The sequence below is a fragment of the Aquamicrobium sp. LC103 genome, assembly GCF_001014615.2.
Classification (GTDB): Bacteria; Pseudomonadota; Alphaproteobacteria; order Rhizobiales; family Rhizobiaceae; genus LBCQ02.
This window is the reverse complement of the sequence record NZ_LBCQ02000005.1, coordinates 115,344-230,686: the sequence shown is the minus strand read 5'-3', so window position 1 is coordinate 230,686 and position 115,343 is coordinate 115,344. Positions and strand designations below refer to the sequence as shown.

The 115,343-nt window shown below is 62.5% G+C and carries 98 protein-coding genes (1 of these 98 only partly in view); 35 read left to right on the top strand and 63 right to left on the bottom strand.

Translation table 11 applies throughout. The features are described from left to right. A protein-coding gene (locus tag XW59_RS11700) for an ABC transporter ATP-binding protein (protein WP_246666078.1) crosses the window boundary here: on the bottom strand, positions 1-431 show its 5' end (the start). It extends 589 nt beyond the left edge of the window; only the first 431 of its 1,020 coding nucleotides appear in the window; it begins with the start codon at positions 429-431; its stop codon lies beyond the left edge, outside the window. A 696-nt stretch (positions 432-1,127) separates the two neighbouring features. Here XW59_RS11700 and XW59_RS11695 point away from each other — a divergent pair. Together XW59_RS11695 and XW59_RS11685 are read left to right on the top strand one after the other, a co-directional pair. Next, complete coding sequence (locus tag XW59_RS11695) at positions 1,128-1,871, top strand: isoprenylcysteine carboxylmethyltransferase family protein (protein ID WP_047145134.1); 744 nt, start codon at positions 1,128-1,130, stop codon at positions 1,869-1,871. A 349-nt stretch (positions 1,872-2,220) separates the two neighbouring features. Beyond that, on the top strand, positions 2,221-2,553 hold the full coding sequence (locus XW59_RS11685; protein WP_136068142.1) for a YcxB family protein: 333 nt from the start codon (positions 2,221-2,223) through the stop codon (positions 2,551-2,553). A gap of 107 nt (positions 2,554-2,660) precedes the next feature. On the opposite strand, the gene XW59_RS11680 is transcribed toward XW59_RS11685, so the two are convergent. Then, positions 2,661-3,461, bottom strand: a complete 801-nt coding sequence (locus XW59_RS11680) for a class I SAM-dependent methyltransferase (protein WP_047145136.1) — start codon at positions 3,459-3,461, stop codon at positions 2,661-2,663. Positions 3,462-4,118: 657 nt separating this feature from the next. Here XW59_RS11680 and XW59_RS11670 point away from each other — a divergent pair. Beyond that, complete coding sequence (locus XW59_RS11670; protein ID WP_047145137.1) at positions 4,119-4,565, top strand: VOC family protein; 447 nt, start codon at positions 4,119-4,121, stop codon at positions 4,563-4,565. A 79-nt stretch (positions 4,566-4,644) separates the two neighbouring features. Here XW59_RS11670 and XW59_RS11665 read toward each other — a convergent pair whose 3' ends face one another. From XW59_RS11665 to XW59_RS11635, 7 genes are all read right to left on the bottom strand, one after another. Then, the gene (locus XW59_RS11665) at positions 4,645-6,366 is read right to left on the bottom strand and encodes an FAD-dependent oxidoreductase (RefSeq protein WP_047145138.1); all 1,722 of its coding nucleotides are present in this window, start codon (positions 6,364-6,366) and stop codon (positions 4,645-4,647) included. Then, positions 6,366-7,148: an SDR family oxidoreductase gene (locus XW59_RS11660; RefSeq protein ID WP_047145139.1), complete on the bottom strand. Its 783-nt coding sequence runs from the start codon at positions 7,146-7,148 to the stop codon at positions 6,366-6,368. Before XW59_RS11660 ends, XW59_RS11665 begins: the two co-directional genes overlap by 1 nt. Positions 7,149-7,159: 11 nt before the next feature. Beyond that, on the bottom strand, positions 7,160-7,900 hold the full coding sequence (locus XW59_RS11655; RefSeq protein ID WP_047145140.1) for an SDR family NAD(P)-dependent oxidoreductase: 741 nt from the start codon (positions 7,898-7,900) through the stop codon (positions 7,160-7,162). Positions 7,901-8,002: 102 nt separating this feature from the next. Continuing rightward, positions 8,003-9,124, bottom strand: coding sequence for a C4-dicarboxylate TRAP transporter substrate-binding protein (locus XW59_RS11650; RefSeq protein WP_246666067.1), 1,122 nt, complete (start codon positions 9,122-9,124; stop codon positions 8,003-8,005). A gap of 82 nt (positions 9,125-9,206) precedes the next feature. Continuing rightward, entirely contained in the window at positions 9,207-10,511 is a 1,305-nt protein-coding gene (locus tag XW59_RS11645; protein WP_047145141.1) for a TRAP transporter large permease, read from the bottom strand. A 9-nt stretch (positions 10,512-10,520) separates the two neighbouring features. Beyond that, the gene (locus XW59_RS11640) at positions 10,521-11,030 is read right to left on the bottom strand and encodes a TRAP transporter small permease subunit (RefSeq protein WP_047145142.1); all 510 of its coding nucleotides are present in this window, start codon (positions 11,028-11,030) and stop codon (positions 10,521-10,523) included. A gap of 27 nt (positions 11,031-11,057) precedes the next feature. Continuing rightward, a complete protein-coding gene (locus XW59_RS11635) occupies positions 11,058-11,750 on the bottom strand; it encodes an SDR family oxidoreductase (RefSeq protein WP_246666077.1) in 693 nt (230 codons plus the stop codon). On the opposite strand from XW59_RS11635, the gene XW59_RS29615 reads away from it, so the two are divergent. The 3 genes from XW59_RS29615 to XW59_RS11625 all read left to right on the top strand — a co-directional run bounded on the left by XW59_RS29615 (position 11,661) and on the right by XW59_RS11625 (position 13,347). Further along, entirely contained in the window at positions 11,661-11,873 is a 213-nt protein-coding gene (locus XW59_RS29615) for a hypothetical protein (protein WP_246666082.1), read from the top strand. The genes XW59_RS11635 and XW59_RS29615 overlap by 90 nt on opposite strands. An 83-nt stretch (positions 11,874-11,956) precedes the next feature. Continuing rightward, positions 11,957-12,730: a GntR family transcriptional regulator gene (locus XW59_RS11630; protein WP_246666066.1), complete on the top strand. Its 774-nt coding sequence runs from the start codon at positions 11,957-11,959 to the stop codon at positions 12,728-12,730. Then, positions 12,727-13,347, top strand: a complete 621-nt coding sequence (locus tag XW59_RS11625) for a glutathione S-transferase (RefSeq protein ID WP_082137533.1) — start codon at positions 12,727-12,729, stop codon at positions 13,345-13,347. Before XW59_RS11630 ends, XW59_RS11625 begins: the two co-directional genes overlap by 4 nt. 54 nt (positions 13,348-13,401) lie before the next feature. Here XW59_RS11625 and XW59_RS11620 read toward each other — a convergent pair whose 3' ends face one another. Further along, positions 13,402-14,334 (bottom strand): LysR family transcriptional regulator, encoded by a 933-nt coding sequence (locus XW59_RS11620; protein ID WP_170990131.1) that lies wholly within the window; start codon positions 14,332-14,334, stop codon positions 13,402-13,404. Positions 14,335-14,464: 130 nt separating this feature from the next. On the opposite strand from XW59_RS11620, the gene lhgO reads away from it, so the two are divergent. From lhgO to XW59_RS11565, 11 genes are all read left to right on the top strand, one after another. Next, the gene (gene lhgO / locus XW59_RS11615; protein WP_047145146.1) at positions 14,465-15,667 is read left to right on the top strand and encodes an L-2-hydroxyglutarate oxidase; all 1,203 of its coding nucleotides are present in this window, start codon (positions 14,465-14,467) and stop codon (positions 15,665-15,667) included. Positions 15,668-15,762: 95 nt separating this feature from the next. Then, entirely contained in the window at positions 15,763-17,133 is a 1,371-nt protein-coding gene (locus XW59_RS11610; protein ID WP_136068164.1) for an aspartate aminotransferase family protein, read from the top strand. 15 nt (positions 17,134-17,148) lie between these two features. Beyond that, entirely contained in the window at positions 17,149-18,594 is a 1,446-nt protein-coding gene (locus XW59_RS11605) for an aldehyde dehydrogenase family protein (protein ID WP_047145148.1), read from the top strand. Positions 18,595-18,680: 86 nt separating this feature from the next. After that, complete coding sequence (locus XW59_RS11600) at positions 18,681-20,123, top strand: aldehyde dehydrogenase family protein (RefSeq protein ID WP_170990143.1); 1,443 nt, start codon at positions 18,681-18,683, stop codon at positions 20,121-20,123. A 543-nt stretch (positions 20,124-20,666) separates the two neighbouring features. Continuing rightward, on the top strand, positions 20,667-22,187 hold the full coding sequence (locus XW59_RS11595; protein ID WP_246666065.1) for an ABC transporter substrate-binding protein: 1,521 nt from the start codon (positions 20,667-20,669) through the stop codon (positions 22,185-22,187). 84 nt (positions 22,188-22,271) lie between these two features. Continuing rightward, a complete protein-coding gene (locus XW59_RS11590; protein ID WP_206077703.1) occupies positions 22,272-23,240 on the top strand; it encodes an ABC transporter permease in 969 nt (322 codons plus the stop codon). Positions 23,241-23,249: 9 nt separating this feature from the next. Then, complete coding sequence (locus tag XW59_RS11585) at positions 23,250-24,086, top strand: ABC transporter permease (RefSeq protein ID WP_047145151.1); 837 nt, start codon at positions 23,250-23,252, stop codon at positions 24,084-24,086. After that, on the top strand, positions 24,083-25,744 hold the full coding sequence (locus tag XW59_RS11580) for an ABC transporter ATP-binding protein (RefSeq protein ID WP_047145152.1): 1,662 nt from the start codon (positions 24,083-24,085) through the stop codon (positions 25,742-25,744). The genes XW59_RS11585 and XW59_RS11580 overlap by 4 nt, the downstream gene beginning before the upstream one ends. Then, positions 25,744-27,456 carry a thiamine pyrophosphate-binding protein gene (locus XW59_RS11575; protein WP_047145153.1) on the top strand — a complete coding sequence of 571 codons (1,713 nt, stop codon included), beginning with the start codon at positions 25,744-25,746 and terminating at the stop codon, positions 27,454-27,456. The genes XW59_RS11580 and XW59_RS11575 overlap by 1 nt, the downstream gene beginning before the upstream one ends. Before the next feature lie 21 nt (positions 27,457-27,477). Further along, positions 27,478-28,557, top strand: coding sequence for a histone deacetylase family protein (locus XW59_RS11570; protein ID WP_047145154.1), 1,080 nt, complete (start codon positions 27,478-27,480; stop codon positions 28,555-28,557). Continuing rightward, entirely contained in the window at positions 28,558-29,280 is a 723-nt protein-coding gene (locus tag XW59_RS11565) for a GntR family transcriptional regulator (RefSeq protein ID WP_047145155.1), read from the top strand. It begins immediately after the preceding gene. 92 nt (positions 29,281-29,372) lie between these two features. Here XW59_RS11565 and XW59_RS11560 read toward each other — a convergent pair whose 3' ends face one another. The 11 genes from XW59_RS11560 to XW59_RS11510 form a co-directional block, all read right to left on the bottom strand. Further along, on the bottom strand, positions 29,373-29,993 hold the full coding sequence (locus XW59_RS11560) for a dimethylsulfonioproprionate lyase family protein (protein WP_047145156.1): 621 nt from the start codon (positions 29,991-29,993) through the stop codon (positions 29,373-29,375). Between the two features lie 35 nt (positions 29,994-30,028). Continuing rightward, positions 30,029-32,104 carry an ABC transporter ATP-binding protein gene (locus XW59_RS11555; RefSeq protein WP_052958108.1) on the bottom strand — a complete coding sequence of 692 codons (2,076 nt, stop codon included), beginning with the start codon at positions 32,102-32,104 and terminating at the stop codon, positions 30,029-30,031. Beyond that, positions 32,097-32,981 carry an ABC transporter permease gene (locus tag XW59_RS11550; protein WP_047145157.1) on the bottom strand — a complete coding sequence of 295 codons (885 nt, stop codon included), beginning with the start codon at positions 32,979-32,981 and terminating at the stop codon, positions 32,097-32,099. Before XW59_RS11550 ends, XW59_RS11555 begins: the two co-directional genes overlap by 8 nt. Beyond that, positions 32,978-33,931 (bottom strand): ABC transporter permease, encoded by a 954-nt coding sequence (locus XW59_RS11545; protein ID WP_137327016.1) that lies wholly within the window; start codon positions 33,929-33,931, stop codon positions 32,978-32,980. Before XW59_RS11545 ends, XW59_RS11550 begins: the two co-directional genes overlap by 4 nt. An 84-nt stretch (positions 33,932-34,015) precedes the next feature. Continuing rightward, positions 34,016-35,680 (bottom strand): ABC transporter substrate-binding protein, encoded by a 1,665-nt coding sequence (locus XW59_RS11540; protein WP_047145158.1) that lies wholly within the window; start codon positions 35,678-35,680, stop codon positions 34,016-34,018. Between the two features lie 396 nt (positions 35,681-36,076). Continuing rightward, the gene (locus XW59_RS11535; RefSeq protein ID WP_348639308.1) at positions 36,077-36,406 is read right to left on the bottom strand and encodes a hypothetical protein; all 330 of its coding nucleotides are present in this window, start codon (positions 36,404-36,406) and stop codon (positions 36,077-36,079) included. Beyond that, positions 36,403-37,737, bottom strand: a complete 1,335-nt coding sequence (locus tag XW59_RS11530; protein ID WP_047145159.1) for an acyclic terpene utilization AtuA family protein — start codon at positions 37,735-37,737, stop codon at positions 36,403-36,405. The genes XW59_RS11535 and XW59_RS11530 overlap by 4 nt, the downstream gene beginning before the upstream one ends. 93 nt (positions 37,738-37,830) lie before the next feature. After that, positions 37,831-38,520, bottom strand: a complete 690-nt coding sequence (locus tag XW59_RS11525) for an FMN-binding negative transcriptional regulator (RefSeq protein WP_082137535.1) — start codon at positions 38,518-38,520, stop codon at positions 37,831-37,833. Positions 38,521-38,546: 26 nt separating this feature from the next. Next, the gene (locus tag XW59_RS11520; protein WP_047145160.1) at positions 38,547-40,235 is read right to left on the bottom strand and encodes a hydantoinase B/oxoprolinase family protein; all 1,689 of its coding nucleotides are present in this window, start codon (positions 40,233-40,235) and stop codon (positions 38,547-38,549) included. A 108-nt stretch (positions 40,236-40,343) separates the two neighbouring features. After that, the gene (locus XW59_RS11515; RefSeq protein WP_047145161.1) at positions 40,344-41,924 is read right to left on the bottom strand and encodes an acetolactate synthase large subunit; all 1,581 of its coding nucleotides are present in this window, start codon (positions 41,922-41,924) and stop codon (positions 40,344-40,346) included. Beyond that, on the bottom strand, positions 41,924-43,915 hold the full coding sequence (locus tag XW59_RS11510; RefSeq protein ID WP_047145311.1) for a hydantoinase/oxoprolinase family protein: 1,992 nt from the start codon (positions 43,913-43,915) through the stop codon (positions 41,924-41,926). The genes XW59_RS11515 and XW59_RS11510 overlap by 1 nt, the downstream gene beginning before the upstream one ends. A 112-nt stretch (positions 43,916-44,027) precedes the next feature. On the opposite strand from XW59_RS11510, the gene XW59_RS11505 reads away from it, so the two are divergent. After that, complete coding sequence (locus tag XW59_RS11505; RefSeq protein ID WP_047145162.1) at positions 44,028-44,945, top strand: LysR family transcriptional regulator; 918 nt, start codon at positions 44,028-44,030, stop codon at positions 44,943-44,945. Between the two features lie 98 nt (positions 44,946-45,043). Here XW59_RS11505 and XW59_RS11500 read toward each other — a convergent pair whose 3' ends face one another. From XW59_RS11500 to XW59_RS11470, 7 genes are all read right to left on the bottom strand, one after another. After that, positions 45,044-46,153 (bottom strand): DUF917 domain-containing protein, encoded by a 1,110-nt coding sequence (locus tag XW59_RS11500; protein WP_137327015.1) that lies wholly within the window; start codon positions 46,151-46,153, stop codon positions 45,044-45,046. Beyond that, positions 46,143-47,690, bottom strand: coding sequence for a hydantoinase/oxoprolinase family protein (locus tag XW59_RS11495; RefSeq protein ID WP_047145164.1), 1,548 nt, complete (start codon positions 47,688-47,690; stop codon positions 46,143-46,145). Before XW59_RS11495 ends, XW59_RS11500 begins: the two co-directional genes overlap by 11 nt. Positions 47,691-47,706: 16 nt before the next feature. After that, positions 47,707-48,588 (bottom strand): ATP-binding cassette domain-containing protein, encoded by an 882-nt coding sequence (locus XW59_RS11490; RefSeq protein ID WP_047145165.1) that lies wholly within the window; start codon positions 48,586-48,588, stop codon positions 47,707-47,709. After that, positions 48,585-49,430 carry an ABC transporter ATP-binding protein gene (locus tag XW59_RS11485; protein ID WP_047145166.1) on the bottom strand — a complete coding sequence of 282 codons (846 nt, stop codon included), beginning with the start codon at positions 49,428-49,430 and terminating at the stop codon, positions 48,585-48,587. The genes XW59_RS11490 and XW59_RS11485 overlap by 4 nt, the downstream gene beginning before the upstream one ends. Then, a complete protein-coding gene (locus XW59_RS11480) occupies positions 49,427-50,314 on the bottom strand; it encodes an ABC transporter permease (protein ID WP_047145167.1) in 888 nt (295 codons plus the stop codon). The genes XW59_RS11485 and XW59_RS11480 overlap by 4 nt, the downstream gene beginning before the upstream one ends. Continuing rightward, positions 50,314-51,336 (bottom strand): ABC transporter permease, encoded by a 1,023-nt coding sequence (locus XW59_RS11475; RefSeq protein ID WP_047145168.1) that lies wholly within the window; start codon positions 51,334-51,336, stop codon positions 50,314-50,316. Before XW59_RS11475 ends, XW59_RS11480 begins: the two co-directional genes overlap by 1 nt. 133 nt (positions 51,337-51,469) lie before the next feature. Then, positions 51,470-53,029, bottom strand: coding sequence for an ABC transporter substrate-binding protein (locus tag XW59_RS11470; protein WP_047145169.1), 1,560 nt, complete (start codon positions 53,027-53,029; stop codon positions 51,470-51,472). 342 nt (positions 53,030-53,371) lie between these two features. On the opposite strand from XW59_RS11470, the gene XW59_RS11465 reads away from it, so the two are divergent. Next, positions 53,372-54,580: an aminotransferase class V-fold PLP-dependent enzyme gene (locus XW59_RS11465; RefSeq protein ID WP_047145170.1), complete on the top strand. Its 1,209-nt coding sequence runs from the start codon at positions 53,372-53,374 to the stop codon at positions 54,578-54,580. A gap of 78 nt (positions 54,581-54,658) precedes the next feature. Here the strand turns inward: XW59_RS11465 and XW59_RS11460 are convergent, their stop codons facing one another. From XW59_RS11460 to XW59_RS11385, 16 genes are all read right to left on the bottom strand, one after another. Next, the gene (locus XW59_RS11460) at positions 54,659-56,002 is read right to left on the bottom strand and encodes an FAD-binding oxidoreductase (protein ID WP_047145171.1); all 1,344 of its coding nucleotides are present in this window, start codon (positions 56,000-56,002) and stop codon (positions 54,659-54,661) included. Between the two features lie 16 nt (positions 56,003-56,018). Further along, on the bottom strand, positions 56,019-57,197 hold the full coding sequence (locus tag XW59_RS11455) for an amidohydrolase (protein WP_047145172.1): 1,179 nt from the start codon (positions 57,195-57,197) through the stop codon (positions 56,019-56,021). Between the two features lies 1 nt (position 57,198). Continuing rightward, positions 57,199-58,251: an ornithine cyclodeaminase gene (locus XW59_RS11450; RefSeq protein WP_047145173.1), complete on the bottom strand. Its 1,053-nt coding sequence runs from the start codon at positions 58,249-58,251 to the stop codon at positions 57,199-57,201. A 73-nt stretch (positions 58,252-58,324) separates the two neighbouring features. Next, complete coding sequence (locus XW59_RS11445; RefSeq protein WP_047145174.1) at positions 58,325-59,524, bottom strand: CoA transferase; 1,200 nt, start codon at positions 59,522-59,524, stop codon at positions 58,325-58,327. A gap of 22 nt (positions 59,525-59,546) precedes the next feature. Then, positions 59,547-61,508 (bottom strand): pyridoxamine 5'-phosphate oxidase family protein, encoded by a 1,962-nt coding sequence (locus XW59_RS11440; RefSeq protein ID WP_170990129.1) that lies wholly within the window; start codon positions 61,506-61,508, stop codon positions 59,547-59,549. 26 nt (positions 61,509-61,534) lie between these two features. Beyond that, entirely contained in the window at positions 61,535-62,710 is a 1,176-nt protein-coding gene (locus XW59_RS11435; RefSeq protein WP_206077702.1) for an FAD-binding oxidoreductase, read from the bottom strand. Next, the gene (locus XW59_RS11430) at positions 62,707-64,335 is read right to left on the bottom strand and encodes an FAD-dependent oxidoreductase (RefSeq protein WP_047145312.1); all 1,629 of its coding nucleotides are present in this window, start codon (positions 64,333-64,335) and stop codon (positions 62,707-62,709) included. The genes XW59_RS11435 and XW59_RS11430 overlap by 4 nt, the downstream gene beginning before the upstream one ends. A 14-nt stretch (positions 64,336-64,349) precedes the next feature. Then, on the bottom strand, positions 64,350-64,886 hold the full coding sequence (locus XW59_RS11425) for a sarcosine oxidase subunit gamma family protein (protein ID WP_052958113.1): 537 nt from the start codon (positions 64,884-64,886) through the stop codon (positions 64,350-64,352). After that, entirely contained in the window at positions 64,879-67,839 is a 2,961-nt protein-coding gene (locus XW59_RS11420) for a sarcosine oxidase subunit alpha family protein (protein WP_047145314.1), read from the bottom strand. The genes XW59_RS11425 and XW59_RS11420 overlap by 8 nt, the downstream gene beginning before the upstream one ends. Then, positions 67,836-68,108, bottom strand: a complete 273-nt coding sequence (locus XW59_RS11415) for a sarcosine oxidase subunit delta (protein ID WP_047145178.1) — start codon at positions 68,106-68,108, stop codon at positions 67,836-67,838. Before XW59_RS11415 ends, XW59_RS11420 begins: the two co-directional genes overlap by 4 nt. A gap of 8 nt (positions 68,109-68,116) precedes the next feature. Beyond that, positions 68,117-69,367, bottom strand: a complete 1,251-nt coding sequence (locus tag XW59_RS11410; protein ID WP_047145179.1) for a sarcosine oxidase subunit beta family protein — start codon at positions 69,365-69,367, stop codon at positions 68,117-68,119. A 37-nt stretch (positions 69,368-69,404) separates the two neighbouring features. Then, a complete protein-coding gene (locus XW59_RS11405) occupies positions 69,405-70,019 on the bottom strand; it encodes a dimethylsulfonioproprionate lyase family protein (protein WP_047145180.1) in 615 nt (204 codons plus the stop codon). A 48-nt stretch (positions 70,020-70,067) separates the two neighbouring features. Further along, positions 70,068-71,867: an ABC transporter ATP-binding protein gene (locus XW59_RS11400; RefSeq protein WP_047145315.1), complete on the bottom strand. Its 1,800-nt coding sequence runs from the start codon at positions 71,865-71,867 to the stop codon at positions 70,068-70,070. 156 nt (positions 71,868-72,023) lie between these two features. Further along, on the bottom strand, positions 72,024-73,652 hold the full coding sequence (locus XW59_RS11395; protein ID WP_047145181.1) for a peptide ABC transporter substrate-binding protein: 1,629 nt from the start codon (positions 73,650-73,652) through the stop codon (positions 72,024-72,026). Between the two features lie 43 nt (positions 73,653-73,695). Next, on the bottom strand, positions 73,696-74,583 hold the full coding sequence (locus XW59_RS11390) for an ABC transporter permease (RefSeq protein WP_047145182.1): 888 nt from the start codon (positions 74,581-74,583) through the stop codon (positions 73,696-73,698). 13 nt (positions 74,584-74,596) lie between these two features. After that, the gene (locus XW59_RS11385; RefSeq protein ID WP_047145316.1) at positions 74,597-75,550 is read right to left on the bottom strand and encodes an ABC transporter permease; all 954 of its coding nucleotides are present in this window, start codon (positions 75,548-75,550) and stop codon (positions 74,597-74,599) included. A gap of 510 nt (positions 75,551-76,060) precedes the next feature. Between XW59_RS11385 and XW59_RS11380 the strand changes: the two genes are divergently transcribed. Then, positions 76,061-76,852 carry a helix-turn-helix domain-containing protein gene (locus XW59_RS11380; RefSeq protein WP_047145183.1) on the top strand — a complete coding sequence of 264 codons (792 nt, stop codon included), beginning with the start codon at positions 76,061-76,063 and terminating at the stop codon, positions 76,850-76,852. A 34-nt stretch (positions 76,853-76,886) separates the two neighbouring features. Here XW59_RS11380 and XW59_RS11375 read toward each other — a convergent pair whose 3' ends face one another. The 7 genes from XW59_RS11375 to XW59_RS11345 all read right to left on the bottom strand — a co-directional run bounded on the left by XW59_RS11375 (position 76,887) and on the right by XW59_RS11345 (position 84,460). Then, entirely contained in the window at positions 76,887-77,627 is a 741-nt protein-coding gene (locus XW59_RS11375; protein ID WP_047145184.1) for an ABC transporter ATP-binding protein, read from the bottom strand. Beyond that, positions 77,624-78,454, bottom strand: a complete 831-nt coding sequence (locus XW59_RS11370; protein WP_047145185.1) for an ABC transporter ATP-binding protein — start codon at positions 78,452-78,454, stop codon at positions 77,624-77,626. The genes XW59_RS11375 and XW59_RS11370 overlap by 4 nt, the downstream gene beginning before the upstream one ends. A 3-nt stretch (positions 78,455-78,457) precedes the next feature. After that, positions 78,458-79,387: an ABC transporter permease gene (locus XW59_RS11365; protein ID WP_047145186.1), complete on the bottom strand. Its 930-nt coding sequence runs from the start codon at positions 79,385-79,387 to the stop codon at positions 78,458-78,460. A gap of 6 nt (positions 79,388-79,393) precedes the next feature. Further along, a complete protein-coding gene (locus XW59_RS11360; protein WP_082137538.1) occupies positions 79,394-80,458 on the bottom strand; it encodes an ABC transporter permease in 1,065 nt (354 codons plus the stop codon). Then, positions 80,455-82,053 (bottom strand): ABC transporter substrate-binding protein, encoded by a 1,599-nt coding sequence (locus XW59_RS11355; RefSeq protein WP_047145187.1) that lies wholly within the window; start codon positions 82,051-82,053, stop codon positions 80,455-80,457. The genes XW59_RS11360 and XW59_RS11355 overlap by 4 nt, the downstream gene beginning before the upstream one ends. A 121-nt stretch (positions 82,054-82,174) precedes the next feature. Beyond that, positions 82,175-82,945, bottom strand: coding sequence for an SDR family oxidoreductase (locus XW59_RS11350; protein ID WP_047145188.1), 771 nt, complete (start codon positions 82,943-82,945; stop codon positions 82,175-82,177). A gap of 30 nt (positions 82,946-82,975) precedes the next feature. Beyond that, positions 82,976-84,460: an aldehyde dehydrogenase gene (locus XW59_RS11345; protein ID WP_047145189.1), complete on the bottom strand. Its 1,485-nt coding sequence runs from the start codon at positions 84,458-84,460 to the stop codon at positions 82,976-82,978. A 303-nt stretch (positions 84,461-84,763) separates the two neighbouring features. Between XW59_RS11345 and XW59_RS11340 the strand changes: the two genes are divergently transcribed. Both XW59_RS11340 and XW59_RS11335 read left to right on the top strand, forming a co-directional pair. Then, entirely contained in the window at positions 84,764-85,525 is a 762-nt protein-coding gene (locus XW59_RS11340; RefSeq protein WP_246666063.1) for an IclR family transcriptional regulator, read from the top strand. Positions 85,526-85,535: 10 nt separating this feature from the next. After that, positions 85,536-86,327 (top strand): alpha/beta hydrolase, encoded by a 792-nt coding sequence (locus tag XW59_RS11335; protein WP_047145191.1) that lies wholly within the window; start codon positions 85,536-85,538, stop codon positions 86,325-86,327. A 341-nt stretch (positions 86,328-86,668) separates the two neighbouring features. On the opposite strand, the gene XW59_RS11330 is transcribed toward XW59_RS11335, so the two are convergent. Next, positions 86,669-86,863 (bottom strand): hypothetical protein, encoded by a 195-nt coding sequence (locus tag XW59_RS11330; protein WP_047145192.1) that lies wholly within the window; start codon positions 86,861-86,863, stop codon positions 86,669-86,671. A 96-nt stretch (positions 86,864-86,959) separates the two neighbouring features. Continuing rightward, positions 86,960-87,949 (bottom strand): LacI family DNA-binding transcriptional regulator, encoded by a 990-nt coding sequence (locus XW59_RS11325; protein ID WP_082137539.1) that lies wholly within the window; start codon positions 87,947-87,949, stop codon positions 86,960-86,962. A 155-nt stretch (positions 87,950-88,104) separates the two neighbouring features. Here XW59_RS11325 and XW59_RS11320 point away from each other — a divergent pair, with 155 nt between their 5' ends. Genes XW59_RS11320 through XW59_RS11300 form a run of 5 tightly spaced genes read left to right on the top strand, consistent with a single transcriptional unit; the run spans position 88,105 to position 92,604 of the window. After that, positions 88,105-89,034 carry an ABC transporter substrate-binding protein gene (locus XW59_RS11320; RefSeq protein WP_082137540.1) on the top strand — a complete coding sequence of 310 codons (930 nt, stop codon included), beginning with the start codon at positions 88,105-88,107 and terminating at the stop codon, positions 89,032-89,034. A gap of 8 nt (positions 89,035-89,042) precedes the next feature. Continuing rightward, positions 89,043-89,957 (top strand): amino acid ABC transporter permease, encoded by a 915-nt coding sequence (locus XW59_RS11315; protein WP_052958117.1) that lies wholly within the window; start codon positions 89,043-89,045, stop codon positions 89,955-89,957. A gap of 17 nt (positions 89,958-89,974) precedes the next feature. After that, positions 89,975-90,748: an amino acid ABC transporter ATP-binding protein gene (locus tag XW59_RS11310; protein ID WP_047145321.1), complete on the top strand. Its 774-nt coding sequence runs from the start codon at positions 89,975-89,977 to the stop codon at positions 90,746-90,748. 31 nt (positions 90,749-90,779) lie between these two features. Next, positions 90,780-91,745: a membrane dipeptidase gene (locus XW59_RS11305; protein ID WP_047145193.1), complete on the top strand. Its 966-nt coding sequence runs from the start codon at positions 90,780-90,782 to the stop codon at positions 91,743-91,745. 31 nt (positions 91,746-91,776) lie between these two features. Continuing rightward, on the top strand, positions 91,777-92,604 hold the full coding sequence (locus tag XW59_RS11300; RefSeq protein WP_047145194.1) for an LLM class F420-dependent oxidoreductase: 828 nt from the start codon (positions 91,777-91,779) through the stop codon (positions 92,602-92,604). A 74-nt stretch (positions 92,605-92,678) separates the two neighbouring features. Here XW59_RS11300 and XW59_RS11295 read toward each other — a convergent pair whose 3' ends face one another. Next, positions 92,679-93,440, bottom strand: a complete 762-nt coding sequence (locus XW59_RS11295; protein ID WP_047145195.1) for an aspartate dehydrogenase domain-containing protein — start codon at positions 93,438-93,440, stop codon at positions 92,679-92,681. Positions 93,441-93,826: 386 nt separating this feature from the next. Between XW59_RS11295 and XW59_RS11290 the strand changes: the two genes are divergently transcribed. The 4 genes from XW59_RS11290 to XW59_RS11270 all read left to right on the top strand — a co-directional run bounded on the left by XW59_RS11290 (position 93,827) and on the right by XW59_RS11270 (position 99,553). Further along, positions 93,827-95,815, top strand: a complete 1,989-nt coding sequence (locus XW59_RS11290) for a BCCT family transporter (RefSeq protein WP_047145196.1) — start codon at positions 93,827-93,829, stop codon at positions 95,813-95,815. A 644-nt stretch (positions 95,816-96,459) separates the two neighbouring features. After that, positions 96,460-97,152 carry an aspartate/glutamate racemase family protein gene (locus XW59_RS11280; protein ID WP_047145197.1) on the top strand — a complete coding sequence of 231 codons (693 nt, stop codon included), beginning with the start codon at positions 96,460-96,462 and terminating at the stop codon, positions 97,150-97,152. Positions 97,153-97,404: 252 nt separating this feature from the next. Beyond that, positions 97,405-98,850 (top strand): HAMP domain-containing sensor histidine kinase, encoded by a 1,446-nt coding sequence (locus tag XW59_RS11275; protein ID WP_052958118.1) that lies wholly within the window; start codon positions 97,405-97,407, stop codon positions 98,848-98,850. A 4-nt stretch (positions 98,851-98,854) separates the two neighbouring features. Beyond that, a complete protein-coding gene (locus XW59_RS11270; protein ID WP_047145323.1) occupies positions 98,855-99,553 on the top strand; it encodes a response regulator transcription factor in 699 nt (232 codons plus the stop codon). 55 nt (positions 99,554-99,608) lie between these two features. Here the strand turns inward: XW59_RS11270 and recQ are convergent, their stop codons facing one another. Continuing rightward, positions 99,609-101,423: a DNA helicase RecQ gene (recQ, locus tag XW59_RS11265; RefSeq protein ID WP_047145199.1), complete on the bottom strand. Its 1,815-nt coding sequence runs from the start codon at positions 101,421-101,423 to the stop codon at positions 99,609-99,611. A gap of 422 nt (positions 101,424-101,845) precedes the next feature. On the opposite strand from recQ, the gene proX reads away from it, so the two are divergent. After that, positions 101,846-102,895 carry a glycine betaine/L-proline ABC transporter substrate-binding protein ProX gene (proX, locus tag XW59_RS11260; RefSeq protein ID WP_047145200.1) on the top strand — a complete coding sequence of 350 codons (1,050 nt, stop codon included), beginning with the start codon at positions 101,846-101,848 and terminating at the stop codon, positions 102,893-102,895. A 211-nt stretch (positions 102,896-103,106) separates the two neighbouring features. After that, complete coding sequence (locus tag XW59_RS11255; protein ID WP_246666062.1) at positions 103,107-103,493, top strand: low affinity iron permease family protein; 387 nt, start codon at positions 103,107-103,109, stop codon at positions 103,491-103,493. Positions 103,494-103,574: 81 nt separating this feature from the next. Here XW59_RS11255 and XW59_RS11250 read toward each other — a convergent pair whose 3' ends face one another. Both XW59_RS11250 and XW59_RS11245 read right to left on the bottom strand, forming a co-directional pair. Then, positions 103,575-104,774 (bottom strand): succinylglutamate desuccinylase/aspartoacylase family protein, encoded by a 1,200-nt coding sequence (locus XW59_RS11250; RefSeq protein ID WP_047145201.1) that lies wholly within the window; start codon positions 104,772-104,774, stop codon positions 103,575-103,577. A 323-nt stretch (positions 104,775-105,097) separates the two neighbouring features. Beyond that, positions 105,098-105,937 carry an SDR family NAD(P)-dependent oxidoreductase gene (locus XW59_RS11245; RefSeq protein WP_047145325.1) on the bottom strand — a complete coding sequence of 280 codons (840 nt, stop codon included), beginning with the start codon at positions 105,935-105,937 and terminating at the stop codon, positions 105,098-105,100. A gap of 111 nt (positions 105,938-106,048) precedes the next feature. Between XW59_RS11245 and XW59_RS11240 the strand changes: the two genes are divergently transcribed. Further along, positions 106,049-107,275, top strand: coding sequence for a TetR/AcrR family transcriptional regulator (locus XW59_RS11240; protein WP_047145202.1), 1,227 nt, complete (start codon positions 106,049-106,051; stop codon positions 107,273-107,275). A gap of 14 nt (positions 107,276-107,289) precedes the next feature. Here the strand turns inward: XW59_RS11240 and XW59_RS11235 are convergent, their stop codons facing one another. Further along, a complete protein-coding gene (locus XW59_RS11235) occupies positions 107,290-108,804 on the bottom strand; it encodes an NAD(P)/FAD-dependent oxidoreductase (RefSeq protein WP_047145203.1) in 1,515 nt (504 codons plus the stop codon). A gap of 146 nt (positions 108,805-108,950) precedes the next feature. On the opposite strand from XW59_RS11235, the gene XW59_RS11230 reads away from it, so the two are divergent. Next, the gene (locus XW59_RS11230; RefSeq protein ID WP_052958129.1) at positions 108,951-109,841 is read left to right on the top strand and encodes an alpha/beta hydrolase; all 891 of its coding nucleotides are present in this window, start codon (positions 108,951-108,953) and stop codon (positions 109,839-109,841) included. A 23-nt stretch (positions 109,842-109,864) separates the two neighbouring features. Here the strand turns inward: XW59_RS11230 and XW59_RS11225 are convergent, their stop codons facing one another. Genes XW59_RS11225 through XW59_RS11205 form a run of 5 tightly spaced genes read right to left on the bottom strand, consistent with a single transcriptional unit; the run spans position 109,865 to position 115,286 of the window. Beyond that, a complete protein-coding gene (locus tag XW59_RS11225) occupies positions 109,865-110,851 on the bottom strand; it encodes an oligopeptide/dipeptide ABC transporter ATP-binding protein (RefSeq protein ID WP_047145204.1) in 987 nt (328 codons plus the stop codon). Between the two features lie 14 nt (positions 110,852-110,865). After that, positions 110,866-111,840 (bottom strand): ABC transporter ATP-binding protein, encoded by a 975-nt coding sequence (locus XW59_RS11220; protein WP_047145327.1) that lies wholly within the window; start codon positions 111,838-111,840, stop codon positions 110,866-110,868. Continuing rightward, on the bottom strand, positions 111,840-112,754 hold the full coding sequence (locus XW59_RS11215) for an ABC transporter permease (protein ID WP_082137544.1): 915 nt from the start codon (positions 112,752-112,754) through the stop codon (positions 111,840-111,842). Before XW59_RS11215 ends, XW59_RS11220 begins: the two co-directional genes overlap by 1 nt. Next, positions 112,747-113,700: an ABC transporter permease gene (locus XW59_RS11210; RefSeq protein ID WP_047145205.1), complete on the bottom strand. Its 954-nt coding sequence runs from the start codon at positions 113,698-113,700 to the stop codon at positions 112,747-112,749. The genes XW59_RS11215 and XW59_RS11210 overlap by 8 nt, the downstream gene beginning before the upstream one ends. A gap of 29 nt (positions 113,701-113,729) precedes the next feature. Then, positions 113,730-115,286 (bottom strand): ABC transporter substrate-binding protein, encoded by a 1,557-nt coding sequence (locus XW59_RS11205; protein ID WP_082137545.1) that lies wholly within the window; start codon positions 115,284-115,286, stop codon positions 113,730-113,732. Between the last annotated feature and the right edge of the window lie 57 nt (positions 115,287-115,343).

The following is a 115,343-nucleotide window of genomic DNA, read 5'->3' as shown; positions in this document are numbered from 1 at the left end:
AGGCAGCGGGCGAGCGCGACGCGCTGGCGCTGGCCGCCGGAAAGCTCGTCGATGCGCCGGTGCTGATAGCCGTCGAGACCGACGATGGACAACACCTCGCGCACCCTTGCATCACGTTCCTTCCCTGCCACGCCTCGCGTTGCCAGCGGATAAGCGACGTTGCCGGCAACGTCCATGTGCGGCCACAGCGCATAGGACTGGAACACGATCCCGATACCGCGCTTTTCCGGCGGCATCTGACGCGACGCATCGGCCACCGTATCGCCATCGAACACGACGCTGCCGCGCTCGGGTGCCTCGAATCCTGCTATAAGTCGAAGCATCGTCGTCTTGCCGCAACCGGACGGTCCAAGAAGGGAGGTGAATGATCCGGAAGGGAAGTTCAGGCTCACATTGTCGAGCGCGACGGTTTGGCCGTAACGGCGCGTCATTTCTTCAAGACGAATATCGACCATTACGGGTCTTTGACAGCGGTTCATGACAGGATGATTGCACGGCGGAAAATTCCCGGCCGTCATTCCACACTATGAACGGTCCCGGAGGGCCGGCCAACAGACAGCAATTTCAATTGGTTACGATGGCGAACCTTTTGGCGATTTCTCGCTTTGTTCCGTATCGTTTGGCGAACCTTAAGCGCTCTACTCTTCCCACCACACGCAGCTTGATCGCTGCCAGGCGTCGAATTCGGAGCCCAACGACATCTCGGCCGGTGGGCACAAAGGATTCTATGTTCAGGCTGCTATCATCGCCGCCTTCGCACCTCATCCAACAGTCGGCCGGCTTCACGAGGATAGGCCAGTCACCGAAGCAGAGCATTTGGGAAGGTGTCTGGCCATCACTCGCTCGTCCAACAGTTCCTCCAATATGCGTGCGCTTTCGGCGCATGCAACACCAATGGCGTGGGATCAGACACCGCAATAGGCGGTCGCAGAAACAACAAAAAACGTCGGCCGGAGCCAGCGGGGCAATGGCTAAAGGGGCTTCGACCAGCATGTTCGTCCCCTTTGTTGCAACTCCGAATGCTCCCGCCAGACCAGCATGTAGGCCCTCCGGTTTCGACGGATTTGCCGTAAAATCGCCGTAACTGGAGCGCTCTGCACTTGTCATCATGTATGGGAAGCTTCGATATGATTCGAGAGACGATTGTCCGCCAAGGCCACTGGTTGTTTCGCTGGCGCAGCTATGTGCTGCTGGCGACCATTCCTATAGCTTTCATGACACTGCGCGGCGGTGAACCGGTCGAACTCTATCTAGGCGAATGGCCCGACTTCATCTACGAGGGGATTTGCGTAGCAATCGCCTTCGCCGGACTTGCAGTCAGGGCGGTGACGGTCGCTTACGTTCCCAAGGGCACCTCTGGCCGCAATACCCGCGAGCAGGTGGCAGAAACGCTCAACACGACGGGTATGTACTCCCTCACCCGGAACCCGCTCTATTTTGGCAATGCCATCATTTACATGGCAATCGCGCTCTTCACCCAAGGCATCTACTTCGTCATCATCATGGCGTTGTTCCTGGTGATATACCTGGAACGCATCATCGCAACTGAAGAGGCATTTCTTACCGACAAGTTCGGCAGGAGCTATCACGAATGGGCAGAGCGGGTGCCGGCCTTTTTTCCTCGGCTGTCCGGCTGGCAACAGCCGGAGCTATCGTTTTCAATCCGGAACGTGCTGCGACGGGAGTATTCGGGCTTCTTCGCCATCATAACGGCTTTTGTCGCCATCGAGGCGTTCGGCGACATCCTTTTTCAAGGCCACATTCTCTATGATCCCGTCTGGATCGCGACATTCATCGGGGGCGGCATTATCTATCTCGGACTCCGCTACATGAAGAAGCACACCACTTTACTCGATGTGGGGGGGCGGTAGCGAAGCCAGGCGGTAGCCAGGGTCAGCGCCGCAGTATCTGCAACGGTGTCCTTGCCTGCCAGCCCTGGCGTTCAAGCTCCGGTGTGTCGTCGGCGTGAGCGGGATAGCCCAGACACAGGTAGCCGAGAAGGCCCAGTGCGATGGCACATCCAGGGTCGTGGCCACGGCGGCGGTGTGCTGTCATCGGCAAACACCGCCAGATGAACTGGAGTCTCCTGCAAGCCGGCCAGTTTGAGCTTGGCATAGGCAGGAGCCCGCTCACACTGGACCCAAGCTTTTCCTCGCGGCCGTGTTTGCTGTGTGCTCCGCCACTATGATCGTTTCGGATTTCAATCGGATCCCGACCACCGTGGCGCTCATCGTGCTGATCGGGGCATTCAGCATGCCACTTCTTTTCTACTTCCTGCTCCCACAGCACGCTCGCAAGGTCTATCGTCAGGTGAAAACCATGCGACACCCCACCGAGGTGTCATGGAACCATGAAGGCTATTCTGCCTCCACAGCGACCTCGACGAGCACCATCGCTTGGAACGACTACTTCGGCTGGAGCGCCGATGAAAAGATAGTGCTCTTGATGCAGGCACCGAATCTTTTTCAGATGCTGCCGCGCCATGCCTTGAGCGGTGAGCAAGCCGGGGATCTGATTGGTCATATCGAGAATTCCGAATTGCGTCGAATTTAGCAAGAGCAGACTGTCTTCCTCTCCAGCCTGCCCACCAGCACCCTTCCCTTCTTGGCTTCAGACCACGCCTTGGCCGCCAGATACTCGGCCGGTTGGCATCAAGGTCGTCAAGGAACGATGCCTTTCACCGCCCAAGCAACGTTTGCAAAGGATCTGGGGCCATCCTGCCGTCCGGCCTCATAGGCATCTCGTATCGCAGCATCGGTGATCTCGCGATCCTGCGCAGCTAACGATACCACATATTTGCCAAGCGGGCCTTCGCCACCGGCAATCGGCGCCCAATAGTCATTGAAATTCTGGTAATCCATGCGGATCATCAGTTCAGATTCCGCAACGTCCGCGAGCCCTTGATCGGCAAAGGCGCGTTTCATTTCGCCGGGCTGCATCATTGGCTGAAAGCAATAGCGACTGCGCAGTTGACGGCCGGATTCGCCGAGCGCCGCTACCGTGTCAACCATCATGCGCATACCAGGCATGCCACCGAGATGATCCCAAACGACGGCAGCGACCACACCGCCGGGCCTCACCACGCGACGCATTTCAGCAATGGCCTTGCCGGTCTCCGGCACGAAATGGAGCACGAGCAATGCAAATGCACGATCGAACGCGCCGTCGTCGAATGGCAAGGCGCAAGCGTCGGCTTGACGGACAGTGATCCGCGGGTCGGTATTGCGTCGAGTTGCAGCTTCAACAAAGACAGGCGAGAAATCGATTGCCGTGATCGCGGCAGGCCCGGGAAGCTCAGCAAGCGCAAACGTCAGGCTGCCGGTTCCGCAACCAACATCGAGGATGTTTTCGCCTTGGGCGACCCCTGCGAAGTCAATGAACAGCGGGGCGAGCTTTCGGCTCCATCGACCCATGATTTGGTCATAGCCATCGGCATTGTGAACATTGAAGCTTGAGGTCATGCAAGCCCCCATCGCATCGGGCTTATTACGCCCCCGACAGTTGCCTGCAGATTACAAAATTCCGGGGGCCTATCGATCCGACACCATGGAAGTAGCGCCTTCCTTCGATGGTTGCGAGCCCTACCCCTTAAGCTTTATCAACTACCCCCTCATGGGTATAACCCAGACCAGAGAAGTACCGTTATTATGATCTACTGCAGAACAATCGATATGCCTCGGCGGTATTCTCGAGCCCCCTAGATTGCGCCAGTTCCCAAGGACGTTCGCACTGCTTCGTCCGCTCGCACCATGAATAGCCGGCGGACCCGATGCAGCCGTGACTGTCCCGATCGCTGCCAGGGAGCGGCGCAGATGTTTCAGCTTGGCTGCACGCGACAACCAGAAGAGGCAGAACGGCAAAAAGGCACTGTCGCATCATTCCTCCGATATTGGTCCGTTGCCCTTGTTCCCATGGTAGGCCACACCATCACTCCTTTCTAGGGTTCAGAACCATCTTGAGAACTGATCGGAAGGATTGCTCGAAGGGAAGGTTGGCAGGAGCTTGCATCTTGCAATATTGACATTCCATGGGCGCTTTGCGTTGATATCAACATAGGTGGGGAAATCGTCATATCCTAGCGACCCGTAACGGGTGAAGCACCACGAAAGGAGACGGCAATGAAGATCGTGACCAGCCTGAGCTTCCAGGGCCAATGCCGCGAGGCATTCGAGTTCTATGCCAAAGTCCTGGGCGGAAAGATCACCGCCGCCATGCCCTATGGCGATGCGCCTCCCGGCATGCCGATCACCGACGAGAAGTACAAGGGCTGGCTGATGCATTGCTGGCTCGATGTCGGCGACCAGGCCCTGATGGGTGCCGACATGGACATCGGGTGGGCACCCAACATCGACAAACCCAAGAATGGCTTCGACGTCACCCTGCACACCGAGGACAAGGCCGAGGCGCAACGCTGGTTCGATCAACTGGGCGAAGGCGGCAAGGCTGTCATGCCATTCAGCGAGACCTTCTGGTCGCCCGGCTTTGGTTCCCTGATCGACAGGTTCGGCGTCCCCTGGATGATCAACGTCGTTCCGTCGGCCGATTGGAAGCCATCGCAGGGCTGACCCTATATCCGAACGGCGGCGGCGATACCGGCGCGTCCCGGCGCTTTTGAGCGACGCACGGAAAGCTGGATACATGTTCTCAAGGGCCGCGATCGGGCCGTTTCGCGGCTGATTTCCCGACGATGTATCCGAAAGTGATCGCCGGACCGAGCGTTATGCCTGCGCCCGGATAGGCGCCGGCCATGATCGAATTCGCGTCGTTGCCGCAAGCGAACAAGCCGTCGATCGCCTGGCCGTCATCGTCCAGTACCCTGCCATGCTCGTCGATCAGCAGCCCCATGCTCGTCCCGATATCTCCAGGGAATATCTCGATCGCGTAGTAGGGTGCCGTCTCCAGCGGACGCAAGCATGGATTGGGTTTGTTGTCGGCATCGCCGAGATAGGTCTGATAGACGGTCGATCCCTTGCCGAAGACGCGATCGCTGCCGGCGATCGCGTCGGCGTTGAAGGAGAAGACCGTCTTCTCCAGCGTCGCCTCGTCGATCCCGGTCGCCGCCGCAAGCTCGCGAAGGTCGCCGCCGCGCTTCAGGTAGCCCGATTTGAGATAGGGGGCGATCCAGCCCGGAAATGCGGGAACGGCACCCAATCCATAGCGGCGCAGAGCATGATGATCGCAGATCAGCCAGGCCGATTTCTCGCCCTCCTCCAGCAGCATCGCGACCAAACCCTGGACGAAGTCGTGGTAGGAGCTCGCCTCGTTCACGAAGCGTCGGCCGTTTCGGGAAACAGCGATCACGCCCGGTTTGGCGCGATCCAGGAAAAGATGAGGGAAAGGACGTTTGGTTCCGTCGCCGTTCGGCAGAAGCGAGACCGGCGTCCAGAAGGCCGGATTGCTGTTCGACGCGACGAAGCGCGCGCCGATGGATTCGGCCAGACGGATGGCTTCACCCTCCCCCGCCGTCGGCGACATGGAGAAATGTTCGATCCCCCGCGACACATGCCCGAACAATTCGCTACGCCTCGCCGGATCATGCGGAAAACCGCCCGAGGCGAGGACGACACCGTGGCGGGCTTGGACGAAACGCTCGCCGTCGGGTCCTCGCACCCGCGCCCCGATGATCCCGCCGGCGCCGTCCTTGACCAAGCCGACCAGCGCGCATCGCAGATGCAAGGGGATTCCGAGATCGAAAACCGTTTCCGCGAGCCGCCCCGCGATGGCAGCCCCCAGCACGAGCCGCGTGCCGCGTCCATGCGTCAACCGGTCCTTCGCATAGCGCATGATCACCGAAGCCGCATGCAGAGCGGATCGCGGCGAGCGCGTCATCTTGAGGAAATGACCGATGTCGAAGCGGTTCAGCATCATGCCGCCGAAAAGCGTGAAATCGGCGATCGGCGGGCGCAGGTTCTTCAGTTTGTCGCCCAGGCGGCGGCCGTCATAATCCTCCGCGTCGATGACCCGCCCGCCGAGCGCCGCCCCCGGCGTGTCGGGATGATAGTCGGGGGAAAAGGCCCGGTGGGTGAAACGCAGCGCCGTCTTCTCGTGAAAGAAGCCGATAGCCTCCGGCCCTTCGCGCAGGAAGGCATCGACCAGCGCCGCGTTCATCCGGTTGCCGGTTTCCGCCTCGATATACATGCGCGCCGCCTCGGCGCTGTCCTCGAGCCCCGCTGCGTGCATCAAGGGATTGTTCGGAATCCAGATCGCGCCGCCCGATACGGCGGTCGACCCACCGAAATATTCGCTCTTCTCGACGATGAGGGGGTTCAGGCCGTGATGGGCGGCGGTGATCGCCGCGGCCATGCCGGCCGCGCCCGAGCCGACGATCAGCAGATCACAAATCTCCGCGGGAGCCTCGTTGCCCATCACCGGGTCTCCGGGCGGGGGTAACGGCCCATGGCCCAGCCGCCATCGACGGCGATCACCTGGCCGGAGATGAAACCGGCCTCGTCGCTCGCCAGGAACCGGATGACGCGCGCCACGTCCTCCGCCTGGCCGACGCGGCGCAGCGGGCATTGGTCGATCATGATCTGACGACGCCAGGCCTCGCTGCGGATTCGTTCGGCCGTCAGCGGCGTCTCGATGAGACCCGGCGCCACCGCGTTGACGCGGATGTTGTCGCGTCCATAGTCGGTCGCCATCTGCCGCGTCAGCCCGGCGACCGCCGCCTTGCTCGCCGAATAGCCGGAACTTGCCGTCGCTCCGATTTCCGCAAAGATCGAGGCCGTATTGACGATCGCGCCGCCGCCGGATCTCTGCATGCGCGCAACCGCCAGCCTCGAAAGGCGGAAAAGGCCGATCACATTGATGTCGAAATAGGCCTGGAGCTCCTCATCCGTGGTCTCGTCCGCGCGCTTACCGCGCGCGATACCGGCATTGTTGACCAACACGTCCAAGGTCAGCCTTTCCTTGTCGAGAAAAGCTCCCAGCCGCGCGACCAGCTCGGGATCGGCGACGTCGCCCTCCAGCGGCGAGATCCGCTCGTTGCCCTCCGCCAGTTTCCCGAGCCCTTGAGGATTGAGATCGATCGCAATCACGCGGCGGGCATTCGCGAGCAGAAACGCCTGCACGGTCGCAAGTCCGATGCCCTGGGCCGCGCCAGTGACGATGATGGTCTTGCCGGTGAAATCGCTGAGATGGAGATTCATGTTCCGTTTCCTCAGAAAGCTGCGGTACCGCCGATCGACCGGCCGCCATCGACAATCAGAACCTGCCCGGTAATGAAGCCGGCCTGGGGCGACGCGAGGAACGCGGCGGCGTGAGCGATATCCTCGGGACGGCCGAGCCGGCCGGTGGGTTGCTGCGCCCGCAGCGCATCGAGGTTGGTATCGGAACGGGCGAGCAGCATGTCCGTCTCGATAACGCCAGGGGCAACCGCGTTGACGCTGATGTCGCGTTCCGCAAGTTCGAGGGCGAGCGCCTTGGTGAACCCCGCCACCGCGGCCTTGGACGCGACATAGTGGGCATAGTGACGCGAGCCGAATGCAGCCCGCGAGCACAGATTGACGATGCGCCCGCCATTGGGCATTCGCCGCGCCGCCTTCTGCGACAGCGTGAACATCGCGACAAGGTTCACCTCATAGGCGCGGCGGAAGTCATCGGCCTTCAACTCGTCGAATGGAACGACACTGAAGATGCCGGCATTGTTGACGAGCACTTCCAGGCCGTCGACGCCTTCGACCAGCGCTCCCACCGCCGCTTCATCCGTTATGTCGGTGACCGCGATGCTCGCAAGGCCGCCATCGCTGCCGACGAGTTCCTCGGTCCGGCGTGCCAGTGCTTCGTCGCGATCGACGATGACGACCCTGTAGCCTTCAGCAGCGAAGCGCCGCGCGATGGCACGTCCGATTCCGGAGCCGGCACCCGTTACGATCGCGGCCGGCTTTTGCGCATTTGGCATTCTGATATTTCCCGTGAACTTTCGGCGAGCGCGCGTCCCTGCGCGCCGATGATGAAGACAGTTTGCAGGGGCGCGGCGACGCTGTCGCCGCGCCCGCTTCGGTCAGTCCATGCCGAAGGTGTTTTCATCGAGCTTGGAATAGAGGTGCTCGAGCGCGATCTTGGCAACGGCATCCGGATCGGTGCGGTCGACATCGGCGAAGATACGCTTCCATTTCTGTTCCAGTTCGAGATAGGCCGCGATGATGTCGGACGGATCCTCGACGTTGCGCGTCGTCATCGCTTCCTTCGGCAGGCGCTCGATCAGCCCCTTCTTGAACTCGTCGAGCTTCGCGCGAAGCTCCGGGTTCGGATCGGCCACTTTCAGCCCGCGTTCCTTCGAACCCTCCAGCGCGGCGGTCACGCCGACATGGTAGGCGACCTGCGAACGAGCCGTGCCGACCGCCATCTGGTCGAGAAGGATCCGACGCTGGGCAGGCTCGAGGCCCTGCCAGAAGTCGAGGTTGTATACGTAGGTCGCGCCGAGCACGACACCCATCGGCGCGAGATTCACGCTGCGGGCGACCTCCCAGAACTTGTTGCCCTTGTCGAGGTTCGTGGGGTCGGACATGGTGCAATCGATCGAGCCGCGCTCGAGGCCCGAATAGACGTCCGCTATCGGCACCGAGACCGGCACCGCTCCAAGAGCTTGCACCCAGGCGGTCTGCGCGCCGCCTGCCGTGCGGATCTTCAGTCCCGCCGCGCTTTCCGGAGTGGTGATCTCCTTCACGCAGACGAAATTGTAGACCGGCGTCGAATAGCCGCCCGCGAACAGCCCGCCATTCTCGCGCCACTCGGCTATCAGCTTCTCATTGGTGAGACCTAGTTCGGTCCAGGCGTAGGCGGCGGCGAAATCGTCGTCGGACACGAAGACCAGGTCGTTGACGACGTTGTTGAGCGGAAGCTCGGACGGCGTATAGGCCGGATAGACGATGCCCAGAGCGGCGACGCCGTCGGCTACACCCTGCATGGTCGTCGGTGCCGGCACCAGCGAGCCACTCGAATAGACCTCGAAGTCGATCTCCCCGTTCGAGGCCTGACGCACGTCCTCCGCGAACTTCTGGTAGGGAAACTCGTTCAGGATATGGACCTGTGTCATCCAGTTGGTCGCCTGATAGGTTTCCGCATGCAGGCTTCCGATGCTCATCGCCAGCGCGGCCGCCGACGTCAGAAGATATTTCATCATTCGCTCTCTCCCATGTTTGGCGCGCGCGGCGCCCGTTTTGCTCTTGCGCACGCAGCCATCGGACGGAGCGCGCAAAGAGGTCTCATCGAGCCATCAGGCTCGGAAGCCAGGTGGTTATGATCGGAAAGGCGATCAGCAGCGCGAGCGTCACCAGGTCTGTCACGATGAACCAGGTGACGCCCTTGAAGATCGTGCCGAGCGAAACCCGTGAGCCCATCGCCGATTTGATGACGAACACATTCATGCCCACGGGCGGCGTCACCAGACCGATCTCAAGGAGCTTGATGGTCAGAATGCCGAACCAGATCATGTCGACACCATGCACGCCCAGCAGCGGCGCCAGCACAGGCAGCGTCAGGAGCATGATGGAAATGCTTTCCAGGACCGCGCCCAGCAGCAGGAAAAGCCCGCAGATCATGATGATCACCGTCAGCGTGCCGTAACCGTCGAAGAAGCCCATTACCCAATTGGGTATCGTCGCCAGCGCCACGAAACGGGCGAACAGTGCCGCGCCTACCACGATGATGAAGATCGAGGACGTACCAGCCGCCGTGTCGACCAGCGCCTTGCGCAGGACCTTGACGGTAAGCCGACCGCGCAAAAGCGCGATCACGCAGGCAAGGAAAGCGCCCACCGCGCCGGCTTCCGTGGCGGTGAACATGCCGGCGAAGATACCGCCCATCACCCCGGCGATCAGAACCGGAAGCGGCCAGGCATCGATCAGCAGTGCCCGTTTCTCCTCCGCCGAGATATCGATTTTGGCGGCCGGCGCGAGTTCCGGATTGAGCCAGCATCGTACGGTGATCATCAGTATGAACATCACCGCAGTGAGGATCCCGGGGATGATGCCGGCAATGAAGAGCTGGCTGATCGACACGTCCATCAGCAAGCCGAAGACGATCATCAAGACGCTCGGCGGAATGAGGGATCCAAGCGTTCCGGCAGCGGCCACCGAACTGGTGGCAAGGCCAGGCTGATAGTTCGCCCGCAGCATTTCGGGCACGGCGATGCGCGAGAACGCCGCGGCGGTTGCCACGCTCGAGCCGCTGGCGGACGCGAAAAGCGCGCTGGCAAGCACGGTGGATGAAGCAAGCCCGCCCGGAATGCGGGCGAGGAAAATGCGCGCGGCACCGAAGAGGCCGCGCGTCAGCCCCGCCTCCACGGCGATGAACCCCATCAGCAGGAACATCGGCACGGCCGACAGATTCCAGTCGCCGATAAGATTGTAGGGAATGCCCTTGGCGATGCCGATCGCCGGCTTCAGCCCCATCATCAGGAATATGCCGACGAAAGCCGTGCCACCCATCGCCACGCCGATCGGAACCCGTAGGCCGATGAGGCCGAGCACCGCGGCCAGGCCCATGAAACCTATCTCGATTCTTTCCATTTCGACGCCTCAGTACTTTTCCGCGGCCGAAGCCGGATCGGTGATGTCGGCTCTCGAGCCCGTTGCAAGGCGAAGGACCAGCACGGCCACGGCAAGCGCCAGGCCAAGCGGCAGCATGAACTTTGCCGGCCAGATGACGACGCGCCAGATGCCGTCCAGGGTCTCGTTGATCCGGTATGCGCGCATCGCCACGTCCCACGAGAACCAGCCGAGGCCGCCGTAGAACAGGGCCGAGCACAGATCGGCGATGACGAGCATCGCCTTGCGCGCCTTTTGCGGAACGAGATCGTAGATGAGTTCCACCACGATCGAGCCATTGGTCGCCTCCACCCAGGCAAGCGGCAGGAACACGCCCGCGATCATGTAATAATTGGCGACCACTTCGGCGGTGCTGGGCACCGGCTGGTTGAAGACATATTTGCCGACGACGTCGGCCATCACGTGCAGCATCATCAGCGCCATGGCCAATCCGGCCACCAGCGCCAATGCATTGGTCAAGAAGCGTACGAGCCCAACCATTGCCTTCTCCTCCCTGGTTTCGGCGGCCTATTGCATCCGGTAGCCGCCATTGACGTCGATCACCGCGCCGGTGAGGTAGGCGGCATCGCTTCCCAACAGGAACGACACCGCGCCGGCCACGTCTTCCGGCGTTCCGATGCGGCCCAGCGGAATGGCGGCGGACACCGCTCCGTCCTGCTCCGGCGGAAGCGACAGGCGCAGCATCGGCGCGTCGATCAGGCCCGGCGCGACGGCGTTGACGGTGATGCCCAGTGGCGCGGCTTCACGCGCGCCTGCCTTGATCAGACCGAGAACCGCGTTCTTGCTGGCGATGTATGCCGCGCTGGAGCGGTATCCCCCGAGTTGGGCAGCCACCGAGGAAAAGCCCACGAAGCGACCGGCGGGGACCGGACGCACCGTCCGGGCGCGCAGATATTCGCGCAATAGCAGGAACGTGCCGGTGCTGTTGACGCGCTGCGTGAGCTCCCAATCTTCGAGCTTGATGTCCGTGATCGGTGGACGCTCGCCATTCGGCGCGAACAGGAGAATACCTGCCGCGGCAATGACGGATGCAATCTCCCCGTCGTCGCCGGCGGCGGCGAAGAGATCCGCCACTGCACCCTCATCGGTCACGTCGAGCCTAGCTGCGCGATGACCGTCGCCTTCCAGGCCTACGACGATCTGCTCGGCGGCCGCGAGATCGAGATCGGCGGCGAGAACACGAAAACCGTCGCGCGCCAGGCGTCGCGTTATGGCCCTGCCAATGCCGCCGGCTGCGCCCGTGACGAGGCACATATCATTCATGAAGTTTCTGCTCCCAATCCAAAACGGCGCGAAAATGAACACAAAACCTGCGCTCTGTAAACCTGATTCGATGGCTATTGCGCTATTTTGGATAAATTCTTAGTATGCACTCAGAAACGCGCCGTCAGCGAAAAGGAGTTTCCGTGGATCAACGATCAGCGAACGATCACGCCGATGCGACGAGTTCGGAGCATGTTCTCGCCATGCTGCGAGAGCACATTCTCGCTGGGAAATTCGCTCCGGGAGAACGGCTGCATCAGGATCGACTTGCGGAGATGCTGGGGGTCTCGCGCACGCCGCTACGCACCGCGCTGGCAACGCTTTCGCAGACGGGTCTCGTCCGCTACGAATCCAATCGCGGATTTCGGGTGCGCGAGTTTTCGATCGCCGAGATGAAGGACGCTTTCCGCATTCGCGGCGAACTGGAGGCGCTGGCATGCCGCATGGCAGCCGCCTCGATCAGTCACGAAGACATCGACAAGCTGCTTCGGCTGGTGGAGGAAGGTGACAGGCTGATCGCCTGCGGCAACCTCCAGGAGGAAGCGCTGACGCCCTACCGCCAGATGAACGTCGATTTCCACACGACGATCCTCAACGCCTCGGGCAGCAGGTGGGTCGCCGATTTCGTGCATCAACTGCACAGTGTCCCCCTGGCCTCCGACCGCATCATCATGTGGGACAGCTACGAGATCATCCACCGCTCGCATGACGACCATCATCGCATCGCAAAGGCGCTTGCCGATCGCGATGCCCAGCGCGCCGGCGGGATCATGTACGAGCACATCGCCTTTGCCGGCGAGCACCTGATCAATCGCCTGAAATCGCATCCGGACGAATTCCTGCGCGTGCCGGTCGACGCGGAAGACAGCGAAGACAGCCGCCGAAAGTCCAAATCCAGAAAAAGGAAAACCACGTGACCGTCCGTCTCTTCCATTCCCCCGCCTCCCCCTTCGTCCGCAAGGTATTGGTCGTCGCGATGGAACGCGGCGTCGAGGATCGCATCGAGCCGCTTCCCTCCGCCGCGGGGCCGGTCAAGCGCGACCAAACGATCGTCGTTCACAACCCTTCGGGAAAAGTCCCGAGCGCCATCCTCGAGGACGGAACCCCGCTCTTCGATTCCCGCGTGATCTGTCTCTATGTCGATTCCCTGCCGGGCGGCGGCGCTTCGCTCTATCCGCAGGACACGCGGCGTTTCACCGTTCTCACGTTGGAAGCGCTCGCCGATTCGATCCTGGATGCCGCGCTGCTCTGCCGTTACGAACGCGTGATGCGCCCCGCCGAACTGCAATGGGACGACTGGTACAATGGGCAGATGGAGAAGATCGATTCCGGCCTGAACGATCTCGAAAACCGCTGGATCGATGCCATCAGCGGCGATTTCCACGCCGGCGCCGTCGCGGTGGCGTGCGCGCTCGGCTATCTCGATTTCCGCTTTGCCGACAAGGATTGGCGCAGCGGCAATCCACGCCTCGCTTCATGGTTTGAGGCCACCTCCCGGCGACCCTCGATGATAAAAACGATGCCGGCGGGTTAAAGGACGCCTTTTTCATGGCCGCAGCGTTTCGCTAAAGCCGGATCGCGCATCGCGTCATTGATCGACGAGCAGCTCGTCGATCAGAATGCCGCGGAATATGGTGCTTCCCAGGCCGAGGGGCCTGGCCTTGCGATGGATGAGATAACACATGTTCGCGGTCCGGCCGCCGCTGATCTGCAATTCCCGAATTGCCCCCCTTTCGACCCAGTACCGGGCGAATTCGATCGGGACCATTCCGAGATAGCGTGAAGACAATATCATGATCATTCGCGACAGGATCGTTGGCGCCACCGCCTTGATCGTCAAGCCGCGGACGAATTCCGAGAACGCCGCCTCCTGCGTGACCTCAGCGGCCACAAAGCCATGCTGGCGCAACTCTTCATAGCTCAGCGTCGCATCGTCGCGGCCGAACAGAGGATGGTCGCGACCGCAGAATATCCCCATCCGCTCGGCGCATACGGAAGTGACGTCGAGCGCATCACTGTGGCGGATCAGTGCGGTGAACCCGAGATCGGCCGATCCTTCCAGGACCGATGCATAGACCTGATCGGGAGAGGTCATGCGGATGTTCAGTTTCAGATCAGGATAACGATCGCTGATGCGCGCGATCGCGCGCGCCAGTGGATCGGCAAACTCGAACACGAAGCTGTCATCGGTCAGCATCGTGATCTCGTCTTCCAGACGCCGCGTCGCCGCGCCGACAAAATCACTGAACCGGCCTATCTCGTTGAGCAGTTGAACAGCCGCCGAATGCACCAGATGCCCCTGCTCCGTGAGCCGGAAACCGGATCGGCCACGCTCGCACAAGCGCAGACCCAGACGCTCTTCCAGGCGCGTAAGGCCGAGGCTGATCGCAGACTTGCCCTTTCCGAGGCGCGCCTGGGCCGCGGTGACGCCTCCGGCGGCGACGATTTCGACGAATTCACGCAAGCGTGCTATGTCGGCGTCCGAGGGGTTGCCACGAAAGGGTTTGAAAGGCTGCGTCAAAATCGGCTCCAGGTCAGCAAGCGCGATAGTTTTCAAATCGTCAAACCGACGTCAAGCACTCTGGTATCGAACTTCTTCGGCGGATTGATTAGCTGAAGGCTTCCAAAATCCTGACGGAAACGAAGACTGCGTGGCAAGATCTGACATCATCGTAATCGGAGCGGGTATCGTTGGCCTTGCCACCACGCACTATCTGAAGCGCGCGCGCCCCGGCATGCGGATCGTGGTGCTCGAAAAGGAAGATGCGCCGGGCAAGCATCAGACGGGCCATAATTCCGGCGTCATCCACGCAGGTATCTACTACGCGCCAGGCAGCCTGAAGTCGCGTCTCTGCAAGGCTGGAGCCGACGCGACGAAGCGCTTCTGCCAGGAGAACGGCATTCCGTTCGACGATTGCGGCAAGCTGATCGTAGCGACCGACGACAGCGAGCTCGCCGCGCTGGACAATCTGCGCCAGAGGGCCGAGACGAATGGCCTCGACATCCGCATGGTCGATGCGGCCGAGATGACCGAGATCGAGCCCAACGTGACCGGGCTACGCGCCATTTTAAGCCCCGCCAGCGGCATCGTCGACTACGGTCAAATCTGCCGCGTGCTTCGCGACCGTCTCTCGGCCGAGGGCGTCGAGTTCCGCTTTGGAACCTCCGTCACGGGATTGCGCGAGACATCTGGTGAAGTGACCGTCGAGACGGACGCGGGCGATATTGCGGGCGCGATGGTCGTCGCGTGCTGCGGCCTGCAGGCCGACCGCATAGCGGAGATGTCGGGGCTGGCCGACGATTTCCGCATCATCCCGTTCCGGGGCGAGTATTTCCGCCTGTCGCAGACGGCAGGCGCGCTGGTGCGGCATCTTATCTATCCGGTTCCCGACCCGTCCCTGCCCTTTCTCGGCGTCCATCTCACCAAGATGATCGGCGGCTACACGACCGTCGGGCCGAACGCGGTCTTCTCCTTCGGCCGCGAAACCTACGAGCGCAACGGCGTCGCCATGGCCGACCTGGCACGCAGCTTGGCATTTCCCGGTTTCTGGAAGCTCATGTCGCGCTCGGTGCGGCCAGGTCTGCACGAATTGCACGGCACGCTGTCGCGCCGCGTCTATCTGGAACGCTGCCGCCGCTACTGCCCGGCGCTGACGCTGGATGACCTGGAGGCTTACCCGCCGGGAATACGCGCGCAGGCCGTGAGCCGCGACGGCAAGATGATCGACGATTTCCTGCTGCGCCAGACGGCCCGCACGATCCATGTCTGCAATGCCCCTTCGCCCGCCGCCACTTCGGCCTTTCCCATCGGAGCGGAAATCGGAGAACAGATCCTGCAGAAGATTTCGAGCTGAACGGCCACCGCCCGGCGCAGGAAGCGCCGTACCCGACACGAACAGCCGGCCATCGACGGACCGGCGAACATGCAAGGTTTCAAACGATGAACGACATGACCAATTTCCACCAGACGGCCGAAGCCCGCGATATCGCCTATCACTTCCACGGCTACACCAATGCCGAGCGGCACATGGAGGTCGGCCCGATGATCATCGAGGACGGCGAGGGCATCTACGTCTTCGACAATGAGGGCCGCCGCTATATCGAGGGCCTGGCCGGTCTGTGGAGCGTCGGTGTCGGCTTCAAGGAACAGCGCCTGATCACGGCATTGACCGAACAGGCGCAGAAGCTGCCCTACTATCACAATTTCGGCCACAAGAGCCACGGCCCGGCCATCGAGCTGGCGGAGCAACTGATTGCGCTCGCACCCGTGCCCATGAGCAAGGTCTTCTATACGAATTCCGGCTCGGAAGCGAACGACACCGTCCTCAAGATGATCTGGTACCGCTCCAACGCGATGGGCAAGCCCGAGAAGAAGAAGGTCATCGCCCGCGAGCGCGGCTATCACGGCGTGACCATCGCTTCCGCCAGCCTGACGGGGCTGCCCAACAATCATCGCTCCTTCGATCTGCCGATCGACCGCATCCTGCATACGCTGTCGCCGCATCACTGGAAGGACGCCAAGCCGGGCGAAACCGAAGAAGCCTTCGCGACGCGCTGCGCCGAGGAACTGGATGCGCTGATCCAGCGCGAAGGTCCCGACACGATCGCGGCGTTTTTCGCCGAGCCGGTTATGGGCGCGGGCGGCGTCGTGACCCCGCCAGCCACCTATTTCGAGAAGATCCAGGCCGTGCTCGCCAGATACGACATCCTGTTCGTGGCCGACGAGGTGATCTGCGGCTTCGGCCGGACCGGGCAGATATTCGGCTCGGTCACCTACGACATCCGGCCCGACATCATGGTCATGTCGAAGCAGATCACGTCGAGCTACGTGCCGTTCTCGGCCATCATGGTCAACGACCGCGTCTTCGGCCCGATCGCCGAGGAAAGCGGCCGCATCGGCACGTTCGGCCACGGCTTCACGGCCGGCGGCCATCCGCTGGGTGCGGCGGTCGCGCTCGAGAACCTGGCGATCATCAAGGAGCGCGATCTCGTCAGCAATGCGCGCAATATCGGCGCACATTTTCGCGGCCGCCTCGAAGAGCTGAAGAGCAGCCCGCTCGTCGGCGAAGTGCGCGGCGTGGGCCTGATCGCGGCGATCGAGCTCGTCAACGACAAGCAGGCCAAGTCCGTCGAGACACCCGGCCAGCTCGGCGGCCTGATGAATGCCGCGATGCAGCGCAACGGTCTGATCTCCCGCAACATGACCGATGCCGTTGCTTTCTGCCCGCCGATGATTATCACACAGGCCCAAGCCGACGACATGTTCGAGATCATCGCGAAGTCGCTGCGCGAGGTCGAGACGGAAATCGGCGTGGCGTGAACCGGATCGACTGACATGACAAGCATGGAAAAATCCAACTACGTCGCCGGCGAATGGGTCGGCAGCGGTGATCTCTCCGAGAACCGCAACCCTTCGGATCTCGACGATCTGGTCGGGCTCTACGCGCGGGCATCCGCGCAGCAGACGCATGACGCGATCGCTGCGGCGAAGTCGGCACTGCCGGCGTGGTCGGCTGCCTCGCCCCAGTCGCGGGCCGAGATCCTCGAGCGGGTCGGCGTCGAACTCCTGGCGCGTCGCGAGGAACTCGGTGCGCTCTTGTCGCGCGAGGAAGGCAAGATCATCTCCGAAGGCATCGGAGAGGTCACGCGCGCCGCGCAGCTTTTCAAGTTCTATGCGCAGGAAGCGCTGCGGGTCGAAGGCCTGGCGATCGCGTCGATCCGTCCCGGCGTGCGCGTCGAGGTCCGCAACGAGCCCGTGGGCGTCGTCGGCCTCATCACGCCATGGAACTTTCCCATCGCCATACCGGCCTGGAAGATCGCGCCGGCGCTGGCATTCGGCAACACGGTCGTATTCAAGCCGGCCGACCTCACTCCGGCATGTGGATGGGCCCTGGCGGAAATCCTGTCGCGTTCAGGCCTGCCTGCGGGTGTCTTCAATCTCGTCATGGGTCGGGGCAGCGTGGTGGGCGACATCATCGCCAGATCGTCCGATGTGAACGCGGTGTCCTTCACCGGTTCGGAAGCGACGGGGCGCGGCATCCGCACCCTCGTGGCGGAGCGCGGCGGCAAGATCCAGCAGGAAATGGGCGGCAAAAGCCCGCTCGTCGTTCTGGACGATGCAAATCTGGAAAACGCCGTCGACTGCGCCATTGGCGGATCGGTCATCTCCACGGGGCAGCGCTGCACCTCCAACACCCGCATCATCGCCACTCCCGGCATTTACGATGCGCTCGTCGAGGGCATGGCCGCCCGCGCGCGCAAGCTCGTCGTGGGCAATGCGCTCGATCCGGCAAGCCAGATCGGCCCGGTGGTGGACGAGCGCCAGTTGAGCGTCAATCTGCGCTATATCGGGATCGCCGATGGTGAAGGCGCCCGGCGACTTTGCGGCGGCGATGTCCTGGATCGCCCGCAGCGCGGCTTTTATCTCTCTCCGGCGGTCTATGCGGACTGCACCAATGACATGGTCCATGTACGTGAGGAAATCTTCGGGCCGGTCGTCAGCGTCCTGAAGGCGGCGGACTATGAGGAGGCGCTGGCAATCGCAAACGATTCCGATCTTGGCCTTTCGTCGGGAATCTGCACCACCTCGCTGAAACATGCGGAGGATTTCAAGACCCGTTCCACTTCCGGCATGGTCTTCGTCAACCTTCCGACGGCGGGCGTGGACTATCATGTTCCATTCGGTGGCCGCAAAGCTTCGAGCTATGGTCCTCGCGAACAGGGGCGTGCGGCGCGCGAGTTCTTCACCACGTCGAAAACCGCGTATACAAATCCCCTTTGAGAGAGCTCAACGCTGCATGCAGCTTCGGAAACTCCAGACCACGCGCCGCATCTTCCGCGGCGAAAAGAGAGGATATGATGGTTGAACTGACGGACAAGCGGAAATTCTACATCAACGGCGAATGGGTGGCGCCTTCCAGGCCGAACGATCTGGAGGTCGTCGACCCGTCGACCGAGGAAGCGGTCGCCGTCATCAGCCTCGGCGATCAGGCGGACACCGATCGCGCCGTCGCAGCGGCGAAGGCCGCGTTCCCCGCCTGGTCGCGGACACCGCCGGCGGAGCGCCTCGCCTATGTCGAGAAAATCCTCGACATCTACAAGCGTCGCGCGAAGGAAATGGCCGCGGCCATGACCTCGGAAATGGGCGCGCCCAGCGACATGTCGCTGTCTTCCCAGGTGGGAGCGGGCATATACCACATCGAGAACTTCATCACCGCCTTCAAGAATTTCGAGTTCGTCCGGCCGCTCGGCGATCACGCCCCGACCACGATGATGGCCTGGGAGCCGGTCGGCGTGGTCGGCCTGATCACGCCATGGAACTGGCCGATGAACCAGGTCACGCTCAAGGTCATCCCGGCGTTGCTCGCAGGCGACACGGCCATTCTGAAGCCATCAGAAATCGCGCCCCTGTCCTCGATGCTCTTTGCCGAGATCGTTCATGAGGCCGGGCTGCCGAAAGGTGTCTTCAACCTCGTCAATGGTGACGGAGCAGGCGTCGGCACGCAACTTTCGACACATTCGGACGTGGACATGATCTCCTTCACCGGTTCGACCCGGGCAGGCATCGCGATCACCAAGGCTGCAGCGGACTCGCTGAAGAAAGTCGCGCTGGAACTCGGCGGCAAGGGCGCCAATCTGGTCTTCGCCGATGCCGACCACAAGGCGGTCGAGCGCGGCGCGCGCCACTGCTTCAACAACAGCGGTCAGTCGTGCAACGCCCCGACGCGCATGCTCGTCGAGCGTTCGATCTATGACCAGGCGGTCGAAGCCGCGGCAAAGGTGGCGAAGGAAACCGCGGTGGCGTCCGCCCATCAGGCCGGCAGGCATATCGGCCCGGTCGTCAGCAAGCTGCAATGGGACAAGATCCAGGGTCTGATCCAGCAGGGCATCAGCGAGGGCGCGCGACTGGTCGCCGGCGGTCCCGGCCTGCCCGAGGGGGTCAACCGCGGCTATTTCGTGCGCCCCACGGTCTTCGCGGACGTCAACAACGAGATGACGATCGCCCGTCAGGAAATCTTCGGGCCGGTTCTGTCGCTCATCCCCTTCGACAGCGAGGAGGAGGCGGTCGAGATCGCCAACGACACGATCTATGGGCTGACGAACTACGTCCAGTCGCAGGACGGTGAAAGGCGCAATCGCCTTGCCCGCCGGCTGCGCGCCGGAATGATCGAAATGAACGGTGAAGGACTTGGCGCAGGCTCGGCTTTCGGCGGCGTCAAGGCCTCGGGCCGCGCGCGCGAAGGCGGCGTGACGGGATTGGAGGAATTCATGGATTCCAAGCAGATCTCGGCCTGGAGCGCCAAGGCGTAATCTTTCTTTCCAAGCGATCCTCTCTACCCTCGGGCGGCCGACGCACAGGCAACGGCCGCCCGAAGCTTATCCATCGCGCGGCACGTCAGTGCGCGCCGCGCTCGATCACGACGATGCTCCGGTCGACCCGTCGCTCGTCGAGACGGAATCGGGAAACGTCCCGACATCCGCGAAATCATCACAAGCCGAATTCCCATACGTTTGTTCAGGCCGCGCCTGCGACGCGGCGGCGATGGTTTTTGCCCTCGGTAATGATGCATCTAATTTGATCAGATTCCTGCCTGCCGGCACTAAAGGCATGACCGACTTACTGAGCTCTCGTATTTAGCTATTATATTTCAAATTGTTATCAAAAATCAGAACTTTCTGTTGACAGATTTTTAAGATGCATCTTAATGTAACAAGAAAACAAAAATCTAACTGACCGATCTGACAAGGCAGCGCACAGGCGCGCTCTGAATGGGAGAAATCAATATGCTGAGAACCTTGGTCCGTCTGGCGACGGCCGCTATTTTGGCGTGCGCGCCCGTTGCCGGACCGGCAATGGCTCAGGACGCCCCTGCTGCGGAAGTTACACCGGGCGGCGCGCTGAACATGATCGTGCAGCCGGAGCCGCCGATGCTCATCGTCGGCCTGAACACGCAAGGACCGACACTCTATGTCGCGGGCCAGATCTATCAGAGCCTGCTGACCTATGATGCCAGCCTGAACCCCCTGCCGCAGCTTGCGAAAAGTTGGGAAGTCTCCGAAGACGGCCTGACCTACACCTTCTCGCTGCAGGAAGGCGTGAAATGGCACGACGGCGAGCCATTCACCTCTGCGGACGTGGTCTTCGCCGCCACGGAGTTCCTGGTCGATGCCCATCCGCGCTGGCGGCTGATCGCGGAAGCCTATGTCGAGAGCGTCACCGCGCCGGACGACCTGACGGTCGTCTTCAAGATGAAGAAGCCGTTCTCCGCATTTCTCTACGGCTTCGAGCTGAGCTCGTTCCCGATCATGCCGAAGCACATCTATCAGGGCACCGATTACCGGACCAATCCGGCCAACAGCACGCCGATCGGCACCGGACCGTTCAAATTCAAGGAATGGCAGCGCGGCAGCTTCATCCACCTCGTGCGCAACGAGGATTACTGGAAGGACGGCAAACCCTATCTGGACGAACTCTACTTCCGCGTCATTCCGGATGCCGCCTCGCGCAGCATCGCATTCGAGCAGGGAACCGTTGACGTTCTGCGCGGCGGCGACGTCGAAGGTTTCGCCATTCGCACGCTGACGGCCCTGCCGGGCGTCGAGAGCACCACCGCGGGCTGGGAGTATTTCTCGCCGCAGATGTTCATCCAGCCGAACCTTCGCCTCGAAGTGTTTGCCGACAGGAACATCCGCAAGGCAATGTACCACGCCCTGGACCGGGACTTCATCGTGAACGCGATCTTCTTCGGCCAGGGTAAGGCCGCCAGGGGACCCTTCTCCGCGACGACCATGTTCCACGATCCCGATCTTCAGCAATATCCGTTCGACATGGATCTGGCGAAGAAGCTGGTGGCGGAATCCGGCATCGACCTCAGCAAGCACCCCATTCGGCTGATGGGCCTGCCCTATGGTTCGACCTGGGACCGGTTGGCTGAATATGTAAAGCAGCAGCTCGAGGAGCTCGGTTTCGTCGTCACCATCCAGGCGGTCGACGCCGGCGGATGGCTCCAGAATATCGGCAGCTTCAACTTCGACCTCGCCTTCAACTTCCTTTACCAGTTCGGCCACCCGGCTCAGGGCGTTTCGCGCAACTACTACAGCGACAACATCGTCCAGGGAACGCATGCCGGCAACAACCAGGCCTACGCCAATCCGGAAGTCGACGCGCTGTTCACCAAGGCGGCCGACGCCGTGAACCAGGAAGATGCCGCAGCAGCCTATACCCAGGTGCAGGAGATCCTTGCCGAGGACGTGCCGCTCTTGTGGACGTTCGACATGCAGAACACCACGATCTATCGGGACAAGGTGAAGAATCTCGTGCGCACGGCCATCGGTCTCAACGAGCCGATGGACGACGTCTGGATCGCCAAATAACTCGCAAGCCGGTCATCCCGGAAGGCTCGTCCTTCCGGGATGACGCATTTCTTGAACCGTCGAGCAGAAACGGGGCCGCAACGCATGCTATCCTTCACCTTGCAACGGATCGGCAAGGCAGTCGTGGTGATCATCGGCGTGATCATCCTGAACTTCCTGCTGATCAAACTTGCGCCCGGGGATCCGGCGGCCATTCTTGCCGGTGAGGCGGGCTCCGGGGATCCGCAGTATCTGGAAAATCTCCGCGCGCAATTCGGCCTCGATCGCCCAGTTCCCGTGCAGCTTTGGAATTATCTCTCCGGCGTCCTGACCGGCGACCTCGGATTTTCCTATCGCAATCAGGTGCCCGTTCTCAGCCTCATTCTTGAACGTCTGCCCGCGACCCTGCTTCTGACCGGCGCGGCATTCGCGTTCTCGCTTGCGACGGGCGTTCTGTTCGGCGTGATGGCCGCCCGCTACCGTGGCAGCGCGCTCGACAGCATCATCACCACGCTTGCGCTGGTGTTCTATGCAACTCCGCTTTTCTGGATTGCATTGATGTCCGTCCTGCTGTTCTCGATCAATCTCGGCTGGCTGCCGCCCTTCGACATGGAAACCATCGGGGCAGGCTATACCGGTTGGCGGCGCGCGCTCGACATCGCTCATCATCTCATCCTTCCAGCGGTCACGCTGGGCCTGTTCTACACGGCCGTCTATACGCGTCTGACCCGCGCCTCGATGCTGGAGGTGATGGGGCTCGATTTCGTCAAGACCGCCCGGGCGAAAGGCGTCCCGAACAAGCGCATCATCCGGCGGCACGTGCTGCGTAATGCCGTGTTGCCGGTCTTCACCTTCGCCAGCATGCAGGCCGGCCAGCTCGTGGGCGGCGCGATCCTCACGGAGACGGTCTTCGCGTGGCCCGGCATCGGGCGACTGATGTTCGACGCGTTGATGCAGCGCGACTATCCCGTGCTCCTCGGTGTCTTTCTCGTCACCGCGATCGTCGTCGTCATCGTCAATTTCATCGCCGATTTGCTCTACCGCATCGTCGATCCTCGTATCGGCATCGCCTGAGGTCGAATCATGCAGAATTTGAAACGCTTCTCGCAGAACTACGGCGCCGTGCTGGGCCTCGTCATTCTCGGCCTGATTATCGCAATGGCGCTGGCGGCACCGCTTCTTTTCCCCGGCAATCCGTGGCGCACGGTCGCCATGCCGCTCCTGCGTCCGATGGAAAACCCCGACTTCCTGCTCGGCACGGACATGCTCGGCCGGGATATCGCGGCCGGTATCGCCCACGGCGCGAAGGTGTCGCTGCTGATCGGCGTCGTCTCGACACTCGTCGCCGTTCTCATCGGCGTCAGCATCGGCGCGCTCGCCGGCTTCTACGGAGGCCGCGTCGACGATCTGCTGATGCGGTTCACCGAGTTCTTCCAGATCATTCCGGCCTTCGCCATGGCCGTCGTTCTGGTCGCCATCTTCAGCCCCAACATCGTGTCGATCACGCTCGCCATCGCCGTCGTCTCGTGGCCCGGCGTGGCTCGTCTGGTGCGGGCTGAATTCCTAAGCCTTCGCGAGCGCGAGTTCGTCCAGGCCGCCATCGTCATCGGCCAGAGCGGTCCGCGCATCATCATGACCCAGGTGCTACCCAACGCGATCTCGCCGATCATCGTCACCGCGTCGCTCATGGTGGCGACCGCTATCCTGACCGAAAGCGCCCTCTCCTTCCTCGGCCTCGGCGACCGCAACATGATGAGCTGGGGATTCATGATCGGCGCGGCGCGCACCATGCTGCGCGAGGCATGGTGGATGAGTTTCTTTCCCGGCCTGGCGATCCTGCTCGCGGTGCTGGCCATCAACTTGATCGGCGAAGGCATCAACGACCTGATGAACCCCCATCTGCGCGGGAGGAAGAAATGAGCTCTGCCGAAGCGCCGCTGCTCAGCGTGAAGGGGCTTTCGATTCCCCTGCCGCCCGGCTTCGATCGCGATTATGCCATCAAGGACATCACATACGATCTGGACGCAGGCGAAATCCTGTGCGTCGTTGGCGAGTCCGGTTCGGGAAAGTCCATGACCGCCAATGCGCTGATGGGATTGTTGCCGAGCTATCTCAAGCCTTCTGACGGCTCCATAGAATATAAGGGACGTGATCTTCTCTCGCGTTCGGAAGAGGAACTGCGCGAACTGCGCGGCCGCGAAATAGCGATGGTCTTCCAGGAGCCGCTCTCGGCGCTGAACCCGCTGATGACGGTCGGCGACCAGATCGACGAGGTGATGCTCGTCCACGGCGAGACCGATCGGTCGGTACGCGCGCGGCGGGTCATGGATCTTCTGGATTACGTCGGGCTGCCAGACCCGAAAACGCTGAAGGATTCCTACCCGTTTCGCCTGTCGGGCGGCCAGCGCCAGCGCGTGGTGATCGCCATGGCGCTGGCGCTCGAGCCCTCGGTCCTGATCGCGGACGAGCCGACGACCGCGCTGGACGTGACCACCCAGGCGCAGATCCTCGACCTCATCAAACGCATCCAGCAAGCCAAGGGAATGGGCGTCATCTTCGTCACCCATGATTTCGGCGTCGTGGCCGACATAGCCGACCGCGTGGTGGTGATGGAAAAGGGGCTGGTGGTCGAGACAGGACCAGCGGAACAGGTGCTGAACGCCCCTCGACACCCCTACACCCGACGCCTTATCAAGGCCGTTCCGCATCGCCGGGCCGAAGATGGCGCCGACGCGTCGAGCCCCGCCGCTGACGACGTGCTGCTCGAGGTCCGCAACCTCAACAAGACCTATCGCAGCGGCGGCGGGCTTTTCGCCAAGCCCCGGATCGTGCCGGCCGTTCAAAAGATCAGCCTCACGCTTCGCCAGGGCCAGACGCTCGGCATCGTCGGCGAATCCGGTTCCGGAAAATCGACGCTCGGACGCGTGATCATAAAGCTGACGCCGAGCGATGGCGGTCAGATTCTCTATAACGGCAAGGACATCGCGCCGCTCTCACCGGCAGCGTTTCGTCCGATGCGGCAGAAGATCCAGATGATTTTTCAGGATCCGTTCGCCTCCCTCAATCCGCGACAGACCGTCGGACGCATTCTCGTCGACGGCCCGCTGGCGAACGGTGTCAGCCGAGCGGCCGCCCAGCGCAGAGCCGAAGAATTGCTGGCACGCGTCGGCCTCGATGCGTCCGCCTACAAGCGCTATCCGCATGAATTTTCGGGCGGCCAGCGCCAGCGTATCGGCATCGCCCGAGCCCTCATGCTCGATCCGGAGGTGCTGATCGCGGACGAAAGCGTTTCCGCGCTGGACGTTTCGGTTCAGGAGCAGGTCCTGAAACTCCTGAAGGAAATTCAGGATCAGTTGAAACTAGGGATGATCTTCATCACCCACGATCTGCGGGTTGCCGCGCAGATCTGCGACAGCGTCGCCGTCATGCGTCGCGGCGAGATAGTCGAGATGGGGCCTCCCTCGCAAATCTTCGACGCACCACAACACGAATATACCCAGCGCCTCATCGCGGCCATTCCCGGCAAGGGATGGGACCCGCAGGAGGCCGCTCAAGGGTCTTACGAGGAAACAGTATGATGCCTGCAACCGATGCTTCCCCCGTCGAAACACAGGGGGGCGAGCTTCTCGTCAGACAGCTCGAACTGCACGGCGTGAACACCGTCTTCATGGTTCCGGGCGAAAGCTTTCTGCCCTGCATCGACGCGCTCGGCGAGCGGAAGGAAACGATCCGCACGGTTCCCTGCCGGCAGGAAGGCGGCGCGGCTTACGCCGCCGAAGCCTATGGCAAGCTGACCGGCAAGCCCGGTATATGCTTCGTCACGCGCGGACCCGGCGCCACCAATGCCTCGATCGGCCTGCACGTCGCCCGCCAGGACGGCACGCCCATGATCCTTTTCGTCGGGCAGATCGGATCGGACACGACCGAGCGCGCATGTTTTCAGGAGATCGACTACCGCCAGATGTTCGGTCCGGTGGCGAAATGGGTCGCACAGATCGACCGCACGGACCGCATTCCCGAATTCGTGGCTCGGGCCTTCGCCGAAAGCCGGAGCGGGCGACCGGGCCCGGTCGTTCTCGTCCTGCCGGAAGACACGCTGTGGGGTCGCGCGGCGGTCGCCGACGTGGCACCCTTCGAACGCGCGCATCCGCGCCCCACGCAACGGGAACTCGACAGGCTGGTCAGCCTGCTCGACGAAGCCCGACGGCCATTCGTCATCGCCGGCGGCACCGGCTGGACCGATGAGGCGCGGGCCAACCTGGCAGCATTCGCGGAACGCTTCGACCTGCCGGTCGGCGTTTCATGGCGACGTCAGGAAGTTTTCGACAATCGTCACCCGAATTTTGCCGGCCATGTCGGCTATGGCACGGACAGGGCGCTGGCCGCGCGCATCGCGGAAGCCGACCTTCTGATCTCGGTCTGCTCGCGCCTCGACGAGCCGACGACCGAAGGCTACAAGCTGGTCGAAAGTCCCCTGCCTCGCCAGAAACTGGTGCACATTCATCCCGATGGCGACGAGCTGGGCCGCGTCTACAGGCCCACGCTGGCGATCAACGCCGATCCGGTCGGAATCGGCGCCGCACTGGCGGAATTGCAGCCGGCAGGAGCGCTCAACTGGTCCGGGCTGGCGAAATCCGCCAATGACGACTACCAGCGATCGCGCATCGCTCCCGAAACCGACGCGGTTTTCGATCTCTCGCAGGCGTGCCTGCACATGGCCGAGGTCCTGCCGCAGGATGCGTTCGTTTCGGTCGGCGCCGGCAATTACGCGCTGTTTCCTCATCGCTTCCTGCAGTTTTCGCATCTGGGCACGCAGGCATCGCCGATCTGCGGTTCGATGGGCTATGGCCTGCCGGCCGCCATCGCCGCCAAGCTCGCGTTCCCGGAACGTGAATCCATCACCTTTGCCGGCGACGGCTGTTTTCAGATGACCTTGCAGGAAATCGGCACCGCGATGCAGCATCGTCTGGGGATCGTCATCCTGGTGTGCAACAACGGCGCCTGGGGCACGATCCGCGCGCATCAGGAACGCGAATATCCCGCGCGATCCTTCGCGCTCGACCTCGAGAATCCGGATTTCGCCGCCCTTGCGCGCAGCTACGGCGCTTCGGGAGAGACCGTCGAAAAGACGGAGGATTTCGCCGCCGCGTTCGCTCGCGCCCGCGACTTCGCAAAGAACAATGGTCGCCCGGCCCTCGTCGAATTGCGCTACGACGTGGAATATATCACCCCTGATACACGCCTGAGCGGCATCACCGCCGCCGCCCAGGCAAAAAATGCGGCAAACTGACGGACTATCGAGGACACCGACATGCGCGCCTTCTACCATCCCGACCAGGCTCTTCATTCGCCCAAGCAGTTCATGCGGTTCGGCCGGCTTGCGGACCCGACCGACATACCGGCCCGCACCGAAAGGCTGCTGGATGCACTGGCAAACCTCGGGATCGAAGTGGAAACGCCGCCGGACTATGGTCGCGGGCCCGCGGCCGCCGTCCATCCGGCGCACTATCTCGACTATCTCGAAACCGCTTATCCGCGCTGGCTCGAACTGCCCGATCATGGACCGGAAGTGCTGCCCAACACCTTTCCTTACTGGAACGGCGACCCGGCCAAGGACGCGCGTCCGCCCTGCCCTACCGACCAGCTTCTCGCGCAAACGGGCTATTATCTCGGCGACCTGGCAGTTCCGATCAGCGAATTCACCTATCGCTCCGCCCTGCGCTCCACGCATACGGCAACGGCGGCCGCCGACGCCGTGATGGAAGGCGAGACGCTTGCCTACGCACTTTGCCGGCCTTCAGGGCATCATTGCCGCGCCGACAGGGCGACCGGCTTTTGCTATATGAACAACGCCGCCATCGCCGCGCAGCGTCTGCGGACGAATTTCGGCAAGGTTGCCGTTCTGGACATCGATGCCCATCACGGTGACGGCACGCAGGAATTCTTCTATCGCCGCAAGGACGTGATGACGGTCTCGGTCCATGTGGATACCGATTACTACAACCCGTTCTTCACCGGCCGGCCACACGAAACCGGCCACGGCGAGGGAGAAGGCTACAACCTCAATATCCCCCTCGCGCCACACAGCGGCAACGACACTTTCCTGGCTGGCGTTCAGGCCGGGGCGGAAGCGATCAAGGCCTATGGCGCCGAAGTCCTCGTGCTTGCACTCGGTTACGACACCCATGTCGACGACCCGCTGAGCCTCGTCGAAGTCACCACCGATGCCTTCCGGAAAGCCGGCGAGATAGTCGGCTCCCTTGATATTCCCGTCGTGGTTGTCCAAGAAGGAGGTTATCAGATTTCGGTTATCGGCGACTGCCTCGAAGAATTCCTGCGCGGCACCAGCGAACTGGTCAGGGAACGGCTCCGGCTTCAGGAGAAAAGATAATTGGTTAGACCAAGCTTAGACAAAACTGGTCTTGCAGTTGAAGTCTATGACCGACTTGCGAATGCGCTGATATCAGGAGAACTGCCTCCTGGTACACGCCTCAAGATCCGTGATCTGGCCGATCAGATGGGTGTCAGCGTGACCCCGGTGCGAGATGCCGTCCTGCGCCTGGTCAACAACGGAGGGCTTCTGTTCCAGAGTCCGCGTGACATTCGCGTGCCGCTTCTGGAGCGCTCCCGCTACATAGAAATCCGTGCCATCCGCCTCGAACTCGAAGGGCTGGCCGCCGAGCGCGCGGCTCAATTCGCCACCACGCAAGACATTCTTCTGCTCGAAGGCCTTTTGCGCGACAACGAAACCGCGCTCGCCGCGGGCGATCACCTGCAGGGCCTTCGGATGAACCAGAGGTTTCACTTCGCCCTGCCGGAGATTGGCGGCATGATGATCCTCCGCGGTTTGCTGGAGAACCTGTGGCTGCAGATGGGGCCGCTGATCTCCTCGGGCTATCGGGACGGCGGCAGGGTCATGATCGAACACCACTATTCGGTCGTCGAGGCCATTCGCAATGCCAACGGTCCAGCCGCGCGCGCCGCGATCCGCGAGGATATTCTGGCTGGCGGCGAGGTCCTGCTTCTTCGCGGCGCCCTTGCCAGCGCTTCAAACGGCAATCACAGCGGCGGCGGGACCGGCAAGGGATCCGTCGCGGGTTTTTCTACACGCTGACTACCGCTCTCTCGGCCTGTTCGTCGGCTGAGGAGCTAGGTATTCGCGACGCGCCCGATCTCCAGCAGATAGGGCCGGAAAAACCGCTTCTCCTACCCGCGGCCCGTCGCGCCAATCGGCAGGCACCAGAGCGCCAGAAGCGGGTCGCTCGTGGTGGAGCGCATTGCGTGGATCATGTCGGGCTCGTTGTAGAGCGTACCGCCCACGCCCGGCGTGAACCAGTCGCCGCCACCATGCTTGAACTGCCCATTCGTCAGGACAAGGTAGGCCTCTTCCGGCGGATGCCGGTGGTCGGGATAGCGGACATCGGGCGCGAGCAGGGAAAGGCCGACCCATATATCCGGCCGGTCTTCGAGCGCGCCAGGCCCGACGATCATCGCATTGGCGTGGCCTTGCGCATAGGAGGCGCTGGCCGTCGGCTCCCCCGCGCTGCGCACCCGCCAGCGCAGCAGCGGATCGAGATCGCGGATGCGGTCCGCCAGCGTTGCGAGATCGCCGCCCGTCCTGCGCGCGGGTTCCAGCGCGTCCTCCAGAAACCGGCTCGCGGCGACACGCTCGACCGGTTTGCCGGACGGCGGATGCACCGTCTCAAGCGCATCGAAGACGCGATCGACACAGGCCCTGGTCCGGGCGTCGGGATCCGCCGCCAGATAGCTGCGCCGCGCCCCATCCAGAAAAGCCTGCAGCGCTATCGGCCGTGTATTCAGGGTCATGTCTGGTTTCCTCGACTTTCGTGATGCCGGTTCGATTATCGCTCGGCCAGCGCCGGATGCGCGGCCGGGAGGCTTGTTTCCCTTGCGGGCCTTGCCGCGCCCGCCCGTTGAAGCCGTGCGAGCTCGGCATAGGGAATGTGGCAGCGGATGCCGTGGCCGTCTTGCGCCTCGGCGAGCGGCGGCTCCGTGGTCTCGCAGATTGCGCCGACCTTGCGCGGGCAGCGGGTGTGGAAGACGCAGCCGCCCGGCGGGTTCGCCGCGCTCGGGATCTCGCCGTCCAGCCGGATGCGCGTATTCTCCCTGCGGTCCAAGCTGGGCGCAGCCGACAGAAGCGCCTCCGTGTAGGGGTGGTGAGGACCGGCAAAGACTTCCTCGGAGGGTCCGAGTTCCATGATGCGGCCCAGATAGAGCACCGCGATCCGGTCGGAGAGATAACGCACGACCGCCAGATCGTGCGAGATGAAGATGTAGCTGGCATCTTGCTTCGACTGCAGATCCGCAAGGAGGTTGAGGATCGCCGCCTGAACCGAAACGTCGAGCGCCGAGGTCGGCTCGTCGCAGACCACGATGCGCGGATCGCCGGCGAAGGCTCGGGCGATCGCCACGCGCTGTTTCAGGCCGCCCGACAGCTGGCGAGGCTTGACGACCAGATGGCGTTCGGTCAGGCGCACCGAACGCACGAGCTCGTCCAGCCGGTCCTGCAACTGCCTGCCCCTCAGGCCGGCTAGCCGCTTCAAGGCACGGCTCAGCAGATGCCGGATCGAATGCGAGCGGTTGAGCGCGGAATCGGGGTTCTGGAAAACGATCTGCAGCGCCTTGATCTCGGCGTCGGTGCGATCGCCCAGCCGTGGCGCCAGTGCCTTGCCGTCGAGTTCGATGTGGCCACCCTGATCCGGCGAAACCAGACCGAGCAGCAGCCGCGCGAAGGTGGTCTTGCCGCTGCCGGATTCGCCCACCAGACCGAGCGTCTGTCCGCGCCGCAGATCGAGCGACAGGTCCTTGACCGCTCGCAGCGCATGGCCGTGGCCGTGGTAGGTCTTGTTCAGGCCATCGACACGCAGGACGGCTTCCGACTGGCCTGCCGGGGGCATTGCAAACTCGACCCGGGCCGGCGTCGCGCGCGGCAATTCCTGGGCCCGCTCGTGGTAGTGGCAGCGCGCCAGACGCCCGCCGAGGTCATGCAGCGGCGGCGGCGTGGTATGGCAAAGGTCGGTCGCCAGCGCGCATCGCTCGGCGAAGGCGCAGCCTTTGATTGTCGCGCCGATACTGGGCAGATAGCCGGGGATCGTGTCGAGGCGGCCCTGGTCCTTTCGCTGGTCGCCGCGAGGCAGGCAGCGTAGCAGCGCGACGGTGTAGGGGTGGCGCGGGTCGTTGAAGACGACGTCCGTCGGCCCTTCCTCGACGAGAATGCCGGCATAGAGCACGCCGACCCGGTCGCACATCCGGGAGACGACCGCGAGATTGTGGCTGATGAACAGGATAGAGGCGGAAAGCCCGCGCCGGAGCTCGGCGATGAGATCGAGCACTTCGGCTTCGACCGTCGCGTCGAGTCCGGTCGTCGGCTCGTCGAGGATCAGCGTCGAGGGGTCCTTGGCGAGCGCCATGGCGATGGCCACGCGCTGCTGCATGCCGCCCGACAATTGGTGCGGATAGCGTTGCATGACGCCCGCCGGATCGGAGATGCGGACGCGGTTCAGCATGGCGAGCGCGCGGTCGGTGGCGGCCTGACCGGAAAGGCCGCCGAGTTCGAAGACTTCCGTCAGTTGCCGCCCGATGCGGATCGACGGGTTCAGCGCCTTCCCCGGGTCCTGGTAGACCATGGCCACGCGTTCGGCGCGCGTGCGCCGCAACGCCTCGGGGCCAAGCCGCATCACATCCTGACCGTCCAGCGATATGGTGCCCGAGGCCACCTTGCCGTTGCGCGGCAGGTAGCGAACCACCGACAGCGCCACCGTCGACTTGCCGCAGCCGGACTCGCCGACAAGGCCATAGGCCTCGCCCCTGGCGATCGTAAAACTGAGGTCGCGCAGGACCGCGCGGTCTCGCCTGCCCACGCGATAGGCGACGGAGAGGTTGTCGAGTTGGAGTGCGTTCGCGGCGATGTCAGTCATTGAATGCTCCATGCACGCCATCGGCCACGAGGTTGACGCCCACCACCACGGAAGCGATGGCAAAGCCGTCGAACAGGACTGTCCACCAGTAGCCTCCGCCTATCAGACCGTAGTTCGTCGAGATGCTGAGCGCCCAATCGGGCGACGGAGGCTGAATGCCGAAGCCCAGAAAGCTGAGGGTCGCGACGGCGAAGATCGCGTAGCCGAGGCGCACCGTTGTCTCGACCAGGATCGGCGGCAGGACGTTCGGCAGGATTTCGACGAACATAGTGTGGAAGGCGCTTTCGTGCCGTAGCTGCGCGGCCGCGACATAGTCCAGCTCGCGTTCGGCAAGGACGGCAGAGCGAACCGTGCGCGCGATGATCGGCGTGAAGGCGATGCCGATCACGATGATGACCGTCAGTTTCGACGTGCCGATAGCCACGATGATGAGCAGCGCCTTGATGACGACCGGTATCGCCATGAAAGCCTCGAGGAAGCGGCTGACGATCTCGTCGAGGATGCCGCGAAAGTAGCCGGTGAGGAGGCCGAGCGTCGTCCCGGCAATGGTCGCAAGCAGTGTTGCCAGCGGTGCAACGGTCAGGATGTCGCGCGAGCCGACGATCACGCGCGAGAAGACGTCGCGGCCCAGCTGGTCGGTTCCGAACCAGTGCTCGCCCGATGGTGGAGCCAGAGAGTTCAGAATGTCGCTGGCGAGCGGATCATACGGCGTGAAATGCTGGCCGAAGATGGCGCATGCTATCCAAAACAGCACGATGGTTGAGCCGACGAGGAACGTGCCCGATCGGCTCAGCGAATGGAGCGTGTCGCCCCAGGCTCCGCGCGGAGCCGTCGTGTCGAGCGCGGTTGTGCTCGCAGGATGTTCGATTGCGCTCATTGGTCGGCCCTCAGCCGGATGCGGGGATTGAGCAGGGAGTAGAGAATGTCGGCGACCAGCGTCGCGACCGTGTAGACGATGCCGATCGTGAGGACGCCGGCCTGAAGCATCGGGAAATCCTTGCCGCTGGCGGCGGTGTAGACGAGTGATCCGATGCCCTGGTAGCGGAACAGCGTCTCGATCACGACGAGGCCGCCGATGAGGTAGCCCGCCTGCGTCGCGACGACCGTGATGGTCGGCAGCAGCGCGTTGCGCAGGACATGGCGCCAGACGACCGTGCGCCAGGGCAGGCCTTTCAGCACGGCGGTTCGCGTGTAGTCGGAATCGAGGGCCTCGACCATGCCGGACCGGGTCATCCGCGCGATGTAGCCGAACAGGGAGAGGAACAGCGGCAGCGCCGGCAGGATGAGATAATAGAGCTGCGTGAAGAACCCGGCATCGCTGGGCCAAGCCGCGGAGATCGGAAGCCAGCCCAGCCAGATGCCGAGGATCAGCACCAGAACGATACCCGTCACGAATTCCGGAAGCACGGTCATCGAAAGGCCGCCGATGCTAATGATGCGATCGAGTGGCCGATCGACGTTCAACGCCGCGACCACGCCGCCGAGGATGCCGACCGGCACGACCATCAGGAAGGCGACGAGCGCCAGCTTCAGGGAATTGCCGAGGGCATCGACGATGAAGCCCGACACCGGCGCGCGGAAGACATAGGATGTACCCATGTCGCCCTGGATGAAATTCCAGATCCAGCTACCGTACTGAACCAGCAGCGGGCGGTTGAGCCCGAGCGATTCGTTGAGGACATCGACCGCCTGCTGGTCTGCAAGGGGACCCAGTATGGCGCGGCCGACATTGCCGGGCAGCACCTGCCCGCCGATGAACACCATCACGCTCAGCAGGAAGAGCGAGATGAGCGAGAGTCCCACGCGTCGTGAAAGAAAGCGGAAGATGACGACGTCTCCTGTCTGGTGGCACGCAGGAAAGGCCCGGTGCGGCCCTTCGCGAAGGGCCGCAGGTGAGCCGGTCGTGGAGCCTCAGGCCTTCGAGGCCCGGTCGAGATAGAGCTGTCCCATCGCGGTCGCCTGCACGCCGCTGACGGATTTCGATTTCGCGGAAATGTGCTCGGAGAAATAGGCGGAGATGATCGGCGTCTCTTCGAGCAGCAGCCTCTGGATCTGGCCGGCGGCAGCCTTCTGCGCCTCGAGGTCGAGAGCACCGATATAGCTCTCCGCCAGCTGGTCGTACTGGCTGTTCTTGAAATGGGCGGCATTCCACTTCCCCTCGCTGCCGAGCGGCGCCGTCAGATAGACATTCGGGACGCCGCGGTGGCCGTAGACCGTCAGACCCATCGGTGAGTCCAGCCAGGGCGACTGGCCGAAGACCGACTGGCCGTAGAAGGTGGCGTTGTCGAGCAGGTTGAGATCGATCTCGATGCCGATCTCCTTGACCCAGGCCTGCACCAGCTGCGCATGTTCCGGCAATTCCAGATATTGCCGGCTGGTCAGGATCATCTTGAAGCCGTTGCCGACACCGGCGGCCTCCAGCAGTTCCTTCGCCTGCGCAAGGTCGCGCTCGCGCTGCGGCACGGTCTTATCGGTGGACGGATAGGCCGGCGCGAAGGGGCTGTCGTTGCCGACCTGGGCGCGGCTTTTCTTCAGGCCCTCGACCAGTTTCGGGCGGTCGATGCTGAGAGCAACGGCACGGCGCACGCGCGGGTCCTTGAACGGATCCATGTCACAACGCATGTGCAGCTGGGTGTGCGAGACCGCCGGCAGGCCCACGACCTCGATGTTCGGGTCGCCCGCCAGCGCAACCGTGTGGAGCACGGGAACGATGTTGATGATATCGACCTGTCCGCCGCGCAAAGCCAGGAGCTGGGGCTGGATATCGGAGAAGAAGGTGAACTCGGTGCGCGCGGGTAGCGCTTTCTCGCCCCAATAGTCCTCGTTGCGCACGAAGGAGGCGCCGACCTTCGCCCTGTAGCTGTCCAGCTTGAACGGTCCGGTGCCATCGAAGGTTTGCTCATAGTCGCCGGCATAGCTCGCGGGCAGGATGATGGAGGTGAAGTTGTCCGACGAGACGAGATACGGGAAATTGCCATTCGGGGCGTCGAGGTGGAATTCGACCGTGTGGTCGTCGACCTTCCTCGTGGCCCCTTTCTGGAGCACGCCGCGGAACACCGACAGTGCGCTTGACGCGTTGCCGGTGTCGGTCAGGCGGTCGAAGGTCGCCACGACATCGTCCGCCTTCATCTCCCCGCCGCTGTGGAACTTCACGCCCTTGCGGAGGGTGAACGTCCAGACATCGCCCTTGTCGTTCGGTTTCCAGCTCTCCGCCAGCATCGGGCGAAGGATCAGGTCCGGGCCGTCCAGACAAAGGAACTCGCCGACCTGCTGCAGCATCAGCAGGCCACCGATGTCGATGACCGTCACGGGATCGATGGCGGCGGCGGGCATCTGGCAGGCAACCCGTATCGTGGCTCCCGGCGCGCCCTGCGCGATGGCCTGCGTCGGCGCGAGGCCAAAGCCCGCGGCCGCGCCGACGCCGCCGAGAAACGGAAGCGACAGGCCCAGCAGGCTGCCATGACGGATGAACTCGCGGCGGCTGACCCGGCCGTCGACAAGCCCATCGATGAGGTGGTTTTCAAGTGCAGTTCTATTGCGCCGGAAAGTGTCGAGTAAGCGGAAATCCCTAGCCATGTTCACGTTCCCCTGTGATGTCCACTATCGTGGATCTTGAGCTTGAGCCACGCGACCTTCTCCCCTATCGCGCTCGGTGATGTGGTCCCCGCATCCGTAGTTTGCCGTTTCGCCGGCAACGCCAGGCTGCTGCTCACACCGATAAAAAATTCTCCTACATGAACTGATGCGTCAAGAGAGTGAATTTATGCGAACATGTCAAGCTGGAAGCCCGGGGGGACGTGATTTGCAAAGCAATGTCCTCGCGACGCCGGGTTTTGCGTAGAACCTATCACCGATAGGCCTGCCACAATGATCGATTCTTTGGCATGATTTAGCTCGTTGGCGGATAGAGCGAGGCCCTGTGTGCTGCCGACGAGGTTTGCTTGCTCCGGCGACACTATGCAGGGAGCTATGTCAGCCTTCGGATGCGTCGCCGGGCATGCCGAGTTCGAGATCCAGCATCACGGAGCTGAGACACTTGCCATGCGGATCCAGCGCAAGCGATCGCGTCACGCCAGAAGACAGCGCGTCGTGCAGAACGAAATTCAGGATTCCCAGATGAGGCAGCTCATAACGCTGCACCGCGCCCCGCACGATGTGGCCGAAGTGTTTGCGGACGCGTTCAACCGTCACATTGCATCGCAGTACATTGAAATCGGACTGCTGGCGGGCAATCACCGAAATCTGGGAGATGCCGCCCTTGTCGCCGGCGCGTGAATGAGCAAGTTCGCGCAGAAGCATCATGCGATTTCCAGCTCGACATGCGGATCGGTCAGCCGTCGATCGATCAGCGTGGAGACGATCGCGATGACCTGCCTTGCGGATTTGCTTGCCCCGCCGCCGCCGGCGGGACCATTGGTGTAGAGTGTTTCAACCTCGTTTCCGACCGCCTGCGCCTGCTTCAGCGTCTCTGTCCGGGCCACGACGCGAACCCTCACTTCGCGTGGTGTCGAAGCGATCCCCTCGCGCGGGTTTACGGCATCCACCCCGATCAACTCGTAGCGCGTCTCGATCAGCGGCAGGTTCATCAGCTTGAAACGCTCGGCGATGATGTCGATGGCAAGGCGGCCCCGTTCCACGGCGCCGGAGCCGGCGTAGGAGATCTGCCCTTCACCGGCGAAACTGTCCCGGTAGCCCACCGACACTTTCAGATGCGGCGGCTTCGGCTTGCCCCTTGCACCAGACACCCGGACGCGATCCGCTCCCACCACCTCCAACTCAACCGCCGAAAAGTCGGCGATCACGTCCGGTTGAATGTAATTCTCCGGATCGAGCACCTCATAGAGAAGCTGTTCGCGGCAGGTCTCCAGCGTGATCGCGCCGCCCGACCCGTCAACCTTGGCGAGGATCGCCGTTCCGTCGGCGGACACCTCCGCATATGGGAATCCGAGGCGAGCCAGATCCGGGACGTCCTTGTAGCCTGGGTCGGCGAAATAGCCGCCGGTCAGCTGCCCTGCGCATTCGAGCAGGTGGCCGATCAGCGTGCCCTGCCCCAGGAGGTCCCAGTCGTCCCGCGCCCAGCCGAATTCGTGAACGAGCGGGGCGAGGAACAGGGCCGGATCGCCGACACGGCCCGTCAGGACGACATCCGCACCGGCGGCAAGCGCTTCCACGATGCCGTCGATCCCCATATAGGCGTTCGCCGATATCACCCGGTCTCCAAGCGTCGACAGATGCGCCGGGTACTCGAGGATTTCGGCTGCTTCCATGTCAAGTTTCGATAGAACGTCGTCACCCATAACCGCGGCGACCTTCAGCCCTGGCAAACCCATGCGGCGCGCGAGTTCGATGACTGCCGTACCGGCAGCGGCCGGATTGGCTGCGCCCATGTTGGTGATGACGCGTGTACCGCGCTGTCTGCACAGTTCGAGGATCGCTTCGAACCGCTCGGCAAGAAGGGGATCATAGCCGCCTTGCGGGTCGTCCGCCCTGCGCTCCTGAGCGAGCGCGATCGTACGCTCGGCGAGACACTCGAACACCACGTAGTCGAGCCCGCCCTTGTCGATGAGCTCCACCGCCGGCTCGATTCTGTCGCCAGAGAACCCCGCCCCAGCTCCGATCCTGACAGTCTTCATTGTTCAGCCGATATGATGTTTATGATTGTTCCGCCGCTCTCGCGAGCATTTGTATTGAAGGCAGCCCGGCCGCGAAAAGCCCGTTCGTAAACGCTAATCCTTCGGAACCGTACCTTCGATGACGTCACGGATGTTGTAGCCCGCGCGTTTTCCGTCTCCCGTGCAGGTCGAGAGCATGTATTGCGCGATTGCCCGCGTTGCCTCCGTATTACGCGCCATCAGGCCCGCGGCAGCGCCACGCTTGTCGGCATCGCCGTAGTGCTGCGTCAGCTTGAACTTCGGCTCCAGCTTGGTCACGCGCAACTCGAACCCGATGATGTGGGGGACCAGCGCGGCGCGCCGGTCGGCGGGATAGGTGTTCAGATCCCATTGCGTGGGCAGTTCCCGCTCATTGGTAAGGATGAGATCGTTGACGACCTTGTTGGTGTAATCCTCGTTTTCCGCGAGATGCACCGTGCCCTGAACATGAACCACCACGTAGTTCCAGGTAGGGGCGGCCGGATTGCCCGGCGTGTACCACTGAGCCGAGATGTAGGCGTTCGGACCGTTGAATATGATCGTTGCCTCGGGACTGTCCCGCAATGCCTTCCAATGGTCGTTGGAGCGTGCGAAATGACCGCGAATCGTCTTCAACTCGCCGTTTTCGACATCCACCAGCAACGGCACGTGGGTGAAATACGGCTCTCCGTCATGCACCGAAACGATCAGCCCGAAACGGAGCCTCTGCATCAGCTCGATGGCTGCTTCCTGTGGGTAGGCTACGCGGGCGGGCCGGTAGAACATCGGTCGTCTCCTGTTCTCGCGACCCGTCAGGCGGCCTTGTCGCCGGATCCGACGGGAAAATGCGGATAGTTGGTCTTGACGAATTCGCCCGAGACGATGCCGTCCGCCAGATCGTCGACGATGGCGGACGCAGCCCTTCTGGACGGGTCGCCCCAACCGGCGCCGCCGCCGACCGTCAACACGACCACGTCCCCCTTCTGAAGGTGAACGAGATCCGTCGTCGGCAGCTTGATGACTTCGTCTCCGCGCAGGATCGTCAGCGAGCCGAGCGAGGCGTCCCTGCCGCCGTTGGCGCCACGCGGCGGATAGACGAAATGGTCCGAATAGTAGCTCAGCACCACATTGTCCTCGAGCACCTCGATGCCGCGCGAAAAGCCCAGCCCGCCCCGGAACTCGCCCGCACCACCGCTGTCCTGCACCAGTTTGTAGTGACGCATGCGAATATGCGGATGTATCTGCTCGATCGCTTCGATGGGCGTGTTGCGGCTTGAACTGAGAATGCCGGCCAGCGCGTGTGCGCCATCATATCCCTTCGCGGCGCCATACCCGCCGCCGAGCACGTCGCCATAGATGCGCATCGGCGCATGCTCGCGCTTCTGGGTCAGATACAGCCCGGTGGTCGAGTTGTAGCCCTGTGCGGGCACCCGGTCCGGTATCACCTGCGCGAGCGCCGCATGGATGGCATCGACGATGCGATAGGATGCCTCGATGCGCGCGCGTACGGGCCGTCCCGGCTCCGGGTTGATGAGGGATCCCACCGGCATGTGAATGTCCAACGGGCGGTTGCAGCCGTCATTCGCGGGAATGTCCTTGTCGGCGAGGATACTGCGTATGGCCGATGACGCCGAAGCGAGGGAGGATGCCTTCGACGAGTTGAACATGCTGGCAACCTGCGGCGCGGTGCCCGTGAAATCGAGCCCGATGGTGCCATCGTTCACGGTGACCGTAACCCTGACCTCCAGTGGCTCATTGCCGCGCACATCCGCGTCGATGCAGGCCGAGCCGGTCCAGCTTCCGTTCGGAATGGTCGAGATCGCCGCTCGCATCCGGCGCTCGGCATAAAGCAGCGTCTTCGCCATCGCGTCCTTGATCGCCCGCGCTCCGACGCGCCCGGCAAGTTCCTGCACACGCTCTATGCCGACGCGGTTCGCGGCGAGCTGCGCATAGAAATCGCCGCGCCCCAGCTCGGCGGTCCGAACGTTCGCGAAAATCAGCCGTTCCAGCGGTCCTCCATGGAAATCACGCGAGACTTGGACGCGCAGCGGCGGAATGATAATGCCTTCCTGGATCAGTTCATCGGCATCGATGTTGATGCCCGCACCGCCGCCCCCAACATCGAGATGGTGAGCCGTGTTGCCGGCCCAGCCAATGAGTTCTCCCTCGACCATGATCGGCTGGAACACGATGAAGTCGTTGAGATGCTGCCCGCCGGCATAAGGATCGTTCAGAAAGATGGCTTCGTCCGGTCCGATACCGGAGAGATCGAGCTGCGCAGCCGAACCGCGGAAAGCTTCGCTCAGTCCGCCATTATGGACGGGGATCATCTCCGCCTGGGCGATCACGTTGCCTTTCGCGTCGAGGAGCGCGGTCGAGCAGTCGCGGGCCTCGCGCACGATGGTCGAGAACGCAGACCGAACGAGGATCGCGCCCATCTCATCGGCGATGGCGTGAAATGCGTTGGCGAGGATGGCGAGCTGCGTGTTGTCCTGTTCCATGTCCGGCCTGCAATTCGTTGTTTTCCGGCTGCTTTCGACTAGTAAAGAAGCCACCAAATGCTGTGAAATCGATATTTCGGTGCCATTTAGCGATTAGGTCGCACAAATTTACGCAACCGCAGCCTCGATCAGAAACGGCCCGCGCCGGTTCAACGCCGACGCCAGCACGTCTCCGAAGCGCGCCGAGGTGGTGACGCGTTCGGCCTCGACACCGAGGCTGTTCGCGAGCTGCGTCCAGCCGATCTCTGGCTTGTCGAGGTCGAGCATTCTACGGGCGTTCTCACCGGGCGTAGCGATGCCCATTCTCCGCATTTCGCCATGCAGGATGGCATAGCTGTTGTTGGCGAAGACGACGGTGACCACGTCGAGCGCCTCGCGTGCTTGCGTCCAGAGCCCTTGCATGGTGTACATCCCGCTCCCGTCCGCCTGCAGCGTCACGACCTTGCGATCAGGGCATGCGACCGCGGCTCCAGTCGCCATCGGAATGCCGATGCCGATCGCGCCGCCCGTCAGTTGCAGATAGTCGTGCGGAGCGCCATACGTGGAATGATCGTAAAACCCGACTGAGGTGATCGCCTCGTCGCAGACGATGGCCTGTTCGGGAAGGAGATTGGCAAGGATGCGGTTGACGGCGTCGACGGTCAGAGCGCCGTCCACGGGCAAGTCGGGCACATGCCGGTCGAATGGCGGCGCCACTTCCGGAGCTCCTGCTCGCTCTGCGAATTCCTCCAGCGCAGCCAGAAGGTCCGCGTCGCGCGTGGCAAGTGTCATGACTTGGCAGCCGTCCGGCACCTGTCGGCCCGACTGGCCAGGGTAGCCGAAGAAGGTGACCGGTTCGCGCGCATCCACCAGCGCGAGCAGTTCGATGCCGGCCAGTTGCCGGCGGCCGATATCGCCGTTGAACGACAAACGCTCGATGCCGAAGCGGCCATGGCCGCGCTCGATGCGTCCGTTCGCGCCTTGCGCGAAAACCTTGATGCCGCGCCGCATGAGCCTGCCGGCGATCGCGAGATGCGACTCTCTCAGGGCCTTGCCGGACAGGACGATGCCGACTTGCCTGCCGGCAGCCACGGCGTCGGCGACCAGCGCTGCGACACCCGCATCGGCCTTTGAGACTGCCGGAGCCTGCAATATCGACATGGCAGGAGCCGGATCGGTTGCAGACCAGGCAACATCCGCCGGCAGGACAAGCGTCGCCACGCCTTTGGTCATGCTGGCCCGCCACGCGTCCGCGACATCGGCGGCAACGCGATCGGACGCAGTCATTCGGCGCATCCAGTTCGACATCGGGGCGGCAAGCGAATCTATGTCGCTGGTCAGCGGCGCATCGAGCGGCAGATGCGTGGTGGAATGATCTCCGACCACATTGATGATCGAGGTGCCCGCGCGCTTCGCATTGTGCAGGTTGGCGAGCCCATTCGCGAGCCCGGGACCGAGATGCAGGAGCGTCGCCGCCGGCCTGTCGAGCATGCGTCCGTAACCGTCGGCGGCACCCGTGACCACGCCCTCGAACAGGCCAAGGATGCACCGCATCCGCGGCTGCCGGTCCAGCGCCGCGACGAAATGCATTTCGGAGGTGCCGGGGTTGGCAAAGCAGGTGTCGACACCATGGTCGAGAAGGGTTTCGCAAAGCTGGTCGGCGCCGGTCCACGGAGCAGCTTCGCCGGCTCTGTCGGGATTTGCAGTCATCACAGCTTCTCGAGCAGGAGATCGCCGCTTTCGAGACAGGATACGCACCATCCTTCGGGCACCACCGTGGTCGAGGTCGGCTCCTCCAGAACCACGGGGCCGCCGACGGACTGTCCGGGCAGGAGCGAGGAGCGGGACATGAACGTCGCCGGAATCGTTTTTCCGGCGAGACGTATGACGGCCGCTTCGCGCACTCCATCTCCGGCACGGACCGGCGTTTCGATCTTCGACCTGCTCTTCTGGATGATGCGGGCGCGCAGGTTGACCACCTGTACCGGCAGATTGCCGCGGGCGTAACCGTATCGCGCCTTATGCTCGGTTTGAAAGACGTCGTTTATCTCCCGCGCGGTCGCCGCCTTCATGTCGCGCCATAGCGTGAGCTCGTAGCCCTGTCCGGCGTAACGCAGATCGAGTCCGGCCTGCACCTCGTAGGTGCCTTCGGCGAGGTCCAGCTTCTCCGCCTCGGTGACGCACAGCGCCTTCAATTCTTCGATACTATCGAAGTTCAGACTCTCGTCCGAAAGAAGTTCGATCCGGGCCTGGACGACATCGACGATAAGATCGGCGACGAGAAGGCCGAACGCACTGGAAATGCCCGGGGACCAGGGAATGAGAACCTTGCGCATGCCGACTTCGTCGGCAACCATGGCGCCATGGAGCGGCCCGCCGCCGCCATAGGCGACCAGCGTGAATTCGCGTGGGTCTATGCCGCGCGCGGTCGAAACGAGACGCACCGCGGCCGCCATGTTGCTGTTGACCATGCGCAGCACCGCATCGGCACGTTCTTCCAGCCCGCCGGACAGTTCAAGCTTGCCGAGCGCATCGCGGGCCCGGTCCATGCTCAGTTCCATCTGACCGCCGAAGAAGCGCTGCGGCCGCAGCAGACCTGCGACGAGCTGAGCATCCGTCACCGTCGGCAGATCGCCACCGCGGCCATAGCAGGCGGGACCCGGAAAGGCCCCTGCGCTCGCAGGCCCCACATTGAGGAATCCGCCGGGATCGATCGAGGCGATGCTGCCGCCTCCCGCTCCCACCGTCGCCATGTCGAGCGCCGTGGTGCGTATCGGCAGGCCATCCACGATCAGTTCCGGAACGATGCGCGCATCGAGATTCTTGGCGATCGCAACGTCCGTGCTCGTCCCGCCCATATCGAGGGTCAGGATGTCGCTGATGCCGTTGCGCTGCGCAAACCAGATCGCCGCGCGGATGCCTGCTGCAGGGCCGGAGAGCAGCATGCGCACCGCATTCTCGCCTGCCGCGCTTGCCGGCATGATGCCGCCATTCGACTGGATGATCCGCAACGTACCGTCATACCCACCCTCGCGCAAACGGTTGCCCAACCTGTCCACGTAACCCTTCACCATAGGCCCGACGAAAGCGTTGACGACTGTGGTCACAGTCCTCTCGTATTCCCGAAATTCCGGCGAGACCTCATGGCTGGTAAAGACATCGACATGAGGAGCCCTGCGTCGGATCAGATCGCGAAGCTGCCGCTCGTGCTGGGGCGCGCGGTAGCTGTGGAGCAGGCAGATGGCGATGGAGCGGACGCCCTCATCGAGCAGCGCCTGGATCTCGGACCACGCCTGCTCCTCGTCGAGAGGCGTGAGAACGTTGCCCGCCCCATCGACGCGCTCCGCGATCTCGCGCACATCGCGGCGGCGAAGCGGCGGGCGGGGCTTGTTATAGAACGACGTGTAGATGTTGCCGAAGCGGTCATGCGTTCCGATTTCCACGACATCGCGAAACCCCTCGGTGGTCAGCAGTCCGGTCATCGCACCGCACTGCGTGAGAAGGGAGTTGGTCGCGATGGTCGAGCCGTGCGAGAAGTGGCCGATCCTGTCGAGAGGCACGCCGGCCGCCACGATCGCGTCGAGAACGGCCTGCTCAACCTGAAGCGGGGTCGAAGGCACCTTACCCGTCGTCACCGTGCCGTCCTCGCGCATCCATACGAGGTCTGTGAAAGTTCCGCCTATTTCCACCCCAACACGCATGCGCGATTCCAATGCAACGTCCCTTCAGTCCATCTGAGCTGGCAATTCCGATTTACGGAGATCGATCTAATCTGTTAAATCGAGAATTCTGGCTTATTCAGAAGGAATTCCGATGGATATTTCGAAGCGCGATCTTGAGCTTTTTCTCGCGCTTGCCGAGGAGCGGAGTTTCACGCGCGCAGCATTGAAGTGCAACCTGTCGCAATCCGCGTTGAGTTCGCGCATCCGCCTGCTCGAAGAAGGTCTGGGAGTGGTGCTGTTCGATCGCACGACACGGGCGGTCGAGCTGACGAATGAAGGACGGCTTTTCGAGACTTCCGCCCGCCGGCTGCATACGGAACTGTCCGAAGTTGTGGATAATTTCCGCGATCATGCAGCGCGGCGGCGCGGCAGGGTGAAGATCGCAGCGCTGCCGTCGATCTGCGCGTCGTGGCTTCCCAACGTCTTCGTCAAGTTCCGACAGAAATATCCGGGCATCGAATTGTCGCTGATCGACGGCCTGTCCCAGCTTTGTCTCGACAAGCTGCGGTCCGGCGAGGTCGATTTTGCCATAACGTCGGCGACGGAAGCCGGCGAGGACCTCCAGGCCACGCTCATCGGCACGGATTACTTCCATCTCGTATGCCCGCTCGACCATCCCCTGCTGGACAAGGAAACAATCACAGCAGGGGATTTGACGGAGCACCCCTTCGTCCAGGTCGGACGGCGCAGCAGCGTGCGTCAGCATATCGATGCGGCCTTGCATCCGATCGTGCTCGCGACCCGGCTCGAGGTGCAGTACATGGGAACCATCGCAGGCATGGTCGAGGCCGGCATAGGGATCGCCCTGGTTCCGGCACTCTCGCTATGGCAATTCCGCCGGCCGGGCCTGACCTCGCGGCCGGTGTTCATCCCCAACCTGTCGCGCTCGCTCCATCTTCTCAAGCGGCGTGGCCACGCCATGTCGCCGTCCGCGCAGGCGCTCTACGAACACGCGCTTCAGAATCGCAAAAGCCTCGATGCGCTGGCGGAGACCGGCGATCTGCCATAAGCGTGTCGCCGGAAACGAAAGTAGTTTCAGCCGCGGGACGACAACAACCAGATCGTAGCGCCGCGGCACGATTGGCGTCGGTCGCAGGCCGTGGCGCCCTACGCCGCGGCCTCATGCGTGAAGGCGAGAGGACTGAAGGACAGTTCCGGATAGCCGAAAGCTTTCGGTCCCACCACCTTGAGCGCCTCCGGCGTCTTCAGAAGCTCATGGGCCGGCAAGCCGATCACCGCGATGCGCTGGCCGTAAGGCAGAACCTCCGTGGTCAGCGGCTCGCCGGTGTCCAGCTCCACGTTTATGATCAGATCCGGCACCGTGACGACCGCCGTGCCGTCGATCCACAGGACGAGGTTTTCGTTCTGGATGGCGATACGTCCCTCTGACCCCATCCACTGATCGACGCCTGCGATGACTGCATGCCCGCGCGAAAAACCGCCGGTAAGCTCACGCTGGATGTCGGTGATCTTGCCGGCGAAGAACAGCGTCCCGCCAGTCGCCTCGACGACGCGCTCGACGACGTTCTGCCGCTTCGCGCGCGCATCCAGCACGGTCTGGCCGATATCGATGGCTTGCGTGATCGTGCTTGGTATCGCGGCTCGGCGCACGAACTCCATCGACATCGGCGAACCCGCCGCGCCAGCCCCCGCGCCCATCGACACGGTGATGTTGCGCATCAGCCGCTCGCGCCAGACGGCGTCGACCGTGTGCTGGACGACCACCACGTTTCCCTTGTCGTCGGCAAGCGCGGAAGGGCCCTCCTTGCGACCGCCATAGATCGAGAAGGTGGTCATCTGTCCTTCCGGGAACGCGCGCCCCATGCCGTCGCCGTCGATGACCGGCAGTCCGGCCATGGCCGCGGCGATGATGGGCGCCATCGCATTCGCCCCGCCGATCTCGACCGGAATGAGCGCCGACATCTTCTTGCCTGTCGCATCCTCGATGGCTCGCATGGCGCGGTAGCATTCGCCGCCCTCCGCCAGTTTTTCGAAGCCGACCACCGGCGCGCCAATTCCACCGACTGCGCCGATCCACGCCTCGTCCGGCAGCGCATCGAGCGGGAGGATCCGCGCATTTCCACCCTTTCGCAGCACTTCGCGCGTGCGCAGCATGCCGAGATAGGGATTTCCGCCACCGCCGGTTCCCAGGAACGCTGCGCCGATCGACAATGGGACAAGATCCCGCTCCGTGAGGGTATAGCCTTTAGCCGACATGAAGTTCACCTACTGCCTTGATACGAATGCGGGTGGCGTTGCCGGGCAGGTAGGCCAGCGGCACGTCCTCGACATCCACGATCTCGATTGTCTCGCGGTCCGCGCCTGCGGCAATGGCTGCGTCGACCGCCTGCGCCTTGGCGTCATCCAGAGCGTGATCGCGCGTCATCTGCGAAAGCACGTAGACGCGGTCGATCTCGCCCGACACCTGCGCGATAGCCGCGCCGACCGCGTTGGCGACCGCGTAGTGGTTCGGCTTGATCACCTCGAGGTCGCCGATGGGTCCGTCCACGAGAATGGAGCCTCCGCCCACGACAATGACCGGCAGCGGCGCGTCCGACAGGCGCGAACGCTCGACGCATCCCTCGAGCATCTCCTGCATCTTTTCGCGAACCTTGCCGACGAAGGCCGGAGACAGATGCGTTACTCTGGAACGGTCTCCAAGATCTGCGCTGCCCGAGGCAACCACGACATCGGACGTGGTTAGCGTCGAACCGCCGAAAATCAGTGCATCCTTGACCAGCCTGTAGCCGACCGATGTCGGGCCGACCTGGACGCCAGCCTCGGATTCGACGACATGCGAACCGCCGCCGAGCCCGATGGAGAACACATCCGGCATGCGGAAATTGGTGCGCACACCGCCAATCTCCACCGCGGTCGTCGCCTGCCGCGGGAAGCCCTTGTGAAGCGAGCCGACATCCGACGTCGTGCCGCCGATGTCCACGACGATCGCCTCCTTAACGCCGGAAAGAAAGGCCGCGCCGCGCATCGAATTGGTCGGTCCTGAAGCAAAGGTGAGAACCGGGAACTTTTCCGCGAACGCCGCATCCATAAGCGTTCCGTCGTTCTGGGTCAGATAGAAACGCCCCTTGATGCCCGTCTCGGCAATGGCCTTGCGAAAGGCATCTATCACATGCGTGGAGAGTTCGCGCAGGCAGGCGTTCATAATTGCCGCGTTTTCGCGCTCGAGCAGGCCGATACGGCCGATCTCGCTCGACAGCGTGATATGGACGCCGGGTATAGCTTCCTCGAAGATCGCGGCGGCTCGTTGCTCCAGCTCGGCGCTCACCGGCGAGAACACGGATGTAATGGCGATCGTACGAATACCGCGCGATGCGATCTCGCCGGCTATGCCGCGCAGTTCTTCCTCGTCCAGAAGGGAAATCGGCCGGCCGTCGAACTCGTTTCCGCCATGCGCCAGCCACGCATTGTTGCCGATTGCCGCCTTGAGATCGTCCGGCCAGTCCACCATCGGCGGCAGCGAAGCGGTTGCCGGAAGACAGAGCCGCACCGCGGCCGTCGCGGCGAGATCACGCCGCTGCACGACGGCATTGGTGAAATGCGTCGTTCCGATCATCACCGCGTCGATCGCGTCCGGCTTGAGGCCGGACGCATCGAGAATGCTGCGCAGCGCATTGACGACGCCCGTCATGACATCCTGGGTGGTGGACGCTTTAATGCCGGCGATCACGCCCGACGTGTCCATCGCGACAGCGTCCGTATTGGTCCCACCGACATCGATGCCGATCCTTATCATTCTGGATATCCTTTGATTATGCTTCGCCGCCGCCCGCCTTGCGCAGGGCGAGCAGTTGTTCGGCAGTGGGAATCTCGCCGTCGATCAACGGAATGCGCGGCCGCATCGCCTCTTCCTCGGCCGAAACGACCGGCACCGATGCGAGGAGCAGGCGCGTGTAGTCGTGGCGTGGGTTCTCGAATACCACCGACGTACGGCCGGTCTCCACGAGGCTGCCAAGATACAGCACGCCCACCTTTTCCGCGAAGTTCCGCATCAGGCTGAGATCGTGCGATATGAAGAGGAAGGTGAGATCGAGTTGCCTGCCCAGATCGACGAGCAGATCGATGACCTTGGCCTGAACGGAAACGTCGAGCGCCGAGGTCGGCTCATCGAGCACCAGCAGCTTCGGTGCGACCGCCAGCGCCCGCGCGATCGCCACCCGCTGCTTCTGCCCGCCGGAAAGCTCGTGCGGATAGCGTTCGGCATAGCTGGCGGGAAGTTGCACCATGTCCAGCAGTTCCGTAACGCGCCGGGCGCGATCGGCGCGCGGGAGCCCGTTTGCGTGAAGCGGCACGGTGATTGACTGCGACACGCTGCGGCGGGGATTGAGCGACGATCCCGGATTCTGGAAAACCATCTGGACCTTGCGCCGATGGGCTGGCGAACCGCCGGTCGAGCCGATATCCTCGCCGTCGAGCAGGATGTCGCCGCTGGTGGGCGGCGTGAGGCCCATGATCATCCGGGCGATGGTGGATTTTCCCGAACCACTCTCGCCTGCCAGACCGTAGACCTTGCCTCTCCCGATCGAAAAGGAAACGTTGTTGACCGCCTTGACTTCGCCCGTCAGCCGCCCGAAGGGGGAGCGGACAGGAAAGGATTTGCAGAGATCGATCACCTCGAGAACAGGCCGGATCATCGCATCGCCTCCACCGTTCCAAAACGGGTCTCTCCGGTAAGGCGCGGCACCGCCGCTATCAGCGCTTTCGTGTAGTCCTCCTGCGGCGCGGCGAACAGATCGGCCGTCGAGCCGTGTTCCACCACCACCCCCTTGTTCATCACGTAAACGTAGCTGCACGTCTCGCGCACCACGCCCAGATTGTGTGTAATCATGAGGAGCGCAAGGCCGCGTTCCTCGACGAGATCTTTCATCAGCTTCAAGATCTGCGCCTGAGTCGTCACGTCCAGCGCGGTTCCCGGCTCGTCGGCGATCAGAAGCTTCGGTTCGCTCAGCAGCGCCATTGCGATCAGGACGCGCTGGCGCATGCCACCCGAAAGCATGATCGGATAGGATTGGAAGACGCGCTCGGGATCCCGCATCCTCACCTGTCCCAAAACCTCCAGCACGCGCACCTTTCGTTCGCGAGCCGACCGTGTCCGCCCCAATCGCCGATCGGCATATTTGAGGATCGTGCGCATCTGGTCACCGATGGTGAAGACTGGGTTCAGCGACGTCATCGGATCCTGGAAGATCATCGACATCGCGGTCCCGCGCAGCGCCACCCGCTCCTTGTCGGGCATGGTGAGAAGATCGCGACCGTCGTAGTACATCTCGCCGGCCGTGATCCGGGCCAGCGGCTGGCGCAGAAGACCCATGATCGCCTTCATCGTCACGGTTTTGCCAGAACCGCTCTCTCCGACCAGCGCGATCTGGGAATGCGGCGGGATGTCGAGATTGATGCCCTTGAGAACCTTATGGGTCTGGTTGTAGGTCGTGAAGTCGACGTGGAGGTCACGAACGCTGAGGAGGGCGGAACTCATCGCACATCCTCGACATCAAACATGTCGCGCAACCCGTCACCCAGCAGGTTGAAACCGAGCGAGACGAAAAGGATCGCGCAGCCGGGAAGAACCGATTCCCACCAGTAGCTCGGCAAGAACGCGGCACCCGAGGCAACCATCGTGCCGAGATCGGGCGTCGGCGGCTGGATGCCCAGTCCAAGAAAGGACAACGTCGAGCCGATCAGTATGACGAAGCCGGCATCGAGCGAGGTTTTCACGGCCAGCGCGGAAACGCAGTTCGGCAGGATTTCCCTGAACAGGATGTGGAACTTGCTCGCACCGAGAGTCTCGGCCGCCTCTATGTAATCCTGGACGCGGGTCTGCCGTGTGATCGAATAGATCAGCCGCGCATGCCATGTCCACCATAACGCGGCGATGGCTATCATCGACGTCAGCAGGTCCGGGGAAAGTACGGCGGCGACCGCCATCACCATGACGAGACCGGGGATCGCCAGCGCGATGTCGGTAAAGCGCATGATGACGATCTCGACCCAGCCGCCGTAATAGCCAGCCAGCAGACCGAGGACCGTGCCGACCGGCACGGCCGTTGCGAGCACCACCAGGGCCAGCAGCAATGAGATTCGCATGCCGAACACCACGCGGGTGAAGATGTCGCGACCGACATTGTCTGTACCGAACCAATAGTCGGCGGACGGAGGCAGATGGCGCTCCCGGAAGTTGACCACCGCGCCGACGTGCTCGGGATAGGGCGTGATCAACGGCGCGAAGATCGCAGTCAGGATGCAGATGATGACGATGGCGGTACCGATCACCGCGCTCGGATTGCGCGAGAAGCGGTACCAGTTCTGGTAGGCGTTTGAGAGCCGCTGCGGCTCGGCGGCGAGTTCGGAAAGGTGGGCCATCACCGCCTCCCTCTGATGCGCACCCGCGGATCGACATATCCGACGAGGATGTCGATGACGAGGTTGACGATGACGAAGAAAACCCCGGATACCATCACGACGCCCATCACCGCGTTCAGGTCCTTTTGCAGGATCGCGCGGACGCCATAAGCGGCCATGCCGGGCCAGGCGAAGATCAGTTCCACCACGAATGCGTTTCCGATCAGCGCGGAGAACTGAAGGCCGAGGATGGTGAGCGGCGGTACGAAGCTCGGCCGCAGCGCGTATTTGAAGACGCGCACATGTTCGGGCACGCCGAAGGCGCGGTTCGCTTCGATGTAATCCTGACCGGCGACGTCGATCATGGAGGCTCGCGTGATGCGTGCAATCTGCCCCATCGAGGCGAGAGACAAGGCGATGACCGGCAGCAGCAGGTGGCGGATCGCTTCGAAGAATACGTCCGGCCGTCCCCTGAGCACCGAATCGATCAGGAGCATTCCAGTCAGGTCTGCCGAGAAGTCCATGCCGGCCGGCAGCCGGCCGGTCGTCGGCAGGATATGCAGCACGTAGCCTGCGAGGATCTGCAACAGCAGGGCTTTCAGGAATGTGGGCGTGACCGCGGAGAAGATCGACACGAACTGAACCACATGGTCCGGCCATCGATTGCGCCAGGTTGCGGCCGCCACCCCCATCGGCGCGCCGCAGACGAGCGCAACTGTTATCGTCACCAGAACCAGTTCGAAGGTGGCGGCGAATGTGTCGCGGATATCGGCGGTGACGGACCTTTCGGTCAACAGGGATCGACCGAGATCGCCCTGCATCAGCCCCCCGACGAACAGCCCGAACTGCTCGATCAAGGGCCTATCGAGCCCAAGCCGGTCACGGAGAAGCTGGACCTGTTCGGGCGTCGCAGCAGGGCCGAGAGAAATGCGCGCTGGATCGCCGGGAATGCCCCGAGCGATCGCGAAGATGATGATGGACAACCCGAAGAGGACGAGCAGCGACCACAATGCGCGTTTTAAGAGAAAGCTGGCGAATTCCATCCGTGATGTCTGGCCTATCTGGGAAAATGGTCACCGCGCTCGAACGCGCCGGAAGATTCAAATCTCGAAGCCGCCACATCTTGCGGCAAGTGGCCTCCTTCCAGCGCGGAAGCAGGCGCGATGGTCGGATCGACTAATCGCAGTTCCAGCTATAGCGGCTGAAATCGTAACCGAATGAACGCATGGGGATAATGGAAAGACCCTCGAGGCACTTGTTGAGCGCGTGCTTGGAAACCTGCGTCAGCAGGAAGACGTCAGACTGCATATCGACGAGTTTGTGCTGAAGCTCCTTGTAGATATCGATCTGCTTGTCGAGTTCACCCGTGCCGCGCGCTTCCTCGATGAGCTTGTCCACTTCCGGATCGTTTATCCATTCCATCGACGCCCACGTGCCGGCGGCCGAAGAGTGGTACTGCGTGTGGAACATCGAGTCCGGCGACGGATAGGTGGCGCTGAAGAATATCTGGTTCACCGCGGGGGTCGTCTCGACCTTGGTGGCGAGTTCGGTCACCCGGTTCCACGGATTTACTGCCTGCGTCACGGTGAAACCGATCTGCTCGAGGTTCGCCTGCATCAGCAGGCTGATCTCTTCCTGATACTTGATGCCCGTCAGGAACCCCAACGTGATCGAAATGGGCTGACCGGCATATTTCGACTTCGCGACTTCGGCGCGCGCCGCTTCCAGGTCGTATTTCGGTTCCGGCACATCGTCGGCATGGAACTGCTTGAAGGTGTCGGGCAGCGGCGTCGTCAGCCTGTTGCCAGGGAAGATTACCTCACGGATCGTCTCGTAGTCGGTCGCCAGCGCGATCGCGCGGCGGATGTGGACATCGTCGGTCGGGGTGACTTGATTGTTGAGCTTGAGGTAGAGCGTCGAGGAGGTTGGGTGATTCTCGATCTTGTAACCCATCCCCTCGAGCGCGTCGTAGGTGTCGGGCGACTGGAAGGGACCGGTCATCGTGAGTTCGCCCGACGCACCCATGGCGCGCACGCTGGCCTCGTCGTTGACGACGATCCAGCGGACCTCGTCGATCGGATTTTCCGGGAAGCCCTTGTAGTAGTCCTCGTTGCGCACGACGGTCAAGCGCGTGCCGCGATCATAGGCCTTGAGCGTAAAGGGTCCGGCCCCCGCGGCGTTCGTCGCCAGCCAGCTCTGAGCGTCGTCGTCGCCTTCATGCGGCTTCACCGCCTCCTCGTTGAGGATGAAGATCGCCGGAACGACAGCGAGGAACGGCGCGAAATTCTTGGCAAGCGTGAACTTCACCGTCTTGTTGTCGACTGCCGTCACGGATCCCGGCGTCAACACGCCTGCTAGCATGCTGGCTGGCCCCTGATTGATGCGGAGCAGCCGCTCAACCGAGTAGACCACGTCGCCGGCCTCGACGGGCGAGCCATCGGAAAACGTCGCATCATCGCGCAGCTTGTAGGTGACTTCCCGGGCATCGGGTGACACCTCCCAGCTTTCCGCGAGCGCGGGAACGATCGAGCCGTCCGGTTCCACGCTCGTCAGGCCGTCATACAGGTTCACCACACCCATATAGTCGGTGTAGTCGGTCACCTTCGCGGGATCGATGCTGCGGAAAATCTGGCCCGTGGTCATCGTCACGACGTTCTGAGCCCAAGCGGAAAGCGGGATCGTCGCGGTGAGCATGGTGGATAGGGCAACAGAGGCCAGAAGTTTGCGTGCGATCATTACTATGTTCCCTTTATTCGGCGGCACGGCCCGTGCTTCTTTTTTCACCTATGAGTAATGGACGTGCAGACCGCTGATAATTCGGAACTTCGATTGAGTTGATCGATATTCCCGCACAATCTCTTCGCGGGCCCGCGCGGCATGCGCTGCAACGTCCTGAAAAACGAATAGATTGCACGCCCCGCGTCGATAGGCGCGTTGCCTGATCGCCGTAAACCCATGATTCAGCATCTGTTTTTTTCCGAAGCACACAACCTTCCCTCCGCGAGACTGGTTGGGCGGGTCTTGACGCTTCGCGAAAGCGCGCGATACCGCAGAGCTTCCCACCTGGACTTCAGCAGAATGACAACCACAGGCCGCCACTACCTCGCCATCCCCGGGCCGTCGGTGATCCCGGATCGCGTCCTCAACGCCATGCATCGCGCTTCGCCGGACATCTATTCCGGCGAGCTGCATCAGATCGTCCCTGGCATCTACGAAGACCTCAAGAAGCTGGCGCGCACGAAGCACCATGTCGCGATCTACGTCGCGAACGGACATGGCGCATGGGAAGCGGCCAACACGAACATGTTCAGCCCGGGCGACCACGCTCTGGCGCTCGTCACCGGCAGGTTCGGCGAGGGCTGGGCGCAGTCGGTCGAGGCGCTTGGCGTTACGGTGGATCGTCTCGATTTCGGAAAGCAGGCCGCGGTCGATCCCGAAGCCGTGGCGGAGGCGCTGGAAGCGGATACCGGCGGCAGGATCAAGGTCGTGCTGATGTCGCATGTCGACACGACGACATCGGTCCGCAACGACGTCGCAACCGTCCGCGCCGCGCTGGATCGGGTCGGCCACCCAGCGCTTCTGGCAGTCGATTGCATCGCGTCTCTGGGATGCGACGTCTTCGAGATGGACCTGTGGGGCGTGGACGTGATGGTTAGCGCCAGCCAGAAAGGGATGATGACGCCGCCCGGCCTCGGCTTCGTCTGGATGAACGAGAAGGCTCGGCAGGCAAGCATCGGCTCGCGATGGCGCACGCCCTATTGGGACTGGATGCCACGTGTCGATCCCACCGTCTTCTACCGGCTTTTCGGCGGCACCGCGCCGACGCATCATCTGTTCGGCCTGCGTGCGGCGCTGGATATGCTGGTGAGAGAAGAAGGCGTCGAGGCTGCCTGGCGCCGGCATGAACGTCTGGCGCGCGCCGTGTGGACCGCATTCGACACATGGGGCGAAGGAGAAGGCGGCACGCGCACCGGCATAGGACTGAACATCGCCGACCCGTCATCGCGTTCGCATGCCGTGACGACGGTGAAGTTCGTTGCGCCGCACGCGACCAAATTGCGCAAATGGACGCAGGCCAATGCCGGCGTCACGCTCGGGATCGGCCTCGGCATGGCGCCTGACGGCGATCCTGCCGGCGACGGCTATCTCCGTATCGCCCATATGGGCCATGTGAACACGCACATGACGCTCGGCGTGCTGGGCGCGATCGAGGCAGGCATGAGCGCGCTGGATATTCCGCACGGGCCGGACGCGCTGTCGCGGGCCGCAGCCGTTCTGGCGTCCTAAGCAGGGAACGCGACTGCGGCAAGTCCGCAATCGCTTCGCGAATGGATCGCCGCGCTCATCTGACGCGCGGTTGCCGGATCACAATCCCGGCCCAGGCATGATGGTGCTGCCGTCGCTGAAGCGCCCGATGCGAAAACGGGCGAGGTTATGGCCGACGGCGTTGCCCTGAATGAGGTCGGCGATCACACGTCCCATCCCCGGCCCGATTCCGAAACCATGACCGCTCATGCCGGTGGCCACCACGAGGCCTTGTCTGCCCGCCACGCAGTCCACCACCGGGACGACGTCAGGCATGGCATCGATCATGCCGGCCCAGCCCAGCTTCAGCCGAACGTCCTTCAATTGCGGGAAGAGCTTCGCGAAATCCTGTGCGACATTGCGAAGCCGGAATGCTTCCGGCACGGGATCGAGAACGCGCATCCGCTCGAACGGGCTCTCTTCGTCGGCATCCCACGATCGCAGCGTCGACCAAGCGTCGGGATAGTCTCGCGGGGCAGCCGGCGCATAGCGGACGCCGAACGGATTTGCCCGCAACGCGGGCAGGTATTTGACGGCATGGCGGAAAGCATCGGGTCCCACATGGAGCTGGCTGCTGCCACCCGGCGCGAGCGTATAGCCGCCGTCCAGCCGACGCCGGAATGCGATATGCTCATCGGTCGCCGCACCGGCATGGACCTCGGGCAACGGCTCAGTAGCGGCGACGGTCGCGCGCACGCTCAATTGCGGAATGGAGATGCCATGACGGCGCAGCAGCAGCGAGGACCACGCACCTCCGGCGACGAGGACGGTCGAGGCCGCGATCCGCCCCTGCTCCGTCCAGACGCCCGTGATGCGGCCGCCGGTCATGTCCAGCATCCGTGCCGCGCAGTTCTCAATAATCGTCACGCCCAGCCGCGCCGCCAGCCGCGCGAGCGCCGGCACCGCGAGCCAGGGCTCCGCCCGCATGTCGGAAGGCGTCGTCATCGCCCCCTTGTAGCGGCGGGACATGCCGTGGATCAGCGAGCCCACCCCGTCGGCGTCGACAAGCCTTGTATCGACAGCGTGATCCCTCGCAAGTCTCACGAAAGCGGCGAAGTCCTCCATTTCCTTGTCGGTCCGCGCCAGATAGGTGACCCCGGTTTCACGCAGGCCGACATCCTCGCCGCATTCCTGCGCGAGCCGGACCCAGTGTCGGCGCGCCTCGACGACGATGGGCAGTTCGGCCGGGTCGCGGCCTTGCTGCCGGATCCAGCCCCAGTTGCGCGACGACTGTTCGCCGGCGATTCTCCCCTTTTCAAGCAGCGTGACCGGGATGCCGTTTCGCGCGAGAAACAGCGCCGTCGTGACTCCGATCACACCGCCGCCGATGACGACGACTTCCGCGGCCTCCGGCAGAGGCGCGCGGAAACGGACCTCGGTGACATCACTGAATGGGAACCGCATCACGCTGGCCCCACGATCAGCTGTTTTCCATGCAGATCGCCAGCGTCTCGGAGAATATGCGGATACCGATCGGGATCAACTCGTCGCGAAAATCATACTCCGGCGTGTGCACCCGCGGCCAGTCGGGCCCCGATCCGAGAAAGAGCATCGCTGCCTTCGCTCCGCTCAGCCCGAACTGTCCGAAGTCCTCCGATCCGACCGAGGGAACGGTCTGGTCGACGCGCTTTATCCCGGCGCGTTCCATGCCATCGGAAAGAATCGTCGTGGCCTCCGCATCGTTGATCGAGGCGGCGAAGACATCGTCGTAGCTGAACTCGAACGACAGCCCGTGGCGCTTTGCGGTCTCGGCAATCAATCCCTCGACCTTCGCGACGAGTTTCTCCATGTCGTCGTCGTAGACCGTGCGCAGCGTCGCCATGATCTTCGCCTCGCCCGGCGCCACGCCGAACGATTCCGCGCCCATGGACGCATGGGTGACGGTGACCATGGTGAAGCCGGGCCCGAGCGGCTTTCCGCTACCGCAGGCCAAAAGCGCCGGCATCAGTTCCGAGATCGCCAGCATGGGCGAGCGGCCGTCGGCGGGCCGTGAGGCATGCGCCGTGCTTCCCGTCAGTCGGATACGGATACCGCGCGAGGCGCAATTCGCCGGGCCAACACCGAGCTTTGCCGAACCGAACTCCAACTCGGGCGCGTTGTGCAGCGAAAAGGCCCAGTCCGGCTTGATCTCCGGATAGCGGGGATCGGCCACCACGGCGACCGCGCCCGCGCCATTCTCTTCCGCCGGCTGGAACATCAGCACCACCCGGCCGCTGGTCGGACGCGCCCGCGACAGGATACGCGCGAAGCCGAGCAGGATGGTGGAATGGCCGTCATGACCGCACAGATGCGCCTTGCCCGGCACGGTCGAGCGATATTCAACCTCGCCGAGCTCCTGGATCGGCAGCGCGTCCAGTTCCGACCGGAACAGGATCGTCGGCCCCGGCGCGCCACTGTCGTAGATCGCGGCCACTCCGTGCCCGCCCACTTCGGTCAGCACCTTGTCGGGCCTCGTCGGGGCGAGCATTTCGCATACGCGGCGCGCCGTCTCCCGTTCCTCTCCAGAGAGTTCCGGGTAGCGGTGGAGATCCTGCCTGAAATCGGTGAGTTCGCGCAGGTCTTCGTCGGTCGGTGATGGAAGGACAAGTCGGTTCGTCATGTCAGGCAGCAGCTCTCAGTAGCATTCCATAGAGATCACGGGGTTCGTCGGGGTCGGCGAGGAGATCGAGCGGCGTGTAGTCGGCGGTCTCCTTTATCCGGTCATGTACGTAGCGGAGGGCGGAAAAATCCTCGATCGCGAAGCCGACGCTGTCGAAGAGCGTCGTTTGGCGCCGATCAGTCCGGCCGGCCGCCATGCCGGCCACTACCTGCCAAAGCTCGGCGACGGGATAGTCTTCCGGCAGTTGCTGGATTTCTCCCTCGATTCGGGTCTGCGGCGGATATTCGACGAAGATGACCGAACGCAGCAGAATATCCCTGTGCAGTTCGGTCTTGCCGGGGCAATCGCCGCCGATGGCGTTCAGATGAATGCCCGCACCGACCATGTTGTCGGTCAGGATCGTCGCATACTGCTTGTCGGCCGTGCAGGTGGTGACGACCTGCGAGCCTTCGACCGCCTGTTCGGCGCTCGCGCATGGAACAACGGTCAGGCCGCTTCCGCGCAGGTTCTGCAGCGCCTTCGCGGTTGCCGTCGGGTCGATGTCGTAGAGCCGCACTGTATCGATCCCGCAGATCGCCTTGAAGGCGAGCGCCTGAAACTCGCACTGCGCACCGTTGCCGATGATCGCCATGACGCGGCTGCCGGCCGGCGCGAGATATTTCGCGGCCACCGCCGAGGTTGCCGCCGTGCGCAGCGCGGTCAGCAGCGTCATCTCCGTCAGCAGCAGCGGATATCCCGTCGCGACATCCGACAGAACGCCGAAAGCGGTGACGGTCTGGCGGCCGGCGCGCGTGTTCTTCGGATGGCCGTTGACATATTTGAAGGCGTAGATGTCGCCGTCGCTGGTCGGCATCAGCTCAATCACGCCGTCGGACGAATGCGACGCGACGCGCGGCGTCTTGTCGAACCGATCCCAGCGGCGGAAATCCTCCTCGATATAGGCCGCAAGATCTGCCAGCATGCGCTCCACGCCGGTGGCGTTGACCAGTTGCATCATGTGCTGGACGCTCACGAAGGGAACGAGGCTGAGCGGCCCCGGTGGTATCAACGGCATGACGATCCTCTTCCTTCAACTGTGCGGTCGCGGGGATAGCGGCTCCGCGTAGATTTCCGGTTTCCGGCCACGGCTAGCCGGGCGCTCCGGCCACACCGCTTTCCAGCAAGGTGGCGATGCGCTCTTCCGGTATGCCGAGCTCCCGCAGGATCTCGACGGTGTGTTCTCCCAGCGCCGGCGGATGCCGGGATATCTCCGCCGACGTTTGCGACATCTGCACGGGGTTCGACATGGCAAGCACCCTGCCCTCGCTGGGATGTTCCATAGCGCGGAAGAACCCCACATCGGCGAGGTGCGGATCGTTGAGCACGCTCTCCAGCGTGTGCATCGCCATGACCGGCACATCGGCCGCATCGAGAAGGTCGATCCATTCGGCACTGCTGCGGGTCCGGAACACCTCGGCCAGCCAGCCATAGACGAAGGCGATATTCTCGTTCCGCCCCGTGAAGGTGGCAAAACGCGGGTCGGTGTCCATCAGGTCCGCCTGTCCTATGGCGGCGAGAAAGCGGCGCCAGTGATCGTCGGTATAGACCAGCACGCAGACATGGCCGTCCGACGTCGGCAACGGGCGGCGGTCGCGCGCGAGTTGGCGGCCATAACCGCCCCCGTCGAGCGGCGGATCGAAGGTCAGGCCGCCGAGATGGTCGGCAAGGACGAACGACACCATGGTCTCGAACATCGGTACATCGACCCGCTGGCCGACGCCGGTGCGGCTGCGTCCGATGATTGCCGCAAGAATGCCGCTCAGCGCCGTCAACCCCACGACACGATCCGCCATCGCCGTGGGCACGTAGCGCGGCTCGTCAGAGCCCGAGACCATGAACAGATATGGCAGCGTCGCGGCTCCCTGGATGAGGTCGTCATAGGCTGGGCGCAACGCATACCGGCCCTTTTGTCCGTAGCCGTAGAGGCCGGCATAGATGAGACGCGGATTGACCGCCCGCACCTCGTCCCACGACAGGCCGAGCCGTTTCATCGCCGCCGGCCGCACGTTGTAGACCAGCACGTCTGCGTCCCGGCACAGGTCGAGCAGTAAATCGCGACCTTGGGGGGTTTTCAGATTAAGCACCACCGACCGCTTCGACCGGTTCGTGTTGAGAAACAGCGGTCCCATGGTCGGCGAACGGGATGGGCCCGCGCGACGGATCACGTCGCCCGAAGGTGGCTCCACCTTGATGACATCCGCGCCGTAGTCACCCAGATACTGGGTCGCATACGGGCCCATCAGGACCGAGGTGAGGTCGATGACTTTTATCCCCGAAAGCGGGCCCATGACTTCCTACCCCTGCAATTCGTCAGCATTTGAGCACCAGATCGCTGCGCGGCACCGCCTGGCAAAGCAGCACCTGATCCTCCGCCAGCACCGGCACCTCCCCGGATGGATAATCGACCATTCCCTTCATCACCACCGCCACGCAGGACTGGCAGTCGCCAAGGCGGCAGGAGTAGGAGACATCGATATCCTGTCGAAGCGCGAGATCGAGCAACGATCCTTTGCTCGGCGTCCAGATCGCCGTCTTCCCGGATTTCGCGAACGTGATCTGGCGATCGCTCAGGAAGTCCTTGCCTGCGAGATCGAGCGACCGTCCGTCGCCAGACGAGAACTCCTCGAAGTGGATACTTTCGGCGGACGCGCCTAGAGCCGTCAGGCCGTCGCGCAGCGACGACATGAACGTGTCCGGTCCGCAGATGTAGAAATCGGCCTTCTCCACGGGCAGCAAACCGGCGATCGTCCCGGCGTCGATCCTGCCGCGAATATCGCACACATCCGTCTCGCGGGGCCGGGAATAGCAGGAGAGGAGCCTGATCCTGCCGCCTTTCGCCCGTCCAGCGATCTCGCGCGCTTCGTCGTCGAAGAGATGATGAATGCCGTCGCGCGCGGCGTGGATGAACCAGACGTCGCGCTCCGACTCCTCCCCAGCCAGCTGGTCGAGCATCGGAAGCAGCGGCGTGATCCCCACGCCGGCGCTGATCAGGACGATTGGGCGACCCGGCGCGCTCGACAGCACGAAACGGCCGGCCGGTATGCCGAGCAGCAGATCCGAGCCCGGCACGATCTCGTCGTGCAAGACGTCGGACATACCGCCGCGCCCGGTGCGACGCACCGAGATGCGCAGGCCGTGGCCGTCGGGGCGGCGCGACACCGAATAGCATCGCTGCAGCGATCCCGGCGCGGCGCCCGGAAGGGAAACATTGACATACTGGCCGGGTATGACGGGACCGATCGGCGCATTGTCCTTCGGCGCCAGCAGGAAAGAGGTTACGTCGGGGTTCTCGCGACGCCTCTCCACGCAAACGAACCGCCGCCTTCCCGTCCACGGGATGCGGCGGTCGTCCTGCCAGACGCGCGCCCGCGTGAATGCTGCCGAACAGTGGAAGAATATCTCCTGCGGCACGATCCGCATCGCGCGGGGTTTCGCTTCGAACTGCCCGTTGATACGCAGCAATTCATTACGTCCTGGCGCAACCGTGAGCAGCGCGCACTCGCCTTCGTCCCGCGTAACCACCTGCGGCGGCAGGTGCAAATCGACGGCCTGGCGGTTGTCGAACAGAATGACCGACAGCGGAGCTTCGGCCGTCAGATCCATCACGATGCCGCCGTCTGGGTTCTCGTGCGCGATGACGATGAAGGTCGCCTCTTCCATGAATTCCAGCCCGCCAGGGCCGGCAATATCGCAGACCTTCTTCTGCACACCTTCGCTCGGCGAGCCGTAGACGTCGCGGACGCCGGCCTCCTTCAGCAGGTTCTCCTCTTGCGCATCCTTCGGCACCGGCGCGAAACCGGCGCTGGCTTGAGCCGTCTTGTCTCCGCCAACGACCGCGCTCAGGTCCAGCGGTGGCTTTCGCAGTGCCGCGCCCAGCCAGAGGCCTGCCTGATCGAATGCCTGGCTTTCGACGAACTTCATCGTCTTCGGTTGAATACGCATCACGCTGATTGGCGGGTTGTCGTCGGCCGGAAATGCGGCGATGTCTTCGGACTGGAAAGAGAGTTCTGCCGTGGCGGAAATGCTCAGATAGCGGTCGCTGTCACGGTTGAGCACGACGACACCGATATTCGGATCAATCAGGAGGTTGCCGATCGTGTCCAGCCGACGGTTGCCCGGATAATCGGGCAGCAGGAGCACGCCGTCTTCCGTCACGCGCACGACGGAAGGCTGGCCGCCGCGCGGAGACACGTCCATCGCTCCCTTCGCATTGCGCGAGGCGATAAACAGAAGCGTGGCGTTCTCGATAAACCGTCTGGTTTCCGTGTCCATGAACATTCTTGCCAACTAGCCCCAGCCTAGGCAATCTCCTCCATCGCGAGAGCGTTCCATCCCTGCAATTCACGCCAATCCGGCTCGAGCTTGTCGAAACGGCCGAGCCTGAACGATGAAATATCCGCGAAGCCGCACGCGCCGTCGACTATGAGATCGCGGATGGCATGGCCGCTTGCGGGCGAGAGGCCGAAACCGACGCTGGACATGGTGGCCACTACGACATTGGGAAATGTCGACAGCCTGTCGATCACGGGACGTCCGTCTGGGGTGTTCTCTATAATGCCGGCCCATGACCGAATGATGCGCACCTGCGCCGCCCTGGGCATCATTTCGAGCAGGCGGCGACCGATGTGGTTCATCAGCGGGGTCGAAGGCTTGGCGGGAGCGTCCGCATCGGGCAGTTCGAGCCATTCATGCGGCCCCCCGCCATAGGCGAGATTGCCGCGGAGCGTCTGCCTGCCGTAAAGGCCGTTGCCGTCGACGCCGGTGTGGGCCATCAACGGCAGCGGCTCGGTGACGATCATCTCGGCGCGCGCGATCGCCACCGGCACCTCCTGCCCCAGCATTGCGGAGAAGCGGCCGGTATGCGGACCCGCCGCGATCAGTAGCTGGTCGCACCCGAAGACCCCGCGTTCGGTTTTCACACCGGTTACGCGCCCTCCCTCGGTGCGGAAGCCGGTTACAGCGCAATTCTGGAACAGACGGCCGCCATGGTCCTGCATCGCCCATGCATAGGCCTGCACCGTGCGGTGCGGATTGGCATGTCCGCCGAAATGGTAATAGTAGGCGCCCGCTATGTCTTCTCCAGCCAACGGCACGAGTTCGCGAAGCTGCTTTCCGTCAAGAAGCTCGTAGCGATAACCGTGCTGCCGCGACGTGGCGATGCCCCGGCTGTAGAGGACCAGTTGTTCCTCGGTTGCGGCAATGCGAATGCGGTGCGGCATGAATTCGGTGGGATAGCCGAGAAGCTCGTCCATCATCGGCCACAGCCGCTGCTCCTCGAGGAACAGCGGCGACTGCATGTGCGTGCATCCGCCGCCATTGCGCCCCGATGCCTCCCAGCCGACGATGCCCTTTTCGATGACGAGAACGTCCACGCCGCTCTGCGCCAACCACCAGCCCGCGCTCAACCCGGTTACGCCGCCACCGACGATGACGACCGATGCTCCGCTGATCTCGCTCATTGTCACCCCGCTCATTCGCTTGCTGCCGGAGCCGCCGCGTCGTTCGTCGCGACTGTGTAGAATTCCGGCACCTCCCAATAGGGGCGCCACTGTGGGTGAATGCCGAACCAGACATCCCAGTGAAGCGCCTGTTCCGGCGCCTCGGGCAACTGGCTGGAAATCGCCAGCGTCAGCGGGCGCACCGGCGCGCGGTATCCGGCAAGCGGAATCGACGCCAGCGGCGTGGCCACCTGCAATGCGAGCAGGGCTGCGACCTGTTCGCGGCAACGCCGTCCCTGGCACGGCCCCATCCCGGCGCGTGTCAGCCGCTTCACCTGATCCGGATTGGGCGGGCCTTCGCCCAGCAGCGAAGAAAGCGACCGGTCATTGCGCCGCTCGGCCTGCCAGTCGAGATAGCGTGGCGGCCGAACTTCGAGAATCTCCCGCGCGGTGACCTCCTCGCACTGGCAGACATGGAACGCCGCCCGCGCTTCCACTACACTCGCTCGCACCCAGCCGATACGATAGGCGGAAAGGTCGTAGGTCGGGCTGTCGGGCCCGACTGCGTCGATGGACATGTCATCGCTGGCAACGCCCCGATCCGAAAGGATGGCCGCGACCGCGCGCCGACCCTCACGTTCGGAAACGAGCCGGTCGCGCGTCTTCGCCGGCCAGATGCCGGCGCTGTCTCCGACCGCAAAGACGTCTCGCACGCTGGTTCGCTGATCAGCGTCGACGACGGGCGCATAGCCGCCTCGAGCCTGCTGAAACGCCACGTCGGCCCCCAGCGCCGCAACCAGATCGATGACCGGCGTGACGCCGACCGCCAGCACGACGCCGTCGCATGCTATGTGGCGCTCTTCCGCGGTGGGCTGCCCGATTTCGCCCACGGCACAGACCGCGACGCCCTCCACCGTTTCCCGCCCCAATGCCTCACGCACGACATGGCCGGTCAGGATTTCGCAACCGGCGACGCGCAGCGATGCAACCATCTCGGTGGGGCCAACCGGAGCGGCTGCCTGTTCCACGATCGCGGCGATCTCCACGCCAGCCTTCATCAGCGCTCCGGCCGCGTCCAGCGCTTCGGCCGATGTGCCGAGCAGGACCACGCGGCGCGGCGCGAGAGCGCCGAAGCGCGCGAGCGACATCGCTGCGGTCGCGCCCATCACGCCCGGCTTGTCCCAGCCGGGAAAACCTAACCCCATGTCGCGGCGGCCCGCAGCGACGATCACATGCTCGGCCCCGATCAGCCAGCCGCGCTCCTCATCGGCAAGCCCCGCAACCATGCCGGGTAGCCACCTTGTGCTCTCGCTCCTGCCGTATAGCCCCCAGCAGGCCGTTCCCAGCCGCACGTCCACGCCCGCCTCGAACGCCGCTTCGATCAGCGGCTCGGAGGCTATCAACGCCTCCATCATCGCGTTTCGGTTGCGCGCCACGCCGGACATACCCTGCCCATAGTGCAGCGGCACCTCGTTTCCCATGGTCGTGAACGGCACCGGGTTTTCGTCCACCAGCACGACCGACAGCCCCCGGCCGGCGGCGTCGATCGCGGCGGACAAACCGGCCGGGCCCGCGCCGATCACCAGAAGTTCCGTATGTTCCTCGACGCTCAGTTCCTTGCCGGCGATGGATTTCTCGTCGAATTTCGTCGGTCGGGACATTCCCTGCCTCATGATCATTCGTGTGAAACGCCGAGATACTCGGCAGCCATTATTTTCAGATCGTCCCAGACGTTTTCCGCGAAGCTGCGGGTCACCAACAACTCGAAACGATCATCGGAAATGCGGGCCAGATGCGTCGCGACATGGCCTATAAGAGTGGTCGCGGCCCGTCCGGTTTCGAACAGCGCGAGATCGACGCCCGTCCCCTTGGCAAGCACTTCCCCGACGGATTCCCCCTCGATTGCGATGCGGACCCGGCCATGGCTCTGGTCGATGGCCGTGAAGCCGTCCGGCAATGTCGCCGCCAGTTCGGCGAACTTGTCCGGTTCGTCGCCGACGGCAAACCACTGGCCCGGCCCGTTGCCGCGCAGCGAAAAACCTGTCGCGTCGGTAATCGCACACACGTCTTCCACACGGGCCGCGGGCCCGAGGATCTGGATGACGGTTCCTTCCGGCAAGGGAAGCAGTGCGATACATGGCGAGGTCAACGCGACAGGAACCAGAACCGGTCGATGAGTGAGTTCGAAGGCTGCGGCCGTCGGATCAGGCACCTTGTCCTCCCTTCGCAGCAGACAGGAATACAGGGTCGCAGATGCGCCCCGGCGTATATTGCTGTCGCAGGTTGTTCCAGATCATCACCTGTTCGCCGTGCCGTTCGGCGCCACCAACGACCAGCGCCAGCCCGATCGTGGACTTCAGATGCGGTGAGTAGCCGGCAGAGGTAGCGTATCCCTGGTCGTTTTCCAGAGTAGCCTCCTCACCCTCGCGCAGAATATGCGAGCCGGGCTGAAACGACGCGGCAGGATCGAGCGGCATCACACCCACCAGCTTCAGCCGTACGGGATCGGAAAGCCCCTCGCGCGCCAGCATCGCCTTGCCGATGAAGTCGGTCTTGGTGCGCGAGACCATCCTTCCGAGGCCGATGTCGGCGGGCGTCACGGTGCCGTTGATCTCGCTATGCGTCACGAAGCCCTTCTCGATGCGCAGCACGTTCAGCGCCTCCACGCCATAGGCACAGATGCCGTGTGCCTCGCCGACCGCCATCAACGCGTCGGCGACGCTTTCGCCATAGCCCGCAGGCACGGCGAGTTCGTAGGCGAGCTCGCCGGAGAAAGAGATGCGGAACAGGAGACCGTTCAGCCGACCTCCGAAAAGCGAGACCTCGCGCGCGGCGAGGAAGCCGAACGCCTCCTCGGAAAGCTCCTCATCGACGATCTTCTGAAGGATCGCCCGCGATTGCGGACCGGCAATCGCCAACTGCGCCCACTGGTCGGTGACGGAGGCCATCTGCACGTCGAGATCCGGCCACAGGACCTGCGCGCAGAACTCCAGATGGCTCATGACGCCGGCCGCATAGGCGGTCGTCGTCGTCATGAAATAGCGGTTCTCCGACAGGCGGCTGGTGGTGCCGTCGTCGTAGATCATCCCGTCCTCGCGCAGCATCAGCCCATACCGCGCCTTGCCTACCGGCAATTTGGCGAAGCCGTTGCAATAGACACGATCGAGAAAGGTCGCCGCATCCCTGCCGCTGATCTCGATCTTGCCGAGCGTGGAGACATCGCAAAGGCCGGCTGCGGCGCGCACGGTCAGCACCTCGCGGTCCACGCTCTCGCGCCAGCCTGTCTCGCCTGTACGCGGAAACCAAGACGAGCGATACCACAGACCCGCTTCCACGAAGACCGCACCGTTCTTCGCCGCCCATTCGTGCAGCGGCGACTTGCGCACGGGCTGGAAATGCTTGCCCCGCGCCGCGCCGGTCAGCGCGCCGAACGAGACCGGCGTATAGAACGGGCGGAACGTCGTCGTACCGACTTCGGCGGGCGACACGCCGTGCGCCTGTGCCAGCAGGCTGATCGCGTTGGCGTTGGAAAGCTTGCCCTGATCCGTCGCCATGCCGGTCGTCGTGTAGCGCTTGGCAAGCTCGACATGGCCGAACCCCTCCCGCACGGCAAGACCGAGATCGGCCACATGGACGTCGTTCTGGAAATCGACGAAAGCCTTGCCTTTCACACCGGACAGCGAAAACAAGGGCGGCTGCGGCGCGGCGACGACATCGTCTTCGACATCGGCACGGATGTGGGCTGCCTTCTTGCCCAGCGCCGCGGCGACGGTCCGCGCCTGCGCCGCACCGTCCGCCAGACATGCGGCGATGCCTGCCGCTCCCGTTACCGATCCGGCAAGGGTCACACCGTCGAGATCCTGCGGCGCGAGGAAGGCATGCTTTTCTTCCGCCCAGACCGGCTTGCCGCCGCGATGGCAGGCGAGATGGATGATCGGCGAAAACCCGCCGGCCATCGCCAGCGCATCCACCGCCAGCGTCTCGCTGCGACCGCCGACCGCGACGGTGAGGCCGGACAGCGACTTGCCGCCGCGCGCATCGGTGACGCGCGCACCGCTCATCACCCGCGCGCGGCCGTGATATGAGATCGTCGGCTGCGTCCGGCTGTCGATGATCGCCACCAGATCGACGCCCGCCCGTTCGAGATCGCGCGCCAGCGCATATCCGCTGTCGTTGGTCGTCGCGATTGCGACGCGCCGGCCGGGCGCGACGCCGTAGCGGTTGAGATAGCTGCGCATCGCACCGGCAAGCATCACACCGGGAATGTCGTTGCCCCCGAACAGCAGTGGTCGCTCCTCGGCCCCCGTCGCGAGCAACGCATGCTTCGCCGCAATGCGCCAGAAGCGCTCCAAGGGCCGATGTCCCTTCGGCATGGCGACGTGCTTCTGCGCACGCTCCACCGCGCCGAAAACGTTGCTGTCGTACCAGCCAATCACGGTGGTGCGGGAAAGCAGTCTGACACTCGGCAGGCTGCGCAGTTCCTCGACGCATCGCGCCGCGTAGTCGGGCGCAGCCATGCCATCGATTCTCGCGCTCTCCGAAAGCAAGGAGCCGCCGAATGCGAACTGCTCGTCGGCAAGGATCACGCGCAATCCCGCACGGCCGGCGGTCAAAGCGGCCGTCAGACCTGCGGGACCGGAGCCCACGACCAGCAGGTCGCAATGCGCCCACGTCTTCTCATAGCGGTCCGGGTCGGCCTCGCGCGTCGCCTGCCCAAGCCCGGCCGCCCTACGGATCAGCGGCTCGTAGAGCTTCTCCCACAGCGCGCCCGGCCACATGAAGGTCTTGTAGTAGAAACCCGCGCCGAGGAACGGAGAAAACAGACCATTCAGCGAACCGAGGTCGAAATCGAGCGATGGCCAGCGGTTCTGGCTGCGTGCTTCGAGCCCGGCGTAAAGTTCCTGCATCGTGGCGCGGGTGTTGGGTTCGGTTCGCCCTCCCCTTCCGATCGTCACCAGCGCGTTCGGCTCCGCCGATCCAGCCGCCACGATACCGCGCGGCCGGTGATACTTGAAGCTGCGCCCGACGAGCCTGCGCCCGTTGGCCAGCAGCGCCGAGGCGAGCGTGTCGCCGTCATGGCCGGCATAATCGCGCCCGTCGAAGGTGAAGGACAAGGATGTGGCGCGGTCGATCAGGCCGCCGGCCGAAAGGCGGTAGGAGCTCATGCTGTCACCGCCGGTTCCGCGCCCGCGTCGCGGCACGCCAGAACCTCGTGGGTCGCGGTATCGCGCGTCACGATCAGCCAGCGGCGGCAACCGCCGGCGTGATGCCAGTATTCCTCATACGGGCCGCGCGGATTGTCGCGCAGGAATACGTGATCGAACCAGACGGACCGCGGCGCGTCGGGTGCTGGACGCGGCAGCGCGGCCCCCTTGATCGCGTATTCTTCCTTGGGCCGGATGCCGCAATGCGGACAGGAAATGAGACTTGCCATGATGTGCTCTAGTGAAGGTTGGGCTGGGCGCCGAGCCCGCGTTCGTCGATCGCGTAGCCGCGCTCGAAGCGGTCGAGACGCATTTCTCTGGTCGTCGGATGCGGCTCACCCCGTGCGATGAGATGGGCGAAACAGTAGCCGGAGGCCGGCGTGGCCTTGAAGCCGCCATAGCACCAACCGGCATTCAGATAGAGGTTGTCGATCGGAGTCCGGTCGATGATCGGCGAGCCGTCCATCGTCATGTCCATGATCCCACCCCAGCTCCGCAGAACGCGAACGCGCGACAGCGCCGGGATCAGGGCAACCCCGGCCTCCGCCACATGCTCCACGGTCGCGAGATTGCCGCGCTGGGCGTAGGAATTGTAGCCGTCGATATCGCCTCCGAAGACGAGCCCACCCTTGTCCGACTGCGAGACATAAAAGTGCCCGGCGCCGAAGATCACGACGCAGTCGATGAAGGGCTTGAGCCCTTCGCTGACGAACGCCTGCAGAACATGACTCTCGATGGGAAGCTTCAAGTCCGCCATTGCCGCGACGCGGGAGGAATTTCCCGCCGCCGCCAGCGCCAGCTTGCCGCAACCGATGAAGCCCCTCGTCGTCTCCACCCCGACCACCCGGCCGTTCTCGCGGCGGATGCCGGTGACCTCGCAATTCTGGACGACGTCCACCCCGCGCTGGTCGGCCGCCCGCGCATAGCCCCACGCCACCGCGTCGTGGCGCACGGTTCCGCCCCGGCGCTGCAGAAGCCCGCCCAGGACCGGAAAGCGCGCATTGTCGAAGTCGAGATAAGGCAGCATCGAGCGGACCTGCTCGCGGTCGAGCAGTTCGGCATCGACACCATGCAATCGCATCGCGTTGCCTCTGCGCATCTGCGCGGCATACTGGCTGTCGTTGTGCGAGAGGTTGATGACCCCGCGCTGCGACACCATCGCGTTGTAGTTCAGGTCTTTCTCCAGCCCTTCCCACAGCTTGAGCGATAGTTCGTAGAACGGATTGTTGCCAGGCAGCAGGTAGTTGGAGCGGATGATCGTCGTGTTGCGTCCGACATTGCCGGAGCCGACATAGCCTTTCTCAAGCACCGCGACATTGGTGATGCCGTGCTCCCTGGCGAGGTAATACGCGGTCGCCAGTCCGTGACCGCCACCGCCGACGATGATCACGTCGTAATGCGGGCGCGGTTCCGGAAAGTGCCAGGCCGAGGTCCAGCCGGTATTGCCGCGCAGGCCGTTCAGGAAAATGGATAGTGCGGAATAGCGCATCACGCCCGCCTCTGACGCGTTTGAAACTGCGAAGCGTTCATGCATGCCTCGGATCGTACAAGCACCAGACGGCGAGCAGCGGCGCATCCGCCGGCGCTTCCATCGAGTGCTGGATATTGGGTTCGTTGTAGAGCGAGCCGCCCACGCCGGGTTCGAACCAGCCGCTTTCGCCGTGCCGGAACCGGCCGCCGGTCAGGAACAGATAGATTTCTTCCGGCGAATGCCTGTGATCGGGATAGCGCACGCCCGGAGGAACCAGCGAGACCCCCACCCACACGTCGCGCCGCTCCTCAAGCCCACCGGGACCGACGATCATCGCATTGGCGATGGTGGTGGGGCCGGTCTCGCCCGGCTGCACATCCTTTCCGCCGCGCATCCGCCAAGGCAGGTCAGGGTCGAGCTTGCGCAGGCACCCGGCCAAGGCAGCCATAGTCTCGTCCGCTTGCAGCGCCGGTTGCAGCGCCTGGTCGATCAGGTCGCTGGTCGGCACCCGCGCCGCCGGCACGTTATCCGCGACGACGGGATCGCTCAGTCGGTCGAATACGCGTGCGAGGCACGCTCTCGTCTGCGCCTGGGGAGAAGACCCTTCGAATCCGAGCCTCACCGCACCGAGAAACGCCTTCACCGCTTCCGTACGTCCTGTCTCAGTCATGCCCGAAACACCTTTCCAAGACCAATCGCGCGGTACATTCGACTTCGCCTATGCCTCGATCATCACCGAATGACCGGGAGACACTTCCCTGTAGCTGCGCACGGGAGGCACGTAGTCCACCGCACGGATCGGGCTGAGTATCTCGTCGTTGCTCACGCCCCTCTTGCGCTGACGACGCTCCGGATCCGGCACCGGCACGGCTTCCAGAAGTTTCTTCGTATAGGGATGCTGCGGATTACCGAATATCGCCGCGCGCGGTCCGATCTCGACGATCTCGCCCAGATACATCACCGCGACACGATGGCTGACGCGCTCCACCACGGCCATGTCATGCGACACGAACAGGTAGGCCAGCCCCATCTGGGCTTGCAGATCGAGCATCAGATTGACGACCTGCGCCTTGACAGACACGTCGAGCGCCGAAACGGCCTCGTCCGCCACGATCAGCTTCGGCTCCAGCGCCAGAGCGCGGGCGATGCAGACGCGCTGACGCTGTCCGCCCGAGAATTCGTGCGGAAAGCGGCTCGCCATCTCGGGCTCGAGGCCGACCTTATTCAGCAGTTCGACGACGCGGTCACCCGCCTCGCGACCCCGGCCCAGACCGTTGACCACAAGCGGCTGCGCGATCGACGCGCCGACGGTCATGCGCGGGTTCAGGCTGGCGAACGGGTCCTGAAACACCATCTGCATATGCCGGCGTTGCCCGCGCATCTCATCGGGCGACAGCGTCAGGATCTCCTTGCCGTCCAGCTTCACCGAGCCGGATTCAGGCTCCATCAGGCGAAGGATGGAACGGCCGGTGGTCGACTTGCCGCAGCCGGATTCGCCCACCAGCGCCAGCGTCTCTCCGGCATGCACGCGAAAGGAGACGTTCTCGACCGCATGCACCCGACCACAGACCTTGCCCAGCAGACCGGAACGGATGACGAAGCGCGTCGTGAGGTTGGAGACGTCCAACACGGGTTGCGCCGCATAGTCGACCGTGTCGGCCGTTTCCGCCGGTTGATCCGACAGCCCCGTTTCCCGATCCACCACGGGAAACCGCAGCGGACGTTCATAGCCGACCATGGAGCCCAGTCGTGGCACGGCGGAAAGCAATGAGCGGGTATAAGGGTGCTCAGCCTGTCTGAATATCTTCGTCGTGTCGCCCGTCTCCACGATCTGGCCGTCATACATGACGACGGTGCGGTCGGCGATCTCGGCCACCACGCCCATGTCGTGCGTGATGAACAGCACAGACATGCCTTCCTCATCCTGAAGCTCCTTGATCAATCCCAGGATCTGCGCCTGGATCGTCACGTCGAGGGCCGTCGTCGGCTCGTCGGCAATCAGCAGCTTCGGACGACAGGCGAGCGCCATTGCGATCATCACGCGCTGGCGCATGCCGCCGGAAAACTGATGCGGATATTCATCGAAACGCGACCGGGCCGCGGGAATCCTCACCCGCTCCAGAAGCCGCAAGGCTTCGGCCTGCGCTTCGCCGCGCGAGAGATTGCGATGGGAGACGAGCGCTTCCGTCACCTGCGAGCCGATGGTGTGGACCGGATTGAGGCTCGTCATGGGCTCCTGGAAGATCATCGCGGCATCGTTGCCACGCACGTCCCGCATGGCTCGTTCCGACAGCGACAGCAGGTTCTTTCCATTGAGCGATATGCGTCCAGTAACGCGGCTGGTTCCAGCGGGATTCAGCCCCATGACCGCGAGCGCCGTCACGCTCTTTCCCGACCCGGATTCGCCGACCAGAGCGACCGTCTGCCTGCTCGCGACATCGAAGGAGATGTCGCGCACGACGGTCCGCCACCCCGTATCGCTTAGAAACGAGATCGAAAGATCGGCGATGGAAAGGATGTTCCCTTCCGGCTGCCCATCTCCCGTCGCTTTTCCGAGCGCCGCGGAATCGGGAATCAACGCGCTTCCAGCATGCATCGACAGGTACCTTCATGAACTCCGGAAAAGCGATGGCCGACGACGGGCCATCGCGTCTGCTGCTTCAGTTCACGGGCCTCATGCCCATGACCATTCGTGCACGTTCCAGGCCGCGTCGGTGACGTACTGGTTGGGTTTGATGCCCTGCAGCGCACTCACCGTCATGTTACCCTGAACCACGCCGAACTGCGGCGCGAACGGCACTTCCTCGAGCAGGATATCCTGTACCTTGGCGTAGGTTTGCTTCCGCTCCTCGACGTTCTCCTGCGTAGCGCCGAGATCGAGAAGCCGATCGACCTCCGGGTTCTTGTAGAGCGTGTAGTTCGCGCCGTTGCCGATCGCATTGGAATGGCAGCGCGCGGAATAGTCTGGGTCCATGCCGACCGGCGGTTCCCACGCGACGAGCAGCGTGTCGAACTGCGACTTGGTCGTGTAGTCGCCCCACACGACCGAGCCGGGCATGTTGCGGATTTCCATGTCGACGCCGATATCCTTCCAGTTCTGCTGGAAGAGCTGCTGGCTCGCCTGGCGCGAGGGGACCCCGGCCGTCGTGGACATCGTGAACTTCATCTTCACACCGTCCTTCTCGCGGATGCCGTCGGCGCCCCGTCTCCAGCCGGCCTCGTCGAGCATTTTCTCGGCGAGCTGCGGATTTGCGGTCTCCTCCTTGAGCGCGCCGTTATACGCCCAGTGCGAGGGATGCAGATAAGACAGCGTACGCGGCGTGCTGCCGAAGTTGATGTCCTGGATCGACTTTTCCATCTCGCACGCGATGTAGAGCGCCTTGCGCACCTTGGGGTCGGTGAACTGCGGCTTTTCGGTGTTGAAGTAGATGAACTGGACATATGGCTGCGGGTTCAGCTGGAACGTGCGGCCCGGCAGCCCCCTTGCTTCTTCCCAGCGGTCATACGGAATGCCGACCAGACCGAAATAATCGATCTCGCCGGTCCTCATCTGACCATAGGCGACCAGCTGGTCCGGCACGAACTTGTGAATGAACTGCTTTATCTTCGGCGCGCCGCGATGATAGTTCGGATTCGCCTCGTAGATCATATGGCTGCCTGCGGTGCGTGACTGCAGGATGTAGGCACCCGTGCCGATCGGCTGCGCATTGAAACCGGACGTGTTGATGTCGCTCTCGCCCGACAGCAGATGATGCGGCACGATGTGCATGCTCTGCCATGCCCAGTAGAACGGCACATAGGCACGCTTCAGCGTGATCTCGACCGTGTGGTCGTCGACGATCTTTATCCCGTCGATCAGGTCGAAGCCGCTGCGCGATCGCGCGGCGACGCTCGGGTTGACGATGGTCTGGTAGGTGAACTCGACGTCCTTGGCCGTGAAGGGCTGCCCGTCGCTCCACGTCACCCCGGGCTTCAGGTTGACCCGCCAGGTTCGACCATCCTCGGAGATGTCGCCGTTCTCGCGGGTCGGGATCCGCGCGGCGAGGTTCGGAATGAAATCGCCCTTCTCGTCCACGTCCCATAGTGCATCGAACACGAGCGCTTCGGGAATGGTGTCGGTTCCCCCGTTTGCATAAAGCAGCGGGTTGAATTGGACGGGTTCCTGCGTCGTGGCGAAGATCACCCGATCGGGATTGGACTGCGCAATCGCTGGCCGGTACAGGCCGGTCGCCGGCAGGAGAAAACCGGTTGCTGCCGCGCCCTTGAGGAGAGATCTGCGGGTAAGTGCAAGCTTTGTCGACATGTTGTTCACCCTCTTTTTTTTATGTTTGACGCATTCCCGGACGTCAGGCGTCCATCTTCAGCCGGGCATCGAAGGCATCGCGCAGTCCATCGCCGAGGAAGTTGAATCCCATGACTGACAGCGTGATCAACAGGCCAGGCAGAATTGCGAGATACGGCGCTGTGTCGAAGTAGCCCTGGGCGTTGGTCAGCATGTTGCCCCAGCTGGCCATCGGCGGCTGGACGCCGTAGCCGAGGAAGCTGATATAGGATTCCATCAGCACCGCCGTTGCCACCTTGAGCGTTGCCGCCACCAGCACCGGCGCCACGATGTTCGGCAGCAGTTCGACGAGCATGATCCGCCAGTTCGTCGCGCCGAAGCCGCGCGCCGCCTGGACGAAATCCGAGCTCTTGATGGTGGAGACCTGCGCGCGGACGATACGTGAGACCTCCATCCAGGACGTCAGGCCGATGATCAGCGAGATCGACAGGATGGTCGGCGGCACGAAAGCCGCGATCACCAGCAACAGGAAGACCTGCGGGAAGCACAAAAGCGTGTCGACCAGCCGCATCAGCAGGTTGTCCACGACACCGCCGTAGTAGCCGGCGGCGAGGCCGACCAGCGTGCCCGTCACCATGGTCGTCAGCATCGCCACGATGCCGACGATCAACGATACTTGCCCGCCATAAAGAAGCCGGCTCAGCGTATCGCGGCCGAGATCGTCTGTGCCCAGCGGATATTCCCACGAGGCAAAAGGCGGCAGGAAGCGCAGCGACGTATCGATCCGCAGCGGATCGTGCGGTGCGATGAACTGCGCGAACAGGGCCGAAAAGCACAACACGAAGACCACGATCGCACCGACAACGGCCATGCGGTGGCTCAGGAACCGTCGCAGGATCATCGCGCCGTAGGAGCGGCTGGCCGTGCGAGGGGAAATGGCGAGATCGCTCATATCGTCTCTCTCCTCAGCCGAGCTTCACGCGGGGATCGATCAGCGCGATGGCGATGTCGGCCAGAAGATTGCCGACGATGACGATCAGCGCGGTGAACATCACCATGCCCATCAGGATCGAATGGTCCTTCATGCTCAACGCATCGACGAAGAGCCGGCCCATTCCCGGCCACGCGAAGATCGTTTCCGCCACGAGCGCACCGGAAAACAATGTCGGCAACTGGATGCCGAGTAGGGCGACCAGCGGGATCACCGCATTGGGAAAGGCGTGGCGGTAGAGCACGCGCCGCGAGCTCAGCCCCTTGGCCTTCGCGGTGCGAATGTAATCCTGCTGGATGACCTCCAGGAAGCTCGAGCGCGCATAGCGGCTCCAGGTCGCCACCAGCACGAGCGTGAGCACCATCTGCGGCAGTACGAGATGACGCAGAAGGTCGAGCACGTTGCCTTCCTCGCCGAATGAATACATGCCGCCGGAAGGCAGCCAGCGCAGTTCGATGGCGAAGATGTAGATCGCCATCAGTCCGAACCAGAATGTCGGGAACGACAGTGCGAGCATCGCACCGGTCGTGGCGAGATAGTCGAAGAGGGAGTAGCGCCGCACCGCACCGAGAATGCCGAGCAGGGTGCCGATGACCATGGCGAGCGCCAGCGACGTCCCCATCAACAGCACGGTGGCAGGTACGCGCTCGAGGATCACCTCGAGAACCGGGCGTCCGCCGAAGAGCGTATAGCCCCACGAACCTGTCAGCATCGAACCGACCCAGCCGAGATACTGGACGTGGATCGGCTGATCGAGCCCGAGCGCCACGCGCAGACGCTCGATGTCTGCGGCGGTGATCGTCGGATTGAGCGTGTAGACCGAAAGAGGACCTCCCGGCGCGAGATGCATGATGCCAAAGCCGATGACCGAAACCCCGAAGACGAGCGGGATGGAGTGAAGGATCCGCCGGACGATGTAACCTGCCAGGTCTCCGCGCACGCTCATGCTCCTCTTGCGGTTACGCCCGCGGTCCATGTCCCGTCGGCGATTGTGAGCTGCGAAATCCAAACGGTAGTAGGCAAAAAGCCCGCAAGTCCAATCGTGAGACTGGCTGGATTATCCGGTTCAGCGAATAGGTCGCGGCGGACGCTCAAGACCCGAGCATTCGTCAGCTCGATCCACCTCACACCAGTCCTGAAATGTTCATCCAAGGCCATTGGTTCACCTAATGAACCTTATGTTTGTTTTTATGTTCCCCGGCCGCTTACCCTGCGGCACTCAAGCTAATCTTCCACCGGACTGACATATTGTCCAGCGAAATTCCATTGCCTGATCCGGGTTTATTCATTAATGGTACATCGGTTCATTTGTTGAACCACCGTGAAGCCCAGCCGGCAAGCCCCGTCTTGAGCGGCTTGCCTGCCGGTCTCGTTTGCGGGATGAAGAAAAGAACACCGCAAGTTCTGCGGCCATGGTTCGCAAAGCGAAAGGACAAGCATGCGTGGAAACGGAGAGACGAAAAAACCGGTCTACAAGGCGGTTTCCGCGTCGCTCAAGGTCCTTGGCGTTCTCGAAGCGCTGAACGATGTCGGTCCAGCCGGTCTGACAGCCATTCACAAGCGCGCGGGGCTTCCCAAGGCCACAACGCTGCGCATGCTGGAGACGCTGTGCTCGGCCGGATATGCCAAGTACGATCCGGCCGGGAAGGTTTTCGCAGTCGGCATCCATGCGCTCGCTCTCAGTCAGGGCTACAACGCGATGGACGAGATCGTTGCTATCGCCCGACCAGTCATGGCGGATTTGCGCCTCGATCTCGGCTGGCCCTCCGATATCGTCGTTTGCGAAAACGACCGGCTCGTCATTGCCGACACCAACACGCGGCAGGCGCAATTTTCCGTGGTGCGGGCCGGCGGCGCGGGATCGCAGATACCGTTCAGCATCTCGGCCACCGGACGCGCATGGCTGGCCTTCTGCGACGACGAGATGCGCGAGCGGATCCTGCGCTTCGACAACCCGCATCCGCAGGAATCGCGAGACCTGATGGCTCATCCCGAGCGGCTGGCGGCCATCATCGCCGAGACGCGGCGGCGTGGCTACGGCCTCCAGTCCGGAGAGTTCTTCGACAGCGAAGCCGGCGCCGGCGTGCCGGTAATCGTCGGCGGCGCGTTGCGATGCTGCATCAACATCGTCACCGCCCGCAACGCGGTGACGCTCGAGCAGATCGAGCGCCAGTACGTACCCAGGCTGCAAACAGCGGCGGAAACGATCGCCTCCCGCATGTCCCGCTAGGTGGTTGACAAGAACCCGTTCCACGTCATCCGCCCTAACAGGCCTCAGTCAGTTCGAGCGACAGTTGCCGCAGACCCGCGGTGTGCGGATGCGTCACGTTTCCGCTGCGCAGATCGTTCGCCGAAAGCGTTTCGACGATGACACCCTGCTGCATGACGGCAATGCGCTGGCAGAGATGGGTGACGACGGCCAGGTTGTGGCCGACCATGAGATAGGTGAGGCCGCGCGCCACACGCAGGTCGCCGAGCAGATTGAGGATTTCCGCCTGTACCGACACGTCAAGCGCCGATGTCGGTTCGTCCAGCAGCAGCACTTCCGGCTCGGCGATGAGCGCGCGCGCAATGGCGACGCGTTGCCGTTGGCCGCCCGACAGCTGGTGCGGATAGCGGAAGCGAACCGAAGCCGGCAGCGAAACCTCGTCGAGCCCACGCCTGATCCGCGCGTCGATGTCGCCGAATTTGTGCACGATGAGCGGCTCGCTCAATATGCGGTCGATCGTCTGGCGTGGATGAAGCGAACCGTAAGGATCCTGGAACACCATCTGCACGCGGCGAAAGAATGCCTTCGAACGATGCGGGGCAAGGTTATCGCCCGCAATCCGCAGACGACCGCTCCAGTCGGGATTGAGGCCGGCAAGCGCGCGTAAAAGCGTGGATTTTCCCGAACCGCTCTCTCCCACCAAGCCGAAGCACGTGCCTTCCTCGACCTGGAACGACACCGATTTCACCGCCTCCAGATTTCCAAAGCGAACCGTCAGGTTTTCCGCCTCGATCATCCGGCCAACCATGACGGATCCCTCCTCATCCCCTTGAGCCTGTCGGTCGGATGGGTGAGCGACGGAAGGCATTCGAGCAGGCCGCGCGTATAGGGATGCTGCGCTTTGCCGAATTCCGATGCGCGGAGCTCTTCCACGATCCGGCCCGCATACATCACCAGGACGCGATCACAGAAATGCGAGACCAGCGGCAGGTCGTGGCTGATCAGCACCAATCCCATGCCGCGCCGCGAGACCAGATCCTCGATCAGCCGCATGATCTCCGCCTGCACGGTCGCGTCGAGCGCGGAGGTCGGCTCGTCGGCAATCAGCAGTTCCGGGCCGGGTGCCAGCATCATCGCGATCATTACGCGCTGCCCCATCCCCCCTGACAGTTCGTGCGGATAGGAATTGGCCACCCGCATCGGATCGCGGATCTGCACCTGCGCCAAAAGGTCGATCGCCGCCTCCATCGCCTCCTTGCGGCTTCCGCCACGGTGCGCGCGCCAGGCCTCGGCGATCTGCCCGCCGGCCGACATCACTGGGTTCAGCGAGTATTTCGGGTCCTGCATGATCAGGCCCGCCCGATGTCCGCGGATGCGGCGCATCGCCGTCTCGCCGGCTTTCAGCACGTCGATGCCGTCGAAGGTCAGTTCGTCGGCCGTCATCCTCGCCTGCTTCGGCAGAAGCTTCAGGATCGAACGCGCCGTCAGCGACTTGCCGGAGCCGCTTTCGCCGACGATGCCGACTTTCTCCCGCCCTAGGTCGAGCGATACGCCTTTCACCGCCTCGACCGCACCCTGCGGGAGGGGGAAGGTCACCCGAAGATTTCGTACCTTGACCGTCATGCGCTACTCCTGCTTCGGGTCGAGGACGTCACGCAATCCGTCGCCCAGCAGGTTGAAGGCGAGCGAGGCGACGAGAATGGCGACGCCGGGGATGGTCGGCACCCACCATTGGTCGAGGATGAAACCGCTCGTGGTAGCGATCATCGTTCCCCATTCCGGCATCGGCGGCTGCGCGCCCATGCCGAGAAAGCCAAGTCCGGCCGCGGTCAGGATGATGCCGCTGATGTCGAGCGAGACACGCACGATCATCGACGGAATGCAGACGGGCGCGATGTGCCGCACGACGATGCGCGCGGGCGATGCGCCAGTCAACTTGACCGCGCTGATATAGTCCGACCTGCGCACCGTCAGGGTTTCCGAGCGCGCCAGACGCGCCAGCGGCGGCCACGCGGTAAGCGCGATGGCGATCACTGCGCTGGTCACGCCCGGCCGCAGTGCCGCGACGAAAGCGAGCGCCAGCACCAGTCGCGGAAAGGCCAGAAAAATGTCCGTTACCCGCATCAGGATGCGGTCGATGATGCCGCCGGCATAGCCGGCGACGATACCGACCACCAGACCTATGGGCGCAACCAGCAGCACCACGGCAACCACCATGCCGAGCGTGACCCGGGCGCCGTACAGCACACGACTGTAGAGATCGCGGCCGAGATCGTCGGTTCCCAGCCAGTTCTCGGCGGAAGGTGGCTGCAAACGGTTGCCAAGATTGATCACCGCCGGATCATGTGTGGCGAGCAGCGGTGCAGCGAGTGCGACGACGATCAGCAGAACTACCGTGACCAGTCCGGTCATGGCGAGATGGTTGGCCCGGAACTGCAGCCACATGCGATAGGCTTTGCCCCACGCTGCCTGGCGCCGCGAGGCTGGCGCATCGCTCAACAGCCAGTCGCGCCTTGGCACCGTCGTGTGAGCAGGAGTGGAATGCGCGTCTGCCATTGTTTTTTACCTCGCGCGCGGATCGAGCAGCCGCTGGGCGAGATCGGCCAGCAGGTTCAGGCAGACATAGATCACGCCGATCACCAGCGTCGCGCCCAGCACCGCGTTCATGTCGGCGTTGAGTAGCGACCGCGTCAGATAAAAGCCAAGTCCCGGACGCGAGAATACGGTCTCCGTCAGCACCGTGCCTTCCAGAAGACCGGCATAGATCACCGCGATCACGGTCACGAGCCGGCCGGCGATGTTGCCCAGTCCGTGCCGCCACAGGATGCGCGCTTCCGAAAGCCCCTTGGCGCGGGCGGCCGTCACGTATTCGCCGTTCAACGCCTCCAGCATGAAGGCGCGCGTCATGCGCACGATCAGCGACATCGTGATGAAGGCGAGCAGGAAAGCCGGCATGGCAAGATAGGCCAACGCATCCCAAAACGCGTCCCATTGGCCGTCGAGGGCCGCGTCCAGCACGATCATGCCGGTCGTGAACGGCACCATGCCCTGATAGACGATGCCCTGCGATCCCGTGCCCGGCGCAATGCCGAGCTTGGCATAGAAGACGAGCAGGCAGACCAGAGCCAGCACGAAGACCGGCACCGAATAGCCGAGCAGGCTGATGACGCGGACGATGTTGTCGAAGATCGAATCCTGCCGGGCGGCCGCCAGGATGCCGAGCGGCACACCGACAAGGAGCGCGACGATCATCGCGCTGGTCGCCAGTTCGAGCGTGGAGGGGAAGAATTGCAGGATGTCGGCCGTTACCGCCTGCCCCGTCATCACGGACGTGCCGAGGTCACCCTGAAGCAGTTTCATGAGGTAAATCCAGAACTGCTCGATGAGCGAACGGTCGAGGCCCAACTCCTCGCGGATCCGTTCGGCGACTCCCGGCGGCGCCTTGTCGCCGATGATCGCCACCACGGGATCGATCGGCATGGTACGGCCAATCACGAATGTCAGCAGCACCAGCCCGAACAGCGTGACGAGAATGCCCAGGAGGCTGGAAGCAATATCGCCGCCGCGTGCGAGCGCGCCGGAGGCGAGCCTGGACCAACCTTGCGGCGGCAAGTCCGGCCCGGTCATGACTTGGAGATGCCGCCGAACCGGTTGAGATAGGCCATGCCGCCAAGGTGCAGGCCGGGCGCTTCCTTACGGTGCATGGCGATCTCCCTGAGCTGCAATAGCCAGGACACGGGAGCCTTTGCCATGAAATCGCGCTGCAGCTTGTCGTACATCTCCATACGCTTGTCGGCATCCAACTCCTTGCCGGCGGCGTCGGCGAGTTCGGACATTTCTTCGTCGACGAAATGGTTGCGCCACGCCTGCGATTTCAGCGGGCTGTCGTCGGAATCGTCGGTGTTGATGCACCAGGCGCGGGCGTTGTAGTCCGGGTCGTACAGGTTCGTTGCCCAGTAGATCAGCACGAGCTGATGCTGCCGCGCCCGGTATTTGGTGATGACCTGTCCGGTCTCTGCGGCAATCAGCTCAGCCTTGATCCCGACCTCGGCGAGATCGGCCTGGATGGCCTGCGCGACATTCGCCCACGGCCAGGATGAGAAATGGTCGATCGTTATGGAGAAGCCGTCGGGATACCCCGCTTCGGCAAGCAGCGCCTTGGCTTTCTCCACGTCCTTTTGGAACATGCTCGGCACCGCACCGCGCACATTTCGCGGCAGGAACGACGCTTGCCAGACATCCCAGATGTCGGGCGTGATGTTCTTGGCTATCGCCTCGCAATCGACGGCCCATTTGAGAGCTTCGATCACCTTGGGGTTCTGCAACTCTGGCATCGCCATGTTCATGCACAGGTTCATCTGCGCTGTGGAATCGGCGCTCAGTTCCACCAGATCGGGATTGTCTCTCGCAGTCTTGATCTGGTCGGACCCGAGGTTGCGCGCGACGTCGATATCGCCCTTCTGGAGCAGCAGGAGCTGCGTGGCTGGATCGGGAACGTTGCGGATCAGGAGACGCGGCACGGCGGGCGGGAATTCGGCGTTCGGGTTTGCCTCCAGAATGATGCGATCGCTCGGCCGCCACTCCACGAGGCGGTAGGCGCCGGCGCCCGCCGAATGTGTCTTCAGCCATTCATTGCCGAAATCGCCATCTACCTCGTGCGACAGCACGGTGGCCTTGTCGACCACGCAGCCGCGCGGCGTCGCCAGCGTATTCAGCACTGTGCCGTGTGCACGTGCTTCCGGCAAGCGGTGCACCACTGTCAGCTCGTCGGCTGCGTGCACGATCTCGTCCATCTTGTCGATCGTCCAGCCAAGCTGCGCGAAATCAGCGGCGGGATACTTGTTCAGCTTCATCAGCCGATGGAGGCTGAAGACGACGTCTTCCGCCGTCACCGGATTGCCGCTCTCGAACAGGATGCCCGGCTTCAGCTTGAAGGTGATGGTCATCCCGCCGTCGGAGAACTTCCAGCTTTCCGCCAGGTCGCCGACATATTTGGTGCCGTCTTCCGGATCGAGGGTCACCAGCATGCGATAGACGTTGCTGGTGATCTCATAGTCCGTGCCGACATAGGCTTCGGCGGGATCGAATCCGTTGACGACGTCGATGATGGATTTCGCCATGACAACGATGTTGCCCGGGGTGGCGGCGCTCGCGATGCGAGCGAAACTCGGTGCGGCCGCCAGCGCGGCAGCGCTCATCAGCAAGGACCGGCGGTTGATCATGGTTATTCCCCTTTCTGACACTTTTCATGTATTTCTGAAAAGCAGGCTGTTCTTGCGACAGCTTCTGGCTGGATGGGTTACGTACCCCCGTCGGCTCTCCCGCGGCCGAACAGGTTCCGCCTTATTTACAGGTGAACCCTCCATCGACAGGCAGTTCTATCCCGGTGACGAAGCCGGCGTCGTCGGAGGCGAGCCACAGCACGGCCTGCGCCACCTCTTCGGGCCGCACCAGCCGACCGAGCGGAACGCCCGACACATACTTGTCCTCGGCCGCCTTGGCCGCTTCCGCCGAGACGCCGCGACCAGTGAAGCCGACCTTCATCGGCGTCTCTGCAAGCCCGGGGCAGACCACGTTCACCCGCACCTTGTCCGGCGCGAACGTTTGCGCCAGTGACTTGGTCAGGCCCACGACCGCGAACTTGCAGCTCGAATAGACCGGCGACCACATCGACCCGACCATGCCGGATACCGAAGCGGTGAAGACGATCGATCCGCCGCCACGCTTGCGCATATGCGAGATGACTTCGCCTGCGCCGAAGGCCGCCGACTGGACGTTGAGCGCGAAGGCAAGCTGGTATTCGGCGACGTCCAGCCCTTCGATGCCGCCGGGACCGGGAATGCCGGCATGCGCCCACAGCACATCGACGCCGCCGAGCTTTTCGGCCGCCGCATGAATGCTGTCGCGTGCGCCTTCCGCCGTGGAGAGGTCGGCCTGCACCGTATGCAGGCGGCCGTCCCGCGGATCGACTTCGGCCTTAAGCGCGGCAAGCGCATCCGTATTGATATCGACAGCACAGACGCTTGCTCCTTCCCGCAGGAAAAGCTCGACGCCTGCCCGGCCCATTCCCGAGGCGGCGGCGGTTACGATCGCAAGCTTGTTCGCTAGACGCATGTTCTCTTATTCCTCCCAGTGATGTCGGGCCTATTGCGCATAGGCGTCCGGGAACGTGCCGGTCGTGCTGACGACGGTGGCGCGCGTTTCCAGATACGGATCGAGCGCCTCGATCCCGTTTTCGCGTCCCCAACCGCTGGCCTTGAACCCGCCATAGGGAATGCTCCAGCGCAGATAGCGGTAGGTGTTGACCCATACGACGCCGGCGCGAATCTTCGCCGCCGCCCGATGCGCGCGCCCGACGTCGCGGGTCCACAGCCCGGCGGTCAGGCCGTAGCTGGTATCGTTGGCCAGCGCGATCGCCTCTTCCTCCCCATCGAAGGGAATGAGTGCAGCGACCGGACCGAAGATTTCCTCGCACGCGATGCGCATGCCGTTGCCGACATCGGCGAACACGGTCGGCTCGACGAAGTAGCCGCCGCGCAGTTCTTCCCGATCGATGAGGTTGCCGCCGGCAATCAGCCGGGCGCCTTCCTCCCGGCCGTAGCCGATGTAGGACATCGTCTTGTCGAGCTGCTCCCGGCTTGCCTGCGGCCCCATATGGGTCGCCTCGTCGAGCGGCCTGCCGACGCGCACCTTCGCCGCGCGCCGGGCGAATTCCTCCGCGACGCGCTCATAGACCGGCCGCTCCACCAGCACCCGCGAACCCAGCGCGCAGCTCTGCCCGCACAGCGCCCAGGCAGAGCCGGTCGCCGCATTGAGCGCCTGGTCAAGGTCCGCATCGGCAAAGAGAATGTGCGGCGCCTTGCCGCCGAGTTCGAAGGTAAAGCGCTTGAGCGTATCCGAACCGCGCTTGAGAATTTCGCGCGCCGTTGCGCCTTCGCCGGTGAACGTGATCTTGTCGACGCCGGGATGCGTGACCAGATGGTCGCCTGCGCCATCCCGGCCATAGCCCGGAACGACATTGACCACGCCGGCCGGAAAACCCGCCTCCTCGAACAGGCGCGCAAGCTCGAGCGAGCTGCACGGCGTCAATTCGGCCGGCTTGAGGATCACGGTACAGCCGGCCGCGAGCGCCGGGCCGAGCTTCCAGCAGGCCGCCATCAGCGGGACGTTCCAGGGCGTGATTGCACCGACGACACCGAGAGGCACACGCGTGGTGAAGGCATGGACGCTGTCGTCCAACGGGATGGTCCGGCCGCCCTGCTTGTCGCAAAGCGAGGCGAACCAGTGATAGGAATTGTGGTGACCGCCCACGTCCACCCGCGACTCGCGCAGAGCGCGGCCATTATCTCGCGATTCCACGAGGGCCAGTTCCGGAGCGCGCTTCTGGTAGAGGTCCGCGAACCGCCGCATGATCGCCGCGCGCTCGTGACCGGGCATGCGCGCCCACGGGCCTTCGAATGCCGCCCGCGCCGCCGCGACGGCACGGTCGATATCCTTTTTGCCGCCATAGGCAACGATCGCCCATGGTCGCCCGGTCGACGGATCCACGCTTTCCAACAAGCCGCCATCTTCCGGCGCAATCCACTCGCCACCGATGAACAGTTTGTCGTAACGCGCGAGTGCGTTCATCTCCCCACCTTCGGTCGGAGTAGCGCTCCCTCTGTCATCACGCGGCCTCCTCGCCATCAATCATTTTATGAATTCGTAGATCAATATTCTGAATTATGTCAACGCACGCAGCATGGAGTTTCTCGATGGATTTCCGTTGTTTTATGAATAGATTTTTTCTTTCAAGGATTTGCGTATCCCACATCCACGTCGCTCCGGCTGCGAATTTCGTCCACAGGAAAGGTTGTTGTATTCACATTAGTGAATTATAGCTCGCCTTAGATAAGGCATGGACGAAAAAGGCCCTGCCCTAGGGAAAGGAAGATGCCCATGCATGTGAAGCAGGCGGCCAATGTCGTCGAACTTCTGGAATTCTTCGCGCAGCGCGGCGAGCCCGCGACACTCGCCGAGATTGCCGACGCTCTCAACTGGCCGCGCTCCAGCACTTTCAACATCGTGGGAACGCTGGTGGAGAAGGGCTACTTCTACGAGCCGCGGCTGCGGGGAGGCTATTTCCCGAGCCCGCGCTGGCAGTCGGTGGTGCAGCTCATCGGCGAGCGGGACCCGCTGCCCGGTCCGCTGCTCGATCTGGTGGACACCATCGCCGAGCGTACCGGCGAGACCACGGCGGTCGGATGCCCGTCGGGGCTTTCAGTCGTCTTCCTCTATGTCAGGGAGTCGCGGCAGCCGATCCGCTATTTCGCCGAAATCGGCACCCGCGTTCCCATCCATGCAAGCTCGGCCGGGCGGGCGATCCTCGCACAGATGACGCTCAAGGAGCGGGAAGCGCTCTACCGCAAGCTGGTCTTCGAGAAATACTCGGAGACCACACCCATGGGCATCGAGCAGATCGAAGCCGAACTGCGCGCCGTTGCCGATCGCGGCTACCACCAGAGCAATTCGGAGTTCATCCCGGACCTAGCCGGCCTCTCGTTCCCGTTGCCCGTCGAGGGCAAGCGCCTGTCGATCGTGGCTGCCGGCCCCGTCTCGCGCTGTCTCGACCGACGGCCCGAGATCGCGCGCATCATGGTCACGGCCATCCGCGAATCCGGTCTCGTCGCGCCGGCCGATCTGCCGGTGATCTGAGGACGAGACGATGAAGGGAGAGCTCATCACACCGCTTCCGGGAGAAGTTCTCAGGATCGATCTCGGCACCCACCACATCGCCTTTTCAGATCTCGGTTCGGGGGCCCCGATCATCTTCGCCCATGGCGGGCTGATGGATCACCAGAGCTGGGGCAACCAGCTGCCGCTTGCCGACCGGTACAGGCTGATCATGCCCGACACGCGTGGCCACGGCCGCAGCGGCGGTGCCGGCCTGCCCGCCACCTATGCTGCCTTCGGCGACGATATCGTCGGTGTCATGGACGCGTTGGGGCTGGAGCAAGCCACGCTCATCGGGTTCAGCGACGGCGGCTGTGCTGCCCTCCACGTCGCGCTCAATCATCCCAAAAGGCTGCGCAATCTCGTTCTCATCGGAACGCCCTACAGCCTCGAAAGCTACAATGACGGCGTGGTGGAGCGCTTTTCAGCGATGGTGCCGGAAGACATGGACGCCGCAAGGCCGCTGGTCAGGGAGGTGGTCGCCAAGATGCGCGTCCACATGAGCGACGACGAATGGTCCGCCTACTGGCAGCGCATCATTCGCGGCCTGTGGCCCTCCGAGCCCAATTTCGTCCTCGCCGATTTCGCCGGCCTGCCGGTGCGAACCCTCATCCTGCACGGCGAACACGAGCGCTCCGTCAGCACCCGTGCCTCGGAAGAGCTCGCCGCCACGATCCCTGACTGCCGGCTGGTATACGTGCCAGGCGCCACGCACTCCGCTGCGCAGGACGAGCCGGACTTCGTCAACGAGTCAATCCTGCGGTTTCTGGAAACGGGAAAGTAGCCGCGGGGACCATGAGCCGGTCACCCGGATCGAGGAACCGCTGTTGTACAACCGGGCCTGCGGGCTCCCGGCTTGGCGAACTCATTCATCCATGGCTCGGCGCAAATGAATCGGCACAACATACAATCCGTTCGATCGACTGCGGTCCGCGTGAAGTTCAGCCGGATCATTCAGACTAGAATTTCACATTGAGCTTCGCGTTGAAGCCGTGCTGGCGAACGTCGCTTGCTATCTATCCCTGATAGGCGATGCCGAGGGTGACGGCATCGGTGAGACTAAAGTCAAGGCCGGCCTCTATAACGGCGACATTCTGAAATCGAGCCACAAAAAACGCGGTCAGGTCACACCGGCCAGCCACCGTGCTGCTTCAGCTCGCGGACTATGTGCGGCAGGCACAACAGCGCAGCGATTATCTGTCCGGCGGCGAAAACCTCTCCGGGCACCACGAGGTTGCCGTGAAGCCCGAGCAGGTAGGCGCCGAACAGGGGCAAACTGGAGGCGATCGAGACGATCACGGCTGCGACAACTAGCGGCATCGGAACTCTCCTGGCTAGTTCAGAGGAGAGATGAAAGCATACCGGATGCGTAGCCGCAACCACTTGCCGGCCTGTCGACTACCTCCAGATACCTCGTCACGTCGTTCCGCGTACCACCAGCTCACGCCGGATCGAGGCACTGCTCACCGCGCTGGAGAACAGCATCCTGGTAATTTGCTCGGCCACGGCGGCAGGATTTCCGCTCAGCGTCGTGAGCTTCGGCGTGACATAGCGACCGATCTCGAGGCCACCAAACCCAACGACCGCGACGTCATGAGGAACTTTCAGGCCGAAGTCGTGGATCGCCGAAATGGCGCCTATGGCCAGTTCGTCCGTGCCGGCCAGTATGGCGTCGAAACGTACACCATTCCCCAAGGCTTCAAGCGTCGTCGTGTATCCGCCTTCGAACCGGTAAAGCGGGCTCCCCCACACCAAGGCTTCATCGAAGCAAAGGCCGGCCCGTTCGAGACCGGCCACATAACCTTCGTAACGCTGCCGGCCCGCCACCGAAAGCGATATGCGGTTGAGATAAGCAATCCGACGGCGTTTCCGGCTCATGAAATGCGCAACCGCCTGCACGCCGGCATCCACATCGTCGTGGAGGATCGAGCTGATACCGAGCTGGTCGAACCTCTGGCCTATCGACAAGACCGGTATATTGCTTGCCAACAGATTTGAAACGATCGGCTGAAGCACATTGAGGTCGAACAGATCGCTTGTCGCGAGAACCACGCCCCTTAAACGCAACGAGCTCGCGCGCTGGAGCATCTGGGTCAGTCGCGCCTCGCTGTGCCCCAGATCGAAAAGCAGCATGTCAAGACCTTGCGCCTGCAGTGCCCCTTGCATTTGCTTGGCAAGCGCCGAATACCAGCCCTGCTCGATATCGCTCACCAGAAAGGCAATTGAATCGAGATATCCGGCTCGTAACGCCTTACCAAGCGAACTAGGCTGATAGCCGAGCTCGGCCACCGCCGACATCACCTTGGTGCGCGTCTCCTCGGTCACAAAAACCTTCTGGCCAAGCACGCGTGAGACGGTTGCCTGCGACACCCCTGCGTGTCTGGCAACATCGACAATGCTGACCATGCGTAGAACCTCATCTGGTACGTAGTCGGAACCGTTCCTGTCAGGCACGATTACACACCGGAAACAAACTCCGCAACAAGGCAGTTGACAACCAAAACCACCTATGAAAACGTCTTCATGATCTATGAAGACGTTTTCATAGGCGGGGAACGTCCATGCACATGGATAGAGTTAGGGAGAGGCTCATGCTTGGGAATAAGTTCGATGATGTCGCGCGACTGTGCCTGTCGCTGGTTGTCTGCAGCAGTTTTGTCGGGGTAGCCAACGCTCAGGATGGCGGGTTGACGGAGCCCGATCCTTCGGCGCCGCTCTACGAACGCCTCCCGGAACGCATAAGGGAGCGTGGCGTAATCATTTCCGCCACGACAGGGCGCTACCCGCCCTACAATTTCCGCTCGGAAGACGGGGAAACGCTGAAAGGGGTATCCATCGATCTGGGAAGCGAGATGTCCAAAATCCTGGGCGTCCCGATGCAGAATGAAATCGCGGAATCCGTGGCGAGCTTCATTACCGGTGTCCAGAGCGGGCGATACGACTTTGTATTCGGAGTGGTCGCCGACACGGCGGAGCGCCAGCAATCCGTCGACATGGTGGATTGGACGCGACAGTCCACAGCCTTCCTGGTTGCTGACGGTAATCCCAAGAATATCGGCGGAATTGCCGACACTTGCGGGCTCAAGGTTGCCGTTCAAAAAGCCTCTTTCGCCGAGCCGGTGCTGCACAGGCAGAGTGAGATTTGCGTCTCCGAGAAAAAACCTCCCGTTAACATCAACGTGTTGAGCGATCAGGCCACGATGGCCCTCGCCATCAAGTCAGGACGCATCGACGCCTCCTTCGCGAGCAACGCCGCGCTCGTCTATTTCCAATCGCAGAATGCGGAAGGTTACGAGGTCGTCGGCGCCGGCGACAATCTGATGGGCGATCTTTGGCAGGCCGCGGTCACGCCAAAGGATTCCGAACTCACCCAGGTGATCTTCGATGCCTGGAAGACGATGTTCGAGAACGGCACCTACGAGCGCATCATGACGAAATGGGGTGTAGGCGGGGACATGTTGCAGGCCCCGGGCATCAACATGGCCAAGTGAGCGGGTCGATGACTGCGCATATCGAATCGGCGGATTTGTCCGCCAAACACCAGCACCCGCCATCCGTTGCGGAGGCTGTCGGATACTGGCGACCATGGCGATGGCTCGTCAGCATCATCTTCACGCTGCTCGTCGCGCAGTTCCTGGTCACGTTGGCTCTCAACCCGAACATGCAATGGCATGTGGTCCTCGACTACATGTTCCATCCGGTGGTGCTGCGAGGGCTGATGATGACCTTGCTGCTCACGTTCCTGGCGATGCTGGTCGGCTTTACGCTCGGCACCGGGCTGGCTCTGTTCAGGCTGAGCCCGATCCTGCCGATGCAGATGTTCGCGCTCGGTTTCACCTGGCTCTTTCGATCCATACCGACGCTGGTGTTGCTGATCTTCCTTTACAATCTGGCGATCCTCATCCCCGAAGTTTCGCTGAAGATTCCCTTCGGTCCGACGCTGTGGTCGCAAGACACCAACGTCCTGGTCACCCCTTTCGTCGCCGCCATCATAGGGCTGGGCTTTCACAAGGCCGCCTACATGTCCGAGATCATCCGGGCCGGTCTGCTGTCGGTAGACGACGGACAGCGCCAGGCGGCAACGGCCCTCGGGATGAGCAGCGGAACCACGCTGCGGCGCATAGTGCTTCCGCAAGCGATGAGGGTGATCATTCCTCCCACGGGAAGCGAGATCATCTCGACGCTGAAGCTCACTTCGCTGGTCAGCGTGATCTCGATGTCGGATCTGCTCTATACCATTGAGACGATCTACAGCCGCACCTTTCAGACCATTCCGCTGCTGCTGGTCGCCTGCATCTGGTATCTCGTCCTGACGTCCATCCTGCAATTCGCTCAACGCTATGTCGAACGCTACTTCGGCCGTGGCTACCGCGCGCCGGGCGGCAAGGACAATCGCGCAGAGGCTGAAGGTTGAAGAGTTCGGGGGTGATCATGAAAACTGTCCAGCCCGTGGTTTTCGCGCACGAGGTGCGCAAGCGCTTCGGTGAGAACGAAGTTCTGAGAGGTGTGAACCTCAATGTTCATGCCTCCGAGGTCGTCGTGATTCTAGGATCGTCGGGCTCGGGCAAGTCGACTTTCCTGCGCTGTCTGAACCAGCTTGAGGAGATCGACGGTGGATGGATCGAGATCGACGGAGATCCCGCCGGCTACGAGGTCGTGGGAGGGGTGGTCAGGCCGCTCGGCGATCGGCGCAAGGTGCTACAGCGGCGTGCCTTGGGCATGGTCTTCCAGCAGTTCAATCTGTTCCAACACCTGACCGCGCTGGAGAACGTCACGGAGGCGCCGATCTCCGTGCGCGGAACCCCGAAAGCCGAAGCGCGCGACAAGGCGCTGGCGCTGCTGGAGACCGTTGGGCTCGCCGATCGAGCAAGGCTATACCCCTATCAGCTTTCCGGCGGACAGCAGCAGCGGGTGGCGATTGCCCGCGCCCTGGCGATGGAGCCCAAGGTGATGCTCTTCGACGAGCCGACCAGCGCACTGGACCCCGAACTCGTCGGCGAAGTTCTGAGCGTCATGAAGACCGTCGCCAAGGCTGGAACGACGATGATCGTGGTTACCCACGAAATGGGGTTTGCCCAGGAAGTATCCGATCGCGTGGAGTTCATGGACAACGGCGTGATCGTACAATCCGGCCCGTTCAACGAGCTCGTATCGAACCCCGCCTCCGCAAAGGTCGCCGCCTTCGTGCGCCAGGCAATTCACTGACATTCACAATCAACCGCAAAAAGGAACGGCTATGCTGATCGACGCTTTGCAATGCGGCGAGTTCGACCGCAATGTTTTGGAAACACTGAAACGGGGCGGTTACACCTGCGTGACACCGACCCTGGGTTTTTGGGAAGGCACGCTCGAATCCATGGATGCGCTCGGCCTTTGGCGCGACATGGAGCGCGAAAACGCCGATCTGATTCGTATCGTTCGCAAAGCGGACGACATTCTTGCATGTCAGGCCGACGGCAAGGTCGGCATTCTGCTCGGCTATCAGAACACCAATCTGCTCGAGGATCGTATTCGCTATGTCGAGCTTTTCGCCGACATGGGGGTTCGCGTTCTCCAGTTGACCTACAACAACCAGAACGAATTGGGCGGATCCTGCTACGAGGACGAAGACAGCGGCCTGACGCGCTTCGGACGGGAGGTTGTCGTCGAGATGGCTCGTTGCGGTATCGTCGTCGACTGCTCGCACGTCGGAGACAAGACGACGCTGCACGCCATCGAGCATTCCCCGAAGCCGATCGCTGTTACTCATGCCAATGCGGCGTCGATCTTTCCCCACAAGCGGAACCGCAGCGATGCCGTCTTGAAAGCGCTGGCACAGACAGGTGGCGTGATCGGCTGCGCGGCCTATCGAAACATCACCCCTGCCGAGGCCTGTGCTTCCGTGCGCGGCTTTGCGGAAATGGTCGCTCGCACCGTCGAGATAGCTGGTGTCGATCATGTCGGTATCGGCACGGACTTCAGCTACAACTCCAACGACAAGTTCCGCGAGTGGATGCGAAAGGGCAGATGGACCCGATCCGTCCAGTATGGCGCCGGTTCCGCGGCGGCACCCGGAGCCGTCTCAAAGCCTGACTGGCTTCCTGCCGCGGATCGGCTTGCCGATCTGGCCGACGGTCTGGCGGATGTAGGTTTTTCCGCGGAGGAAGTCGGCAAGATCATGGGCGGCAACTGGCTCCGCCTTTATCGATCGGTGTTCGGCTGACGATCCTGAAGCAGCTCCAGCAGGAGGACGCATGCCGAAAATACCCATCCGCATAGCGGTGCAATTGCAGCCGATCCACGCTGAATATTCCGCAATTCGCAAAGCGGTAGCGCAAGCCGAGGCTCTCGGCGCTGACATATTGTTCAATTCCGACCACTTCTTCCCCTCGGTCGGTGATGACAGCGGCGCCTGCCTCGAAGCATGGACGATGCTGGGAGCCTGGGCTGAGCAGACATCCCGGATCGCACTAGGCGTGTCGGTCAGCGGCAACAATTATCGCAATGCCAATCTCCTTGCCGATATGGCGCGCACGGTCGATCACCTTTCGGGAGGGAGGGCGATTCTGGGGATCGGTTCAGGATGGTTCTTGAAGGATCATACCGAATATGGATTCGCGTTTCCCCCAGCCGAGGAGCGGTTGATCAAACTGCGCGAAACATTGGAGACGATCGATCGACGGCTGCCGCGATTGAACCCTCCTCCCCTGCAAAGCCGATTGCCGGTAATGATCGGAAATGGCGGTGATCGCAAACCACCTGACATGGTCGCCCGGCACGCCGACATCTGGATGGACTTCAAGCCGGTCCCGGAGGTGGCCGGGTATAACGCCGAGCTCGACCTGGAATGCCGACGAGCGGGGCGCGCGCCGGAATCGATCGAACGGGGGGTTGCCGTCGCGCCTGCCGATCTGAACAGGGTGGAAGAATTCCTCGACGCTGGCTGCACGCTGTTCATGATACGTTATGCGGGTCCCGAATTCGACCTTCGAGGCGTGTCCGATTGGGTCGAATGGCGAGATGAAACCAACAAGGAATTCCCTGCACCACACTCGAGGCAGCCGGCACCCGCTTCCGGCTGATCCTTTTCTTGCATCCGTGCGCCGTTGGTGAAGGGTCCGGCATCCGCAACTAAAATGCGGTTGAAGGCATGGCCTCAGACGACGACGATACCCTTCCGGTCCAATATCCGCTTTAACGATCCGACCGCGGAAAGCGGCGTATAGGCACCGGTTACGCCACCAAGTGAATACGAGGATGCGTCAATACTCCAGTTGAAGCCCCGTCCGCGAACTTCGATATGATGAATATTTTCCTTCAGCCCGGGCTGCGCAATCACGCGGCTCCGGGTGCGATCGAAACCGATGCCGGCCAGGGCGACGGCGGCATGAACGTTCACGTTGCGAGGAAATCGCGCGCAAACATCGCGGGTCGACCCCTCGAAGACAACGCCCTCGCTGTGCTCATCGGGTAGGCCAAGACTTTTTCCACTTTTGGTCGTCGTAATCGTAACGCTCTCGATCAGATCGCGGCCATCGCGGATGCCGTCCAAGGCAAGCACCGCGCCATGCGGGACGAAGAACGACCGTCCCGATGCCGCGCATGCGGATAAAATGGCAGCCTCCGTGGCTGCATCAGCCAGTGCCGTACAGCTAAACCCGCAAAAATCGCTATCCTTCAAAGCGATGGGGGCCATCGTTCTGACGTTGTCAGCCATGGCCGCCTCGATCAACAGATCGACCCTGCGGGCCAGGGCCTCGTCCGCATCGTCGAGAATCAGACTGCCGCCTCGGTCAAAGTCGCGCGTCTTCTTCGCATCGGACACAAGCAGATAATCGACCTCCGCCACGCCTGACGACTGCAAATAGGCAAAGATCGCCTTGCCGATCGTGCCTGCTCCGATAATTCCAACCCGCATCTTTCAAACACCCTGAAAAAGTTGCGGAAGTGTCCGCATCGTCGCCGAGATTCCTCCCCTCCGATGGGGAGCGGTTATGTCGATAAGCTTATAGATGCAATCATCCTTACGACGCACCCCCCTGTGTTTTGCATCCGGTCGGGTTTTTCATCTGGTCGGGTTTTTCGCGAAAACGATAGGCCGCCGGTCATGAACCCGGTGAGCCGGGTGCCAGCGCGGCCGGCTTGTCGATCAGCGGCGCGTGTGTTTTTCTTTGCCGCTATTTGCCCATCCGATCTGCCGCAGAGCAGTTCACCAGGCCTCGGACATAAGCGCCCGTCCCTCGAGCCAAAGGGGGAATGCCTTGTGTCGCGACCGACATGCACATTCAAGCGGAGAGGGAAGCAATGTTCGGCTTTGTCATCAATCCACCGGTATTCTTCGGGGCAATCGCGGTCATCGCGCTGTTTATCGCGATAGGCGCGGCTTCACCCGGTCAGGCGGAAGTGCTTTTTGGAGCGCTGCAATCAAGCATTCTGGCCGGTTTTGGATGGCTGTATCTTCTGGCCGTGGGGATTTTCGTGGCCACAGTCGGCATTCTCTGCTTTGGCCGCTACGGCGACTTGAAGCTCGGTCCCGACGATTCAGAGCCCGACTTTCGCTATCTCTCGTGGGTGGCGATGCTATTCGCCGCCGGTATGGGCATCGGCCTGATGTATTTCGCAGTCGGCGAGCCGATGACGCATTACACGGCTCCACCGGAAGCCGAGCCCATGACCATAGCCGCCCAGCGGCAGGCCATGACCGTTACCTTCTTTCATTGGGGCATTCATGCCTGGGCGATATACGCGGTGGTGGGCCTGTCGCTCGCCTATTTCGGCTACCGCTATAACCTGCCGCTGACGATCCGGTCCGGTCTCTATCCGCTCCTCAAGAACCGGATCAATGGACCGATCGGCCATGCCGTCGATGTTTTCGCGATTTGCGGCACCGTCTTCGGCATCGCGACCTCGCTTGGTCTTGGCGTGCTGCAGATAAATGCGGGTCTCAACTATCTGCTGGACTGGCCCATAGCTACGACCGTTCAGATAACGTTGATCGTGGTCATCACCTGCGTGGCCACGCTCTCCGTTGTCTCCGGGCTCGACAAAGGCGTGCGCATCCTCAGCGAGCTTAATCTAATCTTCGCGGCAGGTTTGATGTTGTTCGTCCTTGTCGTTGGGCCGACCGCGCAACTATTGAGGGACTTCGTCCAGAATATCGGGCTCTATCTGGACACCTTCCTGCTGCGCACGTTCAACATCTATGCGTATGAGCCGCGACCCTGGATCGACGCCTGGACATTGTTCTATTGGGCATGGTGGATCTCCTGGTCGCCCTTCGTCGGAATGTTCATCGCCAGGATTTCCCGCGGCCGGACCGTTCGGGAATTCGTCATAGCCGTTCTCTTCATTCCGACAGGTTTCACGTTTTTGTGGATGACGGTGTTCGGTAACACTGCCATGATTCTCGACCAGACCGTCGCTGCCGGCGCCATCTCGGCCGCCGTCACGGACGACATCTCGGTCGCGCTCTTTCAGTTCTTCCAGTATCTGCCGCTGCCGGCCGTCACATCCACGCTGGCCGTCATCCTTGTCGCCGTCTTCTTTGTGACGTCCTCCGATTCGGGATCCCTAGTGGTCGACACGATCGCAGCCGGCGGTGAAACCGAAACGACGACGGCTCAGCGGGTATTCTGGTGCACCCTCGAAGGGTTCGTAGCGATCATCCTGCTCCTCGCCGGCGGCCTGACGGCGCTGCAATCCGCGACGATTGCCTCTGCCCTGCCGTTCGTTATCGTCATGCTGGCGCTGGTCGTCGGCTTGTTCAAGGGCATGCGATCCGACGTGGCGCAGCGCACGGCGCAGACGGCCTCGTACGTTCACGCATACCCGGCGGCCGGGCTTACCTGGCAACGCAGACTTGCACTGGCTCTCAACACCCCATCAGAACACGAGGTCGCCACATTCATCGAAACGACCGTACGCCCCGCGCTCGAGGCCGTAGCCGTCGAATTGAGCAAAAGGGAGCGCAGCACCACGGTGGAATTTCACGAGGAGACAGGTTCGGTTCAACTGACTTCACCCGCGGACGGCGTGCGTGATTTCGTCTACGGCGTACAGCCGGCATCTCACAAGCTCCCGGCTTTCTCGGCATTCGAAGCGACAAAGATGGAGATGCGGTACGAAGCCCGGACCTTTTTTTCCGACGGCAGCCGCGGTTACGACGTGATGGGCATGTCGAAAGATCAGGTCATCACCGACATTCTTGCGCAGTTCGAACGCTATCAGGCCCTTGTGGCATCCGCGGACACCACCCTGGTTCTGATGGCCCCCGAGCACGGCCACACACCGTAAAGCTAGCGCCAGGACTTTGCAAAGAGCCGAGCCGGGCAGCTTCGACGGCCCATCAAAGGCATGCCCGGATTCTGCTTGACGCAAAACGAGCTATCGGAGACGAAGGATAGACCTTGGATTGGTAATGGCGGGGACGCGGGGATGAAGGCGAGAATCTTAACCACTATGGCGATGCTTGCGGTCGCCGGGTGCACAACGCCGCCCGCCGAATATGCAGCCACGCTCTCGTCTCAAGACCCCAAATGGCGATCGCCGCAGTGCGAACAAATCCGCGCCGAAGCTGCGACCTTCGAGGCCGGAAAAACGAAGCCATTAAATATGGGAGCCGCTCTCTTGCTTGGCCCTTACGGGCTCGGGATCGCGATGGCTGGCAGACAGCACCAGGAAGAACAGCGAAGGCTATTTGCACGCGAGATGCATGTTCAATGCTCAAGCCTGCCTCTTCCCAAGAAGCTGCAAGGCCAGCGCCCAGCTCCCGCGACCGGATAAAGTCCCCAAGCGACACACGGCAACGCAGGCCTACCAGTTGCTGCCCGTTTGCGGCGGCCGGCAGGACGCCGGCTCCTTGCCGACACTTGCTTGATGATCGACGCACACATAACGCCGACATATCATGCCACGTCCCGGCAAGGAGCACTGGCCTCATGAAGACCATCGGCATTCTGGGCGGCATGTCCGCGGCATCCACTCAGATCTACTATCGGAACCTATGCGCGATCGCCCGCGAACGGATGGGCGGCCTGCATTCACCGGAGCTGCTCATACGCTCCTTGGATTTCGCCCCGATCGAGGGGCTTCAAGCCGCAGGCGAATGGGATCGGGCCGGTGACATATTGAATATGGAAGCCAAATCCCTTGAGCGCTGCGGCGCCGATTTGCTGATTCTTGCGACGAATACCATGCACAAGCTGGCAGACAGGATGATGCTCGGGATCTCGATTCCCATGCTGCATATCGCGGACGCGACCGCGGGCCGAATCCGCCAGAAGGGACTTCGCCGTCCCGGGCTGATGGCGACGGCATTCACGATGGAGCAGACATTCTACACGGACCGGCTCATCAATATGGGCCTTGATCCGATCATCCCGGAAGTATCGGACCGCGCTCTGACACACCGGATCATCTATGAGGAGCTTTGCCGAGAGATCGTTACCGAACCGAGCCGAGAGGATTTCATAGCCATCGCGCAACGCCTTGTGGAGCGGGGCGCGGATTCCTTGATCCTGGGCTGCACGGAGATAGGCATGCTGCTGAATCAGGGCAACGTCCCCGTACCGCTATTCGACACCGCCCTGGTGCATTGCGAAGCAGCCTTCGAAGCGGCGCTGAACAAGTAGTAAGGTAAGCTCCATTACATCGGGATACGGCTATCCCATGACGATAGATCGGCCTCGTTTTGGGCTAAAAAATACCAGCCTGCTTTATCTTTCAAATTCTACAAATAAATTCGCATGAATTCTGACTGAATCTGACATTTCAAAACACGTTTCGTATGGAATTAAGAAACTATGCTTTAAAAGCGCAAAAATACCAATCACAGCTATCAAACCAGTATGCAAGGTCACTGGCGCTCATGCTATGGCTCGAGCATGCTCGATTTGAAGACAGTGCTGGTTGTCACCCTTGCCACAGCGAGCCTCCAGGCCTTCGTCTGGGCCGTCGTGAGTATGGCATGGCGCTCGCTCGCGGAATTCAAATTCTTCGCGGCCGGTCTCTCGGCCATCGCCGCGGGCGTGTCTTTGATGATCCTGCGCGGCGACGAGCCCCCGGGGTGGGGCATTGTGCTTCATAACGCACTCATCAAACTCGGGCTGATCCTGCTCGCCGAGGGGCTTGCCCGATTTCTCGGGCAGCCACGATATAGCTGGATCGGTATCTCGCTGTTCGCCGTTTTTGTCGCCTTCTGGAGCATTGCGGTAACCGTCGACCACGACAACATCGCGCTGCGCATCCATTCCTCGACAGCCTTCACGATCATCATGATGTCGATGATGTGCCTAAGCCTGATGCGCGACAGAACGCAGACCGCCCTCCTGCGCTGGATCACCATCGCCGTCCTCGCGGAGTACATGGCCGCCAGCCTTATTCAGAGTATCATCGAGTTTCGTCTGGCTTCCGATTTTCAAAGTGCAGCGATCCTGGCCGACCGCAATGCATGGTATCTTTTGCAAGGCACTTTGTTCATGATCGCACTGTTCGCCTGCCTGCTGTTCATGGCGACCGCGCGGTTATCCGCCAATTTGCGGGAGAAGAACGAGGCGCTTTCGTGGGAAGTGATCGAGCGCCGCCGCCTCGAAAACGAACTAAGCAGAAGCCTTGAAGCCGAGCGCGCCCTTCGCGAAGAACAGAAGGATTTCATGCGCGTGGCGAGCCACGAATTCCGCACGCCCCTCGCCATCATCCGCAACGCGATCGACATGATCGCGCTGACCGGGGAAAAATCCCCGGAAGCCACGAAGGAGCGCATCGCGGGGATTGGTGAGGCGCTCGACAGATTGCGCGGGCTGATCGATCGTTTCGTCGCCAACGATCAGGAGGACAGCTATCAGCCGGAGCGCGTGCCCCTCGCCTCGCTTATGGCCGATCTGCACCTGCATTTCGAAATGACCGGACAGGACGAGCGCGTTCATTTTCATCTTGCTGACAAGAATCTCGCGGTCTTCGCAGATCCCGACATGTTGGCGACCATCGTCATCAACGTCATCGACAATGCGCTCAAATATTCACCGATCGACAAGCCGGTTCACGTTCGCACTTATGAGGATGAGGACACGCTCGTCATCGAGGTGCGGGATCGTGGCATCGGCATTCCCGCATCCGAACACTACAGGATCGGACGCCGGTTTTTCCGCGCATCCAACGCTCTGGAAACCGCGAAGGCCGGCACCGGCCTCGGCCTGTACGCGACGCACCGGCTATTGAGCTATCACCACGGCTCACTAAAACTGCAACCCAATGGCGATTTGGGAACATGTGCAACGATCCGCTTGCCGCTGCATGCCGATATTCTCGTCGCCGGACATGAAGGAGGCTGACGGCGTGACGAAAATTCTGGTTGTCGAAGACGAGCCTCGGCTGCGCAAGGATCTGGTCGACTTCCTCGATCTGTGTGGCTTTTCCGCTCACGGCGTGGCAACTGCGCGTGAGCTCCGCGAAATGTTGGGCAACGGGCATGATCCGTCCATCATCGTTCTGGACGTCGGATTGCCGGATGCAAACGGATTCGATCTGGCGGTCGATATCCGAAAAGACCACGGTTGCGGCATCATTATGCTGACCGCGCTGGGCGACAGCGACGACCGCATCCGCGGCTTCAACAGCGGCGCGGATATCTATCTGGTAAAACACAGCACGCTGCGGGAAATCGAAGCGGCGATCCGCAGCCTGCTTCGGCGAACCAACCCGCCATCGAGCGCCGTCGGTTCGCAGCCGGAAGGACAATGGCATTTGAATAGAACAACATGGGTCCTGACCGCGCCCAACCTCTCATCATTGAAGCTGACGGCCACGGAGTTCGCATTCATCAACGCATTGTGCCAACGACCGGGAGGCGTGTGCGATCGTCTTGAGATCAGTGAAGCGATCTCACGTCCCAAAACCAACTTCGACAGCAAGCATCTCGATGCCGTCGTCAGCCGCCTGCGACGCAAGCTGGAAGACCGCACCAAGCTGCCCGCCCCGTTCAAGGTCGTCTACGGGGTCGGCTATACCTTCACCGCTCCGAGCCAGCTGGCCTGACTTTCCGGCACCTCAGATTGCGCGTTAACCGCGCCGGCATATGTCGTCGCGCGGTTCAGGATACCCCCGTCCGAACGTGTCCCGCGATCACCGCCAAAAAGGCGGGGCCATAGCGTTCCAGCTTGGCCTCGCCGACACCCGGAACGCGTGCCATTTCCGCGCGCGAGGCGGGACGGGCGGCGGCGATCTCGATCAGCGTCCGGTCGTGGAAGATGACGTAGGGCGGTACGTTCTGCGCGCGGGCAATATCCATGCGCTTGGCTCGCAGCGCCTCGAACAGCGCCCTGTCCGCGTCGGGCAGAACGGCGACGGTCTGTCTGCGGGCAACCTTTCCACGGCTTGCGCGCGCCGGACGCGGCACGCGCAGCATGAGGGTCGGCTTTTTTTGCAGGAAGGACCGCCCGGCCTCGGAAATCGCCAACCCGCCATGCCCGGCAAGGTCCACGTCCACGAGACGCTGGGCGATGAGCTGGCGCAGGATCGCCCGCCATGTGCGGCCGTCATGCTCCTTGCCGATGCCATGGGTGGATATGCTGTCATGGCCGAAGCGGACGATGCGCTCGTTTTCCACGCCCAGGAGCACGTCCACGATATAGGCCTGCCCGAATCGTTCACCGGTCCTGTAGATGCAGGAGAGCGCCTTCTGCGCGGCAATGGTTCCGTCGAAGAGTTGCGGCGGCTCGGCGCAGGTGTCGCAATTGCCGCAAGGCTCGCAATGGTCCCCGAAATAGGAAAGCAGCACTTGCCGGCGGCAGCCTGCCGTCTCGGCGAGCCCCAGAAGCGAATCGAGCTTCTGCCGCTCCATGCGCTTGCGCTGCTCGGATGCGTCCGATTCCTCGATAAAGCGGCTGCGCAGCGCGATGTCCTCGTGGCCGTAGAGCATCAGCGCTTCCGACGGCAGGCCGTCACGGCCGGCGCGGCCGGTCTCCTGATAATAGGCTTCGATGCTGCCCGGCAGGTCGATATGGGCGACGAAGCGCACATCCGGCTTGTCGATACCCATGCCGAAGGCGATGGTGGCCACCATGATGACGGCCTCCTCGCGCTGGAAGCGCGTCTGGTTGGCCTCGCGCGCGGCCTTGTCCATGCCGCCGTGATAGGCAAGCGCGTTGTAGCCCTCGCCGCGGAGCCAAGCGGCAATCTCCTCCGTCCTGCGCTTCGAGAGGCAATAAACGATGCCGCTTTCCCCCTTATGAACTTCGAGTAAGCGCTTCAATTGCCGGCGCGGATTTTCCCTCTCCTCGATGGCGTAGCGGATGTTGGGCCGGTCGAAGCCGGCGATGAAGGCATCCGTCTCCGCGATTTGCAGGTGCGAGAGAATCTCGGCGCGCGTCGGTTCGTCGGCGGTGGCCGTCAGCGCCATGCGCGGCGTGTCGGGAAACCGCTCGACAAGCGCGTCGAGCTGGCGATAGGAGGGGCGGAAATCGTGCCCCCATTGCGACAGGCAATGCGCCTCGTCAATGGCGATCACGGACAGCCGCACCTCGGCAAGACGCTCCATGACGCCGGGTTTGAGCAGCGTTTCCGGAGCTACATAGAGAAGGTTCAGCGCGCCGGAAAACACGTCATTCCACAATGCGCGGCGCTCCTCGCCCGGCAGGTCGGAATTGAGCGCGGCGGCACGCACGCCGGCCTGCCGCAGCGCTGTCACCTGGTCGGCCATCAGGGCGATCAGGGGTGAGACGACAAGGCCCACGCCGGGCCGGACGAGCGCCGGGATCTGATAGCACAGCGACTTGCCGCCGCCCGTCGGCATCAGCACGAAGGCGTTGTTGCCGGCAACCACGTGGGAGACGATCTGCGCCTGACGCCCGCGAAAGGCATCATAGCCGTAGACGGTTTTCAGGATATGAGCAGGATCGGCGGTCACGGGCTATGAAGATCGAATCGGAACGGTACGTCCTCATAGCAGCTTTGCCCCGGGCCCGCAGCGCGACCGGCAGCGCAATTTGATGGTCTCACGAATGCGCGGCCGGTTGGCAGCCGGAAAAGAACTGGGCGACGCGGCTCAAATGGGTGTATTTGCGGATCGGCCTCCTGAACGTTCCTGCAAGCCGCGGGCAAGCCTATCGTGCCTGGAGCCTGCGTCGATCCCGGAGTTCGGCTAGCTGCTCATCCCTTCCAGGTTTGCACGCTTCAGCTTGATCGCCTTCATCTTGCGCACACGCATCCTAGCCCTTTTCTCGGGTCGCCGGAGGGTATGGTTTTCACAACTAGAGGCGGTTCCGGCCTTGATTTTACGTCCCTGAGTAGGGAGGGTCCCATGAGGGGGCATACTTCTGAAAGGAAAGAATGTTGAATTTTGTAAAAACGCTGATCAATCTTCCCGCCGCAACGGCAGTTCTGTTCGGCACGATCGCCTTGACCAGCACTTCATCGGCTCAAGAGGCATTGCCAGGGGAAGGCGTCAGCGTCAGAATCGCTCAACCCACCGACGACACGGGATGGATTCTGTCGGATATCTATGGGCAGCTCTTCGAAGAGCTCGGCTATGACGTCCAAAAGCCTATAACCCTCGACATTCCCGTCGCCTATCAGGCGATCTCGCAAGGCAGCGCGGACATCTATCCCGATGGCTGGTTTCCGCTGCACAACACCTACACCGAACTACCGGGTTTCGATGCGACGCTGGTCGGCTATGTTGTCGAGCGCGGCGCGCTCCAAGGATATCTCGTCGACAAGGAATCGGCCGAAAAATACGACATCAAGACACTCGACGATTTCAAGCGTTCGGAAGTGCGGGAGGCTTTCGATCGTGATGGCGACGGAAAAGCGGATCTGGTCGCTTGTCCGCCCGGATGGGGTTGCGAACTCATGATCCAGTTCCAGCTCGACGAGTTCGACCTGCGCGATTCGATCAATCCTATCAAGGCCAACTACGCTGCGTCCATGGCCGACGCCATAGCCGCGCTCCAGCAAGGCTCGCCGATTCTCTTCTACACATGGACGCCAAACTGGACGGTCGATGCGCTGAAGCCAGGCGAGGACGTGGTCTGGATTCAGACACCGAGTGTGAAGCTTCCGGAAGAACAGCAACATCTTGCGGATGTCGCCACCGTCGAGGGCGTCAAAGGCTGCGTTGCGGACCCCTGCCGCTTGGGCTGGCCGGTCAATGACATTCGGCCGGTGGTAAACAATGATTTCCTGGAAGCGAATCCGGCCGTGAAGACGCTATTGGAAGCGGCATCGATCCCGGTCGAGTTCATCTTCGCGCAGAACGCGGCGATGCAAAACGGCGAAAACACCCCGGAAGACCTCGAAAGGCAGGCTGCCGAATGGATCGAGGCAAATCGCGAGCAGGTCGATGACTGGCTGGAAAAGGCGCGCGCAAGCGTGAACTGACAAGCGCGATCGGCGACTTGCCGGAGCAATACAGCGCCGGCAGCAGGAAGGCCTGCCTAACCCGATGGCGGGCCTTCCTGCTTCAACATATGAAAACCCACCGCTGAGAGGGGCGAGCAACGCTTCCGGGCAGCTTGGGCGATGCACGGGAGGGAACCGCAAGCCTCCAACATCGTTTGCCTATGCGTATATCTTCAGTGGAGGCTATGTCGTGGAAGCGTTCTTCGCTCACACCGCGAACACGGTCGCGAGATTTGCCGGAAAGCCACTCACCTTCATCATCTGCTGTGCCGTCATCGCCCTTTGGGCAACCAGCGGACCCATACTCGGCTTTTCAGATACCTGGCAGCTCATCATCAACACCAGCACGACGATCGTGACGTTCCTCATGGTATTCCTGATACAGAACACGCAAAACCGGGATGGAGCCGCCATCCAGGCAAAGCTGGACGAGATCATCAGAGCAGGTCGGGGCAAGAATGAATTCATCGGCATCGAGCATTTGCCGGAACACGAGGTCGAGGAGTTTCGAAGGAGATGCGAGATGGCAGCGCATAGACATTCGAAAACGCGTCACAAGGAACCGATCACTCCCTAACGGTGCTCGCCGCTCAAAAAGCCCGCCACCTTTCGGCGGCGGGGTAAAAACATAATCGACTGATTTCGACCCGGACGGCCCTTACTCGGGCAAGACCTCCCCACCCGTGGCGGTTGCTCCGTCGAAGATGATGAAAATGATTCCGGTTCCGGGCTCGCATGTCGCGTCCGTGTGGCGAGCCGCGACTTCGCCGGCCACGCCGCTGGTGTATTCCGCGACCACTTCCCCAAATGTGTCTCGCTGGATAGCGACCTTCTGACCGGCTTCGACCTTGTCGTTCAACTTCACCAGCAGTTCGACGAACCCGCCATGGGTCGCAATGACGGGAAACATGCTGTCGGCGATGAAGATGTCGGTATCTTTGCCGGTGCGGCCGACAGGTCCCGGGATGACCCCGTGATGCTTGAGCACGTTCATCGTGCCTTCGACGAATGAAGGGATCATATCGAGATCGAGGATACGAGGGCGGCCGATCTCGGGCGTGAATGCGGGAATACCCGCATCGATGAACGCATTTGCCGGAAGGCCGGGATAGGCAGGATTGTCGAAGATTTGGTCGATCGGAAACAGTTCCGCCATTGCCCGGACCTCGGGAAGGTCCATTCGTGCAAGATGGAACGCCGTCATATCCATGCCGGTCGCCGCCGTGTGGAAATCGATCGCGTAGTCCACATTCCCCTTGAACAGTCTGTCGAATACCAGACCGGCATGACGTGTGGGCGCGTCTGCGCCGTTCTCATTGCCTGGGAACACCCGATTGATATCGATCAGGTCGACACCGCGTCCGGAATTCGGCCACCTGCGTGCCATGCCTTCCATGGCCGGACGCGACAGGTCGAAGACCGCGAGTACCGTGCCCGACATTTCGGCCGGGTCGAGCAAGTTGATGACCGTTTGAATCGTGTGCACGGGGCTGATCTCGTCGCCGTGCACACCGCTTACCAGCGCCACCCGTTTGCCCGGCCTTGCACCCTTTGCAACCATGACCGACACGTACCAATGCTGACCGGTCGGCATCTGCACGCCTTGAAAATAGAAGGCGTGCTTCTTGCCGGGCTCCAGATCATCGACGTCGAGGGCGCTGATGACCTTCTTTGCCTGAACCACATCACCTGTGTAGACGGTTCCCTGCGTCGCTGCGGCGGCCGAACCTGGAGCTGGGGCAGCAGATTGCTGAGCATGGGCGGCACTGGCCACGAAGGCAGCCGACGCGCCAACGGAAGCAACGGATGCGATCATGAAATCGCGGCGGTGAATACTTTCATTTGGTGTATCCGGCATCGAGAAGGCATCCTTGCTTTGTTTATTCAACCCCCTATGCAGATGCGTAGCAGACGCCTTGGGCAGCGCAAGTAAAGAACACGTTCAATGTAAATTTCACCTTTCGTGAGAACCTTAGCCCTCCACATCAAAGCTGCCGTCACACGTCCACCTGACCGCGACTGACGCGCTCCAGCATTTCGGCCAGCACGACAAGCATGGTGACCGCCAGTCGGCTCATTGAGCAAGGCATCTCCACAACTGGATTTCCGTGCACTCGGTTGAGGCTAATCTTGCGCTGCAAGCTTCGTCCTGACGGGACGCGCCCGATTACCCACGATCGCTTACGGTTGGCGTGCCGCAGCCGCGAGCGCCGTGCGCGCCTCATTCGAGCGGTCGCTGTATGGATGGGATGAAGACAGGCCGCCATCGACCGGGAGCGCCTGCCCGTTCACATAGCTGGCAAGATCGGAAAACAGGAACAGTGCGACCCTGGCCACCTCGTCGGGCTCACCGCCGCGACGCAGCGGATTGCGGATCCCCAACTGGCCTTCTAGACCCGCCGCGCGCGCCTGCTCGTAGATGCGTCGTGTCATACCGGTCTCGATCAGCCCGGGGCACAAAGCATTGACCCGCACGCCGGTCGCAGCCAGCGCCTGAGCTGCGGTCTGGACCAGATTTATCACTCCGGCTTTTGACGCCGAATAGGGCGCCGGGCCCGCGCCGGCCCGCATGCCGGCGACGGATGCCGTGACCAGAATGGAACCACCACCGCGGCGTATGATCTCGGGTGCCGCGTGTTTCACCGCCAGGAACGGTCCGATGAGATTGACCCGCAGCACCTCCGCCCAGACCTCCGGTGTACTGTCGAAGTAGCCGATCGCCGGACCACCGGTGATGCCCGCATTGGCAAAATAGCCGTCCAGCCCACCAAAGCGCTCACACGCCAGGGCCACGGCCGCCACGACATCGGCCTCCGCGCCCGCATCCATGGCGATCGCCGCGGCTTGGCCGCCAGCCGCCGTGATCGTATCGATAACCGTCGCCACTTTCTCATCCCGATCGCAGGCAACGACAGCCGCGCCTGCCTTCGCAAGCCGCAGAGCCGTGGCGCGACCAATGCCCGAAGCGGCGCCGGTCACCACCGCGACCTTTCCCGCCATCATTCCATCCAGAGTTTCCATCATGTCCTCCCTTGCTACATACCCAAACCGAAACTATTCCTGATTGACGCTTTATCTGCTTGGCCTTGCGGCAGGTGCAGAGCATACCGAAGCCAAAGAACGGAACCTGCCGTGATCAAGCCTGCCAGCCCTCGCCGGACCTCCGACAAATTCGAGAAGCGCCGCCAGGTCATTCTTGACGCCGCCGCCATACTGATAAATCGCAACGGCGTGCGGGGCCTGACCTTCGTCGAGGTCGCCGAGGCGATCGGTATGAACACCACCTCGATCACCTACTACTTTCGCAAAAAGGAGCTGCTGGCAGCGGCAGCTATCGAAGAAACCATCAGCATTTTCGATGAAATGACCCGCGAGGCCGAACAGGAGCCCGACTCGGTTTCGCGTGTGAGCAGGCTTCTGCGGATGCGGCTGGACCACAGCGCAGCAATCCGGCGCGGCGAGCGACCCACCGTAGCGGTGTTGGGCGATCTGCGCGCGCTCGAGGAACCCGCCCGCGAACGGCTTATCCGCTGGTATTCCGACATCACCCGCAGAGTGGCCGGCTACTTCGGACCACTCGACGACCGCCAGCTCTTCCTCAGGCGCATGGCCGCCGCCCAGGTCCTGCTGGACGTGATTCACTGGATGCGCGCCTGGCTGCCAACCTATTCGCTGCACGACTTCGATCATATCCATGCGAGCCTGATGGACCTGATGACGAACGGCTTCAGCCCGGCAGGAACTGCCTGGAAGCCAACCGTCGATCTGCCGATGCAGGGCGAGGAAGACAGTCACTCCGCTTATCTCAGAGCAGCGACGCTGCTTCTCAACGCGCGCGGCTACCGTGGCGCCTCGGTAGACGAAATCGCCGCACAGTTGAACCTTTCCAAGGGCAGTTTCTACCACCATCTCGACAGCAAGGACGATCTGGTCCTGAAATGCTTTACTCGCAGCTACGAGCGCGTCTCGGCCGCCCAGGATCACGCGGCAACGTTGCCCGGTACATGGCGCGACCGGCTGAACCAGGCAGTGTCCGATCTGCTTGCGATTCAGTTCGACGCGCGCTTTCCGTTGCTGCGGACTACGGCGATGCAGGCCTTGCCCCCGGAGATGCGCGCCGATGCCATCACCGACGCGACACGGATGGCAAACAGCTTTGCCGTGATGCTCTGGCAGGGCGTCGCCGACGGCTCGCTGCGCCCAGTCAACCCCGACATAGCCAGCCATTGCCTTCTGGCGCTGGTCAACTCCGCCTACGACTTCCACCAGTGGGCCCATGCCATGCCGTCGACCGAGCGCGCGATGGAGATTTATGCCTCCACTCTGGCATTCGGTCTGTTTGATGACAGACAGGGCTGAGGCCGCTTCCAAGGTCACTCGGCAGCGTCGAGCATGGCGTCGCCGGCGATCTGGCCAGGCGGTAGAATAACCCGCTCTCCACGGCTGAACCTGAGCGTGCCGTCATCGACCTTGCCACGCTTCAGCGTCTTGCGATCCCAGAAATAGTCCTGCTCATGAACCCATGGGAACGCCTTGCCGTGCTTCGGCAGCCTCGGCGCGGCACGCACTACATAGCCGGATATGAATTTCAGCGCACTGTTGACGTTCTTCAGATCGACTTCCGTCGCGGGCGGCACGACCTGGCGATAGCCCTTCCGCTGCATGAAATTCAGCAGCCGGCACGCAAAATCGGCAACCAGATCGACCTTCAACGTCCATGATGCGTTCGTATAGCCCGTGAAATAGACGAGGTTCGGCAGGTTCGAATACATGAACCCCTTGTAGATCAGCAGCTTCGACCGATCGACGGGCAGGCCGTCGACATAGACATTCATGCCGCCGAGCGATTCCATCACCAACCCGGTCGCAGTGATGACGATATCGGCCTCTATCTGGCTTCCGTCTTCCATCTCTAGCCCCGAGGAGGTGAAGCGGCGGATATGTCCGGTCACCATAGACGCCTTGCCATCCGAGAGCGCCTTGAACATATCGCCGTCCGGAACGGCACAGATACGCTGCTGGCCTGGCATATAGCTTGGCACGAAATGGGTTTTCCAATCGTAGTCCTTCGGCAACGCATGAGCCACTGCGCCAATCAGCATTTTGCGCGTGCCTTCCAGGTTTCTGGCCATCCGCTTGCGCCGCCGGGCACCGCCTATGATCGTGCGCCACCGGGTAATCGCGTAAGCCAGCTTTTCAGGCAGCCACCGACGCAATCCGTTGGCGAACCGGTCCTCGCCGGGACGCGACACCACATAGGTTGGCGACCGCTGGATCTGGTAGACATGCGCGGCCTTCCCCGCCAACGTCGGCGTCAAGGTTACTGCTGTCGCACCCGAGCCGATGACCGCAATCGTCTTGCCCTCGTAATCAAGGTCTTCCGGCCAGAACTGGGGATGAACGAGGATACCGCGGTAGTCGGAATAGCCCGGCCATTCTGGCAAATAGCCCTCATGATGCCGATAGTAGCCTGCGCAGGAAAACACGAAGCGGCTGGTGAGGTGCTGAACCCTGCCCTCGTGTTCGACTTCCAGCGTCCAGCACTGGTCGGCTGAAGAATATGACGCCGTCCGCACCGCATGATCGAAACGGATGTGTCTCAGGAGATCGTTTTCCTCGGCGGTTTCGCGAATGTAGCGAAGGATCGCGTCACCGTCGGCGATAGCCTTCGCCTCAGTCCATGGTTTGAACGCGTAACCCATCGTGTGCATGTCGCTGTCCGAACGAATGCCCGGATAGCGGAACAAGTCCCAGGTGCCACCGATACGCGGCTTGCTTTCCAGAATGGCGAAGGTCCTGCTTTGGCAACGCACCTTCAGGTAGCGTGCGACACCGATCCCCGAAAGCCCAGCTCCAATGACCAGCACGTCAAACTGCGGCGTCGACATAAATCCTACTCCCATCCTGCCTTGCGAACCTCCGTATCAAAAACATACCGATAATTCAAATTATGTTTGAACAGCCGGCGGTTTTTTGTTTCCTTCGCAAAGGCAGCCGCCCCATGAGCGGAATTAACAAGCAGAGGAGAACGAGCGTGCCAAGATTGAAGATCGGAGATTTTTCGCTGCACTATGAGATTGAAGGAGAAGAAAAATCCTCTGATCTCATCCTTATCAGCGGCATAGGCACTCAGCTTATCTGGTGGAGCGAGAGTTTCGTCGCCGCGTTGGCCGATCGCGGATTCCGCGTGATCCGCTTGGACAACCGCGACGTCGGATATTCCGATGGGCACGACCATCTAGGCATACCAGATATTCAATCAATGATTTCGGACCGAGTTGCTGGCCTTCCACTCCACCCCCCATATCGCCTTGAGGACATGGCTTCAGATACTGCCGCGCTATTATGCGGACTCGGCGTCGAACGCGCGCATGTCGTGGGGGGCTCGATGGGCGGGATGATCGCGCAGTTGATGGCGCTCGACCATCCCGGGAAAGTGGCTTCGCTGGTCTCCATCATGTCAACCACCGGCAACCCGGGACTGCCTGCCGCCACACCCGCTGCTCAGTCGGTTTTGTTTCGCCCCCGCATGTCGCCGCAAGCCGATCGCGAAGCGTATCTTCAGGCATCCGTCGACGCCGCACAGGTTCTGGGGAGCCCCACCTATCCCGAATGCAGTGAGAAGCTTCGCGCCAATGCCGCCGCTGCGCTGGACCGAGCCTATCGCCCCGCGGGTTTCGTCCGCCACTACGCGGCGATCATCTCGGCAAGGGACCGCCGCGAACGTCTGAAAGGCCTGAACCTCCCCGCGACAGTGATTCATGGCGGCGCCGATCCGCTGATACGGCCCGAAGCGGGTCGCGATACCGCGGCCAATATTCCCAATGCCGAATATATCGAGTTCCAAGGCATGGGGCACAATATTCCAACCGCGCTCGAAGGTGAGATCGCTGACGCGATCGCTCGCACCGCCGCGCGTGCATAGCGCACGCAGCATGACACGGGACGCTACGCGCCCACGAGGGGATGGTGGCATGCCACCATCTGCCCCTGGCGAACCGGGCGCATCGTCGGCACCTCGGCAGCGCAGCGCTCCGTTGCCTTCGGACAACGGGTGCGAAACCGGCAGCCGGTTGGCGGATTCATCGGCGAGGGCAACTCACCCGGCACCATCTGAACCGGATTGGGTTCCAGATCGGGATCCGGCCGCGGCACGGCGCTGATCAGCGCGCGCGTATATGGATGTGCCGGTCGGTCATATATCGCATCCGCGTCTGCAAGCTCGCACATCGTTCCGAGATACATCACCACGACACGATCCGACACGTGCCGCACGACGGCCAGGTCATGGCTGATGAACAGCATGGTAAGGCCGAATTCACAGCGAATGTCCTGTAGGAGATTGAGTATCTGTGCCTGGACCGACACGTCCAGCGCCGACACGGCCTCGTCGCAGACTAGAAGCTCGGGGTTCAAGATGAGGGCCCGGGCAATGGAGATGCGCTGACACTGACCACCGGAGAACTCGTGCGGCTTGCGCTCCAGCGTCTGCGCACCGTTCAGCCCCACGCGCTCGAGCATACTAATCAGACGAGCGTCACGGTCGGCGCAAGTTTCGCGAATGCCGGCGATTTCCAGCGGAGCGGCCAGTATCTGACGGATGGTGTGGCGCGGGTTCAATGCCGCGATCGGGTCCTGAAACACGATCTGAAATCGACGCCTCGCCTGCTGCAAGGCGCGACCGCGCAAACTTGTCAGGTCGGTATTGCCCAGCGTCACCTGCCCGTCGCTGGGGCGAGGAAGCTGCATAATCGCGCGCGCTGCCGACGATTTACCGCAACCGGATTCTCCGACTAGGCCAAGCGTTTCGCCCTGGTTCAAAGCGAAGCTCAGATCCGAAACGGCCTGTATCGTGCGGCCGCGATCGAGCACATATGTAACGCGCAGCTTGTCTACCGTCAGAAAGGGCTCACCTGTTCGCGCGGGTGCGTTCATCGCGGCTTCCGTAGTCAGAGAGGATGCCAACAGGCAAAATGGTGTTGGCCGGTGCCTGCCAACGGTGGAGCGGTCATGTCACATTTGTCCGAAGCGAACCGGCATCGTGGACGAAAGCTGCACCCGGAAGGAGGATCGACGAGATCCGGCGGTCGCCCCCCGATTGCTTCGAGTCGTCCTCGGCGCCCACCGTCGATCTGCGGAATCGAGGCAAGCAGTGCCGAGGTATAGGGCATGCGCGTCTGGTGGAACAGATCGCGCACCGGAGCGCGTTCGACGATGCGCCCCGCATACATCACCGCGACTTCATCGGCGCGAGCCGCGACGATACCCATGTCGTGGGTGATCAGGATCATCGACATCTGCCGTTCGCGCACCTGGCGCTGCAACAGGTCGAGAATCTCCGCCTGAACCGTGACATCGAGAGCCGTGGTGGGTTCGTCGGCAATCAGCAGGGACGGTTCGCAGGCAATGGCAATGGCGATAGCAACCCGCTGCCGCATGCCGCCGGAAAGCTGGTGCGGATACTGATCTACCCGAGTAGCGGGCTGCGGCATACCGACGGTGGCCAAAAGCTCGATCGCCCTGCAGCGCGCGGTCGCCTTGGTCATGCCCATGTGGAAGATCAATACCTCGACAATCTGTGACCCGATGGTCATGGTCGGGTTGAGCGAAGTCATCGGGTCCTGAAACACGATGGCTGCCTGCCGGCCTCGCAGCTTGCGCATCGAGCGTTCGGGGAGCCGTGTCAGGTCGTTGCCGTTGAGAACGACCCGGCCTTCGGGCCCGGTCTCCGCGTTTCTCGGCAACAGACCCAGAATCGAGCGAGACAGCACCGACTTACCGCTGCCGGATTCACCGACGATTGCCAAAGTCCGCCCTTGCTCCAGGCGGAAGGACACGCCATCAACTGCTTGCAGCATGCCGCGCGCCGTTGGGAACGCGGTGCGTAGGTCCAGTACCTCGAGCACCGGGGGACGATCATGCATCATATTGCTCCGCTGCGTCCGCCGGAAACGCGCTTGCGCATGGCATCGCCGGCAAGGTTGAAACTGAGCACGGTCAGAAACATCACAGCGGTCGGGACGAGGCTGAGATGTGGAGAGGCTTCGAGATACTCGCGCCCTTCAGAAATCATTCCGCCCCAACTCGGGGTCGGTGCCTGTACCGAAAGGCCTAGAAAACTCAGTGACCCTTCAACGACGATCGCGATCGGTATGTCGATCATCACGAAGGCGAGCAGCGGCCAGATGATATTGGGAAACACCTCCCGCGTGATGATGCGGAGATCCGACGCACCGAGCGCCCGGGCCGCAATCACATATTCGCGCCCCGTACAGGTCAAGGTTGCAGCACGCGTGATGCGCGCAGCCGACGGAATGAACAGCAGGCCGAGAGACAGGCAGACCATGAAGAGGCTGCCGCCGTAGAGCACCGAAAAGAGCAGCAGGATCACCAGACCCGGAATGGCCAACCAACTGTCGATGGCGATTCCTATGATCTCGTCGACCCAGCCGCGATAGTAGCCAGCGGCCAGTCCTAGCACGAGGCCGATCCCGACGCCGATGGCGGGTGCAGTGAAGCCCACGGTAAGCGATACGCGCGCACCATATATCACGCGGCTGAGGACATCGCGCCCCAAGGGATCGGTTCCCAGAATATGGTTCTCCGACCCGATTGGCGCCTTGAGCGCCATCCAGTCAGATTCGTCAGGAGCGACCAGCCCCAGCAGAGGCGCAAAAGCGGCAACGACGATCACCAGCGTGAGCCAGCTGGCCGACAGCCAGAAAACGACACCAAGCCCTCGGGAGCGACGATGCTCGGCGATGGCGCGGGCATGGCGGTCGGATGGAGCCGCGCTGGCACGGCCTTCGACAGGACGCAGCGAGGCAAGGTCAACCATGAGCCCGAGCCTCCCTCACGCGTGGATCAAGCCAGGCATAAGCGAGATCGACGAGGAAATTGACGATCACATATGTCAGGGCGAAGAAGGTCACGCAGCCCTGTATCACGATCAGGTCGCGCGTATAGACGGCATGGATCAGCAGCCGCCCGATTCCCGGAATACCGTAGATCTGCTCGAGAATGATCGCACCGCCGAGAAGACGCGCCACCTGCAACCCAAGAATGGTGACCAGGGAAAAGCTGGACGGCCGCAGGGCGTGCGCGAGGAGCACGCGGGTGGTGCTCATGCCCTTGGCGCGGGCCAGCGAGATGTAGTTTTCCTGCAGCGTCGTTATCATTTCAGCCCGCAGAGTGCGCATGAGTACGGTCCACTCCACGAGCGCCAGGCTCAGCGCGGGCAGGATCATCGGCTTCAGGTTCGCCCAAAGGCCCGCACTGAGCGGCTCGTACCCCGTCGCCGGCAGCCATCCGAGATGGAGCGAGAAGAAGTAGATCAACAGAATGGCCGTCATGAAGCCGGGCATCGAGACGCATGCGAACCCCAGGGACGTGATGAACCTGTCGGCCCAGCCATTCGGGCGCCAAGCACTGAGAATGCCGGCCGGAACAGCGATTGCCAGGGCCATGACCTGCGCCAGAAGCATCAACTCTAACGAGATCGGCACGCGTTCGATGATCATGCTCCAGACGGATTCACCCGTCAGCAGCGACCGCCCCCAGTCACCCTGCGCAAGCCGCGTCAGCCACTCCAGATAGCGCAACACGACCGGCTGATTGAGCCCAAGTTCCTCACGTATCTCAGCGATTTCGGCCTCGGAGGCATCCATGCCGCCGATTTGATAGGCCACGTCGCCCGGCAGCACGCTCACCAGCAGGAAGGTGGAGAACGTAACGACCAGCAGAACGATCAGCAGGCGCTGAACCCTGCCCAGAAGGTACCGCATCGTTTCCCCTTCTCGCTGCTATCCGGAAATCAATCGCCGAGGCTGACGCGGGTCACGTCAATGATGCCTCGCCACGGCTTCGGCAGGTTCTGAACCCGCTGGTTCGTGAACACATGATAGCGCCCGCCGCCACGATAGATGACCGCGACTTCCTCGTTCATATGGCTGATGACCTCGCATTGATACTTCACGCTCTCCTCCCGCGTGGCGGCCAGACGCATCTTTTCCGCGACATCATCCATCTCCGCCGTCGAGACCCCGCTCTGGTTGGTTTCCGAGCTCGAATGCACCGCCGAGAACAGCTGCGGCGCCATGTCCGCCGAATCCGGGAACCGCCAGCCCACGATGTCATAGTCATGGGTGTAGTAGCGCCGCATCAGGGTGGACTGATCTACCGGCTCCAGCACAACCCGAATGCCGACCTGCTTGAGCATCTGCTGCATGAGCTCGCCCAGTTCGCGACCGCGTGCGGTGGCGGTGTGAACGAAGGTCAGTGAAATCTGCTGCCCGTATTCGGCCATCAGCGCCTTGGCTTTTGCCGGATCGAATTGCCGGTAATTGTCCGGACCACAATCGACGCTTTGGCCCAGGGGATGGCTGACGACAGGGCGGGTGTTTTGCCAAGACACCTGGACCAGTGCAACCTGATTCCACGCATGGGCGACAGCAGCGCGAACGCGCTTGTCGTCCAACGGCGCCTTTCGTGCATTCAGCACGATGGTTTCAGCTCCCGCGCCATCGACGACGTAGGCGTTCAACTTCGGATCTTTTTCCGCCTCATGGATCGTCTGGCCGCGATCGGTCCATATCACGTCAATCTCGCCCGATTTCAGCGAAGCGAAACGGGTCTGAGTGTCGGGAAGGAAACGAAACACCACTTCGTCGAGGCTGATCTCGTCCGCCGCCCAATAATCGGCGAACCGCTCCGCCACAATGCGGTCGCCAGAGGACCACCGCGCCATGCGGAACGGTCCGGTGCCAACCGGATTTCGATTCTGCTCACCGCTGTCCACGGCCTTGTGCGAAGGAATCGGACCACTCATTCCAGTGTTGGCAAGAACCAGCGGGAGCGAGGGCCAAGGATGCTTCAGGTGGAATTCGACGGTGTGGGGGTCGACTTCAACAACCCTGCTGATCACCGAAATCGTGGCGCGCGCGGCAGCCTTCTGCGCAGGGTCCAACGCACGGTTGAAATGATGCGCGACGTCCGTGGCTGTAAAATCCGACCCGTCGTGGAACTTCACGTCCTTGCGCAGTTTGAACGTCCAGACAGTCTGGTCGTCGCTTATCTCCCAGCTGACCGCCAGCAGCGGCTCGGGCTCGCCCTTCTCGTAATTGTAGCGCAACAGCGGTTCCTGGATCGCACGCATGGTGATCTCGCCTGCCGGATCGAGCGAACCACCATGCACGGTGTCGAACCCGCGCAGCTCCGATTCCAGGCCCACGGACAGAGAACCTCCCGCGGCTGCGATTGACGGCACCGCGGCAAGCACTGCGCACGCAAGCAAGCCTGCGCAAAATCGCTGCAAGAAATGATTGACGGCAAGCAGGCGAACGCTCGCCTCAACTGCGGGACGCGTTGACATCAGATAGTCCTCCCAGACTTCCCATTCTTCAAACGGGTGCGAGACACGTTTACGCAA

Coding starts and splice junctions, on each gene's coding strand:
- XW59_RS11695 (WP_047145134.1), top strand. CDS start 1,128: ATGATTCGAGAGACGATTGTCCGCCAAGGCCACTGGTTGTTTCGCTGG.
- XW59_RS11680 (WP_047145136.1), bottom strand. CDS start 3,461: ATGACCTCAAGCTTCAATGTTCACAATGCCGATGGCTATGACCAAATC.
- XW59_RS11670 (WP_047145137.1), top strand. CDS start 4,119: ATGAAGATCGTGACCAGCCTGAGCTTCCAGGGCCAATGCCGCGAGGCA.
- XW59_RS11665 (WP_047145138.1), bottom strand. CDS start 6,366: ATGGGCAACGAGGCTCCCGCGGAGATTTGTGATCTGCTGATCGTCGGC.
- XW59_RS11660 (WP_047145139.1), bottom strand. CDS start 7,148: ATGAATCTCCATCTCAGCGATTTCACCGGCAAGACCATCATCGTCACT.
- XW59_RS11655 (WP_047145140.1), bottom strand. CDS start 7,900: ATGCCAAATGCGCAAAAGCCGGCCGCGATCGTAACGGGTGCCGGCTCC.
- XW59_RS11650 (WP_246666067.1), bottom strand. CDS start 9,124: ATGATGAAATATCTTCTGACGTCGGCGGCCGCGCTGGCGATGAGCATC.
- XW59_RS11645 (WP_047145141.1), bottom strand. CDS start 10,511: ATGGAAAGAATCGAGATAGGTTTCATGGGCCTGGCCGCGGTGCTCGGC.
- XW59_RS11640 (WP_047145142.1), bottom strand. CDS start 11,030: ATGGTTGGGCTCGTACGCTTCTTGACCAATGCATTGGCGCTGGTGGCC.
- XW59_RS29615 (WP_246666082.1), top strand. CDS start 11,661: ATGACCGTCGCCTTCCAGGCCTACGACGATCTGCTCGGCGGCCGCGAG.
- XW59_RS11610 (WP_136068164.1), top strand. CDS start 15,763: ATGACCAATTTCCACCAGACGGCCGAAGCCCGCGATATCGCCTATCAC.
- XW59_RS11605 (WP_047145148.1), top strand. CDS start 17,149: ATGACAAGCATGGAAAAATCCAACTACGTCGCCGGCGAATGGGTCGGC.
- XW59_RS11595 (WP_246666065.1), top strand. CDS start 20,667: ATGGCTCAGGACGCCCCTGCTGCGGAAGTTACACCGGGCGGCGCGCTG.
- XW59_RS11590 (WP_206077703.1), top strand. CDS start 22,272: ATGCTATCCTTCACCTTGCAACGGATCGGCAAGGCAGTCGTGGTGATC.
- XW59_RS11585 (WP_047145151.1), top strand. CDS start 23,250: ATGCAGAATTTGAAACGCTTCTCGCAGAACTACGGCGCCGTGCTGGGC.
- XW59_RS11580 (WP_047145152.1), top strand. CDS start 24,083: ATGAGCTCTGCCGAAGCGCCGCTGCTCAGCGTGAAGGGGCTTTCGATT.
- XW59_RS11575 (WP_047145153.1), top strand. CDS start 25,744: ATGCCTGCAACCGATGCTTCCCCCGTCGAAACACAGGGGGGCGAGCTT.
- XW59_RS11570 (WP_047145154.1), top strand. CDS start 27,478: ATGCGCGCCTTCTACCATCCCGACCAGGCTCTTCATTCGCCCAAGCAG.
- XW59_RS11560 (WP_047145156.1), bottom strand. CDS start 29,993: ATGACCCTGAATACACGGCCGATAGCGCTGCAGGCTTTTCTGGATGGG.
- XW59_RS11555 (WP_052958108.1), bottom strand. CDS start 32,104: ATGACTGACATCGCCGCGAACGCACTCCAACTCGACAACCTCTCCGTC.
- XW59_RS11550 (WP_047145157.1), bottom strand. CDS start 32,981: ATGAGCGCAATCGAACATCCTGCGAGCACAACCGCGCTCGACACGACG.
- XW59_RS11540 (WP_047145158.1), bottom strand. CDS start 35,680: ATGGCTAGGGATTTCCGCTTACTCGACACTTTCCGGCGCAATAGAACT.
- XW59_RS11535 (WP_348639308.1), bottom strand. CDS start 36,406: ATGATGCTTCTGCGCGAACTTGCTCATTCACGCGCCGGCGACAAGGGC.
- XW59_RS11530 (WP_047145159.1), bottom strand. CDS start 37,737: ATGAAGACTGTCAGGATCGGAGCTGGGGCGGGGTTCTCTGGCGACAGA.
- XW59_RS11525 (WP_082137535.1), bottom strand. CDS start 38,520: ATGTTCTACCGGCCCGCCCGCGTAGCCTACCCACAGGAAGCAGCCATC.
- XW59_RS11520 (WP_047145160.1), bottom strand. CDS start 40,235: ATGGAACAGGACAACACGCAGCTCGCCATCCTCGCCAACGCATTTCAC.
- XW59_RS11515 (WP_047145161.1), bottom strand. CDS start 41,924: ATGACTGCAAATCCCGACAGAGCCGGCGAAGCTGCTCCGTGGACCGGC.
- XW59_RS11510 (WP_047145311.1), bottom strand. CDS start 43,915: ATGCGTGTTGGGGTGGAAATAGGCGGAACTTTCACAGACCTCGTATGG.
- XW59_RS11505 (WP_047145162.1), top strand. CDS start 44,028: ATGGATATTTCGAAGCGCGATCTTGAGCTTTTTCTCGCGCTTGCCGAG.
- XW59_RS11500 (WP_137327015.1), bottom strand. CDS start 46,153: ATGTCGGCTAAAGGCTATACCCTCACGGAGCGGGATCTTGTCCCATTG.
- XW59_RS11495 (WP_047145164.1), bottom strand. CDS start 47,690: ATGATAAGGATCGGCATCGATGTCGGTGGGACCAATACGGACGCTGTC.
- XW59_RS11490 (WP_047145165.1), bottom strand. CDS start 48,588: ATGATCCGGCCTGTTCTCGAGGTGATCGATCTCTGCAAATCCTTTCCT.
- XW59_RS11485 (WP_047145166.1), bottom strand. CDS start 49,430: ATGAGTTCCGCCCTCCTCAGCGTTCGTGACCTCCACGTCGACTTCACG.
- XW59_RS11480 (WP_047145167.1), bottom strand. CDS start 50,314: ATGGCCCACCTTTCCGAACTCGCCGCCGAGCCGCAGCGGCTCTCAAAC.
- XW59_RS11475 (WP_047145168.1), bottom strand. CDS start 51,336: ATGGAATTCGCCAGCTTTCTCTTAAAACGCGCATTGTGGTCGCTGCTC.
- XW59_RS11470 (WP_047145169.1), bottom strand. CDS start 53,029: ATGATCGCACGCAAACTTCTGGCCTCTGTTGCCCTATCCACCATGCTC.
- XW59_RS11465 (WP_047145170.1), top strand. CDS start 53,372: ATGACAACCACAGGCCGCCACTACCTCGCCATCCCCGGGCCGTCGGTG.
- XW59_RS11460 (WP_047145171.1), bottom strand. CDS start 56,002: ATGCGGTTCCCATTCAGTGATGTCACCGAGGTCCGTTTCCGCGCGCCT.
- XW59_RS11455 (WP_047145172.1), bottom strand. CDS start 57,197: ATGACGAACCGACTTGTCCTTCCATCACCGACCGACGAAGACCTGCGC.
- XW59_RS11450 (WP_047145173.1), bottom strand. CDS start 58,251: ATGCCGTTGATACCACCGGGGCCGCTCAGCCTCGTTCCCTTCGTGAGC.
- XW59_RS11445 (WP_047145174.1), bottom strand. CDS start 59,524: ATGGGCCCGCTTTCGGGGATAAAAGTCATCGACCTCACCTCGGTCCTG.
- XW59_RS11440 (WP_170990129.1), bottom strand. CDS start 61,508: ATGGACACGGAAACCAGACGGTTTATCGAGAACGCCACGCTTCTGTTT.
- XW59_RS11435 (WP_206077702.1), bottom strand. CDS start 62,710: ATGAGCGGGGTGACAATGAGCGAGATCAGCGGAGCATCGGTCGTCATC.
- XW59_RS11430 (WP_047145312.1), bottom strand. CDS start 64,335: ATGTCCCGACCGACGAAATTCGACGAGAAATCCATCGCCGGCAAGGAA.
- XW59_RS11420 (WP_047145314.1), bottom strand. CDS start 67,839: ATGAGCTCCTACCGCCTTTCGGCCGGCGGCCTGATCGACCGCGCCACA.
- XW59_RS11415 (WP_047145178.1), bottom strand. CDS start 68,108: ATGGCAAGTCTCATTTCCTGTCCGCATTGCGGCATCCGGCCCAAGGAA.
- XW59_RS11410 (WP_047145179.1), bottom strand. CDS start 69,367: ATGCGCTATTCCGCACTATCCATTTTCCTGAACGGCCTGCGCGGCAAT.
- XW59_RS11405 (WP_047145180.1), bottom strand. CDS start 70,019: ATGACTGAGACAGGACGTACGGAAGCGGTGAAGGCGTTTCTCGGTGCG.
- XW59_RS11395 (WP_047145181.1), bottom strand. CDS start 73,652: ATGTCGACAAAGCTTGCACTTACCCGCAGATCTCTCCTCAAGGGCGCG.
- XW59_RS11390 (WP_047145182.1), bottom strand. CDS start 74,583: ATGAGCGATCTCGCCATTTCCCCTCGCACGGCCAGCCGCTCCTACGGC.
- XW59_RS11380 (WP_047145183.1), top strand. CDS start 76,061: ATGCGTGGAAACGGAGAGACGAAAAAACCGGTCTACAAGGCGGTTTCC.
- XW59_RS11375 (WP_047145184.1), bottom strand. CDS start 77,627: ATGATCGAGGCGGAAAACCTGACGGTTCGCTTTGGAAATCTGGAGGCG.
- XW59_RS11370 (WP_047145185.1), bottom strand. CDS start 78,454: ATGACGGTCAAGGTACGAAATCTTCGGGTGACCTTCCCCCTCCCGCAG.
- XW59_RS11365 (WP_047145186.1), bottom strand. CDS start 79,387: ATGGCAGACGCGCATTCCACTCCTGCTCACACGACGGTGCCAAGGCGC.
- XW59_RS11360 (WP_082137538.1), bottom strand. CDS start 80,458: ATGACCGGGCCGGACTTGCCGCCGCAAGGTTGGTCCAGGCTCGCCTCC.
- XW59_RS11355 (WP_047145187.1), bottom strand. CDS start 82,053: ATGATCAACCGCCGGTCCTTGCTGATGAGCGCTGCCGCGCTGGCGGCC.
- XW59_RS11350 (WP_047145188.1), bottom strand. CDS start 82,945: ATGCGTCTAGCGAACAAGCTTGCGATCGTAACCGCCGCCGCCTCGGGA.
- XW59_RS11345 (WP_047145189.1), bottom strand. CDS start 84,460: ATGAACGCACTCGCGCGTTACGACAAACTGTTCATCGGTGGCGAGTGG.
- XW59_RS11340 (WP_246666063.1), top strand. CDS start 84,764: ATGCCCATGCATGTGAAGCAGGCGGCCAATGTCGTCGAACTTCTGGAA.
- XW59_RS11335 (WP_047145191.1), top strand. CDS start 85,536: ATGAAGGGAGAGCTCATCACACCGCTTCCGGGAGAAGTTCTCAGGATC.
- XW59_RS11330 (WP_047145192.1), bottom strand. CDS start 86,863: ATGCCGCTAGTTGTCGCAGCCGTGATCGTCTCGATCGCCTCCAGTTTG.
- XW59_RS11325 (WP_082137539.1), bottom strand. CDS start 87,949: ATGGTCAGCATTGTCGATGTTGCCAGACACGCAGGGGTGTCGCAGGCA.
- XW59_RS11320 (WP_082137540.1), top strand. CDS start 88,105: ATGCACATGGATAGAGTTAGGGAGAGGCTCATGCTTGGGAATAAGTTC.
- XW59_RS11315 (WP_052958117.1), top strand. CDS start 89,043: ATGACTGCGCATATCGAATCGGCGGATTTGTCCGCCAAACACCAGCAC.
- XW59_RS11310 (WP_047145321.1), top strand. CDS start 89,975: ATGAAAACTGTCCAGCCCGTGGTTTTCGCGCACGAGGTGCGCAAGCGC.
- XW59_RS11305 (WP_047145193.1), top strand. CDS start 90,780: ATGCTGATCGACGCTTTGCAATGCGGCGAGTTCGACCGCAATGTTTTG.
- XW59_RS11300 (WP_047145194.1), top strand. CDS start 91,777: ATGCCGAAAATACCCATCCGCATAGCGGTGCAATTGCAGCCGATCCAC.
- XW59_RS11295 (WP_047145195.1), bottom strand. CDS start 93,440: ATGCGGGTTGGAATTATCGGAGCAGGCACGATCGGCAAGGCGATCTTT.
- XW59_RS11290 (WP_047145196.1), top strand. CDS start 93,827: ATGTTCGGCTTTGTCATCAATCCACCGGTATTCTTCGGGGCAATCGCG.
- XW59_RS11280 (WP_047145197.1), top strand. CDS start 96,460: ATGAAGACCATCGGCATTCTGGGCGGCATGTCCGCGGCATCCACTCAG.
- XW59_RS11275 (WP_052958118.1), top strand. CDS start 97,405: ATGCTCGATTTGAAGACAGTGCTGGTTGTCACCCTTGCCACAGCGAGC.
- proX (WP_047145200.1), top strand. CDS start 101,846: ATGTTGAATTTTGTAAAAACGCTGATCAATCTTCCCGCCGCAACGGCA.
- XW59_RS11250 (WP_047145201.1), bottom strand. CDS start 104,774: ATGCCGGATACACCAAATGAAAGTATTCACCGCCGCGATTTCATGATC.
- XW59_RS11245 (WP_047145325.1), bottom strand. CDS start 105,937: ATGGAAACTCTGGATGGAATGATGGCGGGAAAGGTCGCGGTGGTGACC.
- XW59_RS11235 (WP_047145203.1), bottom strand. CDS start 108,804: ATGTCGACGCCGCAGTTTGACGTGCTGGTCATTGGAGCTGGGCTTTCG.
- XW59_RS11225 (WP_047145204.1), bottom strand. CDS start 110,851: ATGAACGCACCCGCGCGAACAGGTGAGCCCTTTCTGACGGTAGACAAG.
- XW59_RS11220 (WP_047145327.1), bottom strand. CDS start 111,840: ATGCATGATCGTCCCCCGGTGCTCGAGGTACTGGACCTACGCACCGCG.
- XW59_RS11215 (WP_082137544.1), bottom strand. CDS start 112,754: ATGGTTGACCTTGCCTCGCTGCGTCCTGTCGAAGGCCGTGCCAGCGCG.
- XW59_RS11210 (WP_047145205.1), bottom strand. CDS start 113,700: ATGCGGTACCTTCTGGGCAGGGTTCAGCGCCTGCTGATCGTTCTGCTG.
- XW59_RS11205 (WP_082137545.1), bottom strand. CDS start 115,286: ATGTCAACGCGTCCCGCAGTTGAGGCGAGCGTTCGCCTGCTTGCCGTC.